107 protein-coding genes are annotated in these 110,456 nt (G+C 66.8%); 49 read left to right on the plus strand and 58 right to left on the minus strand.

Annotation, left to right across the window (positions count from 1 at the left end):
* Positions 1-185 precede the first annotated feature (185 nt).
* From INR38_RS07140 to INR38_RS07155, 4 genes are all read left to right on the plus strand, one after another.
* Positions 186-644 carry a VOC family protein gene (locus tag INR38_RS07140; protein ID WP_012203712.1) on the plus strand — a complete coding sequence of 153 codons (459 nt, stop codon included), beginning with the start codon at positions 186-188 and terminating at the stop codon, positions 642-644.
* 39 nt (positions 645-683) lie between these two features.
* On the plus strand, positions 684-1,370 hold the full coding sequence (locus INR38_RS07145) for a flavin reductase family protein (protein ID WP_012203713.1): 687 nt from the start codon (positions 684-686) through the stop codon (positions 1,368-1,370).
* 10 nt (positions 1,371-1,380) lie between these two features.
* On the plus strand, positions 1,381-2,184 hold the full coding sequence (gene hpaH, locus INR38_RS07150) for a 2-oxo-hept-4-ene-1,7-dioate hydratase (protein WP_207442803.1): 804 nt from the start codon (positions 1,381-1,383) through the stop codon (positions 2,182-2,184).
* A 138-nt stretch (positions 2,185-2,322) separates the two neighbouring features.
* Positions 2,323-3,093 carry an SDR family oxidoreductase gene (locus INR38_RS07155; RefSeq protein WP_013803947.1) on the plus strand — a complete coding sequence of 257 codons (771 nt, stop codon included), beginning with the start codon at positions 2,323-2,325 and terminating at the stop codon, positions 3,091-3,093.
* Positions 3,094-3,111: 18 nt separating this feature from the next.
* Here the strand turns inward: INR38_RS07155 and INR38_RS07160 are convergent, their stop codons facing one another.
* Positions 3,112-4,119, minus strand: a complete 1,008-nt coding sequence (locus INR38_RS07160) for an AraC family transcriptional regulator (protein ID WP_207442802.1) — start codon at positions 4,117-4,119, stop codon at positions 3,112-3,114.
* Positions 4,120-4,311: 192 nt separating this feature from the next.
* Between INR38_RS07160 and INR38_RS07165 the strand changes: the two genes are divergently transcribed.
* The 11 genes from INR38_RS07165 to cutA all read left to right on the plus strand — a co-directional run bounded on the left by INR38_RS07165 (position 4,312) and on the right by cutA (position 15,559).
* The gene (locus INR38_RS07165; RefSeq protein WP_012203717.1) at positions 4,312-5,103 is read left to right on the plus strand and encodes an SDR family oxidoreductase; all 792 of its coding nucleotides are present in this window, start codon (positions 4,312-4,314) and stop codon (positions 5,101-5,103) included.
* 36 nt (positions 5,104-5,139) lie between these two features.
* Positions 5,140-6,447 (plus strand): styrene monooxygenase/indole monooxygenase family protein, encoded by a 1,308-nt coding sequence (locus INR38_RS07170; RefSeq protein ID WP_207442801.1) that lies wholly within the window; start codon positions 5,140-5,142, stop codon positions 6,445-6,447.
* 14 nt (positions 6,448-6,461) lie between these two features.
* Entirely contained in the window at positions 6,462-6,989 is a 528-nt protein-coding gene (locus INR38_RS07175; RefSeq protein ID WP_207442800.1) for a flavin reductase family protein, read from the plus strand.
* Positions 6,990-7,048: 59 nt separating this feature from the next.
* The gene (locus INR38_RS07180; RefSeq protein WP_192367109.1) at positions 7,049-8,284 is read left to right on the plus strand and encodes a dienelactone hydrolase family protein; all 1,236 of its coding nucleotides are present in this window, start codon (positions 7,049-7,051) and stop codon (positions 8,282-8,284) included.
* A 506-nt stretch (positions 8,285-8,790) separates the two neighbouring features.
* A complete protein-coding gene (gene nrdA, locus INR38_RS07185; protein WP_207442799.1) occupies positions 8,791-11,070 on the plus strand; it encodes a class 1a ribonucleoside-diphosphate reductase subunit alpha in 2,280 nt (759 codons plus the stop codon).
* Between the two features lie 14 nt (positions 11,071-11,084).
* On the plus strand, positions 11,085-12,218 hold the full coding sequence (nrdB, locus tag INR38_RS07190) for a class Ia ribonucleoside-diphosphate reductase subunit beta (protein ID WP_192367107.1): 1,134 nt from the start codon (positions 11,085-11,087) through the stop codon (positions 12,216-12,218).
* Positions 12,215-12,523: a class I ribonucleotide reductase maintenance protein YfaE gene (gene yfaE, locus INR38_RS07195; protein ID WP_097203338.1), complete on the plus strand. Its 309-nt coding sequence runs from the start codon at positions 12,215-12,217 to the stop codon at positions 12,521-12,523. The genes nrdB and yfaE overlap by 4 nt, the downstream gene beginning before the upstream one ends.
* 154 nt (positions 12,524-12,677) lie before the next feature.
* Positions 12,678-13,235 (plus strand): MarR family winged helix-turn-helix transcriptional regulator, encoded by a 558-nt coding sequence (locus INR38_RS07200; protein ID WP_242698988.1) that lies wholly within the window; start codon positions 12,678-12,680, stop codon positions 13,233-13,235.
* Positions 13,228-14,061, plus strand: coding sequence for a class II aldolase/adducin family protein (locus INR38_RS07205; protein WP_269197365.1), 834 nt, complete (start codon positions 13,228-13,230; stop codon positions 14,059-14,061). Before INR38_RS07200 ends, INR38_RS07205 begins: the two co-directional genes overlap by 8 nt.
* An 18-nt stretch (positions 14,062-14,079) precedes the next feature.
* Positions 14,080-15,108 (plus strand): 2-dehydropantoate 2-reductase, encoded by a 1,029-nt coding sequence (locus INR38_RS07210; protein ID WP_207442798.1) that lies wholly within the window; start codon positions 14,080-14,082, stop codon positions 15,106-15,108.
* A gap of 52 nt (positions 15,109-15,160) precedes the next feature.
* Positions 15,161-15,559, plus strand: a complete 399-nt coding sequence (cutA, locus tag INR38_RS07215) for a divalent-cation tolerance protein CutA (protein WP_207442797.1) — start codon at positions 15,161-15,163, stop codon at positions 15,557-15,559.
* Here the strand turns inward: cutA and INR38_RS07220 are convergent.
* The 6 genes from INR38_RS07220 to ftsY all read right to left on the minus strand — a co-directional run bounded on the left by INR38_RS07220 (position 15,546) and on the right by ftsY (position 23,267).
* Complete coding sequence (locus INR38_RS07220) at positions 15,546-16,535, minus strand: tripartite tricarboxylate transporter substrate binding protein (protein ID WP_197945103.1); 990 nt, start codon at positions 16,533-16,535, stop codon at positions 15,546-15,548. The two genes, cutA and INR38_RS07220, sit on opposite strands and share 14 nt — an antisense overlap.
* Before the next feature lie 322 nt (positions 16,536-16,857).
* Positions 16,858-17,787: a DMT family transporter gene (locus INR38_RS07225; RefSeq protein WP_065346174.1), complete on the minus strand. Its 930-nt coding sequence runs from the start codon at positions 17,785-17,787 to the stop codon at positions 16,858-16,860.
* Between the two features lie 120 nt (positions 17,788-17,907).
* Entirely contained in the window at positions 17,908-18,879 is a 972-nt protein-coding gene (locus tag INR38_RS07230; RefSeq protein WP_207442796.1) for a hypothetical protein, read from the minus strand.
* Between the two features lie 10 nt (positions 18,880-18,889).
* Positions 18,890-20,017: a hypothetical protein gene (locus INR38_RS07235; RefSeq protein WP_197945105.1), complete on the minus strand. Its 1,128-nt coding sequence runs from the start codon at positions 20,015-20,017 to the stop codon at positions 18,890-18,892.
* 344 nt (positions 20,018-20,361) lie between these two features.
* The gene (locus tag INR38_RS07240; RefSeq protein ID WP_242698989.1) at positions 20,362-21,099 is read right to left on the minus strand and encodes a GntR family transcriptional regulator; all 738 of its coding nucleotides are present in this window, start codon (positions 21,097-21,099) and stop codon (positions 20,362-20,364) included.
* A gap of 947 nt (positions 21,100-22,046) precedes the next feature.
* The gene (ftsY, locus tag INR38_RS07245; RefSeq protein ID WP_207442794.1) at positions 22,047-23,267 is read right to left on the minus strand and encodes a signal recognition particle-docking protein FtsY; all 1,221 of its coding nucleotides are present in this window, start codon (positions 23,265-23,267) and stop codon (positions 22,047-22,049) included.
* A 28-nt stretch (positions 23,268-23,295) separates the two neighbouring features.
* On the opposite strand from ftsY, the gene INR38_RS07250 reads away from it, so the two are divergent.
* From INR38_RS07250 to coaD, 4 genes are all read left to right on the plus strand, one after another.
* Positions 23,296-24,774, plus strand: a complete 1,479-nt coding sequence (locus tag INR38_RS07250; protein ID WP_202758630.1) for a pitrilysin family protein — start codon at positions 23,296-23,298, stop codon at positions 24,772-24,774.
* A 26-nt stretch (positions 24,775-24,800) separates the two neighbouring features.
* The gene (locus INR38_RS07255) at positions 24,801-26,162 is read left to right on the plus strand and encodes a pitrilysin family protein (protein WP_207442793.1); all 1,362 of its coding nucleotides are present in this window, start codon (positions 24,801-24,803) and stop codon (positions 26,160-26,162) included.
* A complete protein-coding gene (gene rsmD / locus INR38_RS07260) occupies positions 26,159-26,869 on the plus strand; it encodes a 16S rRNA (guanine(966)-N(2))-methyltransferase RsmD (RefSeq protein WP_012203729.1) in 711 nt (236 codons plus the stop codon). The genes INR38_RS07255 and rsmD overlap by 4 nt, the downstream gene beginning before the upstream one ends.
* A gap of 131 nt (positions 26,870-27,000) precedes the next feature.
* A complete protein-coding gene (coaD, locus tag INR38_RS07265) occupies positions 27,001-27,501 on the plus strand; it encodes a pantetheine-phosphate adenylyltransferase (RefSeq protein WP_013803934.1) in 501 nt (166 codons plus the stop codon).
* Between the two features lie 78 nt (positions 27,502-27,579).
* Here the strand turns inward: coaD and INR38_RS07270 are convergent, their stop codons facing one another.
* The 5 genes from INR38_RS07270 to INR38_RS07290 form a co-directional block, all read right to left on the minus strand.
* A complete protein-coding gene (locus INR38_RS07270; protein WP_065346171.1) occupies positions 27,580-28,701 on the minus strand; it encodes a putative zinc-binding peptidase in 1,122 nt (373 codons plus the stop codon).
* 172 nt (positions 28,702-28,873) lie between these two features.
* Positions 28,874-29,194 carry a BON domain-containing protein gene (locus tag INR38_RS07275; protein WP_013803932.1) on the minus strand — a complete coding sequence of 107 codons (321 nt, stop codon included), beginning with the start codon at positions 29,192-29,194 and terminating at the stop codon, positions 28,874-28,876.
* A 72-nt stretch (positions 29,195-29,266) separates the two neighbouring features.
* The gene (locus INR38_RS07280) at positions 29,267-29,656 is read right to left on the minus strand and encodes a hypothetical protein (RefSeq protein WP_013803931.1); all 390 of its coding nucleotides are present in this window, start codon (positions 29,654-29,656) and stop codon (positions 29,267-29,269) included.
* 111 nt (positions 29,657-29,767) lie between these two features.
* Positions 29,768-29,929: a DUF1328 domain-containing protein gene (locus tag INR38_RS07285; protein WP_013803930.1), complete on the minus strand. Its 162-nt coding sequence runs from the start codon at positions 29,927-29,929 to the stop codon at positions 29,768-29,770.
* Positions 29,930-30,289: 360 nt separating this feature from the next.
* The gene (locus INR38_RS07290) at positions 30,290-31,669 is read right to left on the minus strand and encodes a CHASE3 domain-containing protein (protein WP_013803929.1); all 1,380 of its coding nucleotides are present in this window, start codon (positions 31,667-31,669) and stop codon (positions 30,290-30,292) included.
* A 143-nt stretch (positions 31,670-31,812) separates the two neighbouring features.
* Between INR38_RS07290 and INR38_RS07295 the strand changes: the two genes are divergently transcribed.
* Complete coding sequence (locus INR38_RS07295) at positions 31,813-32,445, plus strand: response regulator transcription factor (RefSeq protein ID WP_012203736.1); 633 nt, start codon at positions 31,813-31,815, stop codon at positions 32,443-32,445.
* Between the two features lie 88 nt (positions 32,446-32,533).
* Here the strand turns inward: INR38_RS07295 and INR38_RS07300 are convergent, their stop codons facing one another.
* The 4 genes from INR38_RS07300 to gpmA all read right to left on the minus strand — a co-directional run bounded on the left by INR38_RS07300 (position 32,534) and on the right by gpmA (position 36,182).
* On the minus strand, positions 32,534-32,932 hold the full coding sequence (locus tag INR38_RS07300; protein WP_013803928.1) for a response regulator: 399 nt from the start codon (positions 32,930-32,932) through the stop codon (positions 32,534-32,536).
* Between the two features lie 119 nt (positions 32,933-33,051).
* Positions 33,052-33,804: a HesA/MoeB/ThiF family protein gene (locus INR38_RS07305; protein WP_012203738.1), complete on the minus strand. Its 753-nt coding sequence runs from the start codon at positions 33,802-33,804 to the stop codon at positions 33,052-33,054.
* A gap of 76 nt (positions 33,805-33,880) precedes the next feature.
* Positions 33,881-35,317: a S41 family peptidase gene (locus tag INR38_RS07310; RefSeq protein ID WP_013803927.1), complete on the minus strand. Its 1,437-nt coding sequence runs from the start codon at positions 35,315-35,317 to the stop codon at positions 33,881-33,883.
* A 121-nt stretch (positions 35,318-35,438) separates the two neighbouring features.
* Positions 35,439-36,182, minus strand: coding sequence for a 2,3-diphosphoglycerate-dependent phosphoglycerate mutase (gpmA, locus tag INR38_RS07315; protein ID WP_012203740.1), 744 nt, complete (start codon positions 36,180-36,182; stop codon positions 35,439-35,441).
* A 98-nt stretch (positions 36,183-36,280) separates the two neighbouring features.
* Between gpmA and INR38_RS07320 the strand changes: the two genes are divergently transcribed.
* The 4 genes from INR38_RS07320 (at position 36,281) to INR38_RS07335 (ending at position 38,750) form a co-directional block, all read left to right on the plus strand.
* On the plus strand, positions 36,281-36,688 hold the full coding sequence (locus tag INR38_RS07320) for a rhodanese-like domain-containing protein (protein WP_013803926.1): 408 nt from the start codon (positions 36,281-36,283) through the stop codon (positions 36,686-36,688).
* An 88-nt stretch (positions 36,689-36,776) separates the two neighbouring features.
* A complete protein-coding gene (grxC, locus tag INR38_RS07325) occupies positions 36,777-37,034 on the plus strand; it encodes a glutaredoxin 3 (protein WP_034390758.1) in 258 nt (85 codons plus the stop codon).
* A 129-nt stretch (positions 37,035-37,163) separates the two neighbouring features.
* On the plus strand, positions 37,164-37,619 hold the full coding sequence (secB, locus tag INR38_RS07330; protein ID WP_013803924.1) for a protein-export chaperone SecB: 456 nt from the start codon (positions 37,164-37,166) through the stop codon (positions 37,617-37,619).
* A gap of 120 nt (positions 37,620-37,739) precedes the next feature.
* Positions 37,740-38,750, plus strand: a complete 1,011-nt coding sequence (locus tag INR38_RS07335) for an NAD(P)H-dependent glycerol-3-phosphate dehydrogenase (protein ID WP_207442792.1) — start codon at positions 37,740-37,742, stop codon at positions 38,748-38,750.
* 178 nt (positions 38,751-38,928) lie between these two features.
* Here the strand turns inward: INR38_RS07335 and lysA are convergent, their stop codons facing one another.
* A complete protein-coding gene (lysA, locus tag INR38_RS07340) occupies positions 38,929-40,182 on the minus strand; it encodes a diaminopimelate decarboxylase (protein WP_207442791.1) in 1,254 nt (417 codons plus the stop codon).
* A gap of 102 nt (positions 40,183-40,284) precedes the next feature.
* On the opposite strand from lysA, the gene INR38_RS07345 reads away from it, so the two are divergent.
* Positions 40,285-41,214, plus strand: a complete 930-nt coding sequence (locus tag INR38_RS07345) for a LysR family transcriptional regulator (RefSeq protein ID WP_043824598.1) — start codon at positions 40,285-40,287, stop codon at positions 41,212-41,214.
* 12 nt (positions 41,215-41,226) lie between these two features.
* On the opposite strand, the gene INR38_RS07350 is transcribed toward INR38_RS07345, so the two are convergent.
* The gene (locus INR38_RS07350) at positions 41,227-42,183 is read right to left on the minus strand and encodes a LysR family transcriptional regulator (RefSeq protein WP_123693086.1); all 957 of its coding nucleotides are present in this window, start codon (positions 42,181-42,183) and stop codon (positions 41,227-41,229) included.
* Positions 42,184-42,305: 122 nt separating this feature from the next.
* Between INR38_RS07350 and INR38_RS07355 the strand changes: the two genes are divergently transcribed.
* Together INR38_RS07355 and INR38_RS07360 are read left to right on the plus strand one after the other, a co-directional pair.
* Complete coding sequence (locus INR38_RS07355; protein ID WP_230590716.1) at positions 42,306-43,283, plus strand: tripartite tricarboxylate transporter substrate binding protein; 978 nt, start codon at positions 42,306-42,308, stop codon at positions 43,281-43,283.
* An 8-nt stretch (positions 43,284-43,291) separates the two neighbouring features.
* The gene (locus INR38_RS07360; RefSeq protein ID WP_199960139.1) at positions 43,292-44,485 is read left to right on the plus strand and encodes a M20 aminoacylase family protein; all 1,194 of its coding nucleotides are present in this window, start codon (positions 43,292-43,294) and stop codon (positions 44,483-44,485) included.
* On the opposite strand, the gene INR38_RS07365 is transcribed toward INR38_RS07360, so the two are convergent.
* The 5 genes from INR38_RS07365 to INR38_RS07385 form a co-directional block, all read right to left on the minus strand.
* A complete protein-coding gene (locus INR38_RS07365; protein ID WP_034390767.1) occupies positions 44,470-44,685 on the minus strand; it encodes a DUF3079 domain-containing protein in 216 nt (71 codons plus the stop codon). The genes INR38_RS07360 and INR38_RS07365 overlap by 16 nt on opposite strands.
* Before the next feature lie 45 nt (positions 44,686-44,730).
* Positions 44,731-45,582 (minus strand): pantoate--beta-alanine ligase, encoded by an 852-nt coding sequence (gene panC, locus INR38_RS07370; protein ID WP_012203748.1) that lies wholly within the window; start codon positions 45,580-45,582, stop codon positions 44,731-44,733.
* A 58-nt stretch (positions 45,583-45,640) separates the two neighbouring features.
* Positions 45,641-46,522, minus strand: coding sequence for a 3-methyl-2-oxobutanoate hydroxymethyltransferase (gene panB, locus INR38_RS07375; RefSeq protein ID WP_012203749.1), 882 nt, complete (start codon positions 46,520-46,522; stop codon positions 45,641-45,643).
* Positions 46,523-46,609: 87 nt separating this feature from the next.
* Positions 46,610-48,172, minus strand: a complete 1,563-nt coding sequence (locus INR38_RS07380) for a hypothetical protein (protein ID WP_199136657.1) — start codon at positions 48,170-48,172, stop codon at positions 46,610-46,612.
* A 3-nt stretch (positions 48,173-48,175) separates the two neighbouring features.
* Positions 48,176-49,405 (minus strand): ABC transporter ATP-binding protein, encoded by a 1,230-nt coding sequence (locus INR38_RS07385; RefSeq protein WP_207442790.1) that lies wholly within the window; start codon positions 49,403-49,405, stop codon positions 48,176-48,178.
* 165 nt (positions 49,406-49,570) lie between these two features.
* On the opposite strand from INR38_RS07385, the gene INR38_RS07390 reads away from it, so the two are divergent.
* The 5 genes from INR38_RS07390 (at position 49,571) to INR38_RS07410 (ending at position 53,941) form a co-directional block, all read left to right on the plus strand.
* Positions 49,571-50,296, plus strand: a complete 726-nt coding sequence (locus INR38_RS07390; RefSeq protein WP_043781030.1) for a Crp/Fnr family transcriptional regulator — start codon at positions 49,571-49,573, stop codon at positions 50,294-50,296.
* A gap of 221 nt (positions 50,297-50,517) precedes the next feature.
* Entirely contained in the window at positions 50,518-50,829 is a 312-nt protein-coding gene (locus tag INR38_RS07395) for a DUF4148 domain-containing protein (RefSeq protein ID WP_013803916.1), read from the plus strand.
* A gap of 189 nt (positions 50,830-51,018) precedes the next feature.
* Entirely contained in the window at positions 51,019-52,176 is a 1,158-nt protein-coding gene (pabB, locus tag INR38_RS07400; protein WP_207442789.1) for an aminodeoxychorismate synthase component I, read from the plus strand.
* A gap of 29 nt (positions 52,177-52,205) precedes the next feature.
* Positions 52,206-52,826 carry an aminotransferase class IV gene (locus INR38_RS07405; RefSeq protein WP_242698990.1) on the plus strand — a complete coding sequence of 207 codons (621 nt, stop codon included), beginning with the start codon at positions 52,206-52,208 and terminating at the stop codon, positions 52,824-52,826.
* A gap of 131 nt (positions 52,827-52,957) precedes the next feature.
* Positions 52,958-53,941, plus strand: coding sequence for a tripartite tricarboxylate transporter substrate binding protein (locus INR38_RS07410; RefSeq protein WP_207442787.1), 984 nt, complete (start codon positions 52,958-52,960; stop codon positions 53,939-53,941).
* A 48-nt stretch (positions 53,942-53,989) separates the two neighbouring features.
* Here INR38_RS07410 and INR38_RS07415 read toward each other — a convergent pair whose 3' ends face one another.
* The 10 genes from INR38_RS07415 to INR38_RS07460 form a co-directional block, all read right to left on the minus strand.
* The gene (locus tag INR38_RS07415; protein WP_207442786.1) at positions 53,990-54,628 is read right to left on the minus strand and encodes a tRNA-uridine aminocarboxypropyltransferase; all 639 of its coding nucleotides are present in this window, start codon (positions 54,626-54,628) and stop codon (positions 53,990-53,992) included.
* Between the two features lie 15 nt (positions 54,629-54,643).
* Positions 54,644-55,003 (minus strand): 5-carboxymethyl-2-hydroxymuconate Delta-isomerase, encoded by a 360-nt coding sequence (locus INR38_RS07420; RefSeq protein WP_012203756.1) that lies wholly within the window; start codon positions 55,001-55,003, stop codon positions 54,644-54,646.
* Between the two features lie 31 nt (positions 55,004-55,034).
* On the minus strand, positions 55,035-56,252 hold the full coding sequence (bioF, locus tag INR38_RS07425; protein ID WP_207442785.1) for an 8-amino-7-oxononanoate synthase: 1,218 nt from the start codon (positions 56,250-56,252) through the stop codon (positions 55,035-55,037).
* A complete protein-coding gene (gene bioD, locus INR38_RS07430; protein WP_043790591.1) occupies positions 56,249-56,950 on the minus strand; it encodes a dethiobiotin synthase in 702 nt (233 codons plus the stop codon). Before bioD ends, bioF begins: the two co-directional genes overlap by 4 nt.
* Entirely contained in the window at positions 56,947-58,269 is a 1,323-nt protein-coding gene (gene bioA, locus INR38_RS07435; RefSeq protein WP_099752668.1) for an adenosylmethionine--8-amino-7-oxononanoate transaminase, read from the minus strand. Before bioA ends, bioD begins: the two co-directional genes overlap by 4 nt.
* 27 nt (positions 58,270-58,296) lie before the next feature.
* Entirely contained in the window at positions 58,297-58,677 is a 381-nt protein-coding gene (gene panD, locus INR38_RS07440) for an aspartate 1-decarboxylase (protein WP_012203760.1), read from the minus strand.
* 142 nt (positions 58,678-58,819) lie between these two features.
* A complete protein-coding gene (locus tag INR38_RS07445) occupies positions 58,820-59,185 on the minus strand; it encodes a 6-carboxytetrahydropterin synthase (protein ID WP_207442784.1) in 366 nt (121 codons plus the stop codon).
* Positions 59,186-59,193: 8 nt separating this feature from the next.
* On the minus strand, positions 59,194-59,832 hold the full coding sequence (queE, locus tag INR38_RS07450) for a 7-carboxy-7-deazaguanine synthase (protein ID WP_207442783.1): 639 nt from the start codon (positions 59,830-59,832) through the stop codon (positions 59,194-59,196).
* Between the two features lie 59 nt (positions 59,833-59,891).
* Entirely contained in the window at positions 59,892-60,785 is an 894-nt protein-coding gene (locus tag INR38_RS07455; RefSeq protein ID WP_034390789.1) for a ScpA family protein, read from the minus strand.
* A 48-nt stretch (positions 60,786-60,833) separates the two neighbouring features.
* Positions 60,834-61,037, minus strand: a complete 204-nt coding sequence (locus INR38_RS07460) for a DUF3460 family protein (RefSeq protein WP_012203764.1) — start codon at positions 61,035-61,037, stop codon at positions 60,834-60,836.
* Between the two features lie 46 nt (positions 61,038-61,083).
* On the opposite strand from INR38_RS07460, the gene INR38_RS07465 reads away from it, so the two are divergent.
* Entirely contained in the window at positions 61,084-61,581 is a 498-nt protein-coding gene (locus INR38_RS07465; protein WP_012203765.1) for an outer membrane protein assembly factor BamE, read from the plus strand.
* Positions 61,582-61,755: 174 nt separating this feature from the next.
* Positions 61,756-62,406: a YitT family protein gene (locus INR38_RS07470; RefSeq protein ID WP_063327090.1), complete on the plus strand. Its 651-nt coding sequence runs from the start codon at positions 61,756-61,758 to the stop codon at positions 62,404-62,406.
* Positions 62,407-62,408: 2 nt separating this feature from the next.
* Here INR38_RS07470 and INR38_RS07475 read toward each other — a convergent pair whose 3' ends face one another.
* From INR38_RS07475 to INR38_RS07490, 4 genes are all read right to left on the minus strand, one after another.
* Complete coding sequence (locus tag INR38_RS07475) at positions 62,409-62,705, minus strand: hypothetical protein (protein ID WP_207442782.1); 297 nt, start codon at positions 62,703-62,705, stop codon at positions 62,409-62,411.
* Between the two features lie 149 nt (positions 62,706-62,854).
* The gene (gene metG, locus INR38_RS07480; protein ID WP_207442781.1) at positions 62,855-64,921 is read right to left on the minus strand and encodes a methionine--tRNA ligase; all 2,067 of its coding nucleotides are present in this window, start codon (positions 64,919-64,921) and stop codon (positions 62,855-62,857) included.
* A 139-nt stretch (positions 64,922-65,060) separates the two neighbouring features.
* Positions 65,061-66,299, minus strand: coding sequence for a patatin-like phospholipase family protein (locus INR38_RS07485; RefSeq protein WP_012203769.1), 1,239 nt, complete (start codon positions 66,297-66,299; stop codon positions 65,061-65,063).
* Between the two features lie 56 nt (positions 66,300-66,355).
* Positions 66,356-66,916 (minus strand): restriction endonuclease, encoded by a 561-nt coding sequence (locus tag INR38_RS07490; protein WP_034398227.1) that lies wholly within the window; start codon positions 66,914-66,916, stop codon positions 66,356-66,358.
* Between the two features lie 138 nt (positions 66,917-67,054).
* Here INR38_RS07490 and apbC point away from each other — a divergent pair, with 138 nt between their 5' ends.
* The 4 genes from apbC (at position 67,055) to INR38_RS07510 (ending at position 70,912) form a co-directional block, all read left to right on the plus strand.
* Positions 67,055-68,146 carry an iron-sulfur cluster carrier protein ApbC gene (apbC, locus tag INR38_RS07495; protein WP_012203771.1) on the plus strand — a complete coding sequence of 364 codons (1,092 nt, stop codon included), beginning with the start codon at positions 67,055-67,057 and terminating at the stop codon, positions 68,144-68,146.
* 19 nt (positions 68,147-68,165) lie between these two features.
* On the plus strand, positions 68,166-69,125 hold the full coding sequence (locus INR38_RS07500; RefSeq protein WP_207442780.1) for a LysR substrate-binding domain-containing protein: 960 nt from the start codon (positions 68,166-68,168) through the stop codon (positions 69,123-69,125).
* Positions 69,126-69,263: 138 nt separating this feature from the next.
* Positions 69,264-69,590, plus strand: coding sequence for a helix-turn-helix transcriptional regulator (locus INR38_RS07505; RefSeq protein ID WP_013803898.1), 327 nt, complete (start codon positions 69,264-69,266; stop codon positions 69,588-69,590).
* A 47-nt stretch (positions 69,591-69,637) separates the two neighbouring features.
* Entirely contained in the window at positions 69,638-70,912 is a 1,275-nt protein-coding gene (locus INR38_RS07510; protein ID WP_242698991.1) for a HipA domain-containing protein, read from the plus strand.
* Positions 70,913-70,925: 13 nt separating this feature from the next.
* Here the strand turns inward: INR38_RS07510 and INR38_RS07515 are convergent, their stop codons facing one another.
* The 5 genes from INR38_RS07515 to INR38_RS07535 form a co-directional block, all read right to left on the minus strand.
* A complete protein-coding gene (locus INR38_RS07515; protein ID WP_207442778.1) occupies positions 70,926-73,268 on the minus strand; it encodes a molybdopterin cofactor-binding domain-containing protein in 2,343 nt (780 codons plus the stop codon).
* A 96-nt stretch (positions 73,269-73,364) separates the two neighbouring features.
* Positions 73,365-74,060, minus strand: a complete 696-nt coding sequence (locus tag INR38_RS07520; protein ID WP_207442777.1) for an N-carbamoylsarcosine amidohydrolase — start codon at positions 74,058-74,060, stop codon at positions 73,365-73,367.
* The gene (locus INR38_RS07525) at positions 74,057-75,142 is read right to left on the minus strand and encodes a hypothetical protein (protein WP_012203775.1); all 1,086 of its coding nucleotides are present in this window, start codon (positions 75,140-75,142) and stop codon (positions 74,057-74,059) included. Before INR38_RS07525 ends, INR38_RS07520 begins: the two co-directional genes overlap by 4 nt.
* Positions 75,143-75,192: 50 nt before the next feature.
* Positions 75,193-76,044: an alpha/beta hydrolase gene (locus INR38_RS07530; protein ID WP_207442776.1), complete on the minus strand. Its 852-nt coding sequence runs from the start codon at positions 76,042-76,044 to the stop codon at positions 75,193-75,195.
* Between the two features lie 11 nt (positions 76,045-76,055).
* Positions 76,056-76,844 (minus strand): Asp/Glu racemase, encoded by a 789-nt coding sequence (locus INR38_RS07535; RefSeq protein WP_012203777.1) that lies wholly within the window; start codon positions 76,842-76,844, stop codon positions 76,056-76,058.
* A 323-nt stretch (positions 76,845-77,167) separates the two neighbouring features.
* On the opposite strand from INR38_RS07535, the gene INR38_RS07540 reads away from it, so the two are divergent.
* The 5 genes from INR38_RS07540 (at position 77,168) to INR38_RS07560 (ending at position 84,309) form a co-directional block, all read left to right on the plus strand.
* Complete coding sequence (locus INR38_RS07540; protein ID WP_012203778.1) at positions 77,168-78,325, plus strand: FAD-dependent monooxygenase; 1,158 nt, start codon at positions 77,168-77,170, stop codon at positions 78,323-78,325.
* A gap of 107 nt (positions 78,326-78,432) precedes the next feature.
* Positions 78,433-78,990, plus strand: a complete 558-nt coding sequence (locus tag INR38_RS07545; protein WP_012203779.1) for a (2Fe-2S)-binding protein — start codon at positions 78,433-78,435, stop codon at positions 78,988-78,990.
* Positions 78,987-81,974, plus strand: a complete 2,988-nt coding sequence (locus INR38_RS07550; protein ID WP_207442775.1) for a cytochrome c — start codon at positions 78,987-78,989, stop codon at positions 81,972-81,974. Before INR38_RS07545 ends, INR38_RS07550 begins: the two co-directional genes overlap by 4 nt.
* Positions 81,975-82,327: 353 nt before the next feature.
* Positions 82,328-83,644: an MFS transporter gene (locus tag INR38_RS07555; protein ID WP_012203781.1), complete on the plus strand. Its 1,317-nt coding sequence runs from the start codon at positions 82,328-82,330 to the stop codon at positions 83,642-83,644.
* Positions 83,645-83,805: 161 nt separating this feature from the next.
* Complete coding sequence (locus INR38_RS07560) at positions 83,806-84,309, plus strand: hypothetical protein (protein ID WP_207475789.1); 504 nt, start codon at positions 83,806-83,808, stop codon at positions 84,307-84,309.
* Positions 84,310-84,370: 61 nt separating this feature from the next.
* Here INR38_RS07560 and INR38_RS07565 read toward each other — a convergent pair whose 3' ends face one another.
* Complete coding sequence (locus tag INR38_RS07565) at positions 84,371-84,814, minus strand: MarR family transcriptional regulator (RefSeq protein ID WP_016449026.1); 444 nt, start codon at positions 84,812-84,814, stop codon at positions 84,371-84,373.
* 299 nt (positions 84,815-85,113) lie between these two features.
* On the opposite strand from INR38_RS07565, the gene INR38_RS07570 reads away from it, so the two are divergent.
* Genes INR38_RS07570 through INR38_RS07580 form a run of 3 tightly spaced genes read left to right on the plus strand, consistent with a single transcriptional unit; the run spans position 85,114 to position 90,485 of the window.
* Positions 85,114-87,294, plus strand: coding sequence for a formate dehydrogenase subunit gamma (locus INR38_RS07570; protein ID WP_207442773.1), 2,181 nt, complete (start codon positions 85,114-85,116; stop codon positions 87,292-87,294).
* Between the two features lie 12 nt (positions 87,295-87,306).
* A complete protein-coding gene (fdhF, locus tag INR38_RS07575; protein WP_207442772.1) occupies positions 87,307-90,243 on the plus strand; it encodes a formate dehydrogenase subunit alpha in 2,937 nt (978 codons plus the stop codon).
* Positions 90,243-90,485, plus strand: a complete 243-nt coding sequence (locus INR38_RS07580; RefSeq protein WP_063327074.1) for a formate dehydrogenase subunit delta — start codon at positions 90,243-90,245, stop codon at positions 90,483-90,485. Before fdhF ends, INR38_RS07580 begins: the two co-directional genes overlap by 1 nt.
* Here the strand turns inward: INR38_RS07580 and INR38_RS07585 are convergent.
* Complete coding sequence (locus tag INR38_RS07585; protein ID WP_063327073.1) at positions 90,482-91,366, minus strand: LysR family transcriptional regulator; 885 nt, start codon at positions 91,364-91,366, stop codon at positions 90,482-90,484. The genes INR38_RS07580 and INR38_RS07585 overlap by 4 nt on opposite strands.
* 72 nt (positions 91,367-91,438) lie before the next feature.
* Between INR38_RS07585 and INR38_RS07590 the strand changes: the two genes are divergently transcribed.
* On the plus strand, positions 91,439-92,395 hold the full coding sequence (locus INR38_RS07590) for a DMT family transporter (protein WP_192367085.1): 957 nt from the start codon (positions 91,439-91,441) through the stop codon (positions 92,393-92,395).
* Between the two features lie 16 nt (positions 92,396-92,411).
* Here the strand turns inward: INR38_RS07590 and INR38_RS07595 are convergent, their stop codons facing one another.
* The 11 genes from INR38_RS07595 to INR38_RS07645 form a co-directional block, all read right to left on the minus strand.
* The gene (locus INR38_RS07595) at positions 92,412-93,407 is read right to left on the minus strand and encodes a tripartite tricarboxylate transporter substrate binding protein (RefSeq protein WP_012203791.1); all 996 of its coding nucleotides are present in this window, start codon (positions 93,405-93,407) and stop codon (positions 92,412-92,414) included.
* Between the two features lie 111 nt (positions 93,408-93,518).
* Positions 93,519-94,433: a dioxygenase gene (locus INR38_RS07600; RefSeq protein WP_071954526.1), complete on the minus strand. Its 915-nt coding sequence runs from the start codon at positions 94,431-94,433 to the stop codon at positions 93,519-93,521.
* Between the two features lie 47 nt (positions 94,434-94,480).
* The gene (locus tag INR38_RS07605; RefSeq protein ID WP_012203793.1) at positions 94,481-95,473 is read right to left on the minus strand and encodes a tripartite tricarboxylate transporter substrate binding protein; all 993 of its coding nucleotides are present in this window, start codon (positions 95,471-95,473) and stop codon (positions 94,481-94,483) included.
* A 42-nt stretch (positions 95,474-95,515) separates the two neighbouring features.
* Positions 95,516-95,794 carry a muconolactone Delta-isomerase gene (gene catC, locus INR38_RS07610; protein WP_012203794.1) on the minus strand — a complete coding sequence of 93 codons (279 nt, stop codon included), beginning with the start codon at positions 95,792-95,794 and terminating at the stop codon, positions 95,516-95,518.
* Positions 95,795-95,822: 28 nt separating this feature from the next.
* A complete protein-coding gene (locus tag INR38_RS07615) occupies positions 95,823-97,010 on the minus strand; it encodes a muconate cycloisomerase family protein (RefSeq protein WP_207442771.1) in 1,188 nt (395 codons plus the stop codon).
* A gap of 184 nt (positions 97,011-97,194) precedes the next feature.
* A complete protein-coding gene (locus INR38_RS07620) occupies positions 97,195-99,576 on the minus strand; it encodes a TonB-dependent siderophore receptor (RefSeq protein ID WP_207442770.1) in 2,382 nt (793 codons plus the stop codon).
* 88 nt (positions 99,577-99,664) lie between these two features.
* The gene (locus INR38_RS07625) at positions 99,665-100,729 is read right to left on the minus strand and encodes a FecR domain-containing protein (protein WP_207442769.1); all 1,065 of its coding nucleotides are present in this window, start codon (positions 100,727-100,729) and stop codon (positions 99,665-99,667) included.
* Positions 100,726-101,286: a sigma-70 family RNA polymerase sigma factor gene (locus INR38_RS07630; protein ID WP_013803880.1), complete on the minus strand. Its 561-nt coding sequence runs from the start codon at positions 101,284-101,286 to the stop codon at positions 100,726-100,728. Before INR38_RS07630 ends, INR38_RS07625 begins: the two co-directional genes overlap by 4 nt.
* A 126-nt stretch (positions 101,287-101,412) precedes the next feature.
* Positions 101,413-103,941, minus strand: coding sequence for an ATP-binding protein (locus INR38_RS07635; protein WP_207442768.1), 2,529 nt, complete (start codon positions 103,939-103,941; stop codon positions 101,413-101,415).
* Positions 103,942-103,965: 24 nt separating this feature from the next.
* Positions 103,966-104,886, minus strand: a complete 921-nt coding sequence (locus tag INR38_RS07640; RefSeq protein WP_207442767.1) for an ABC transporter substrate-binding protein — start codon at positions 104,884-104,886, stop codon at positions 103,966-103,968.
* Positions 104,886-105,257: a response regulator gene (locus INR38_RS07645; RefSeq protein ID WP_207442766.1), complete on the minus strand. Its 372-nt coding sequence runs from the start codon at positions 105,255-105,257 to the stop codon at positions 104,886-104,888. Before INR38_RS07645 ends, INR38_RS07640 begins: the two co-directional genes overlap by 1 nt.
* A 113-nt stretch (positions 105,258-105,370) precedes the next feature.
* On the opposite strand from INR38_RS07645, the gene INR38_RS07650 reads away from it, so the two are divergent.
* Entirely contained in the window at positions 105,371-106,009 is a 639-nt protein-coding gene (locus INR38_RS07650) for a response regulator (protein ID WP_013803877.1), read from the plus strand.
* Entirely contained in the window at positions 106,006-106,809 is an 804-nt protein-coding gene (locus tag INR38_RS07655) for a response regulator (RefSeq protein ID WP_207442765.1), read from the plus strand. Before INR38_RS07650 ends, INR38_RS07655 begins: the two co-directional genes overlap by 4 nt.
* A 30-nt stretch (positions 106,810-106,839) precedes the next feature.
* Here the strand turns inward: INR38_RS07655 and INR38_RS07660 are convergent, their stop codons facing one another.
* The 3 genes from INR38_RS07660 to INR38_RS07670 form a co-directional block, all read right to left on the minus strand.
* On the minus strand, positions 106,840-107,037 hold the full coding sequence (locus INR38_RS07660; protein ID WP_063327065.1) for a hypothetical protein: 198 nt from the start codon (positions 107,035-107,037) through the stop codon (positions 106,840-106,842).
* Positions 107,034-108,176: a PepSY domain-containing protein gene (locus INR38_RS07665; RefSeq protein WP_207442764.1), complete on the minus strand. Its 1,143-nt coding sequence runs from the start codon at positions 108,174-108,176 to the stop codon at positions 107,034-107,036. The genes INR38_RS07660 and INR38_RS07665 overlap by 4 nt, the downstream gene beginning before the upstream one ends.
* A gap of 100 nt (positions 108,177-108,276) precedes the next feature.
* Positions 108,277-110,445: a TonB-dependent siderophore receptor gene (locus INR38_RS07670; protein WP_012203803.1), complete on the minus strand. Its 2,169-nt coding sequence runs from the start codon at positions 110,443-110,445 to the stop codon at positions 108,277-108,279.
* Positions 110,446-110,456 lie beyond the last annotated feature (11 nt).

Here is a 110,456-nt window from a genome sequence, read left to right on the forward strand (position 1 = left end):
TGGGTCTTGCGCTCTATGGCGGCAGCGGTCTTGCGCGGACTCATGGGAGTGGATGAAAGCGGGTGAAACCGGGTTGAAGCCGGGAGAAGAAAGGGCGGTTGATTTTACGGCTTTCATATATTACGCTTTGTGTATAGTACGTTAAGCGTATTATCTGGCGGCACACAAATCTGCAAGGACATCCCATGCCCATCAAAGTTCTGGAACTCCACCATGTCGGATTCGGCGTCAACCACGCCCAGGCCGACGCCATGCTCGACTTCTACCGCGAAGTGCTGAACCTGCCCCAGGACGCCGCGCGCTGGAAGATCCCCGGCATCTACGGCTCCTGGATCAACCTGCCCAACGGCAGCCAGTTGCACATCCTCGGCAGCGAGGGGCCGTCGCGCTATGCGCAGGGCCCGGGCAAGGACCCCGTGTCCAACCACATCGCGCTGGCCGTGGACGACATCCTCGGCGCCGAGCAGGAGCTGCAGGCGCGCGGCGTCGATTACTTCACGCTGGACAACGTGGCATCGCCCAGCCTCAAGCAGCTGTTCCTGCGCGACCCGGCCGGCAACCTGGTGGAACTGCACCAGTCCAATGCGCGCGCCCCCGGCATCGCCCAGGCCGAGCAGGACGCGGCGCGCGCCGGCAACGAGTGACGCGACGCCCTCCCTTTTTCCCTTCCCCTCCGGATTCCCATGTACTTTGAAATGCAATCGCTCAACAGCGAGCAGCGCAGCAACATCCTGCACTCCCTGGTTCTGCCCCGTCCCATCGCCTGGATCAGCTCGGTGGACGGGGACGGCACGGTCAACGTCGCGCCGTTTTCCTTCTTCAACGCCATGTCGGGCGATCCGCCGCTGCTGTGCGTGTGCATAGGCTCGCGCCAGGGCGTGCTCAAGGACACGGCGCGCAACATCGCGGCCACGGGCGAGTTCGTGGTGAACCTGGTGTCCGAGCCGCTGGCGCGCCGCATGGCGGTGACGGCCATAGAGTTCGGCGCGCAGGTGGACGAGTCGGCCCAGGCCGGCCTGGTCCTGGGCGATGCACGGCGGGTGAAGGCGCCGCGCATCGTGGACAGCCCTGCGTCCTTCGAGTGCCGCGTGCGCCAGATCATCGATATCGACGGCGTGCGCAGCCTGGTGCTGGCCGACGTGCTGGCCGCCCATGTCATGGACGCGGCCGTGGTCGATGGCGAGCTCATGTACTTCGACCCCGCGCCCATGGAGCTGATCGCGCGGTTGCAGAACCCCGGCTGGTATGGCCGCGTGGGCGATGCCTTCCAGATGCCCACGCCCTCGGTGGCGCAGTGGGATGCCATGCAGCGCCAGGGCGTGTCCGACAGCTACCTGGCCTGGGCCGACGATGGCGCCGCCGCGCGCTGAAGGGCCGCCCATGCTTGCGCAACACACCATAGACAGCCTGGCGGCCGAGCTGCACGCCAGCGAAAAAAGCCGCGTGCAGGTCCGGCACTTTTCCCGCCGCCATCCGGACATGACGGTGCAGGACGGCTACGCCATCTCGCGCGCCTGGATGCGGCTCAAGCGCGCCGAGGGCCGCACGGTCAGGGGCCACAAGATCGGCCTGACCTCGCGTGCCATGCAGCAGGCCGTGCAGATCACCGAGCCCGACTACGGCACCCTGCTGGACGACATGTTCTTCGAGCCCGGCGGCGACATTCCCTTTGCGCGCTTCATCGCTCCGCGCGTGGAGGTGGAGCTGGCCTTCGTGCTGGGCCGCGCGCTCAAGGGGCCGGGCGTCACCCTGTGCGATGTGCTGGCCGCCACCGACTGGGTGGTGCCCGCCGTGGAAATCATCGACGCCCGCATCGAGCAAAAGGACCGCGATACCCAGGCCATGCGCACGGTGCGCGACACCATCGCCGACAACGCGGCCAATGCCGGTATCGTCATGGGCGGGCGGCCCGTGCGCCCCGACGCGGTGGACCTGCGCTGGGTGTCGGCGCTGCTGCAGCGCAACGGCGTGATCGAGGAGTCCGGCGTGGCGGCCGCCGTGCTCAACCATCCGGCCACGGGCGTGGCCTGGCTGGCCAACCGGCTCGCGCAATGGGATGAGCAGCTGGACGCAGGTCAGGTGGTGCTGGCCGGCTCGTTCACGCGGCCCGTCACGGCCGAGGTCGGCGACAGCTTCCATGTGGACTACGGGCCGCTGGGCTCCATTGCCTGGCGCTTTGCCTGAGCTTCGTCCGCAGTGTGGCGATGGTGTCGCCTGCGGCACAGTCCTCAGGCCCGGCGCGTCGCCGACAATGCAGCGGCGCCGCCCGCCACCGGTGCGCGGGCGGCGGCTGCAACACATGCACTACAGGATGGACAAGCAATGGAGATGAAGAACGCAAAGACGGCCGTGGTCACGGGCGGAGGAACCGGCGTGGGCAAGGCCGTGGCGCTGGCCCTGGCGGGCGCGGGCTACCAGGTGGTGGTGGCGGGCCGCCGCCAGGCGCCGCTGGATGAGACCTGCGCCGAGGCCCAGGCAAAGTACGGCGCGGGCGAGCGCATGCTGGGCATTGCCACCGATGTCAGCGATCCGGCTGCCGTGGAGCAGCTGTTCGCGCGCACGGTGCAGCGCTTCGGTCGCGTGGACCTGCTGTTCAACAACGCCGGCCGGGGCAATCCGCCCGGCTCCTTCCTGGACTGGACGCCCGAGCAGTGGCGCGAGGTGGTCGATGTCAACCTCAACGGCATGTTCTATTGCCTGCAGCAGGCCTTCCGCACCATGCGCGACCAGTCGCCGCGCGGCGGCCGCATCATCAACAACGGCTCCATCTCCGCGCATGCGCCGCGCCCCAATTCCAGCGCCTACACGGCCACCAAGCATGCCGTCATGGGCCTGACCAAGACCGCTGCGCTCGACGGCCGTGCCTACGACATCGCCGTGGGCCAGATCGACATCGGCAATGCCATGACCGAGCTGGCATCGCGCATGGCCAAGGGCGTACCCCAGGCCAATGGCGAGATCGCGGTGGAGCCGCTGATCGACGCGGATGTGGTGGGCCAGTCCGTGCTCTACATGGCCAGCCTGCCGCTGGAGGCCAATGTGCTGTTCCACACGGTGATGGCCACCAAGATGCCCTTCGTGGGCCGGGGCTGAACCGGCAAAGTCAGGCCCTCAGGCCTGCACGCGGCGGCTCGCCGTCTCGGACGGGAGCTCGCCGAAGCGGCTGCGGTACTGGGCCGCGAAGTGGCCCAGGTGCAGGAAGCCGTATTTCTGCGCCACGTCGCGCACGCCGGAGCCGGCTGCGACGCCCGGGCCCTTGGCTGCCTGGAGTTCGGCGCGCACCCGGTCCAGCCGCAGCTGGCGCAGGAAATCCATGGGCCCCATGCCTGCGTGCTGGCGGAAGGCGGCCTGCAGCGTGCGCGCGCTGCAGCCGGCCTCGCGGCAGACATCGGCCAGCGACAGGGGCTGGTCGGCATGGGCCTGCATGTACTCCTGGGCCTTGCGCACGCCGCGCGGCAGCAGGCTGCGCCGGCTGTCTCCGGCCAGTGCGCGGCTGTGGTTGTGCGTGGCCGACATCAGCAGGCTGGTCAGCAGGTATTCCTCCGCATGCTGGGCCAGTGCCTGCGTGGCCTGCAGGGCGTTGCCCGCATCCAGCGTGTGCCGCAGGCAGTCGATGAAATGCACCAGCGGTGCCAGCGCCGGCTGGTCCAGCGGCACGCCCAGATCGAACACGAGTGGCCGGCCTGCGGGCGCCTGCAGCAGCGCCTCCAGCCGCGCCACCAGGGCCGGGCGGGCCATGCGCACGATCAGGTGCGGGCTGTCGTCGGCCCAGCGCATGGACAGCGGCTCGGTCGGCGAGGGCAGGGAGGCCAGGCGCGGCGTGGCATCCACCTGCTGCGCGCCGCAGCGGATCTCGGCACTGCCGCGCAGGGGAATCTGCAGCAGGAAGAAGTCCCGCAGGTAGCCGGGATCGATATGCACGCCGGGACCGTACTGCACATAGTTCAGGCTGACGTTGCGGGAAAGCGGCGCGCTGTGGTGGCAGGCGTCCAGCTCGGCGCGCGGGCGCAGCATGCCCAGGCCATGCGGACAGAAGACGCGCGCCACGCTTTCGCGGGCCTCGTCCATGTCGTGGCTCTCGAAAAGCCGGTAGCGCTGCAGCGGCAGCGGTGTGTGCATGGCGTGTTCCATAGGCTGGGCAGAACGTAGCAAAAACCACCCGCTCCCACAATTCGGACCATTCCCCGGGAGCCGATTTCTGCGCGCCAGGGACAGTGCCTGCGCTTGCCGGATGCCTGCGCGGCCCGGCCCCCCGTAACGTGTGCTGCACAGGCCAGCCCGGCCTGGCATCCACACGGGAGAACAAGCGTCATGTTCAAGGGACTCGAAGGCAAAAGCGCCATCGTCACCGGCGGCTCCACCCTGATAGGCGCCGGCGTGGTGCGTGCGCTGCACGCGGCCGGCGTGAAGGTGGTCATTGCCGACATCGATGCCGACAACGGCCAGGTGCTGGCCGATGCGCTGGGCGAGGGCGCGCTTTTCGTGCGCACCGACATCACCGACGACGCGCAGGTCGCCGCCTGCGTGCAGCAGGCATGCAGCCGGCACGGCGGCGTGCACATCCTGGTCAACCTGGCCTGCTCGTATGTAGACGAAGGTCTGCAGTCGCCGCGCGCTGACTGGCTGGCCTCGTTCAACGTGAACGTGGCCAGCGCCGTGGCCATGCTGCAGGCCGTGCACCCGCACATGGTGGCCGCCGGTGGCGGGGCCGTGGTGAATTTCACCAGCATCTCTTCGGAAGCGGCGCAGACGGGGCGCTGGCTCTACCCGGCCAGCAAGGCGGCCATGAAGCAGCTCACGCGCAGCATGGCCATGGACCTGGCGGCCGATGGCATCCGCGTCAACAGCGTCTGCCCGGGCTGGACCTGGTCGGCGGTGATGGACCGGCTCAGTGGCGGCGACCGCGCCAAGACCGACCGCGTGGCCGCGCCCTTTCACCTGCTGGGCCGCGTGGGTGATCCGCACGAGGTGGCGCAGGTGGTGCTGTTCCTGTGCTCGGACCATGCCAGCTTCGTGACCGGGGCCGACTACGCGGTGGACGGCGGCTACGGCGCCATGGGGCCCGAGCGCGCCGTGGCCGCCATTCCCCAATTGATGGACTAGTACGCAGTACGGACACGGAGCCGCAAGGAGACAGCCATGAAGAAAATCGCCATCGTCGGAGCCGGCCAGTCGGGCCTGCAACTGGGCCTGGGCCTGCTGGCCGCGGGCCATCAGGTCACGATACTGAGCAACCGCACGGCGCAGGACATCGCCCAGGGCCGGGTCATGTCCAGCCAGTGCATGTTCGACAGCGCGCTGCAGATAGAGCGCGGCCTGGGCCTGGACCACTGGTCGCGCGAATGCCCGGTGGTCGAGGGCATCGGCCTGTGCGTGCCGCACCCTGGGCAACACGGCGAGAAAGCGGCCGGCAAGGCCATCGACTGGGCGGCGCGTCTGAACGCGGGCGCGCAGTCCGTGGACCAGCGCCTGAAGATCCCCGCATGGATGGACGACTTCCGCCGCCAGGGCGGCGAGCTGGTGCTCAAGGACGCGGGCATCGCCGAGCTGGAGGAATGCACGCGCAGCCATGACCTGACCCTGGTCGCCAGCGGCAAGGGCGAGATATCGAGGCTGTTCGAGCGCGATGCCCACCGCTCGCGCTTCGACCAGCCCCAGCGCGCGCTGGCGCTGACCTATGTGACGGGCATGAAGCCGCGCGAGCCGTTCTCCGCCGTGTCCTTCAACCTGCTGCCGGGCGTGGGCGAGTATTTCGTGTTCCCGGCGCTGACGACCACGGGCCCCTGCGAGATCATGGTGTTCGAGGGCGTGCCCGGCGGCCCCATGGACTGCTGGGGCGATGTGAAGACACCGGAGCAGCACCTGGAGCGCAGCCGCTGGATCCTCGACACCTTCGTGCCCTGGGAGGCCGAGCGCTGCCGCGACATTGCGCTGACCGATGACAACGGCATCCTCGCGGGCCGCTTCGCCCCCACGGTGCGCAAGCCCGTGGCCACGCTGCCGTCGGGGCGCAAGGTGCTGGGCATGGGCGACGTGGTGGTGCTCAACGACCCCATCACGGGCCAGGGCTCCAACAACGCGGCCAAGTGCGCCGACACCTATCTGCGCAGCATCCTGGCGCGCAGCAATGGCGACGGCCATGGTGACGGAAATCGTGACGGCAATGGCGCATTCGACGCCGCCTGGATGCAGCAGACCTTCGACCGCTACTGGTTCGGCTATGCGCAATGGGTCACGCAGTGGACCAACATGCTGCTGGCGCCACCGCCGCCCCATGTGCTCAAGCTGCTGGCCAGCGCGGGCACGCTGGCACCGCTGGCCAGCGCCTTTGCCAACGGCTTCGACGACCCGCGCACCTTCTTCCCCTGGTTCGCGGACGCAGGCGAGGCGGACCACTACATCGACAGCTGCGCGGCCATCGCCGCCATGGCAGCCGTCCCCGCCTAGCCGCAGAGGCCGCCATGAGCACATGCGAAACCCCGGCCGCCGTCCCGGCCTGCTCCTTCGATCCGCGCGAGCTGCGCAAGGCCTTCGGCCAGTTCACCACGGGCGTGACCGTCATTACCACGCGCGCGCCGGACGGGCGGCGCGTGGGCATGACGGCCAACTCGTTCTCCTCTGTGTCGCTGGACCCGCCGCTGGTGCTGTGGAGCCTGGCGCGCCAGGCGCCCAGCGTCTGCGATTTCCAGGGCGCCAGCCATTTCGCCATCCACGTGCTGGCTGCGGGCCAGCATCCGCTGTCACGGCGCTTTTCCACGCCGCAGCAAGACAAGTTCGGCGGCCTGGACTGCGCGGAAGGCCCGGCCGGCGTGCCCCTGATCGATGGCGTGCTGGCCCGCTTCGTCTGCCGCAACGTCCGGCAATACGATGGCGGCGACCACCTCATCTTCATCGGCCAGGTCGAGCGCTGCGAACGCTTCGACGGCGAGCCCCTGGCCTTTCACGCGGGCTACTATCAGGTGACGGTGCGGCACCCCGAATGCGTATGACGGGCCATGAAAAAAGCGGCACCGCAGCTTTCCCCACCCTTTGAAACGGAGACAACCCCATGCAGCAGAAAGAACCCCCGGCCAGCCGCCATGTGCGCATCAATGCGCTGGACGGCAGCGGCAGCTTCAACGCCTACCTGGCCGTGCCGGCCTCGGGCAGCGGCCCCGGCCTGGTGCTGGCGCAGGAGATCTTCGGCGTCAACGCCACCATGCGCGAGGTGGCCGACTACTACGCCGAAGAAGGCTACGTGGTGCTGGTGCCCGACCTGTTCTGGCGCCAGCAGCCCGATGTGGAGCTGGGCTACACGCCGGCGGACTGGGAGCGCGCCTTCGGCTTCTACAAGGGATTCGACGAGGCCCTGGGCGTGCAGGACATCCAGGCCTGCCTGAACGCCTTGCGCCAGCGCCCCGAGGTCACGGACGGCAAGGCCGGCGTGCTGGGCTTTTGCCTGGGCGGCAAGCTGGCCTACCTGGCCGCCTGCCGCACCGATGCCGATGCGGTGGTCGGCTACTACGGCGTGGGCATCGAGGCGGCGCTGGACGAGGCCGAGCGCATCCGCTGCCCGCTCACACTGCATGTGGCCGAGCTCGACGCCTTCTGCCCGCCCGAGGCGCGCCAGCGCATCGTCCAGGCGCTGGGCGGGCGTCCCGGCGTGGCCGTGCATGTCTATCCGGGCGTGGACCATGCCTTCGCGCGCAAGGGCGGCGACCATTTCCACCGCGCCTCGGCCCTGATGGCGCACGAACGCAGCATTGCCACGCTCAAGTCCGCCATCGGACCGCACTTCGACCTGGCCGCGCTGTGGGACAAGCACTGCGAGTACGAATTCGCCACGCGCAACGTGGACGACACCATGGCCACCATGGTGGCCGAGCCCTATGTGAACCACATCCCGACCATGACCGGCGGCGTGGGCTTCAGCAACCTGCACGCGTTCTATACGAACCACTTCGTCAACAGCAATCCGCCCGACACGTCGCTGACGCCGATTTCACGCACGGTGGGGGCCTCGCAGGTGGTGGACGAGATGCTGTTCTGCTTCACGCACACCACCGAGATCCCGTGGATGCTGCCCGGCGTGCGTCCCACGGGGCGGCGCGTGGAGATCCCGCTGCTGGCCGTGGTCAAGTTCCGGGGCGACAAGCTCTACCACGAGCACATCTACTGGGACCAGGCCAGCGTGCTGGTGCAGGTGGGCCTGCTGGACCCGGCGCTGCTGCCCGTGGCGGGCGTGGAGACGGCCCGCAAGCTGCTGGATGAGACACTGCCATCGAATACGCTGCTCGCCCGTTGATTTCTCCGTGAATGTGTGAAAAGGTATTTTTGCACTGCTAATGGGGAGTAGATGATTAATAAAAAAAAGGCCACCTTGGTGGCCTTTTTTTGTTATCTATTGGTTGTTTTTTCAGATGTCAAGAATTCACAGAAATGCAGGCTATTGACAGTAGTTTTTTTGAAACCCATCTACCAGGGATTTGTCTTCAATTCTCTGATATTGAGTGGTAGTCCGATGTCAAGCAAAACCATGGGTTGTGTGATGATTTGCAGTTTTCTGACATGTTGCTGGTATTTTGCCCGGGTTAAATGGATCTTGACGAGGGCGCTTGATAGAGCTTGGGTTGTTCGATGAACACTACCTATGGTGTTTGATGTCTTGAAAAACACTACATGTAGTGTTTGGTGCTAGGATTCGGGCAGTTCGGCAAAGGGTCCGCAGATCGGGCGGTGGCTAGGCCAAGCCGCCCTTGAGCCGCTGCGTACCGTGTCGTATGGCGCACCTGCATCCATGGAAAATCCAGAATGAAGAATCCTCAGACGATCACTGTCACCAAGCGTGATGGCCGTATCGAAAACATTGATCTTGAAAAAATCCAGAGAGTCGTGGGATGGGCCGCTGAAGGCCTCTCGAACGTATCTGCTTTGCAGGTCGAACTGCAGACGAAAATCCAGCTCTACAACGGCATCCGTACTGCGGAAATCCATGAGACCATTATCAAGTCGGCTGCAGACTTGATTTCCGAGGAAGCACCTGATTACCAATTTCTCGCAGCGCGCCTGGCCATCTTCCATTTGCGCAAGATGGCTTTTGGCCAATTCGACCCGCCACACTTGCATGCCCATGTACAGCGTCTGACAGCACTGGGAAAGTACGACAGGAATTTGCTGGCGGACTACAGCCGTGCCGAGTTCGACGCGCTGGATGCTCGGATCGAGCACGGGCGTGATCTGGATTTCTCCTATGCCGCCGTCAAGCAGCTCGAAGGCAAGTACCTGCTGCAAAACCGTGTGAGCCGGCACATCTACGAAAGCCCCCAATTCCTTTACATGCTGGTGTCGATGTGCCTGTTCGCCCGCTATCCATCGACCACCAGGCTAGGCTATGTCACGCGGTTCTACGATGCGGTGTCGCGTTTCAAGATATCTCTGCCCACGCCCATCATGGCGGGCGTGCGCACGCCCATGCGCCAGTTCAGCTCCTGTGTACTGATCGAATGCGATGACAGCCTGGACAGCGTCAACGCCACGAACAGCGCCATCGTCAAGTACGTGTCCCAGCGTGCGGGCATAGGCATCAACGCGGGACGCATGCGTGCCCTGGGTAGCGAGATACGGGGCGGCGAGGCGCAGCATACGGGCTGCTTGCCGTTTTTCAAGATGTTCCAGGCTGCGGTGAAGTCCTGCTCGCAGGGTGGCGTGCGCGGGGGCTCCGCCACCTTGTTCTATCCGCTGTGGCACCTGGAAGTCGAGTCGCTGCTGGTGCTCAAGAACAACCGCGGCGTCGAGGACAACCGCGTCCGCCATCTCGACTACGGCGTGCAGATCAACCGGCTGCTCTACCAGCGCTTGGTCAAGGGCCGGCAGATCACGCTGTTCTCGCCGCATGACGTGCCCGGCCTGTACGACGCCTTCTTTGCCGACCAGGATGAATTCGAGCGCCTTTACCTGCGCTACGAGCAGGATCCGGCCATCCGCAAGCGCAGCCTGCCCGCCGTCGATCTGTTCTCGCTGATGATGCAGGAACGCGCGAGCACGGGACGCATCTATATCCAGAACGTGGACCACTGCAATACGCACAGCCCCTTCGACCCCTCCAAGGCACCGGTACGCCAGTCCAACCTGTGCATGGAAATCGCGCTGCCCACCACACCGCTGCAGGATCTTCACGATCCCCAGGGCGAAATCGCACTGTGTACGCTGTCGGCCTTCAATCTTGGCGCCATCGATTCGCTCGACGAATTGGCGGACCTCTCCCACCTGGTCGTACGCGCGCTCGATGCGCTGCTCGACTACCAGGACTACCCAGTGGCCGCGGCCCGCAGTGCCACGGAAAAGCGCCGTGCGCTGGGCGTTGGCGTGATCAACTATGCCTACTATCTGGCGAAGAACGGCACACGCTATTCGGACCCTGCGGCATTGGCCCTGACCCACCGGACGTTCGAAGCCATCCAGTACCACCTGCTCAAGGCGTCGGTGCAACTCGCGCGCGAGCAGGGACCCTGCCAGGCCTTTGGCGACACCACCTATGCAGCCGGCCTGCTGCCCATCGATACCTACAAGCAGGACATCGACGGCATTTGCAGCGAGCCCCTGCACCTGGACTGGGAGGCACTGCGCGCCGAGATCGGCGCTCACGGATTGCGCAACTCCACGCTGACGGCTCTCATGCCTTCGGAGACCTCGAGCCAGATCGCCAATGCGACCAACGGCATCGAGCCACCGCGCGGGCTGGTGTCCATCAAGCAATCCAAGGATGGCGTGCTGCGCCAGGTCGTGCCCGAACTGGGAAGACTGCGCGACCGCTACGAACTGCTGTGGCAGCTGCCTGGCAACGACGGCTATCTTCGACTGGTGGGGGTGATGCAGAAGTTCGTGGATCAGGCGATTTCGGCCAACACCAACTACGACCCCCAGCGCTTTGAAGGCGGGCGGGTGCCCATGACACAGCTGCTCAAGGACCTGCTGCAGGCCTTCAAGTACGGCGTCAAGACGCTGTACTACCACAACACCCGCGATGGCGCGGATGACGCACAGGCCCAGGTCGGGGACGACGGCTGCGCAGGCAGCGCCTGCAGGATCTGAGGAAGGCGCCGCACATGAGCTACAGCATATTTTCCAAGGCCGGCAACGATCAGCTTAAGGAACCCATGTTCCTTGGTCAGCCCGTCAACGTGGCCCGCTATGACCAGCAGAAGTACCCCATCTTCGAGAAGCTGATCGAAAAGCAGCTGTCATTCTTCTGGCGGCCCGAGGAGGTGGATATTTCGCAGGACCGTATCGATTTCCAGAACCTGCCGGAGCATGAAAAGCACATCTTCATCAGCAACCTTAAGTACCAGACCCTGTTGGACTCCATCCAGGGCCGCAGTCCCAATGTGGCTTTGCTGCCACTGGTGTCGCTGCCCGAACTGGAGACCTGGATAGAGACCTGGGCGTTTTCCGAGACCATCCACTCGCGCTCCTACACCCACATCATCCGCAACATCGTCAACGACCCCGGTGACATCTTCGACGACATCGTGCGCAACGAGGATATCCAGTTGAGGGCCAGCGACATCGCGTCCTACTACGACGATCTCATCCACGACGGCATGCTGTATGCGCAACTGGGGGAGGGCGAGCATCGGGTCAATGGCGGCACGCGAAGCATCAGCGCCTACGAACTCAAGAGGAAGCTGTACCTGTGCCTCATGAACGTCAACATTCTCGAGGCCATCCGTTTTTACGTGAGCTTTGCATGCTCGTTCGCGTTTGCCGAGCGCAAGCTCATGGAAGGCAATGCCAAGATCATCCGCCTCATCGCGCGGGACGAGGCCCTGCATCTGACGGGTACCCAGCACCTGCTCAACATCATGCGCTCGGGCCAGGACGATCCCGAATTTGCCCAGGTGGCGAAGGAGGCTCAAGCGCAGTGCACCGACATGTTCAGGCAGGCTGCGCTGCAAGAAAAGCAATGGGCCCAATACCTGTTCCGTGATGGCTCCATGATCGGCCTGAACGCCGACATCCTGGGGCAGTACGTGGAGTACATGACCAACTTGCGCATGGCGGCCGTGGGACTGCAGCCCGCGTTCGAGCGCATCAGGCACAACCCGCTGCCATGGATCAATACCTGGCTGGCTTCCGACACGGTGCAGGTGGCTCCTCAAGAGGTCGAGCTCAGCTCCTATCTGGTGGGCCAGATCAATGCCGAGGTCTCGGCGGCCGAGTTGCTGGAGATCGAACTGTGAGCCTGGTCACTACCAGCGAGTCCAGCTTTCGCCTGAACGAAGGCGAGACCTTGCTGCAGGGGCTGGAGCGGACCGGACACGATGTCCAGTACCAGTGCCGCAGCGGCTATTGCGGCGCCTGCCGCCTTCCCCTGCAGGCCGGCTGTGTCGTCTACCGGCAGGCGCCGCTCGCTTTCGTGGGGCAGGGCGAGATACTGCCATGCTGCTGCGTGGCAGCCGGACCGGTCTCCATCGAATGCCGGCTGCGGCAGCCTCCCTGTTCCAACGGGCCTTGCCTGCAGCAAGTGATCTGCATTCACGACTGACATCTTGCGAGCAGGGGCGGGACAGTGCCGGACGCGCAGGGCGACAGGTACCTTCCGGCGGGAGAGTGGCTCAGGGTTTTCATCATTGTTGATATGTCAACAATGAAAACACAATCCGCCCATCTCCCCACGCCGTGTCGCAGCCTCCCGCACCATGCCAAAAAATGCACCACCTCCTCTGTGCTCCGATACCGCAGGCCCTGTTCATGGTGGTGCGCAGCATGGTGGTGCTCCGGTCTGCCCCCAGACGCTGGCGCTGGAGGACTTCATCACCTTCCGCCTGGGCGCGCTGTCCAATGCGCTGCAGACCCAGGTGACGCGCCACTACATCGCACCAGCATCGCCCGTGGGGCTGACCGAGTGGCGGCTCATGGGCCAGATCCAGCGCCATGGCGAGCTGCACGCCAGCGCGCTGTCGCGCCTGAGCCTGATGGACAAGGCCCAGATCAGCCGCGCGCTGCAGCCGCTGATCGACCGGGGCTGGGTGCTGCGCCGCGCCGATCCGCAGCACGCGCGGCGCCACCTGCTGCAGCTGAGCGAAGCAGGGCAGGCGCTCTTCGACGAGGTGCTGTCCCGCGCCCGCCCCTACCAGGCGGCCCTGCTCAATGCCCTGACGGCCGATGAGCGCGCCATGCTGGACCGCATCCTGGACAAGCTGGGCCGTGCCTCCCAAGCGCTGGACCAGGGGCTGGACCAGGGGCTGGATGCCTGATTTACCCACAAGCCACTGCACAACCCACCTCAAGACCCACCTCAGAACCCATCCCACGAGCCACACCATGAATTGCTCCATGCACCCTGATGAGCGGGCCGCCCGCATCGAACTGGCCGCCTGCTACCGCGTCTTTGCCATGCTGGGCTGGGACGAACTGATCTACAACCACATCACGGTGCGCCTGCCCGACAGCGTGACGGGCGGTGAAAAGCAGTTCCTGATCAACCCCTTCGGCCTGCACTACGAAGAGGTCACGGCCAGCAACCTGGTACGCATCAATGTGCGCGGCGAGGTGCTGGACGGCTCGCGGCATCCGGTGAATCCGGCCGGCTTCGTCGTGCATGCGGCCATCCACGACGGACTGCCGGGCGCCCACTGCGTGATGCACACGCACACCACCTCGGGCATGGGCGTGGCCTGCCTGGAGCAGGGCCTGTCGCAAAGCAACTTCTACAGCGCCCAACTGCACGGCATGGTGGCCTACCATGACTTCGAGGGCATCACCATCCATGCCGACGAAGGGCCGCGCCTGCTGGCCAGCATCGGCCGCCGCAAGGCCGTGATCCTGCGCAACCATGGCCTGCTCAGCTGGGGCAGCGACCTGCCCCAGGCCTTCGTGGTGCTGTGGACGCTGCAGCGCGCCTGTGACGTGCAGATGGCCACCCTGTCCATGGGTGCGCCGCGCATGGTCTCCGACGCCATGGCCCAGCGCTGCAACGAGGACTCGCTGACCTTCAACGACAGCCACGGCGGTGCCCGCGATGTGTTCGACCACCTGGTGCGCCGCGTGAACCGGCGCGACAGCAGCTATCTCGATCTTTGAACCCGGAGCTTCCCGCGCATGACCATGGAACAGACAAGCATTTCATTCGACAAGGCCTGCATCTTCGGCGCCGGTGCCATCGGCGGCTGGATGGGCGCGGCCCTGGCCCGCGCCGGCTGCCAGCTCAGCGCCGTGGCGCGCGGCGCCGCGCTGCAGGCCCTGCGCACCCAGGGCCTGACCCTCGTGCACGGCGGCGCGCAGCGCGAGCACTTCGCGCTGCGCGCCGAACAGGACCCGGCCGCCCTGGGCGTGCAGGACCTGGTCATCATCTCCGTCAAGGCGCCGGGCATGCCCGATGTGGCCGAGCGCATCGCCCCGCTGATCGGCCCGCAGACCGTGGTGCTCACGGCCATGAACGGCGTGCCCTGGTGGTTTCTGCACGGCGGTGTCGATGCCAGCGTGCGCGGCAAGCAGCTGAAAGCCGTGGACCCCGACGGCCGCATTGCGCAAGCCATCCCGCTGGGCCAGGTGCTGGGTTCGGTGGTCCATGCCAGCTGCTCCAACGATGCGCCCGGCGTGGTGCGCCGGCACTTCGGCAACAGCCTCATCCTGGGCGAGCCCCTGGCCGACGGACCCGGCCAGCCGCCCACGCCGCGCCTGGCGGCACTGGCCCAACTGCTGCAGCGTGGCGGCATCGAGGCCAAGGTCTCCGACAACATCCAGCGCGACGCCTGGTACAAGCTCTGGGGCAACATGACCGTCAACCCCGTCAGCGCGCTGACGGGCGCCACCTCGGACCGCATCCTGGGCGACGACCTGGTGCGCGGCCTGATCACGCGCGTGATGCTGGAGGCCAAGGAGATCGGCGCGCGCATCGGCCTGCCCATCAACGAATCGCCCGAAGACCGCCATGCGGTCACGCTCAAGCTGGGCGCCTTCAAGACCTCCATGCTGCAGGACGTGGAAGCGGGCAAGCCCGTGGAACTCGACGCCCTGGTGGGCGCGGTGCGCGAAATGGGCCAGCTGTGCGGCGTGGACACGCCCTTCACGGATGCGCTGCTGGGCCTGGCGCGGCTGCAGGCACGGCAAAAGGGGCTGATGGCCTGACGCCGCAAGGGCCAGTACCGGCCTGCAGCGCGCAACCGTAGACTACGCCCCCATGACTTCCGCCAAGAACCCCGCCTCGTCCTGGTCCACGCTGTGCGTGGTGGCCACCACCGTCCCCAGCGCCGAGGAGGCCGCCCATCTGGCGCGCAGCCTGGTGCAGCAGCAGGCTGCGGCCTGCGTGCAGGTGGAGGCCATCACCTCGCACTATGTGTGGGAGGGCGAGATGCACGCCACGCCCGAGTGGCGGCTGGTCTGCAAGACCCTGCCCGACGTGCTGGAGCGCCTGGCCCGGCTGCTGCGCGCCGGGCACAGCTACAGCGTGCCGCAGATCACCATGCGCACCGAGCGCTGCATGGCCGACTATGCGCAGTGGCTGCGCTCCCAGGTCTCGACCCGGGACGTGGCGGACACTGCAGACATGGCCGCCGCGCCCCGCATCACTGCGGCGTGACGTTGGCGGCCTTGATCACGGGCACCCAGGTCGCTGTCTCTTTGCGGATCAGCTCGCCGAAGGCGCTGCCCGTGACCACCCACGGCTCGATCCCCTGCAGGTCCAGCTGCCTGACCACGGCCGGCGTGTTGAAGATCTCCTGAATATCCTTTTCCAGCTGCTTGAGCACGGCTGGCGGCGTCTTCTTTGGCGCCATCACGCCGTACCAGGACGAGATGGCGATGCCCGGCACGCCCGCCTGGGCCAGCGTGGGCACATCAGGCAGGTACTTGCTGCGGGCCGGGTCGGTCACGGCCAGCGCACGCAGCTTGCCCGACTGCACATGCGGCAGCAGTGCGGGCACATTGCCCACGATCATTGGCACCGTGCCGCCCAGCACATCGTTGAGGCCGGGCGCCGTGCCCTTGTAGGCCACGTGCAGGATGTCGGCGCCGGTCTGCTGCTTGAACAGCTCACCGGCCAGATGCAGGCTGGAGCCCACGCCGGGCGAGGCATAGCTGATGGTGGCCGGCCTGGCCTTGGACAGGGCCACCAGCTCCTGCACCGTTTTGGCGGGCACGCCAGGGTGCACGGCGATCACATTGGCCGCCTTGGCCAGCGAGGCCACGGGCGCGAAGTCCGCCTCCACGCTGTAGCCGGGCCTGGCCAGCAGCGTGGGATTGATGGTCAGGTTGCCCTGGGGCACGACCAGCAGCGTATGGCCGTCCGGCGCGGCGCGCTTGACCATGTCGATGCCGATATTGCCGTTGGCCCCGGGCTTGTTCTCCACCACCGAGGTCTGCTTGTAGCGCTCGGCCAACCCCGTGGACAGCAGGCGGGCCAGCGCATCGACCGGGCCTCCGGGCGGAAAGGGCGCGACGATGGTGAAAGGCTTGGCGGCCAGTTGCTGCTGCACGGCGGCATCCTGGGCCAGGGCGCTCTGGCATGCGGCTGCGGCCAGCAAGGCGGCAGCGCCGAGCAAGGTGGGGGCTTTCATGGGGAACTCCGGGGAACAAGGCAAGGCAGGTACAAGCAAAAGAAATGCCTGAGGGCTATCGATTGTTTCTTGTATAAAACAACGTTCTTCTTATAAATCAATGCAAGCATAAAACCTGCGGCTTGATTCGAATCAAGGGAAAACCCTTGCCTGCATGCCCTGGTCTTCTCGGTACCTGCGCGCCCATGAAAATAGGAGCGCAGCGCGCTCCCGTAAGTCCACTCCAGAGAATGGGTCAAAGCGCATCAACAGGTGAGCTGATGCAGTCGATGCCAAGCCGCAGGACGACAGCGCGACAAGCAGGTCTTGCTGCCATCGCATGTCAGGCCTGTAGGCAAGTCACCACCAGACCCAACAGCATCAGGCCCATGCCGATCTTCTCTGCTCGACTGAAGCTTTCGCTGAACACGCGGCGCGAAACCAAGTAGCTGAAAACGACCTCGATCATTCCCAAGGTGCGCACAGGCGATGCTCCTTGCATGGCGTAGGCCGTGAACCAGGCAATTGAAGCGGCTGCACCCATGCAACCGGCAAGGAGCGAGATGCGCCAAGCTCGAAAAATAGGTGCCAGACCTTGAGCTGTGCGCAACTGAATCCAAAGTCCCATGCCGACGGTTTGCATCGACTGTGCGATCAGCACGCCCCAGGCGCCAGATAACCATGCCGTTTCGGCGCCAAGTGCCAGCGACCCTCCTCGAAATCCTACTGTTGCAACTGCAAAGCAGGAGCCGCAAGCCAGGCCATAAAGTGCCGATCGGTTGAGCCAGGCGGACAGTGAGAGCAACTGGTCGCGTGGCGGCAGGGACAGCAGCAGCATGCCGATTGTGGCTACGATCATTGCGGCCAACGCCAGCGGTGTTGGAAGTTCATGGAGAAAAACCGATGCGAACAGAGCTAGCTGCAGCACCTCTGTCTTTGTCAGAGTGACAGCCACGGCAAAGTTGCGCTCCTTCATCGCCAGCAGCAAAGCGACTGTTCCAGCCAATTGGAAAAAAGCGCCCAATGCAATCCAGCCAAGGTAAATCGGCGTGATCGAAGGTACAGCGTATGGCTTTGCTGGTACCAGATACAGCAGTGCCAGCCACAACATGGCAAAAGGTAGGCCATACAGAAAACGCACCAGCGTGGCCGATAGCGCGCCCAGCTCCTGTGTCAGGCTGCGCTGCGCTGTGTTTCGTACCGTTTGAGCGAGAGCGGCGAACAGGGTTATGGGAACCCATAACCAAGAAAAACCTTGAATGGATTCAAGCATGAATATGGAGGAGGTATGGGTAAATGGGGCGTAGAGTAAATTTTTACATTGCTGTGGATTATTTGGTAATGCGCAGCAATGCTCATTTGCTGATTAGAGAAATTTTGCTCTGTTGAAGATTTATTGAACGGTTGAAGACAGAGACTCGAGATAGAACATGAGGCCTGCGTAGAGCGTTTCTTCCGGGGTGCCTGCGCGAGGAGAGCTCGGCATCATCCAGGTGTCCTTGCTTCCATTTATCCGCATGCTGCGGAGAAAGCAGTAGGTAGTCAATGCGTAGAATTTACGGTAATTTTCTTCGCCAATCCAATTGGATATTTCATGAATGCTACGAATTGCCGGTATTTGATCCAGCATCTGCCGATGCTGATCATGCTTCATGAGAAATAGTACGCTTTTCTCAAGTGGAACGATGTTGATGCTATCGCGAATCTCGGCCGCCAACTCATGCCAGAAGGAAAATGCGAAACGCGAAAATCCAAAGTAAGGGTCGATGCCTTGAACAGAGCCATCCGGATCGATGAAGCTGATTTCATTCAAAGTCTCGTCGTAGAGAACATTGCCAAAGTGAAAATTGCAGTGTGCACTTGTGCTGCTCGCCAGGAAAATTTCCTCCTCGGCATAAGCAAGAGCCCTTTCTACCACGGCACGACCACTTGGGATAATAATCTTTCCCTCAATGATTACAGGTTTGTCAAACAGGCTGTGCAATTGTTTTAAGGAATCCCATTCGTAGCGAATCTTTTGGTGTAGTTGATACGTTGACTCTATTGGTTGACTGCATTCAATTTTCACTGCTGTCTTTATGCTGTCCAGGGCATGTTTTATGATTTGGTTTTTATATTCTATGGATTTTGTTGCATCGAACACAAGGCTCGCCAGAGATGCACCAGACTTCTTTTCAAGAATATAAAAATGACGACCTCCAACCAATCCTGTGTGAAGAACTGGCACCATCAGTTTGGGGTAAATTCCGTGAAGAGCTTGAATCTGTTGGACTTCTGTTTTGAGCTTCTCATTGAACTCGGCTGTATTGGCTGTTTTAAAAACGAATCCCGAATCAAGAATATCGACGCTGTGAGAGCTTGTCATTTCACATTCCTTAGAAAATGGTGCTGGAAAGACCTAATGCGATGTTGCGTGCAGCTGAAATAGCGAGGCTGGAATAGCCTACGGTATTGTTGACAAAGGATTGAATTGTTAGTTGAGAAAGTCCTTGTGGCTCCAAATAGCTGGGTCGAGATAGCAGTAAATGGTGAGAGTCAGTAAGAATAGTGGCGCATCGATGGTCGTGTGCATAGGCTCTGCTTCCGAGTGGCATCGTGGTTCCTTGCGCGATGTATCTATATCTATCAAATAAATTATCGATTGATGCTTCAACAGCCTCGCGGGTCATCAAGCCTCGATCCTGAACGATGAATCGATTTATCTGAAAACCTGGCGCATGGACCGGCGCTCGCAGGGAGATGGTATTTACGAGAGGTGCCCAAGGCATAACCTTGGTTTGGCTTTGGGTGATTTGAGAGAAGCTAGGGCGTAAATTGTTCCGTGCATCTTGATCCCTGCCTTCGAAGGAACGGGTGCCTAGAACTCCGTTGGGAGTATCCGGGTGGATGATGTCCGTCTCCACTGCGAGGATGCTCTGGGCTGTAAGGCCAAGTGTTCGCAGCGTATCTATAACTATACGAAGAGACGCATGCATGCCATTGGTTTGGCATGAACCAAGACAATAAACACCATCAGTAATTACTCTGGTTTTTGCGGTTGGCAGATCTGAGGATGAAAGATCTGCAAGACAGCTATATATACTTGGGAGATCATTTGCTTCCGCAACTCCTAGAATCGTGTGACATTTTCTTTTAAGCCACGAGACTACAGCGCTTTCTGCAGAAATGTCTGCTTTGCTCGTCGCGAGAAAAGCTATATCAAAGGAGGTTGATATTGTTGGAAACTCTTTGCGCAGATCACAGAACTCGAATTTGACTTCCCTGGATCCAATTTTCAGTGTTTTTTCATCGATTGCCTGTACAAGCGCATGTGCTCCAGGTTGAGCGAGGGCGAGGCGCGCAATAATTCCATCAATTGGCCGGAGGTGGGGATAGTTTTTGTGAACAGGTGGTGTGTTTGTTAGTACTGTTGTAATTGCAAATCCGTCTTTTTCCGGATTGTTCAAGAGCAGTAAATTTGAACCAATTTCTGCGCCTGCTCCAACAAGCATTGCCGTTTTCATGTCATTATCCTCCACGTTGTGATTTGGCGATATTTCTTTGGAAATCGTTTATTTTGTCTGGGTGATTGCGGGCTGTGTCTCAGTCGCGATAGATTTTTTGGCTGTAGATTGACTCGAAAATACGCTTAAGATGATTTTTCTTAAATGTGGAGATATTGAAGTCGATTTGTGGAGTGCGCACTTCTAGTAAGCAATTCGGGGAAAGAATTGCTTTTTCTCAAAAGCAAGCATGAGTGTGCTTGCTATAAAAAGATGATGCGGGGTCTTTATTCTCTGATGCTATCTAAAAATAGCATGACTATAGATGGTGGCTTATCTTGCGTACCAATTTTGAAAGAGCGATTTCATAGGTCCCTGCGTATAGCCGCCAGCAGGCTTTTCGAAGAATTCCAGATATGCTGCTCGGCAAGGGCCTGGGCCTTCTTTGGGTCGCGATTACGGATGGCGGCGAGGATGCCGCGTTTTTCTTCTGTGCTTTCTGAGGCCCGTGAGCTGTGAGAAAGTGAGAGTCTCCGCAGGCGTGCGAGGCGGCTCCTTTGTGAAGAAAGATAGCTTGCCATCAGCGAATTTTGGGCTGCATCCAGGAGAACTTCGTAGAACTCTTCGATGGTCTCGATCTGAGCCCCGACATCGCCCGAAATCTGCGCTTCATTCATCGCTTTCACTGTGACATCCAGGCGCTCGATTTGCTCTATGGTGGCTCGCTCTGCGCACAGTGCCGCCACATAGCCTTCAACGGCTGCACGCATTTCAAAGATCTGGCGAATGCCGTCTTCATCGATAACGGCGACTATCGGGCCTTTATAGGGCTCCTTTGTGATCCACCCTTCTGCCTCCAATTGCCCCAGGGTTTCACGAACTATCGTTCTGCTCACATCAAGGAGATCGCACAGCTTGCGTTCTACCAAACGTGATCCAGGTGGAAGTTGGCCTTCCACAATGGCGCGCTTCAATTGCTCAAGTGCCAGCTGTCGGAGCGTTGGATTCACACGCTCTACGGCCATACTGCCTCGCGGAATTCCCATGTCTGTCAATGCAGGTTTGTCTGTGTCTGTACCTGCTTTAGAGGCTTGCCGTTTCATGTCTGTTGGACTTTCTTGCGAATTGAGTGATGGTATACCAACATACAATCTTGGGTCAAGATATGGAAGGGTGCGAAAAATTGAGAGGCATCTGATGGGGAAGGCAGCAGGAAGACAGTGACCAAGCCATCTCCGCCATCGATGGTTTGTCTCTGATTGGTTTGCAAGCCACATAAATTGGCCTGAATTTGCCATCCGCAGCCAGCAAGTAAGCTAATCGGCTGGTTTAAAACTCTTGTGTGCTTTTTACGAGCCCGAAAAGTGGGGGTAGCAGAGCGGGAGAATATGCTTGGAATGATGCGCGGCACACGCCGTAGTTGGCATATCGAAGGCAGGTCGCACTGAAGAGTCTGTTGCCGAGTTTTCGCACACGCTACTCTGAGTGTGGGCACTCAACAGACTTGGTGCGCTTGCCGAGGCATGGGCCGTGCGCTCACCCGCACGCAAAGCTGGAGCGACGGGAAAAAATGCGTTCTCCACATCGGAGGCCAGAGTTGAGTGCGGTGGTGCACCGCAAGGGCTGCCAGCCGGCGTCAGTGAGGAAGAGCTAGGATTTCTGACCGTCCGAAGCAAGGACGGGCTTGTCGGTGCTACCGAGCACTGGCGGAAGTGCTGCTTTGACTGGCCGAAGAGATTCGTCAATTGCCCCGTGACGATGAGAGGCTGCTTCGGTGATTGAAGGGCATGCCCTTTCTGGTCTTTGCCGCGCCCACGCTGTCGGCTGTGGCGAAGTTACTGGGCTTTTGCGGCAAGTCACATGAGCTAACCCGGTAGGGCCTGGCCTGATCAGTCCCGAGGCGGTTGAGTGCGTCAGAGGTTGAGGCTGGAGAGCTCTTCGTTGAGCGGTCACTCCCCAATGGATGAGCGGAGAGCGGCTTGAGCGCCAGCTCGCAATTCATCCATTCCGCCTTCCTGTGGCGCCTTTCGAGAAAACTCTGAACAGATTGTCAGGACAGCAGCGCCTGCGCGAATTCCCGGGCGTTGAAGGTTTCCAGGTCCTCGACCTTTTCGCCCACGCCGATGAAGTACACGGGGATCGGCCGTTCCTGGGCAATGGCAGCCAGCACGCCGCCCTTGGCCGTGCCGTCGAGCTTGGTGACGATCAGGCCCGTGAGCTGCAGTGCATCGTCGAAGGCGCGCACCTGGGCCAGCGCGTTCTGGCCGGTGTTGCCGTCAATGACCAGCAGCACCTCGTGCGGTGCCGTGGCGTCGGCCTTGCTGACCACGCGGCGGATCTTGCGCAGCTCTTCCATCAGGTGCAGCTGGGTGGGCAGGCGGCCTGCCGTGTCCACCAGCACCACATCCTTCTTGCGCGCGCGGCCGGCGGTGACGGCGTCAAAGCTCACGGCCGCAGGATCGCCCCCTTCCTGGCTGACGATCTCCACCGTGTTGCGGTTGGCCCAGACGCCAAGCTGCTCGCGCGCGGCGGCTCGGAAGGTGTCGGCGGCGGCCAGCAGCACGCTCTGGCCTTCGTCGGCCAGGTGGCGGGTCAGCTTGCCGATGGAGGTGGTCTTGCCCGCGCCGTTGACGCCAGCCACCATGATCACGGTGGGCTGGTGCTCCCCGATGACCAGCGGCTTTTCCAGCGGGCGCAGCAGGTCGGCCAGGGCATCGGCCAGCAGCGCCTTGACGGCGGCGGGGTCGGTGGCCTTGGCCTCCTTGACGCGGCGGCGCAGGTCGGCGAGCAGGTGCTCGGTGGCCTTGACGCCGGTGTCGGCCATCAGCAGGGCGTCTTCCAGTTCCTCGTACAGCGCATCGTTGATCTGCGTGCCCGTGAAGACCGTGGCAATGCTGCTGCCGGTCTTGCGCAGGCCGGTCTTGAGGCGCTGCATCCAGTTCTGGCGGCTGGCACCTTCGGCCTCGGGCTTGGCCGTGGGCTCGGGCGCGGCAATGAAGTCCGCAGGCGCGATGGTGGACGCGGGTGCCGCAGCTGGGGCAGGCGGGGTCTCGGGGGGCGCGGCATCGCCCTTGCCGCCGCCAAAGGGCTTGCGCCACCAGGCACTGCCGGTGTCGGCGGCCGGCGCTGCTGGCGCGGCCGGTGGCAGGGCAGGGGGGCTGTCCTGCGGTGGGGTTGCGGGAATGCCGTCCTTTTCAGGCGCGGCGCTGCTGTCCGTCGGGGAAATCTCGGCGGCGGAGGGGGTGGGCTTTTTCTTGAAAAAACTGAACATCGGCAGGTTCTTAGAATCACAGCATTCTATGAAACATGCACTCACCCTCCTGGGCTTAATGGCCTGCATGGGCACCGGGGCTGCTTTGGCAGCCCCGGATGCATCCTCTTCCATCCCTTCATCGCTGCTGCAGACGGTGGCCAGCCAGGCCGCCGGCGGCACGCGCACCGCCACTTCGGCACAGCAATTCACCTTGAAGAACGGCATGCAGCTCATCGTGCAGCCCGACCGGCGCGCGCCTACGGCCGTGCACATGGTCTGGGTGCGCGTGGGCTCCGTGGACGAAGTCGATGGCACCTCGGGCGTGGCCCACGCGCTCGAACACATGATGTTCAAGGGATCGCGCAAGGTGGCTCCCGGCGAGTTCTCGCGCCGCGTGGCCGCGCTGGGCGGCCAGGAAAACGCCTTCACCAGCCGCGACTACACGGGCTACTACCAGCAGATTCCGTCCAGCCGCCTGGAAGACGTGATGAAGCTCGAATCCGACCGCTTCGCCAACAACCACTGGCCCGACAGCGAGTTCAAGAAAGAGATCGAGGTCATCAAGGAAGAGCGCCGCATGCGCACCGAGGACCAGCCGCGTGCCGTGCTCATGGAGCAGCTGATGGCGGCGACCTTCGTGGCCTCGCCCTACCACCGCCCCGTGATCGGCTGGATGAGCGACCTGGACGCGCTGACGCCCGGCGACGTGCGCGACTTTCATGGCCGCTGGTATGTGCCCGGCAATGCCACCATCGTCATTGCCGGCGATGTGGACGTGGCCAAGGTCCGCGCCTGGGCCGAGAAGTACTACGGCAGCATTCCCGCACGCGCCCTGCCGGTGCGCAAGCCGCGCACCGAGCCCGCGCAGATCGGCATCCGCCGCATCGAGGTCAAGCAGCCGGCCGAGCAGGCCCTGGTGGCCCTGGCCTTCCGCGCGCCCTCGCTGACGCGCGTCAGCGACCTGCAGGCCGATGACCGGGATGCGCTGGCGCTGCTGGTTCTGTCGGCCGTGCTGGACGGCTATGACGGCGCCCGCCTGGAGCGGGCCCTGGTCCAGGGCGAAGGCCGCGTGGCCGACGGCGCGGGCAGCTCCATGTCCCTCATGAGCCGCGGCCCCGGCCTGTTCATGCTGACGGGCGTGCCCGCCACGGGCAAGACCGCCGCCGAGGTCGAGGCGGCGTTGCGCGCCGAAGTGGCCAAGGTTGCCAAGGATGGCGTGGAGCCTGCCGAGCTGGAGCGCGTGAAGACGCAGTGGATGGCCTCCAATGTCTACGAGCGCGATTCGGTCATGGGCCAGGCCCAGAGCCTGGGCAATTACTGGATACAGGGCATGCCGCTGGATGCGGAAGACCAGCTGCTGACCCAGCTGCGCACCATCACGCCCGATGACGTCAAGCGTGTGGCTGCCAAGTACTTTGGCGATGACCAGCTCACGGTGGGCACCCTGGTGCCGCAACCGCTGCCCGAAGGCGGCAAGCCCCGTCGCCCCGATGCGGGTGCCGGCATCGGCGGACCCCTGCATTGATGCCCCCGAAGCACGCTGGAGTGAAGATGAAGAACATGAAAAAAATGGTGGCCAGCACGGTGCTGGCAGGCGTGGGCCTGGGCTTCGGTGCCACGTCCGCATGGGCCCTGCTGCCCATCCAGCACTGGACCCAGCCCAGCGGGGCGCAGGTCTGGCTGGTGGACAGCCCGGGCATTCCCATGGTCGATGTGCAGATGGACTTCGATGCCGGCAGCCGGCGCGATCCCGCCCGCCAGGTCGGCCTGGCCAGCGCCGTGGCGCTGATGGCCTCCAAGGGTGTGACCGCCCAGGGCGATGCGCCTGCGCTGGACGAGAACGGCCTGGGCCAGGCCTGGGCCGATCTGGGTGCCAGCTTTGGCGCGCAGGCGGGCCGCGACAGCTTCAGCTACGGGCTGCGCTCCCTGACCGAGCCTGCGCTGCTGCAGCGCGCCGTGGCGCTGGCGGCGCGCCAGATCGCCAACCCCAGCTGGCCGCAGGACGTGTGGCTGCGCGAGCGCGAGCGCTGGACCGCGGCCATCAAGGAATCGGACACGCGCCCCGGCACGGTGGCCGGCAAGGCCCTGAGCCAGGGCGTGTTCGGCACCCATCCCTACGGTGCGCGCGCCACGGGCGAGAGCCTCGCGCACATCGACCTGTCCGACATGCAGTCCTTCCACCGCCGCCTGATCGCGGCCTGCCGCGCCAAGGTCAGCATCGTCGGTGCCGTCAGCCGCGAGCAGGCCGATCAGCTGGTGCAGCAACTGCTGGCTCCGCTGCAGGCGGCGCAGGGCCAGGACGCCAGTGCCTGCGCGCCCCTGCCCGACGTGCCCAAGGTGCAGGCGCTCAAGGCGCCGGTCAACGAGAACATCCCCTTCGCCTCGGCCCAGGCGCAGGTGCTGATCGCCCAGCCCGGCATTGCACGCAACAGCCCGGACTTCATGGCCGTACTGGTGGGCAACCACATCCTGGGCGGCGGCGGCTTCACCTCGCGGCTGACCGAGGAAGTGCGCGAAAAGCGCGGCCTGAGCTACAGCGTCTACAGCGATTTCTCGCCGGGCCTGGACGCAGGCGCCTTCACGATCGCCCTGCAGACGCGCCCCGACCAGGCAGCCGAGGCCCTGAAGGTGTCGCAGGACACGCTGCGCCGCTTCGTGGCCGAAGGCCCGACCGAGAAGGAGCTCAAGGCCGCCAAGGACAATCTGATCGGCGGCTTTGCGCTGCGCATCGACAGCAACCGCAAGCTGCTGGGCAATGTGTCCAACATCGCCTGGAACGGCTTGCCGCTGGACTACCTGGAGCACTGGACCGAGCGCGTGCAGGCGCTCACCGTGCGTGATGTGCGCGAGGCCATGCAGCGCATGCTGCAGCCCGAGCGCATGGTGACCGTCGTCGTGGGAGGCAAACAATGAGCCGCAACAGCATCAAAATTCATACCCCTGCCGGCAAGCGCTGGCTGGAAAAGGCCACGGCCGAGGCCGCAGCACCCAAGGCAGCTGCCGCAGCGCCTGCTGCCGCCAAGGCGAAAGCCGGACGGCCGGCGCCGGTGGGCGCAGGCGAGGTCCGCATCATCGGTGGCCAATGGCGCCGCACGCGGCTGCCCGTGGCGCAGCACCCGGGCCTGCGGCCCACGCCGGATCGCGTGCGCGAGACCCTGTTCAACTGGCTGGGCCAGGACCTGACGGGCTGGCATTGCCTGGATGCCTTCGCGGGCACTGGCGCGCTGGGCTTCGAGGCCGCATCGCGTGGCGCGACCAATGTGCTGATGAACGAGCAGGACGCCACCCTGGTCCAGCAGTTGCAGCGCCTGCGCGAGCGCCTGGACGCCCAGTCCGTGCGCGTGCTGCGCGGCGATGGCATCGGCTGCCTGCGCCAGGTGGCGCCGGGCACGCTGGACCTGGTGCTGATCGATCCGCCCTTCGACCATGCCGATCTGTTCGAGCCTGCGCTGAAGGCCGCCGCGCAGGCGGTGTCCGCCACGGGCTATGTCTATCTGGAGGCGCCCCAGGCCTGGACCGAGGAGCAACTGGCCGAGGCCGGTGGCCTGCAGCTGTTCCGCCATCTGAAGGCGGGCGCCGTCCACGCCCACCTGTTGCGCAAGGCACCGCAGGACGAGTAAAGGGCGCTGCGGCGGCCGCGTTCCCTGGCAGGAGCGCGGCTGTCGCACAGCCGACCGGCCATGCTGCAGCGCAATGCATAATGCGCCATCCGTGCCGGACAGGGCACGCGCAGCCAATGAAAGCGACCGCCATGAGCCACGACGTGATTGCCGTCTATCCCGGAACTTTCGATCCGATCACGCTGGGTCATGAAGACGTGGTGCGCCGCGCGACCCAGCTGTTCAGCCACGTCATCGTCGCCGTGGCGGCGGGCCACCACAAGAAGACCATGTTCAATCTTGAGGAGCGCATGCAGATGGTGCGCGAGGCCGTGTCCATCTATCCCCATGTCCAGGTCGAGAGCTTTCATGGCCTGCTGCGCGACTTCGTGGTCGAGCGCGGCGGCAAGGCCATGGTGCGCGGCCTGCGTGCGGTCACCGACTTCGACTACGAGTTCCAGCTCGCCGGCATGAACCGCACGCTGATGCCCGAGGTGGAGACCGTCTTCCTCACGCCCAGCGACCGCTACCAGTTCATCAGCAGCACCTTCGTGCGCGAGATCGCCACGCTGGATGGCGAGATCGACAAGTTCGTCTCTCCCAGCGTGCGTACCCGCCTTCTGCAGAAGGTACAGGCCAATCGTGGATCGTGATCGCACGCCCTGATGCCCTGACCGCCTGGCTGTCCTGAGGCCCGGCAAGGGCGGCCAGGACCCTCTCGCAGTTCCTTCTTAGAAGGCAGCCTGCCGCGTGGCGCTCGCATTCACGGCGGCGTGCACGAATTCCAGCTTGCGCCTGGCCCCGGCCGAAAGGGCGAACGGATAGGCATCGCCATGGCCCAGGCTGCGGTTGAGGCTGTTGGTCAGCAGCGTCAGCGGCACCCACTGGTCCAGCATGGTGCCGAAGTCCGGCTGTGCATGGACCGCGAAAGGGTCCTGCACGCACAGCGCCGGCTGCGCGACCGAGCCTGTACTTGTCCCTGAGCCTCCAGGCATGGTGATGCAGGTGCCATAGCTGGCCGCAGTCTCCAGCAGATCCACCATGTGCAGGTAATGGGCCCAGCTTTCGGCCCAGTCTTCCCACGGGTGGGAGGTGGCATAGGCGCTGACGAAGTTGTCGCGCCACTGCTCATCCATCGGGTCGCGCGCATAGTAGTTCTGCAGGGCCTGGCCATAGTCCTGGCGCTCGTCGCCGAACAGGCGGCGGAATTCCTCGATACGGCCCGCGCCCACCACCAGCCTGTCCCAGAAGAAGTGGCCGGATTCATGGCGCAGATGGCCCACCAGCGTGCGGTAGGGCTCGTGCAGGGCCTGGCGGCGCCGGGCACGCTCGGCATCGTCGGCCTCCACCACGTTCAGCGTGATGGTGCCGTTGGCATGGCCGGTCATCACGGGCGCCTGCCCCGGCAGGTCGGCCAGCAGCTCGAAGCGCGGCCCATCCTCTCCAGGCCGTGGACCCAGGCCCAGGCGGGCCAGCGTGTAGAACAGCTGGCGCTTGGCGGCCTCGATCCGGGTCCAGCGCAGCGCATTGGACGGGTCTGACAGATCGGGCAGCCAGCGTGTCTGGCGGCAGGACTCGCACAGCGCATGGGGATCGTCTGCGGGCAGGGCGAAGTTGCACTGTCCCACGGGACCCCGGTGGCTGCACATCTTGTAGAGCCGGCCTGGCGGCTTGCCGCTCGTCAGCGAGGACAGGCTCTCCCACAGCACGCTGTCCCGCGTGCCGGAAACCGGGCGCAGGCAGGCCACATGCAGTCGCTCGGGCAGGAAGGCCAGGGTGGCGCCGCAGTGCACGCATTGAACGCTGTCGAAGAAGACCGGGTGGCCACAGGCATCGCAGTTGAAGACTCGCATGTCGGTCACTTTACGCCGTATGTCCGGCGCACGGTGGAAAGGGGTCGTACCTGCCGTCGGCTGCAATGGTCGGCAATCCTCGCGGCGGACCGTGCGGCAGTTGGAGCCCTGGATGAAAAAAGGCCGGAAGTCTCCGGCCTTGTACTTGGATCAGCCCCCGCAGGGGCCTGCATCAGGGACGAACCACGATGCTGTTGCGCACTTCACGCACGTTCTTGGTGGTGCGGGCGATCTCGGCGGCGCGGGCCTTTTCCGATTCGGACTTGGCAAAGCCCGACAGCTGCACCGTGCCGTTCAGGGTCTCGACGCTGATGGAAGTGGCCGAGACACTCTTGTCCTCTGCCATCTTGGCCTTCACGGCCGTGGTGATGCCGGCGTCATCCACATACGAACCCACGGACTGCTGGTCGCGGGCCACGGAGCAGGCGGTGGTACCGAGCACGGTGGCACCGGCGACGAGAGCGAAAGCGATGGCACGGGTGTACTTTTGCATGATCAGTTCTTTCCTGGACAAGAAGATTGAGAGTAACGGGACTCGAGGGAACTCAGGGGACTCGGCGGCAGCTCACTTGCGCGAGCGGGAACTCATGAAGAACGCGGTGGCCAGGGCAGCGCCCGTGGCTGCAGCCAGCAGGATGGAGCGGCCAGGCTGCTCGATGACGTAGCGCGTGGTGGCTTCCGTGGCCGATTGCAGCTGGCGGCGGGCGCGGTCGGAGCTGTCGGCGCAGAAGTTGATGCCGCGTGTGGCCAGTTCCTGGGCACGTGCTGCGAGGTCATCAATGACGGGGTTCAGTTCACGCTCGATGGACTGGACACCTTCCTCGGCCTTGTCCAGCGCATTCGCTGCAGTGCGGCGTGTGGTGTTGACGGCTTCCTTGGCGGCATCCGCGACATCCTGGGCAACGTCCTTGGCGGTATCGGCGGCTTTGTTCACGGCTTTCTCGGCTTGGCTCATTGGTTCTATCTCCTCAAAACTGGCATGAATGCGAAAGGCGGTCGGGCTGCCGGGCTGGCTGCCCGCGGTAAGCGGGCTTGGGCTGGCAGGGGGCTGAAGGCGGCGCCGCCGCTACTTCTTGATCAGGCTCATCACAAAGGTGACGACAGCCATGATCACGAAAATATAGAACAGGATCTTGGCGATGCCTACAGCACCTGCCGCAATACCACCAAAACCGAATATGGCGGCTACCAGGGCGATGACGAAGAACACGATGGCGTAGTGCAGCATGTAAAACTCCTTGGGTTGTTCGTTTCCAAGAAACGGCACGGGGCGGATGGGCCAAGTGCTGTTTGCATGGGTTCGACTGTACTGAGCCGCCAAAGGTGTATCTGACGGTGGCCGGCGTGGCATGGCGTCAGGGTTAGGCGGGGGGGTGATGTAGGAATGCTCCGGCTGCACAGGGCTTGTAGCCGCCGCTGGCTGCGGCCATTCGGGGGCGCGCATGGAAAATGGCCCCCACGCTACCCTTGCTGCGCAAGGTCCGCTGCCCCCCGAGGGGGCTGCTTTTCATCTTGGGGCGGCCCGGCGATGAAAAAAGCCCCTGGCGCGTGGGCGCGCAGGGGCTTTTGCATGGCGGGTGCTGCCGCTTCAGGCGGTGGCGACCGTACCGGCGCTTTTGTCCGTGGAAATGGGCGCCAGCGGGATGACGGCGGAGATCGCCGTGCCCTTGCCCAGTTCGGACGAGACGGTCAGGCGGCCGCCTGCGGCCTCCACGCGGTGGCGCATGCCGGCCAGCCCGTGGGAGTTGGGGCGCATGGCCGAGGTCTCGAAGCCTTCGCCGTCGTCCTGGATCTGCACCGTCACATAGGTCGGATAGTTGTGCACGGAGACCAGGACATGGCTGGCCTTGGCATATTTGCCGATGTTGGTCAGCGACTCCTGGACGATGCGGTAGACCGTGAGTTGGGTGGATTCCGGCAGCTCCACCTGCTCCAGGTTGGCCGTGACTTCGATGCCGCTGCGCTCGCCGAACTCGCGCGCCAGGATTTCCAGCGCCGTCGTCAGGCCCAGGTTGGACAGGGAGGAGGGGCGCAGGTCCTCGATGATGCGGCGCTTGAGGGCGATGCCGCTGTTGAGCGTCTCCACCAGATGGCTGACGCGTTCGCCCACGTCCGGCGCGCTGAGGTCGATCTTGGATTTGAGGCGCGCCACGTCGAGCTTGGCCGCCGTCAGCAGCGAGCCCAGCTCGTCGTGCAGTTCGCGCGCCAGGTGTCCGCGCTCGTCCTCGCGCACCTGCTGCAAGTGGTTGGCCAGCTCCGTCAGCGTGGCCGTGCGCTCGCGCACCAGTGCTTCGAGGCGGTTGCGCTCGTCGCGCTGGATCTCCTGCTCGCGCTGGTGGGCCTGCTGCAGCGCGTGGGCCTGGCGCAGGTACATGAAGAAGCCCAGCACGCCCAGGGCCGTGACCGTGGCGATGCCTATGCGTGACAGCGACAGCGTGTGCTCGATGTCCTGCAGGTTCTTGGCCGAGCGCTGGTCTATGCCTGACAGCAGCTTGCCCGTGTAGTCGCGGATGGCGTCCATGTTCTCCATGCCCACGTCGGTGAACATGACGAAGCGCCAGGCCTCCTCGTTGCCCTGGCGGTACAGGCGCAGGCTGAGTTCCATCTCGCTCATCTTGCGTTCGACCTGGCGCGCCAGCGGCGTGAAGATCGCCAGCTCCTGCGGGTCGTAGATGAAGATCTGGCGCAGCTCGTCCATGTTGTAGTTGATGGCCGTGATCGCCTTGCTGTAGGGCTCCAGGTAGCGCTCCTCGCCCGTGAGTAGGTAGCCGCGCAGGCCGGTCTCCGCATCCAGCATCAGCCGCAGCAGCTGGCTGATCTCCGAGCGGGTGTTCTGGGTCTGGGTCATGGCCTCCAGCGCCTTGGTGGAGCGCTTGTAGCTGGCCTCGTTAATGCTCACCAGCAGCACGGCCGCGACGATGGCGAATGCCAGGCTGATCGCAATTCTTCGGAAATTTATCCAACGCATAAGCATCCTCTCACCTACAAGATCTTCGCCGATATTCTGCATAATTCGTGTTATCGGCTGCCGGGGCAGTTCCTGCGCCGGCCGTTACCATATATTGTTTGCACGACCAGCGATCCCGCTGGTCCCCCGAAAAAGAGGTATTCATGATCAGAATTGGCATTGTGGACGACCATGCAATTGTGCGCTCGGGCCTGCGTCAGTTTCTCTCGGAACACGTGGACCTGCGTGTAGTCGGTGAGGCCGCCAATGGCCGCGAGGCCATCGATCTGGTGCGTGCCCACGAGATCGACGTGCTGTTGATGGACCTGTCCATGCCGGGCCAAAGCGGTATCGACGCGCTGGCCATGCTGCGCGCCAAGGCGCCGGACATGGGCATCCTGATCCTGAGCGGCTATCCCGAGGAGCACTACGCGATCAACCTGATCCGCCAAGGCGCCAGCGGCTACCTGAACAAGGAATGCGATCCCCAGGAGATTGCCGAAGCGATCCGCACCGTGGCCCTGGGCCGCCGCTACCTGACGCCCGCCGTGGCCGACCTGCTTGCCCAGCAGCTCAACCGCAAGGATGACGCGCCAGCCCATGAACAGCTGTCCGAGCGTGAGTTCCAGGTCTTCCTCAAGCTCGCGCGTGGCGAAACCGCAGGTGATATTGCAAAGTCGCTTTCACTGAGCGTAAAGACGGTCAGCACCTATCGCACGCGACTCATGGAGAAAATGGGATTGTCTTCCAACAGCGATCTGACGTATTACGCACTGAAGAACAGGCTGATCGATTGATTTTCAGTCAATAGAAAATACGGGCTGCACGATTATCAAGTCGTGCAGCCTTTTTCTTTGGTGAAAAATCAAATGCAGTGCTTTGGGTTCAGGCTGTTTTGAGTTGGTTGAGTGACGCCGCATCGATATTCATGCAATAGTCCATGAGTGCGTCGATTTCATTGGACTTGTCGAAGACTGCATCCACGCCGAGCTGGGCACAGCGGCTGCGGATGTCTGGTGTGGCGTAGTTGCTGAGCACCACGATCTTCTGGTGCGGCTGGCGCTCGCGGCAGGCGGTGAGCACACCCAGGCCGCTGCCCTGGCGCAGGAACAGGTCGACGATGGCGAGATCCCATGCGTCGGGGTTCTGCTGAAGCCAGTCCGTCCCCGCGCTCTCCGTCTCCGCGATGCCCACGGCCTCGACATCGGCCAGTTCTTCGAGCGTGGCGATCAGGTTCTCGCGGATCGTAGGGTTGTCTTCAACAAGATAGGTGCGCAATTTCACGGCTGTATCCAATAGGGACGCGGATGGCAATCGGAGTCCGGTGGAGCCCGGCCTCCATTGTCCTGCGCGACAGCGGGCGATTGTGCCAGTGAGGGATCGGCGTGGAGGTCAGCCGATTCCTACGCCTTGTTACCGCAAACGGGACATTCCGGTACACGAGTGGTTTGCATGCTACTCCAATCCAGGCTGCGGCTGTCGAACATGGTCAGGCGGTTTGTTGCAGGCGTGCCAAATCCCGCGATCAGCTTGAGGGCTTCCGCCGCCTGCAGCGTGCCCATGACGCCCACCACGGGCGCGAAGACGCCCATGGTCGAGCACTGCACTTCCTCGAACTGCGCATCGGGCGGGAACACGCAGGCATAGCAGGCGCAGTTCTCGTCGCGCGGGTCCATGACCATGAGCTGGCCGTCCAGCCGGATGGCCGCCCCCGCCACCAGGGGCACCTTGTGCCGCACGCAGGCCGCGTTGATCATGTGGCGCGTGCGGTAGTTGTCCGTGCAGTCCAGCACCAGGCTGGCCTGCGGCACGAGCTCGTCGAGCAGCGCGTCGTCGGCGCGCTGCTGGCGGCAGTCGATGCGGATGCCGGGGTTGATGGCGTGCACGGCCGTGCGTATGGATTCCACCTTGGGCTGGCCCACGCGATCCGTGGTGTGGGCGATCTGGCGCTGCAGGTTGGTCATGTCCACCGCATCGTCGTCCACCAGGGTGATGCGGCCTATGCCGGCCGAGCCCAGGTACAGCGCGGCGGGCGCGCCCAGGCCGCCTGCGCCGATGATGAGCACATGCGCCGCCAGGATGCGCTCCTGGCCTTCGATGCCGATTTCGTCGAGAAGGATGTGGCGCGAGTAGCGCAGCAGTTGATCGTCGTTCATTCGCGTCTCCAGACGTGAAAAAGCCGGGCGCAAGGCCCGGCTTGGTGCAGGCGCGGACCCGGTCCGCGCCGCGCTGTCAGTTTTCCTTCTTCTCGGGCTCGCGCTCGGTCAGGGTCTTGCTGACCATGACGGGCTGGCCCTTGAGGCGGTTGAGAGCCTGCTGCAGCTGGAAGTCCTTTTCGGTGCCGAACTCGGGCAGGCGGCGCTCGGCCGGCGGCTTCTTGGCTTCCTCTTCCAGGCGCTTGCGGGCTTCCTCGCGGGCCTTCTCGCGCACCTCGTCCTTGACCTCGGCACCCTGTCCGCTGGACAGGTGCTTTTCCAGGTCGGCCTCACGCATGCGCAGGGCGGCGAACAGGTCACCTTCGGGCGTCTCATCCACCATCACGTCGGGCACGATGCCCTTGGCCTGGATGGACTTGCCGCTGGGCGTGTAGTAGCGCGCCGTGGTCAGCTTCAGGCCCGTATCGGGGCCCAGGGGGCGCACGGTCTGCACGGAGCCCTTGCCGAAGGTCTGGCTGCCCATGATGATGGCGCGCTTGTGGTCCTGCAGTGCGCCGGCCACGATCTCGCTGGCCGAGGCCGAGCCTTCGTTGACCAGGACCACCAGCGGCAGCTTCTTGAGCGAGGCGGGCAGGCGCTGCAGCGGGTCTCCCATGCCGCGGCGGGCATAGAAGCTGGGCGATGCCTTGTAGGTTTCCTTGCTCTCGGCCAGTTGGCCGTTGGTGGAGACCACGGTCACATCCGGCGGCAGGAAGGCTGCCGAGATGGCGACGGCAGCGTCCAGCAGGCCGCCCGGGTCGTTGCGCAGGTCCAGCACCAGGCCCTTCATGTTGGGGTCCTGCTTGTACAGTTCCTCGACCTTGCGCACGAAGTCGTCCACCGTGCGTTCCTGGAACTGGCTCAGGCGGATCCAGCCGTAGCCTGGCTCGATCACCTTGCCCTTGACGGACTGCGTCTTGATTTCCTCGCGCGTGATGGTCACGGGGAAGCTGCGGCTTTCATCCTTGCGCAGGATGGTCAGCTGCACCTTGGTGTTGGGCTCGCCGCGCATGCGCTTGACGGCGTCGTTGAGCGACAGGCCCTTGACGGCCGTGTCGTCGATCTTGGTGATCAGGTCGCCTGTCTTGAGGCCGGCGCGGAAGGCGGGGGAGCCTTCGATGGGCGAGACGACCTTGATCAGGCCGTCTTCCTGCGTGATCTCGATGCCCACGCCGACGAAGCGGCCCGAGGTGCCCTCGCGGAATTCCTTGTAGGACTTCTTGTCGAAGTACTGCGAATGCGGATCGAGGCTGGACACCATGCCGGAGATGGCATCGGTGATCAACTTCTTGTCATCGACCGACTCGACATAGTCGGTCTTGATCAGGCCGAAGACGGCGGACAGCTGCTGGATTTCCTCCAGCGGCAGCGGGGTCATGGCACCGCGGGCCACGGTCTGCAAGGAAACCGTGGTCAGTGCTCCGGCGATTACGCCTACGGAAACCCAGCCGGCAATTTTGATTTTCTGGCCCATATCACCCCTTTAACCGCGTCAATATACACCCGCTTGGAAAGGCAAGCGCCCGCGTGGTTCCCTAAAAACGGCGCAGCAAGCGCAATTTCCGCAGCAGGCGCTCACCTCAAGCGGGCCCGGCTCAGGCCTTGCCCTGTGCGGCCACGGCGGCTGCAGCCTTGGCGGCAGCTTCTGCATCGCCCAGGTAATAGTGGCGAATGGGCTTGAGATTGGCATCCAGCTCATAGACCAGCGGAATGCCATTGGGCACGTTGACGCCGACGATGGCGTCATCCGAGATGCCGTCCAGGTATTTGATCAGCGCGCGGATGGAGTTGCCGTGGGCCGCGACCACGACGCGCTTGCCGGACAGGATGGCGGGCGCGATGGACTCGTTCCAGAACGGCAGTACGCGGGCCACCGTGTCCTTCAGGCATTCGGTCAGCGGCACCTGGCTGGGGTCCAGCTGTGCGTAGCGCACGTCGCTGCGCTCGCTGCGCGGGTCTTGCGGCTCCAGGGCCGGCGGGGGCGTGTCGTAGCTGCGGCGCCACACCAGCACCTGGGCGTCTCCGTACTGCTTGGCCATGTCCGCCTTGTTCAGGCCCTGCAGGCCGCCGTAGTGGCGCTCGTTCAGGCGCCAGCTGTGCTGCACGGGCAGCCAGGTGCGGTCCATTTCGTCCAGCGTGTGCCACAGCGTGCGCGTGGCGCGCTTGAGCACGCTGGTGTAGGCCAGGTCGAAGTCATAGCCCTCGGCCTTGAGCAGGCGGCCGGCGTTCTTGGCCTGTTCGACGCCGGTGGCGGTCAGGTCCACATCGGTCCAGCCGGTGAAGCGGTTTTCGAGGTTCCAGGTGGATTCACCGTGGCGGATCAGCACGAGCTTGTACATGGCGGCTTTCTAAGTCTCTCGATGCGACAAAGCTGGGCTGTCGCGGGGGCAAAAGCCAGCATTCTAGAATTGACAGGTTTGCCAACCCAAGGAATGACGTGAAATTCATCATCGATAACTGGTATTTGATCCTGATCGCGCTGGCTTCCGGCGTGATGCTGCTGCTGCCCCTGGTGCGCGGCGCAGGCGGCGGCTCGCTGACGGCGGCGCAGGCCGTGCAACTGATCAACCGCCAAAAGGCCGTGGTCATCGATGTCTGCGAGCCCGAAGAGTACGCGGCCGCCCATGCCAACGGCGCCAAGAATGTGCCGCTGAGTCAGTTCGAGGAAAAGCTGCCCACCACCGTGAAGAACAAGGCGCTGCCGCTGGTGCTGATCTGCACCAAGGGCAACCGCGCCTCCCGTGCCGAAGGCATTGCGAAGAAGCTGGGCTACGAAAAGGCCCAGGCCCTGGCCGGTGGCCTGAAGGCCTGGCGCGATGCCGGCATGCCGGTTGAAAAGGCCTGAGGCGCCCCCATCTGACGGCGATGGAAGCCGCTGCTCCGCGCCCCGGGCGCCAGCCGGCGGCACGCCGCAAACTCGAAGAAAGACGCACATGCAAGCCGTGAAGATGTACACCACCGCTGTCTGCCCCTATTGCATCCGGGCCAAGCAGATCCTCAAGTCCAAGGGCGTGGAGCAGATCGAAGAGATCCGCATCGACACCGATCCGGCCGCGCGCGACGTGATGATGCAGAGCACGGGCCGCCGCACGGTGCCCCAGATCTTCATCGGCGACCACCATGTGGGCGGCTGCGACGACCTGATGGCGCTGGACGCCGACGGCGGTCTGGTGCCTCTGCTGCAAAGCTGAAACACGGGCACTGCATAATGCTGGCCCAGGTGCCCGCTGCGCAAGCTCTTGGCAGCGGGCATTTTGTTGGTGATTTTTTTGATGCCCTGGTCACCGCACCAGGGTTTTTTGCCCAGAAAGACTGATTCCATGGCCGAACAGGACACTCCCGTCTTCCAGATCCAGCGCGTCTACCTCAAGGACCTGTCGCTGGAGCAGCCCAATTCGCCCGCCATCCTGCTGGAGCAGGAGCAGCCCAGTGTGGACATCCAGCTTGGCGTCGAGGCGACTCCCGTGGCCGAAGGCATCTACGAAGTGGCCGTGACCGCCACCGTGCAGACCAAGATCCAGGACAAGACCGTTTTCCTGGTCGAGGCCAAGCAGGCCGGCATCTTCGAGATCCGCAACGTGCCCGAAGACCAGATGGGTGGCGTGATCGGCATTGCCTGCCCCCAGATCATCTATCCCTACCTGCGCGGCAACGTGGCTGACGTGGTCACGCGCGCCGGCTTCCCGCCCGTGCACCTGGCCGAGATCAACTTCCAGGCCATGTACGAGCAGCAGCAGGCAGCCGCCCAGGCGGACGGCAACTCGCTGCCGCAGTAAGCCGGTCCATTCCCGGACGATGTGATTTGCGCCCAGGCGCGTCGCATCGCTGTGGTACAAGAAAAGAGGCCCGAGGGCCTCTTTTTTTCATCAACGTCGCTTCTTCAACGTCGAGCAGATATGAACATTGTGGTGATTGGCGCAGGCGCCTGGGGCACGGCGCTGGCGATGAGCGCGGCCTCGCGCGGTGACGGGCATGTCGTGACCCTTTGGGCGCGCGACGCCGCCCAGGCGCAGGCCATGCACGGCAGCGGCGAGAACGCACGCTACCTGCCGGGCGTGGCGCTGCCTGCCGCGCTGCAGGTGGTGCATGGCGAGATCGACGGCCATCTGGCGGCCGCCGACCTGATCGTGATCGGCACGCCCATGGCTGCCCTGCGCGAATGGCTGGGCCGGCTGCAGCATGTGCCCGCACCCGTGGCCTGGCTGTGCAAGGGCTTCGAGGCCGTGCCCGCAGGCGCTTCGGCCGCGGCCCATGGACTGATGGCCCACGAGGTCTGCGCCGAGGTGGCGCCCGATCTGCTGTGCGGCGTGCTCAGCGGCCCCAGCTTTGCGGCCGAGGTGGCACGCCACCAGCCCACGGCCCTGGTGGCGGCCAGCCGCCATGCCCAGGTCAATGACGCCCTGGTGGCCGCCTTCCACGGCGGCGCCATGCGCGTCTATGCCAATGCCGACATCGTGGGCGTGGAGGTGGGCGGCGCCGTGAAGAACGTGCTGGCCATTGCCACCGGCCTGTGCGACGGCCTGCAGCTGGGCCTGAACGCCCGCGCCGCACTGATCACGCGCGGCCTGGCCGAGATGACGCGTTTGGGCCTGGCCCTGGGCGCGCGCACCGAGACCTTCATGGGCCTGTCCGGCCTGGGCGATCTGGTGCTGACGGCCACGGGCGACCTGTCGCGCAACCGCAAGGTGGGCCTGCTGCTGGCCCAGGGCCGCACGCTTGAGCAGGCCGTGGCCTCGCTGGGCCATGTGGCCGAGGGCGTGTACAGCGCACGCACCGTGCTGGCGCGCGCGCGGCTGCTGAATGTGGAGATGCCCATCACCGAAACCGTGGTCGAGCTGCTGGATGGCCGGCTGCAGGCGGCCGAGGCCGTGCAGCACCTGATGGCGCGCGATCCGCGCGGCGAGTGATTCTTCGGTGTCCATGAAAAATGGCCCACACGCTTCCCTTGCTGCGCAAGGTCCACTGCTCCCCGAGGGGGCCGCTTTTCATCTTGGGGCGGCCCGGCGATGAAAAAGCCCCGGAGCTGGAAGGCCCCGGGGCTTTTTTGCGTCAGAAATCCTGGCGCCTGGCGCGCTACATGTCCAGTTACAGGCCCAGCTCCAGACCCAGCAGGTCCTCCACCGTCTGGCGGCGGCGGATGCGGCGGGCGCTGTCGCCATCGACCAGCACCTCGGCGGCCAGCGGGCGCGTGTTGTAGTTGCTGGACATGGAGCTGCCATAGGCGCCCGTGTCATGGATGACCAGCAGGTCGCCCACCGAGGCGCCTGCCAGCGCGCGCGGCAGCACCACGCCGCCGTCGCCCTGGGTGAAAACGTCGCCCGATTCGCACAGCGGGCCGGCGACCACGGCATCGCGCAGGGGCATGGCCTGGCCGTCGCGGCGCAGCACTTCCATGCCGTGCCAGCTGCCGTACATGGAGGGGCGCATCAGCTCGTTGAAGCCCGTGTCGACCAGCACGAAATGGTTGCTGCCCGCGTTCTTGGTGGCGCGCACCTGGCCCAGCAGCACGCCCGACTCGGCCACCAGGAAGCGGCCGGGTTCGATCTCCAGGCCCAGCGCATGGCCCACGATGGCCTCGGCGTCCTTGCGTGCCGCATCCCACAGGCCGTGGTAGTGGGCGGTGTCGATGGTGGCGTCCCCCTCGCGGTAGGGAATGGACAGGCCGCCGCCGGCCGAGATGGCCTGCAGGTCATGGCCGGCCTGGCGGGTGGCGCGCACCAGCTCGACCATGGCGCCGCAGACCTGCTGCAGGTGGCCGTAGTCCACGCCCGAGCCGATGTGCATGTGCAGGCCGGCCAGCTTCAGGCCGCCGTCGCGGATGGCCTGCAGCGCCGCCAGCAGGTCGCTGTGCCAGATGCCGTGCTTGCTGTGCTCGCCGCCCGTGTTGGTCTTGTTGCTGTGGCCGTGGCCGAAGCCGGGGTTGATGCGCAGCCACACGGGATGGCCGGGCGAGGCCTGGGCCAGCTGATGCAGCATGTCGATGGAGCCGGCGTTCACGGGCACCTTGTGCTCGGCCACGCAGGCCAGCGTGGCCTCGTCCATCACGTCGGCGGTGAACACGATGTCGCTGTGCAGGTCGTCGCCATGGCCGGCTGCGTAGCCGGCGGCCAGGGCGCGCAGGATTTCGCCGCGCGATACCGCATCCACCTTCACGCCCTGCTCGCGCATCAGCCGCAGGATGTGGATGTTGGAGCAGGCCTTCTGTGCAAAGCGGATGGTGTCGAAGGCCTTGAGCTGGGCGATGCGCGCGCGGATGGTGGCGGCGTCATAGACCCACAGCGGCGTGCCGTGCTGGTCGGCCAGGGCCCAGAGCTGGGCGGGCGAGAAGGGATTGGACATGGTGTCTCTTTCAGGGGAACTGCCGCGCATGATGGCGGATGGGAGTCATTCAGTCCAATGCTTGTTCTTATGGTGTCTATTTGATTTGGATATGCTTTGGCCATGCAAGACCCCGCGCTGCCGCACACGTCCCCTGAGCCCCGCATCTCCCACCGCCACCTGGAGGTGTTTCGCGCGCTCATGCTCAGCGGCAGCGCCACGGCGGCGGCGCAGATGCTGTTCAGCTCCCAGCCCACCGTCAGCCGCGAATTGGCGCGGATGGAGAGCCTGCTGGGCTATGCCCTGTTCGAGCGTGCCCAGGGCCGGCTGCGGCCCACGGCACGCGCCCTCTCGCTGTGGGCCGAGGTGCAGCGCAGCTGGCAGGGGCTGGACCGCGTGGTCGAGCATGCGCTGGCCCTGGCGCGGCCGCACCAGGCGCGCATCAACGTGCTGTGCCTGCCCGCCCTCAGCCATGCGCTGCTGCCCGCAGCGCTGGCGCGCCTGCATGCGGAGCACGGCCCCGTGGCCGTCAGCGTGGCCACGCAGGAGGCGCCGCTGCTGCAGGAGTGGATGGCCGCCCAGCGCTACGACCTGGGCCTGGCCGAACTGGCCGAGGCGCCTCCGGGCACGCGTGCCCTTGCGCTGCCCGCCATGGACGAGGTGGCCGTGCTGCCCGCAGGCCATGCGCTGGCCGCAAGGCCGGTGCTGGAGGTGGCTGACTTTGCCGGGGAAAGCTTTGTCAGCCTGGCGCGCGACGATCCCTATCGCCAGCAGATCGATGCCGTGTTCGAGCAGGCCGGCGTGCAGCGCCAGCTGCACCTGGAGACCCACAGCGCCGTGGCGGTCTGCGCCATGGTCCAGCATGGCCTGGGCGTGGCCATCGTCAATCCGCTGACGGCGCGTGCCTGCGCGGGGCCGCAGCTGGTGGTGCGGCCGCTGGCGTTTTCCATTCCCTTCCAGGTCCATGCGCTGCTGCCGCTGCACCGGCCAGCCGTGGCCGAGGTGCAGTGGCTGGTGGACGCGCTCGCCGCCGAGGTGGCCGCGGTCGGCTGAAGGCGGCAGTGCCTAGGCCGAAGGGGTGCGCACCATGTCGGCAGGAACGATGGCCTGGGCGCTGCGCTCCAGGCGCTGGCGCAGCCACCGGTGGGCGCTGTCCTCATGGCTGCGCGCATGCCAGACCAGCTCCACGGGGAAGGACGGAAAGACGAACGGCAGCGGGCTGATGGCCAGGCCGAACAGCGGCGCATAGTGGCGTGCCACGATGGCCGGCACCGTGGTCAGCAACGGTGCGCGTGCCACGGTGGCGAACAGCGTGAGGAAGTTGGATGCCGCGAGCACCGGGTTGATGGCCACACCTGCCGCCTCCAGCGCATCTTCCAGATAGCCGTACAGGCTGTCCTTGGCCGAGATCATGGCGTGGCGGCCGGCCTGGTACTGCGCCAGGCTCAGCGGCGCGGCAAACGGCAGCAGGGCCGGGTGGTAGCAGCAGACCACACCCAGGTCGAACAGCATCTGCCGGCGGTGCCAGCCGCTGCCGCCGGGCAGGTAGCCGATGGCCAGGTCGATCTGCTCGGCATCCAGCGCGTCGAAGGCCCGCTCGCGGCTGGTGGGGCTGAGCAGCAGCTTCACGCGCGGGGCGGACACGGCCAGGTCGGCAAACAGCTCGGAGACCAGCAGCGATTCGGACTGGATGGAGATGCCGATGCGGAAGGTGTGTTCATCGGTGGCCGGATCGAAGCTGCGGCGCGACAGCAGCAGCCTCTGCGAGGCCTCCAACAGCTCGCGCACCGGGGCGTGCAGTTCGCGGGCCATCAGCGTGGGCTCCATGTGGTAGCCCACGCGCACGAACAGTTCATCGTCCATCAGCAGGCGCAGCGTGGACAGCGCATGGCTCATGGCCGGTTGCTTGATGCGCAGGCAGGCGGCGGCGCGCGTCACGCTGCGCTCCTGCATCAGCGCGTCGAAAGCCAGCAGCAGGTTCAGGTCGAAGGAGCGCAGATTGAAATGATCGATGCGAGACATCATTCATATCGATTTGTTGAATCAAGACCCGAAACCTACACTGAATTTCAATTTCACGCGGCCAGTCAGGCACAGGGCGACCCGGTCCGGAAAGACGCCATTCAAGAGCCATACGAGGAAACATGATCGTGATACACCCCCGCCTCATCCTGCCGGCCCTGGGCTGCGCGCTGGCCACCGCCGCAGGCGCGCAGGAGCCGCGCTTTCCCATGCAGCCCATACAGATCATCGTCGGCTTCACGCCGGGCGGCTCGGCCGACACCACGGCCCGCCTGGTCGGCGACGGGCTGGGGCGCGAACTGGGCCAGGCCGTCATCGTGGTGAACAAGCCGGGGGCCGGCACCAACATCGCGGCGCAGTTCGTCGCCAAGGCGCCTGCCGATGGCCATACGCTGCTGTTCGGCGGGACCTCGCTGGTCTACAGCCCGGGCTTGCTGTACCCCTCGATGAAGGCCAATCTGGCCAGGGACTTCGCGCCCGTGGGCGGCCTGGTCAAGGTGCCCAACATCCTGGTCGTTCGGCAGGATTCGCCGCTGCGCGATGTCCGCCAGCTCGTGGCGCAGGCCAAGTCCCGGCCCGGCGGGGTCAACTACGGGTCCACGGGCGCCGGCGTGAGCCCGCAGATCGCTATGGAGATGCTCAGTGCCCGCGCAGGCATGCGCATGACCCATGTGCCGTACAAGGGCACGGCCCCCATGCTCACGGGCATCCTGGCCGGGGATGTGGATGTGGCCTTCGATATCGCCTCGTCCTCGGGCCCCATGATCCAGGCCGGCAAGATGCGCGGCCTGGCCGTTTCGGGGGCCACGCGGCTCAAGAACCTGCCCCAGATCCCGACGATCGCCGAATCCGGCTACCCGGGCTTCGACGTCACTTCCTGGTACGGACTGGTCGCGCCCCAGGGAACGCCCGAGGCCGTCATCCACAAACTCAACGCTGCCCTGCAAAAAGTGCTGGCACAGCCGGACATCCAGACCACGCTGGCGGCTACCGGCAACGAAGTCATGCCGGGAACGCCAGCCGATTTCCAGGCCTTCCTGGCGGCCGAGCACCGCAAATGGAACGATGCCGTCAGGCAGCTGGACCTGCGCCCCGAGTGAGCCCAAACATGAACCAGACCGCAAGACACCAGAAACTGGCCGAACTGGCCGGGGATATGCCCGAGATCCGGGCCATCCGCCACCGCATCCACAGCCATCCCGAGATCGCATTCGAGGAGCGCAGCACGGCTGCGCTGGTCGCCGAAAAGCTGGCCGAATGGGGCTTCGAGGTGGCCACCGGCGTGGGTACCACGGGCGTGGTCGGCACGCTGAGCGCGGGCACGGGCGGCCGCCGCATCGGCCTGCGCGCCGACATGGACGCCCTGGCCATGCAGGAAAAGACCGGCCTGCCCTATGCCAGCCGCATCGAGGGCAAGATGCACGCCTGCGGCCACGATGGCCACACCGCCATGCTGCTGGGCGCTGCCCGGTACCTGGCCAGGACGCGCAATTTCTCGGGCACGCTGCACCTGTACTTCCAGCCGGCCGAGGAGCGCGGCCATGACAGCGGGGCCGAGCGCATGATCGCCGACGGTCTGTTCGAGCGCTTTCCCTGCGATGCCGTGTTCGGCATGCACAACCATCCGGGCGCGGAGCTGGGGCACTTCATGATGCGCAAGGGTGCCTTTCAGCCAGCGACGGACAAGATCGCCATCCGCGTCATCGGCAAGGGCGGGCATGTGGCGCGCCCCCATCTCACGGTGGACCCGTCGGTGGTCTCGGCCAGCATCGTGATGGCGCTGCAAAGCATCGTCTCGCGCAATGTCGATCCCATGCAGACGGCGGTGCTGTCCGTGTGCTCGCTGCAATCGGGGGGCTTCTACGGCGTCATTCCCGACGAGGCGCGCATCGAGCTGAGCGTGCGCTGCTTCGATCCCGGCGTGAGGGTGCAGCTGCGCGAGCGCATCGAGGCCATTGCCCAGGGGCAGGCGCAAAGCTATGGCGCCAGCGTGCAGATCGAGCACCAGCAGGGCTATCCGGTGCTGGTGAACACCGGGCGCGAGGTCGATTTCGCCGTGGAGGTCGCGCGCGAGCTGGTGGGGCCGCAGCGCGTGGACCCGGACTTCGGCCCGATCACGCCGGGCGAGGATTTCGCCTTCATGCTGGAGCGCCGGCCAGGCTGCTACCTGCGCCTGGGCAATGGCCTGTTCAGCGAGCACTGCCACCCCGTACACCACCCGCGCTACGACTTCAACGACGACAACCTGCTGACCGGTGCCGCGTACTGGAGCCTGCTGGTGGAGCGCTATCTGGTGGACTGAGGCCGGGGTTCGGCGGCGGGCTCGGGGGCCAGGCACGGGCCCGGGCCCCACTCCATCCAGTCGTCGCCAAAGATCTCCACCGGGTGCTGTGTGCGGTCCGATCCGTTGCCGCAGGCCAGCTCGTCGCGGGCGCAGTAGCGGTCACAACCCCAGCAGGTGCGCTCGGGATGGGCGGGGTGGATGGGGAATTTCTTGGCCATGGCATCCAGCTTGGACCGCCATGGCCGCCAGGGTTTTGCGCTGGATCAGAACTCCAGGTTGTCGATCAGGCGCGTCTTGCCCAGGCGCGCGGCGCCCAGGGCCACTAGTGGTGCACCGGCCAGTTGCGCGCCCTCGGCGGGGGGCTGCAGGTCACGGCGCAGGCGCACGGTCAGGTAGTCGGGCTCCCAGCCCTGGGCGGCCAGGGATTGCATGGCCCAGGCTTCCAGTTCGGCCAGCGGCGCCTGGCCCGCACGTGCGGCATCGGCCAGTTGCTTGAGCGCCAGCGACAGCGCCATGGCCTGCTGCCGCTCGTCGTCGCTCAGGTAGCCGTTGCGCGAACTCAGCGCCAGGCCGTCGTCGGCGCGCGCAGTGTCTCCGGCCACGATGTTCACGGGCAGGGCGAACTGCTCGACCATGCGGCGGATCACCATCAACTGCTGGTAGTCCTTTTTGCCGAACACGGCCGTTCCGCCGCCGCTGGCGAAGAATACGGCCGAGAACAGCTTCATCACCACGGTGCACACGCCCGTGAAGAAGCCGGGGCGGAAATGGCCTTCGAGGATGTCGGCCAACTGCGCGTCGGGCTGGATCTTGAAGGTCTGCGGCTCGGGGTAGAGATCGGCTTCGCGCGGGGCGAACAGCAGGTCGCAGCCTTCGGCCTCCAGCTTGGCGCAGTCTGCCTCCCAGGTGCGCGGATAGCTGTCGAAATCCTCGTGCGGCAGGAACTGCAGGCGGTTCACGAAGATGCTGGCCACGGCAATGTCGCCGTGCTGGCGCGCGGCGCGCACCAGGGACAGGTGGCCGTCGTGCAGATTGCCCATGGTGGGCACGAAGGCGGGGCGGCCCTTGCTCGACAGGATGGCTCGCAGGTCGGCGATGGAGTGGACGATTTGCATGGGAAAACGGGGGAACGGGAAGCGGGAAGCGGAAAAACGGATCGTGCAGCCTGCCGGACTACCAGGCGTGCTTGCTGTCGTCGGGGAAGCTGCCGTTCTTCACGGCATGCACATAGGCCTCGAAGGCGCCCTTGACGCTGCCCGCATCCGCCATGAAGTTGTGCACGAAGCGGGCCATCTTGCCCAGGTTCACGCCCAGCATGTCGTGCAGCACCAGGACCTGGCCGGCCGTGCCGCTGCCCGCGCCGATGCCGATGGTGTGGCAGTGCGGCAGTTCGGCCGTGAGTTCGCGCGACAGCTGTGCCGGCACCATCTCCAGCACCAGCATGGAGGCGCCTGCATCCTGCAGCTCCAGCGCATGGCGGCGCAGCGTGGCCGCGCCCTCGTCGCTCTTGCCCTGGACGCGGTAGCCGCCCAGCGCATGCACGGTCTGCGGCGTCAGGCCCAGGTGGGCGCAGACGGGCACGCCGCGCTCGACCAGGAATTGCACGGTGGGCGCGGTCCAGCCGCCGCCTTCGAGCTTGACCATATGGGCGCCGGCCTGCATCAGCTCGCAGGCGCTGCGCATGGCCTGCTCGCGGCTTTCTGCATAGCTGCCATAGGGCATGTCGGCGATCAGCCAGGCCGTGCCCTGCACGCGGTGCAGGCCGCGCGCCACGCTGGCCGTGTGGTAGCACATGTCCTGCAGCGACACGCCCACGGTGCTGTGCAGGCCCTGGCAGACCATGCCCAGCGAATCGCCCACCAAAATGCACTCCACGCCGGCCGCATCGGCCACGGCCGCGAAGGTGGCGTCATAGGCGGTGACCATGGTGATCTTCTCGCCGGCCTCGCGCATCTGCGCCAGGCGCGGAAGGCTCACGGGGCGGCGCTGGGGCAGCGGCGAGGCGGGAGGGATGGTGCCGTAGGGCGTGCCGGCGGTGACGGGTGCTTGGGTCATGGGGCGCTCGGAGGGGGATGGAATTGCCGCGAGTCTATGCGATGCGCGCGGGGGGCACCTGTCCCTGAGCTGTCCTTTGCTTTTCCGTCACCTTTCGGGCAGGCCACGCCATCGGCGCCACAGCGGAGACAGCAGGGCCACGAGCATGGCCGTGCTGGCTGCCACGGCAGGCGCGCCCATCAGCAGGTCCAGCCAGTGCTGGGTATCCGTCCAAGGGCCTGCGCTGCCGGCGGGTTGGGGCAACAGCAGTGCGGACCACTTGGACCAGGCGGCGGCGAGCCATATCAGGGCCAGCGACATGCCCAGGGCCAGCAGCACCGCGCCGGCCCAGGGGCGCTTGAGCACACGGATGCGCAGCCAGGCGACCGATATCAGCGCGGCTGGAAACAGCCCCAGCACATAGAGGCTGGTGATTCCCAGCATCCCGGCCAGCACGCTGCCAAGCAAGGTCAGGACCAGGCATGCGCCCCAGGCCACCAGCTGCATGGCAGGCATCAGGCGCACCAGCACCAGGGCCAAGGCGAGGAAAAAGCCAACGCTGGCGGCCGCCAGCAACTGGGACATCCTTGGCCATTCGTCGTCGCGGGACCTGTCAGCGCGCCGCAGATGGCTTTCCTGGTAGGCCGGCAGGGCCAAGCCGTAGCGCGCGTGCTTCCATTGCACATGCTGCAGCGGGCTCCATCGGCTGTCGAACATCTCCAGCAGCATGAGCCACTCACGGTTGCTCTGGGCCAGATAGGTACCGAAGCATTTGCGCGGATCCGGCTCCAGATCCAAAGGCCTGCTGCGACCCCAGGCTGGTTTGCAGTTGGAGTTCTGCGCTCTGGATACCTTCTCGCCAGTCTCTGATGGTGGGCTGGCGGCCAAGTAGGCGCGCCATTCCTCGGCCAGGGGGGATTGCAGCGCGCTGCGGTAGCTGGCCAGCAGGTGCTCCGCCTCGTCCTGGGCGGAGCTGGCAGACTGGCGCACATAGCCTCTGGCCTGCAATGGCTGGCCGTAGCGCTCGAGTGTCTGGGCAATCGCGGCCTGGTCTCCGCGCATTAACCAGACCAGGGCCTGGATGCTCGGGTACTTCGCCGGATCGACCTCTTCCTCGCGCAGCACACGTATCCATTCCACGAGCATGGCCGCCTGGCGTGGCGCGACGAGCGCCTCCAGGGCTGCGACTTGCTCGACAGTCTGGATCTGTGCACTGACATCCGTGTCCGACCATTGGCGCTGCATCCGCATTTCATAGATGGGCGAAAAGGCGATCGCAGGCGCGAACAATAGCGATAGGAACAAGGCTCCCCACAGGTACTCCCACCACAGGCCCCAGCGGCCCACGGGGGCGTGTTCACGCCAGCGGTTGTGGATGCGCACGCGCAGCAACCACCACAGCGCCAGGCCGATCGCCACGATCCAGGCCACGACGAAGCCGATGTCCAGTGCCAATTGCTCGGGCGTTTGCCGGGCCGTGGACGCAACGCCGGGCAGGGAGCCCATCCAGCGCGCGGGTTCGGCCATCCATTGCATCCAAACGCCGAGCACCAGCACGCACCACAGCAGCGCCAGCGGCAGATACCAGTGCAGGCGCAGCTGCCACAGTAGGGGGCAGCGCATCAGCACCCATTGGTCCCAGCGGTTCGTCATATCGGAAAAACGTGGCATGGCTCAGTCCCTCACGAACAGGCGGCGGGTGGATGCGGTGATGTCGCGGAAATAGCGCACGGGCATCTCTGCCTGCACGGCCTGTGTCAGGAACTGCGCTGCCGTGAACGGCACGTGAAAGCTCACGATGTGGGTCTGGCCGCTGAGCTGGTGCGTATGGGATGGCAGCCGGTCCAGCCAGGGTTTCAGTTGCGCCATGGCCCAGCCTGTCTCGAACTCGATGGCGCAGCCTTGCATGGCGGCAAAGCTCTGCTGGACGCTGCGCGGCTGGCCTTGCTCCAGGAACAGCACCTGATCGGCCACCTTTTCCACCTCGTACAGCTGCTGTGAACTCAGCACCAGGGCCATGGGTTGCCAGGGCGAGCGCGCCAGCGACTGCAGATCGGTCAGCAGGGTCTGCTGGGCGTTGATGTCCAGATTGGCCAGGGGCTCGTCCAACAGCAGCACGCGCGGCCGGCACAGCAGGGCGCGCGCCAGCTCGAAGCGCATCTTGTAGCCCGAGGACAGCTGTTTCCACTGGTGGCCCCGGAAGGCGCGCAGCCCCAGCTGCGCGATGACCAGCTGTACCAGGCAGATGTTGCGTTGGCCCACGGCGCCATGGCTGCGCGCGGCGAATTGCAGATGGTCCATCAGGCGCCCGCCCCAGACGGCCGGGCGCTGGGGGATATAGGCGAGCTGGGTGCGCAGCAGGTAGGCATCGGCGGCAGGAACGCCCCAGTCCAGCTGCCCTGCGTCGGGCGCCAGATCGGCGGCCAGCAGGCGCAGCAAGGTGGTCTTGCCGTTGCCGTTCTCGCCCACCAGTCCCAGTATGGTGCCGGGCTCCACGGCCACATCCACCGGCCCCAGCGCAAAGCCGCCGCGCCGGTAGCGCTTGACCAGTTGCCGTCCCTGTACACGGTACGCGCGGTGCGCAGGGTGCGCGCGGGGAGGTGCGGAGTCGGCCTGCAGCGCCTGGCCCGGGGCATGGGCGGCATGCAGGGCATCGAAGGCCTGCTGCACCAGCGCGCGGCGTGGCTCTGCGCCGGAATCGGCGGCGAGGCCATCCCAGGCGTCCAGCGCAGTCAGCAGGCTCTGCTGCACGGCGGTTTCGGCCGGCAGGGCGGCGTCTATGAGTGCACGCCACGCGCCATGCCATTGCTGGCTGGCGATCGCCTGTTCCACGGATTGCGCCCAGGCCGCCACGGTGGCCTGCGGGCGCGCGGGTTGTCGTGCCGATTCGATGCTCGATTCCATGAAGCCCTCCCTTTTTTCTGTGCTGCGCGGTGCGGCCATCCGGGGAGCCGGACAGTGCGATTCCCGGCGCGCGACGAGTCTATGCGATCCCGCTATGCTGTACTTCCCGCGACGGACGACAGGGCCCGCACAGGCCCTGCGGATGCGCTTCAACGGTGTTGCACCATGTCCGGTTCCTTACAGACATCTCCGCTTCTTCCCGCCGTGGCCTGGCAGGGCCTGCGCCAGGTCCATGTGCTGCAAAGCCTGACCGACGAGCGACTGGCCGAACTGGCGGCGCAGTGCCGCTGGCAGCATCTGGCGCTGCACCAGACGCTGGAGGGCGCGTACACCGATCAGCGTCTCTACATGCTCGTGCAGGGCGGCTTGCGCGTCAGCAGCTATGCCCCCAACGGGCGCGGGCTCACGCTGGGCGAGATTGCCCAGGGCGTGTTCTTCGGCGGCCTGCCGCAGCAGCAGGTGGGTTGCACGGCCATGCCCCTGGTGGTGGAGGCGGGAGTGCCCAGCCTGATTGCCTCGCTGGCCCATGAGGATGTGGAAGCCCTGCTCATGAACGAGCCCCAGGTCCTGCGCGCCTTCATCGGCCGGCTCAGCGACCTGGCCGTGGCGCTGGCGCGCCGCATGGTGGATCTGGGAACGCTGTCGGTGCGCAGCCGCCTGCATACCCAGTTGCTGGAACGTGCCGAGCGCGCGGGCATCGACCAGGGGCAGGCCCTGCTGGCGCCCGCACCCCGGCAGACCGACCTGGCCCTGATGCTGGGCTCCAGCCGCGAGGAAGTGGCGCGCGAGATGTCGCGCCTGGTGCGCCTGGGCCTGCTGCGGCGCGAAGGCCGCAACCTGCGCATCTGCCATGTCGAAGGCCTGCGCGTGCTGCTCGAGGAAGCGCGCTGAGCCTTGTCTGCCGCGGCTGTTTCAAGCCGCGAAAAACACTGTTTCAGGAACGCGTGAATTCGCCTTCTGTCGAGGGGAGCACGGGTGAAAAGGCAGCGGGCCGCCCGGGCCGGATGCGAAAACACGTGAGAAAACGCACAGACGAAGAATGCTGCAGCGCCGCATAGTACGTCCATGCCGTGAGGAAATGAATGCCGAGCGGCCTTTTGAAAGGATCTGACATGCGTACCCTCTCCGCTGCACTGGCCGCCCTGACCCTGGGCCTCGCCGGCACTGCAATGGCCCAAGAAGCCGTTTCCCCATCGTCCTCCGCCACCGCAGGCCTGAGCCGTGCCGAAGTGCTGGCCGACCTCGAAATGTGGCACCAGGCGGGCATGACCTACCTGCCCTCGCCTTCGGCAGACCGCGACATCAGCTACAACTCGGCCGAATACCAGCGTGGCCTGGCCCGTTACCAGCAACTGCGCAGCGGCCCCGCCTACCGTGAGGCCGTGGCCCGCCTGGAAGGCCAGCACACCGTCACGCAGAAGTGATGTGAATGGATATGGGTCCGGCATGGTGCCGGGCCTGTTGGTGGAAAGCGTCCTTTCGGGACGCTTGGTTTGGCGCCCTTCGGGGCGCTTTTTTGTTTCCCTCGCTCTACACTGGGCGGCCCCGTGTCAGTGGCTGCTATCGATAGCGAAGCTGCTGATGCAAGTACAGCATGCGTTGACGGCCGTTTTGTGAAGTTTCTGATCGATTTTCCCAACCCCCATGACGGTTCGGCCGCCCGGCTGCGCCATGGCTTCGGGCCGCCGCTGCGCAGCCTGGCAGCCCATGCGCCCGAGCAGGTGCGCGGTGTGCTTGACGCCGTGCAGCAGGCCGCCCAGGCCGGCCTGTGGTGCCTGGGCTGGGTGCGCTACGAGGCGGCGGCGGCGTTTGACGCGGCCTACGCGGGCGCCTTGCATGCCACGCCGCCAGGCGAGCCGCTGGCCTGGTTTGCCGTCTTCGACGGCCCCCGGCCCTGGCCTGAAGACGCGGACGCAGTCGATACCGGCCCTCAGGTGCAATCTCAGGTGCAATGGCAGCCCGGCCTGGAGCGCGCCGATTTCGATGCCGCCATTGCGCGCATCCACGAGGCGATTGCGGCCGGTGACTGCTATCAGATCAATTACACGGCCCAGTTCATGGGCCGGCTGCTGGGAGACATCCCATCGCTGTTCGCCGCGCTGCGCCGTGCCCAGCCCGGCGGCTACGTGGCCTGCATGGACAGCGGCGACGAGCAGGTGCTGTCCGTCTCGCCCGAGCTGTTCTTCGACTGGGATGGCGAGCGCATCCTCACGCGCCCCATGAAGGGCACGGCGCCCCGTGGCGTCACGCCTGCCCAGGACGAGGCGAATGTCCAGGCCATGCGGTCCTCGCCCAAGGAGCGGGCCGAGAACGTGATGATCGTGGACCTGCTGCGCAACGATGTCTCGCGCATTGCCGAGCCTTTCAGCGTCCAGGTGCCGCGCCTGTTCCATGCCGAACCCCTGCCCACCGTGTGGCAGATGACGTCCGACGTGCAGGCGCGCACGCGGCCCGGCACCGGCCTGGCGGACGTGTTTGCGGCGCTGTTTCCTTGCGGCTCCATCACGGGTGCGCCCAAGCGCCAGGCCATGCGGCTCATCCACGAGCTGGAATCGGGTCCGCGCGGCGTGTACTGCGGCGCCGTGGGCGTGGTGCGGCCCGGCATCGCCGCGGGGCGCGTGCACGCCACCTTCAATGTGCCCATACGCACGGTGGTGGCGCGTGGCACGGAACTGCGCTGCGGCATCGGCAGCGGCATCACCTCGGGCGCCGAGGCGCCTGCCGAATGGCAGGAATGGCGCCACAAGAGGGCTTTTCTGGACAAGGTGTGAAAGGGCGTGCAGCCATGGCGGATACGGACTTGGATTTCGACATTCTGGAAACCCTGGCCCTGCGGGATGGCAGTTTCATCCACCTGCAGCGCCATGTGACGCGCATGCAGGACGCGGCGCGGCATTTCGGGCGGCCCTGCACGGATGCCGTGCTGGAGCAGGCACTGCAGCAGCTGCGCCAGGCGCACGCCAGCGGCCACTGGCGCGTGCGCCTGGCGCTGGATGCCACGGGGCGGATACAGACCCAGGCGGCGCCGCTGCCGCCTTCCGCCACGCCTGTTCGGCTGGCGCTGGCCGACCGGCCCATCGCCAATGCGGTGGCGCATGGCGACTGGGTGCGTTTCAAGACCTCGCACCGCGCGCACTACGACAGCCTGCAGCCCACCGATGCCTCGGTGTTCGACACCGTGCTCCACAACGAGGACGGCGAGATCACCGAGGGCACGCGCGGCAACATCGCCGTGCTGCTGGCGGGCCGCTGGGTGACCCCGCCGCTGTCCAGCGGCCTGCTGCCCGGCGTGGGCCGCGCGGTGGCGCTGGACGAGGGCCGCGTGGTGGAGCACCCGGTGCGGCTGGACGATCTGCCGCGCGTGCAGGGCTGGGCCTTCGTCAACAGCCTGCGCGGCTGGCTGCCGGCAGTTCTGCGCTGAGCTGCAGGCCAGGGCGGAACTCATGGTTTTCAGGGATGGATTTCACAAGGCAATGTCAGACAATCGGTGAATATTGTTGAGCAATATCATTTTGATTGTTGGCTGATGCCTGTCTCCCCTGAGATCGATCCATGCATGAATTCCGTATTTCCCGCCGCGCGCTGATCAGCGCCGCGGCTGTCCTGGCTGCGGGCCCGCTGTGCGCCCAGACCACCTATCCCAACAAGCCCATTCGCGTCGTCGTCGGCTACGCGGCAGGCGGCTCGGTCGACCTGGTGGGGCGCGTGGTGGGTGACATCCTGGCCAAGCACCTCAATGCGACCGTCGTGGTTGACAACGTGCCCGGTGCCGCCGGCGTGGTGGCCGCGCAGCGCGTGGTCGGTGCCAAGGCCGACGGCTATACGCTGCTCGCAGGCTCCAGCAACGAATTGGCGGGCACGAAGTTCGTCAACGCCGCGCAGAAGTACGACCCGGCCACGGACCTGACCGGCATCGCGCTGACCGGCGTGCTGCCCAACCTGTGGGTGGCCGGCACCAAGATGCCGGCCCGGACCATCGACGAGTTCATCGCCCTGGCCAAGGCCCATCCCGGCAAGTACAGCTACGGCAGCCCGGGCATCGGGTCTACGCCGCATTTCTCGGGCGAGCTGATCAAGAAGATTGCCGGGGTGGACATCGTCCATGTGCCCTACAAGGGATCGGCCGCGATGACCAGCGACCTGGCGGGCGGCAACCTGGATTTCGCCATCGTCTCTCCCTCGGTGGCGGCTCCGTTCATCCAGAGCGGCAAGATCAAGGCCCTGGGCGTGACCACGGCCCACCGCATCGCCATGATGAAGGACGTGCCCGCACTGGGCGAGAACGCAGCGCTCAAGGGCTATGCGCTGAGCGGCTGGTTCGGGTTGGCGGGACCCAAGGACCTGCCTGCCGAGGTGGTGGCCAGCCTGCAGAAGGCCTTGAAGGCGGGCCTGGCCGATCCGGCGATGCGCGCGCGCCTGGAAGGGGCGGGCATCATTGCCCCCACGGGCGACGAAAACCTGGCCCAGATCATCCGTACCGACATGGGCAAGTACGCCGAACTGGTCAAGTTCGCCAAGATCACGCCGGAAAACTGAAGCACGGCCTGCTGCCATGAAAAACGCCTCGCTCCCCGAGGCGTTTTTTCATTCGGGCCTGTGCAGGGCATGCAGGGACAGCAGCCCCTCGAACGCATCGCGCAGCGGCTGCAGCGACGGGCCGGCAGGCGCCAGCCGTTGCAGCGCGCAGGCCGCTGCCTCCAGCGTGGACAGCTGGCCCGGCGCATGGGCCTTGCGCAGGGCGCCGTAGCGCGAGGCGGGCAGGTCGCCCTGCAGTGCCAGGCGCGGCAGGGCCTGCAGGCCGGGGTTGAGGTAGAGCATCTTGCGGCTCTTGCGCCAGGTGGCGTCCAGCACCACCAGGCGCAGGTCCTCGGGGCATGGCGCGGGCTGCGGCCAGGGCGCTTGCCTGGCCAGGCCCAGCTGATCGCCGTGCGGCGTTTCCGGATAGAGCAGTACGGCCTGCCGCGGGGCGTCGCCGGCCTGCCAGGGCGCGTGCAGCAGTGCCTGCAACTGCGCTGGCTCGAAGGCCTCGCCCACCGCCAGGCGGCTGGCGGGCAGGCACAGGTGCAGCAGCCGGCCCGTGCCCTTGGCCTGCAGTTCTTCCTCGGGATGCTGGAGCACCAGCAACTGCACCGCATGCGGCACCGGCTGCATCAGGGGGCACAGGCAGGTGCGCTCAGGGCGCAGGCATTGCGCGCAGCGTGCGCGGGTGCTCACGGCGGACAAGGCCCGGCGCCTGCCTTACAGGCGACCCTTGTAGTAGCTGGGCTTGTCCATGTCGGCGATTTCCACGCTGAGCTGGACCATCATGCCGGCCGGCTGGGGCGTGAGGCGGCGCAGCACCGCGGCAATGCCTTCGGACAGTTCCTTCTTGGCCGTGTCGGTACGGCCCGCCAGCAGGCGCAGCTGCACGTGGACGAAGCCGCGGTTGGCCGGTGCCGAGCCGATCTCGAACTGGCTGACCGGCAGCAGGCGGGCCTTGACGTCGGCCTCGTCCAGGATGCTGGGGTGGCCGCAGACGAAGGCGTTGAGTTCGGTCAGCAGTTGCTGGCCGGGCAGGCCGGCGAGGTTGTCGGTGTATTCGACGTAGAGATGGGGCATGGATGTCTCCGTTCCGATGGTGAAGAGGGATTCAGGGTAGGGGTGGGGCCAGGCGCGAGACCTCGTCCAGCGCCGTCAGCAGCAGCTGCACGTCGATGCGCGTGTGGGAGGCCGACAGCGCGATGCGCAGCCGCGCCGTGCCTTCGGGCACGGTGGGCGGGCGGATGGCGGGCACCCACAGGCCGCGCTCGCGCAGGCCTTCCATCACGGCCAGGGCCGTGGCGTTGGAGCCTATGACCAGGGCCTGCACGGCGGTGCGCGAAGGCAGCAGCTGCCAGCCCGTGCGCGCCAGCAGCGGCGTGAGGCCGGCGCGCAGCTCGGCAATGCGTTCGGCCAGGGACTCGCGGCGCTCGTCCTCGGCCTCGATCAGGGCCACGCTGGCCTGCAGCGCGCTGGCCAGCATGGGCGGCGCGGCCGTGGCGAAGATGTAGCTGCGCGTCTTTTGCAGCAGCCACTCGACCAGCATGTCGCTGCCCGCGACAAAGGCACCGGCCACGCCAGCGGCCTTGCCCAGGGTGGCCATGTAGAGCACGCGCGGCGAGGCGTTTGCGCCCGTGAGTCCCGCCTCGGCCAGGCTGCCCCGGCCTTGTGGGCCGAGCACGCCGAAGCCATGCGCGTCGTCGAGCAGCAGCAGTGCGTCGTACTGCTCGCACAGCGCCAGCAGGCCGCAGATGTCGGCCACGTTGCCATCCATGCTGAACACGGCATCGCTGATGACCAGCTTGCGGCGGGCCGTGCTGGCGGCCAGTTGCGCGGCCAGGTCGCCCAGGTCGGCATGGGCATAGCGGTGGATCTGGGCACGCGACAGGCGGGCGCCGTCGATCAGGCAGGCGTGGTTGAGCGCATCGGAGAACAGCGCGTCCCCCGCGCCCACCAGGGCCGGCACGATGCCGGCATTGGTGGCGTAGCCCGCATAGAAGTAGAGCGCGCGCGGCAGTTGCACGAAGTGCGCCAGCTGTTCCTCCAGCGCGGCGTTGGCCGTGCTGTGGCCGCTGACCAGGGGCGAGCCGCCCGAGCCCACGCCAAAGGCCTGGGCGCCCGCGCAGGCGGCGCGCACCAGGGTGGGGTGGCCGGCCAGGCCCAGGTAGTCATTGCTGCAAAAGGCCAGCATGGGGTGACCGTCCACCTCCATGTGGGCGCCGCTGGCGGCGCCCTGCAACGGCGCCGTGGCGCGGCGGCGGCGGCGCAGGTGGGCCGCGTCGAGTTCGGCGATGCGCGCGGGGATGTCGTCCAGCCAGGAGCCGCTCATTGCCATTGCTCCGGCAGGGTATAGGTGGTGGCGCGCGGGTCGGGGTGCTGCTGGAAGGGGATGTCGGCCAGCAGCGGCGCCTGCAGTTGCCGGTCAAGGTGCTGGCGCAGCCAGGCCATGTTTTCCTCGGGCACCAGCATGGCGGGGTCCACGCGGCTGGCAATCCAGCCGGCCAGGCGCAGGCCGCGTGCGCGGATGGCCTCGGCCGTGAGGGCAGCGTGGTTCAGGCAGCCCAGCCGCAGGCCCACAACCATGACCACGGGCAGGTCCAGCGCGCAGGCCAGGTCGGCGCCCGAGAGCTGGTCGGACAGCGGCACGAGAAAGCCGCCCGCGCCTTCCACCACCACGGCGTCGGCCTGTTCGGCCAGGCGCCGGTAGCTGTCCACGATGTGTGCGATCTCTATGGAGCGGCCCGCGCGCTGCGCGGCGATGTGCGGCGACATGGGATCGGGCAGCAGCACGGGGTTGTCGAGTTCGGGCGGCACGGCCAGGGTGGAGGCGGCGCGCAGCGCCAGCGTGTCCTCGTTGGCCCAGCCGCCGTGGCCGTCGGGCTCGGCGCCTGCGGCCACGGCCTTCATGCCCACCACGCGGGCATGGTGGCGGGCCAGCGCATGCAGCAGCCCGCAGGAGGCCAGGGTCTTGCCCACGCCCGTGTCGGTGCCGGTGACAAAGCAGCCAATGGTGCGGTGGGCGTTCACGAATGGTTCTCCTGGGCCAGGGTGTCTTCAAGGGCGGCCAGCGCGCTGGCGGCCAGGTGCTGCACGGCCTCTTCGTCCAGCAAATAGGGAGGCATGGCGTAGAGGGTGTTGCTGATAGGGCGCAGCAGCAGCCCGCGCTCCAGTGCGGCTGCGCTGTAGCGGCGCGAGAAGTCGGGCAGCGAGGTCTGCACATCCCAGGCCCAGATCATTCCCTGGCGCCGTGCGTGGCGCACGCGGGCGTGCTGGTTCAAAGGGGCGAAGGCGCCGTCAAGCCTTTGCGCCAGCGCGAGGTTGGCGTTGATGGCATCGGTCTGCTCGAACAGCTCCAGCGTGGCCAGGGCCGCGCGGCAGGCCAGCGGGTTGCCGGTGTACGAGTGCGAGTGCAGGAAGCCGCGCGCCACGGAATCGTCGTAGAAGGCGGCGTAGACGGTCTCGGTGGTCAGCACGGCCGACAGGGCCAGCGTGCCGCCCGTCAGGCCCTTGGACAGGCAGATGAAGTCCGGCCGTATGCCGGCCTGCTGGTGGGCGAACATGCTGCCCGTGCGGCCGAAGCCCACGGCGATCTCGTCCACCACCAGGTGCACCTCGTAGCGGTCGCACAGGGCGCGCGCCAGGCGCAGGTATTCGGGGTCGTGCATGGCCATGCCGGCCGCGCACTGCACCAGCGGCTCGACGATGAGGGCGGCCGTGGTCTCGTGGTGCTGCTCCAGCCACTGGCGCAGGCCTTCGGCGGCGCGCCGTGCCACATCGACCGGGCTTTCGCCGCCTTGCGCGCCGCGTGCATCGGGGCTGGGCACGGTGTCGGCCAGGCGCACCAGGGGGGCATAGGCTTCGCGGAAGAGGGGGATGTCGGTCACGGCCAGCGCGCCCACGGTTTCGCCGTGGTAGCCGCCGGCCAGGCCGGCAAAGCGGCTCTTGGCGGGGCGGCCCAGGTTGCGCCAGTAATGGGCGCTCATCTTGAGGGCGATCTCGGTGGCCGATGCGCCGTCGCTGCCGTAGAAGGCATGGCCCAGGCCGGTGAGCGTGGCCAGCCGTTCGGACAGCTCCACCACGGGCGCGTGTGTGAAGCCGGCCAGCATCACATGGTCCAGCCGGGCGAGCTGGTCGGTGAGCGCGGCCTGGATGTGCGGATGGCTGTGGCCGAAGAGGTTGACCCACCAGGAGCTGACGCCATCCAGGTAGCGGCGCCCTTCGGTGTCGTGGAGCCAGGGCCCCTGTGCGCGCGCGATGGCGATGGGGGGCGCGGCCTCGTGCCGCTTCATCTGGGTGCAGGGGTGCCACACAGCCGCAAGGCTGCGGGCGGCAAGCGATTGAGTCATCGCGCGATTGTCACACCGCAGCGCAGCTCACAGCTGCTGCGTGGGAACGTGGTGGCGCAGTTCGACCTGGCGGTTGGCATCGTCCACGAAGACCAGCTGCGGCTGGTGCGTGGCCACGTCGGTCTCATGCACCTGGGCGAAGGAGGCAATGATCAGCAGGTCGCCCACGGCGGCACGGCGCGCGGCCGAGCCGTTGACCGAGATCATGCCGCTGCCGCGCTGGCCCTTGATGGCATAGGTGACGAAGCGCTCGCCGTTGTCGATGTTCCAGATGTGCACCTGCTCGTTCTCGACGATGTTGGCGGCGTCCAGCAGGTCCTCGTCGATGGCGCAGGAGCCTTCATAGTGCAGCTCGCATTGCGTGGTCTTGACGCGGTGGATCTTGGATTTGAGCAGGGTGCGGAACATGTTTGTCTCTCGAGGGGCGCTTTGCGCGGTCTTGATGGGGCCTTGGCTGGCAAAAAAAGCCACCAAGTCTATATGCGAAGGAGAAATCCCATGAAGGCCGTGAAGTTGTTCAACGGCAGCGGCGCCGCTGAGGGGCCTGGCTTCAGTTCAGGTCGAGCACGCAGCCATCGCCGATGCTGTCGCGCCATACGCGGATGCGGCTGGGGGCGGGCTGCAGGTCGGCCAGGGAATCGGCAATGAACAGGCACAGGTTTTCCAGCGTGGGCTTGCCCAGGCCGGGGACTTCGTCGAGAAAGCGATGGTCCAGCGCGTCGCCCAGGGTCTTCAGGCGCGAGCGCAGGTAGCCCAGGTCGATCACCATGCCGTTGTCCGGATTGCGCGGGCCGGTGACGCTGACTTCGGCATAGTAGGTGTGGCCGTGGATGCGGCGGCTGCTCTCGGTTTCGATGGCGCGCTCCAGCGTGTGGGCGGCATCGAAGAAAAAGCGCTGGTGTACGGTGAACTGCATGGCAAAAATCAGCGGATGCCGGTGAGCTTGTGGGTCTGCAGGCTCAGGCGCCAGGCCGGGCGCTGCAGGCATTGCGCTATGCAGGCGGCCGTGTTGTCGGCCTGCAGGACGTTGTCCATGGGCTGCAGGAAATAGCGGTCGAAACGGGTGCCGGCCTCGATGGCCTGCAGATCGAAGCCGGGCTGCGGCCAGACCAGCTTGAGCTCCTGGCCGCTGCGCTGCACCCAGTCGGCGCCGGCCTTGGGGCTGATGCACAGCCAGTCGATGCCCTCGGGCGCGGCCACCGTGCCGTTGCTTTCCACGGAAATGCGAAAGCCGCGCGCATGCAGGGCGGCGATCAGGGGCTCGTCCACCTGCAGCAGGGGCTCTCCCCCGGTCAGCACCACCATGCGGTGCTGGCTGTCGGCGGCCGGCCATTGGGACAGGATGCGTTCGGCCAGGGCGTCGGCCGTGGCGAACTTGCCGCCCAGCGTGCCGTCGGTGCCCACGAAGTCTGTGTCGCAGAACTGGCAGATGGCGCTGGCGCGGTCCTGCTCGCGGCCGGTCCAGAGGTTGCAGCCTGCAAAGCGGCAGAAGATGGCCGGCGTGCCGGCCTGGCCGCCCTCGCCCTGCAGGGTGTAGAAGATTTCTTTGACGCTGTAAGTCATGGTGCATGGAGGCCGGTGGAGCCGGCCTGTCGGTGTGCGCGTGCCTGTGTCCGTGCCCGCTAGACGGGCGTATAGGCCAGGCGCACGTAGATGGGCGCAAAGGCTTCGGCCTGGGTGATCTCGATCAGCGTTTCCTTGGCCAGCTCCAGCAGGGCGATGAAGGTCACGACCAGCACGGTCGAGCCTTTCTCGGGCTGGAACAGGGTCTCGAACTCGACGAAGCGCCGGCCCTGCAGGGCCTTGAGCACCTGGCTCATGTACTCGCGCACCGAGAGTTCCTCGCGCGTGATCTTGTGGCTTTGCACAAGCTTGGCACGCTTGAGAATGTCGCGCCAGGCCGATTGCAGCTCGGCCACGTCCACATCGGGAAAGCGTGGCTGCAGGTTCTGCTCGATGTGGATCTGGGCCCGGAGGAAGTCACGCCCGTAGTGCGGCACCTGGCCGAGCTGGTGGGCAGCGAGCTTGATCTGCTCGTACTCGAGCAGCCGGCGCACCAGCTCGGCGCGCGGATCCTCGGCCTCTTCGCCGCCTTCCTGCTTCTTGGGCGGCAGCAGCATGCGCGACTTGATCTCGATGAGCATGGCCGCCATCAGCAGGTACTCGGCCGCCAGTTCGAGGTTGCGGCTGCGGATCTCGTCGACATAGCGCATGTACTGGCGCGTCACGTCCAGCATGGGAATGTCGAGGATGTTGAAGTTCTGCTTGCGGATCAGGTACAGCAACAGGTCCAGCGGCCCTTCGAAGGCTTCGAGGAAGACCTCCAGCGCATCGGGCGGGATGTACAGGTCCTGCGGCAGGGCGAACAGCGGCTCGCCGTACAGGCGCGCCAAAGCCACCTGGTCGATCACGACCGGGGTGCCGTCGCCAGGAGGGGGGGATGTGGCGGAGGCGCCCGCAGGCGCCAGCGCGGATTCAGCCTCGGCCATGCCTTGCTGCCTGGGCGAATGCCGCATGCGCAGGGTGCACGGTGGGAACAGGCTGATTTTTCATCGCATGGGCAATCAGGAGTTCGTCTGGTAGACGTAGGGCTTCTGGTCCACGCGGCCGGCGCGCAGGTCTTCCCAGACTTCGTGGTTCACGTCCTTGTCCCACAGCAGCGAGCGGCCGGCCAGCTGTTGGCTGGGCAGCTCGGGCTTTTGCTTCTTCAGGTCGTTGATGAAGTTGGTGGCGTCGGAGCGATAGTCGGGGCGGCGAAAGAATGACATAGTCTGATAACCTCTTGAATCGCGTGATTTTACCGGGACACCGCCGATGAACCTAGTCTCCCGTCTTCTGGGGGTTGCCGTGGCCGTGATGGGCATGCTCTCGCTGCCCGGCTGCGATCCCCAAAACATCAAGGAACTCGAAGAAGGCCTGTCCACCGAGGCCGACGTCCGCGCCCGCTTTGGCGAGCCCGAACGCATCTGGACCGAGCCCGACGGCTCGCGCACCTTCGAGTACAACCGCCAGCCCGCCGGCAGCCGCAACTACATGATCACCATCGGCACCGATGGCCGCATGAGCGCGCTGCGCCAGGTGCTGGCGCCGCACAACTTCGAGAAGATCCGCCCCGGCATGGACGAGGAGCAGGTGCGCCGCATGCTGGGCAAGCCCGCCAAGATCACGCCCTACCAGCTCAAGCAGGAAACCGACTGGGACTGGAACTACATCGATCCCCCCACGCGCGACATGGAGTTCACCGTGACCTTCGGCCCCGACGGCCGCGTGCTGCGCAGCGCCGGCCGCGAGAAACTGCACGGCGGCGCCTGACAGCAGGCCTTTGCAAGTTCCTGCAAGCATCCTGCGATGCGCTGTACCCTGCACGCCACAGCGCGCCGGTGCAACAATCTCTAGAATCCGGGTTTGTACCTATGACACACCATGGGTACGGTGAAGGCCCCGAACCGGGGCCTTTGCGACGATAGATCTGTCATCACCCCGACAATGTCCACGCCTTCCCTACCCGCTGCCGCGCCCGCTGCGCCTGTCCCGGCCACCGCTTCGCTGCGCCATGGCCTCTTCGAGGATGTCCAGGCCCTCTTCACCGGAACCCTGTTCGTGGGCATCGCCATGATGATGTTCGCCCAGGCGGGGCTTTTGACCGGAAGCACGGCGGGCCTGGCCTTCGTGCTGCACTACGCCACGGGCTGGCCGTTCGGCCTGGTCTTCTTCGCGATCAACATCCCGTTCTACTGGTTTGCCTGGACGCGCGTGGGCCGCACCTTCACGGTCAAGACCTTCATCTGCGTGGGCGCGCTGTCGCTGATCACCGAAATGGGGCCGCGCCTCATCCACATCGACTACCTGCACCCGGCCTTTGCCGCCATTGCGGGTGGCCTGCTCATGGGCTCGGGCCTGCTGTTCCTGGCGCGCCACCGCTCCAGCCTGGGCGGCGCCACCATTGCCTCGCTCTACCTGCAGGACCGCTACGGCATCCGCGCCGGCAAGGTGCAGATGGCCATCGACTGCTGCGTGGTGCTGCTGGCGCTATGGGTCGTGCCCTTCGAGCGCGTGGCCTGGTCGGTGCTGGCGGCCGTGATCATGGGCGTGTTCCTGGCCGTGAGCCACCGGCCCGGGCGCTACGCCGGGCAGTAGCCTCAGGGCGTCAAAGGCTGCCCATCGGGCGTGCGGTAGCGGACCGTGATGCCGCTGTTGTCTGCGGCTGCCCCGTCATCGCTCATCGCATCGACGGCCTTGCCCACTCCCTTGCCGACGATCTTGACCGTGCCCACGGCCGCATCCGCGGCCAGCCCCACGGCAGAGGCCGTGACGCTGACCGCCGTGGCGGTCACGGCCACCACGGTGCAGCCGGACAGCAGGGCGCTGGCGCACAGGCAAAGAAAAGCCCCCAGGGCCGGGGACCGTGAGGGCTTGCGGGACTTTGCAGACTTCATGATTGTCGTCCAACACACTGTGCGCAATCTTTGAAACCGGCAGAGCCTAAGTCAGGGACGCCGAGGAAGGGCCGCCCCGCACCGAGGGTGTCGCCGGGTGCCCGTATGCCTCCTTCAGGGGGAAGGCGCGAAGCGACTCAGGGGGCATTTCAATGTATACGCATGCCGGGGGTGGCACCGGGGAAGGGCTCCAGCACGTAGATGCCGGGGTTGGACTTCTCATCGGCGTGGCTGGCGGCCAGCACCATGCCTTCGGAGATGCCGAACTTCATCTTGCGCGGCGCCAGGTTGGCCACCATCACGGTGAGCTTGCCCTGCAGCTGCTCGGGCTGGTACATGCTGGAGATGCCGGAGAACACGTTGCGTGTCTTGCCTTCGCCCACGTCCAGCGTGAGCTGCAGCAGCTTGGTCGAGCCTTCCACGGGCTTGCATTCCACGATCTTGGCGATGCGCAGGTCCACCTTGGCGAAGTCGTCGATGCCGATGGTTTCGGCAATCTCCTCGCCGCCGGGCAGGACCTTCTCGACCACGGGCTCGGGGGCCTCGAACAGGGCCTCCAACTGCTTGACGTCCACGCGCTGCATCAGGTGCTTGTACAGGCCGATGGCATGGCCGGCGCCCAGCAGGTTCTGTGCGTCGGCGAACTGCAGCGGCGCCACGTTGAGGAAGCCTTCCACCTGTTCGGCCACGGCCGGCAGGATGGGCTTCAGGTAGATGGTCAGCAGGCGGAAGGCCTCGATGCAGGTGGTGCACACGTCCTGCAGGCGGGCGTCCATGCCTTCCTGCTTGGCCAGCTCCCAGGGCTTGTTGGCATCCACGTATTCGTTGACGCGGTCGCACAGCTGCATGATTTCGCGCACGGCGCGGGCCGTGTCGCGGTTCTCGAAGGCCTGGACAACGGCCTCGCTCTGGCCGCGCAGCTGGGTCAGCAGGGCCTGGCCGTCTTCGCTGACCGTGCCCAGCTTGCCGTCGAAGCGCTTGGCGATGAAGCCGGCCGCGCGCGAGGCGATGTTCACGTACTTGCCGATCAGGTCGGAGTTGACGCGGGCCATGAAGTCATCGGGGTTGAAGTCGATGTCTTCATTCTTGCCGTTGAGCTTGGCGCCCAGGTAGTAGCGCAGCCACTCGGGGTTCATCTGCAGGCCCAGGTACTTGAGCGGGTCCAGGCCGGTGCCGCGGCTCTTGCTCATCTTCTCGCCGTTGTTCACGGTCATGAAGCCGTGCACGCAGATCTTGGTGGGCGTCTTGCGGCCGCTGAACTTCAGCATGGCGGGCCAGAACAGCGTGTGGAAGGTGATGATGTCCTTGCCGATGAAGTGGTACTGCTCCAGCGTGGGGTCGGCCATGTAGGCCTCGTAGTCCTCGCCACGGCGGTCCAGCAGGTTCTTGAGCGAGGCCAGGTAGCCCACGGGCGCGTCCAGCCAGACGTAGAAGTACTTGCCCGGCGCATCGGGGATCTCGATGCCGAAGTAGGGCGCGTCGCGCGAGATGTCCCAGTCACCCAGGCCTTCGCTGGTCGTGCCGTCCGGGTTGGTGCGCACGCCGAACCATTCCTTGATCTTGTTGGCCACCTCGGGCTGCACATGCTGGCCGTCCTGGGTCCACTCGGTCAGGAACTCCACGCAGCGCGGGTCCGACAGCTTGAAGAAGAAATGCTCCGAGCTCTTGAGCACGGGCTTGGCGCCGGACAGCGCCGAGTAGGGATTGATCAGGTCGGTGGGCGCGTAGACGGCGCTGCAGACCTCGCAGTTGTCGCCGTACTGGTCCTTGGCATGGCAGCGCGGGCATTCGCCCTTGATGAAGCGGTCGGGCAGGAACATGTTCTTCTCGGTGTCGAAGAACTGCTCGATGGTGCGCGTCTCGATGAAGCCGGCAGCCTTCAGGTCCCTGTAGATCTGCTGGGCCAGCACATGGTTTTCGGGCGCGTCGGTGTTGTGCCAGTTGTCGAAGGCGATGTGGAAGCCGTCCAGGTACTGCTTGCGGCCTGCGGCGATGTCGGCCACGAACTGCTGGGGCGTCTTGCCGGCCTTCTCGGCCGCAATCATGATGGGCGCGCCGTGGGCGTCATCGGCGCCCACGAAGTTGACCGCGTTGCCCTGCATTCGCTGCGCACGCACCCAGGTGTCGGCCTGGATGTATTCCATGATGTGGCCGATGTGGAAGTTGCCGTTGGCGTACGGCAGGGCGGTGGTGACGAAGAGTTTGCGTGCGGTCATGGATGGCGGCTTTCTCGGGGGAACCTGACATTCTAGAAGGGCTGGGCGGTTGTGGGGCGGCGATGGCTTTTCCGTGCAGGCGGACATACGGGGGAGTTGTTGCGGGCCTTCGCTGCGCTAGGCCTGTTGGCTGCAGGCGTCAGCTGGCAACCAGCGGGCGCTGCCAGCCCAGGAACTGCTCTATGTCGCTGCGCCGCGCCAGCGCGTCGCGCCGGCCCAGGGCCATGAGTTCGCGGGTGAAGCTGCGCTCGAACAGCAGGTAGCTGGCCAGGGCGGCGCCGCGCGGGTCGCTGGCGTCCTGGCGCACGCCCAGGGCGCCCAGCAGGGTGCGCATGGGTAGCGGCAGCTGGCCCACATGGCGCGCGGCGATGGCGTCTATGCGCTCGGACGGCGAGATGACCAGCAACTGCAGCGGGCGCAGCCGGCTGCGTTCGCGGTCGGCGGGCGGGATCAGGGCCAGCGTCTGGTTGATGCGCTCGGCGCGCTCCACGTCCAGGGACAGGGCGTCGAGGAAGATGCTCGACAGCGTGTGGCCCGCGATGTGGGCCAGCGACGGGTAGCTTGCGCCTTCTGGCGGCGGCCTGGCCGGCGGCTCGGTGCGCCGGCCCGCGCCCACTACGAGGATGCGCTCGGCGCCCAGGTGGATGGCGGGCGCCAGCGGAGCGGTCTGGCGCATGGAGCCGTCGCCGAAGTATTCGGTGGCGCCGTCCAGCGGCAGCGGCGTGGCCGGAAAGATGAAGGGGATGGCCGAGGAGGCCAGCAGGTGGGCGTGCGTGATCTGGGCGGCGGCGGCCTTGCGCTGGTTGCGCACCCAGGGCTGGAGCTGGTCCTGCGCCTGGCAGAAGGTCACGTGCTCGCTGGTGGTGTAGCTGGAGGCGGACACCGCCAGCGCACGCAGGTGGCCGTCCGCGATCAATTGCGGCAGGCGTTCCAGCGGAACCAGGCCGCGCGACAGCAGCCGGCCCAGCGGCTGGTTGTCCAGCAGCGAACGCGGGCGCATGCGGCCCCAGCGCGCCAGGGCCCAGCCCAAAGACAGCAGGGTCAGCCAGCGCGCGCCGCTGCGCAGCACGCTCAGCGAGTCGGACAGGTAGATGTCCTCGGGCCGCAGGTTGCGCCAGATGCGCGACATGCGGCGCACGGCCCGGTCGAAATGGTCGCTGCCGCAGGCCAGGGCCGCCGCGTTGATGGCGCCGGCCGAGGTGCCGACCAGGATGGGGAAGGGATTGGGGCCATGCTGCTGGCCGCAGGCGCGGCGTATCTCGGCAATGGCCTCCAGCACGCCGGCCTGGTAGGCGGCGCGGGCGCCGCCGCCGCTGAGCAGCAGTCCGGTGCTGGGGGGAGGGAGGCTGGAGTCGGGTGAGGGCGCGGCATCGGGCATGCCTGGAGTGTGCCGCGCGCCGGCCGTCATCAGATCAGGGGATGACCCCGAAGGAATCAGGCCTTGGCCAGCAGGGAGCCCAGGTCCTTGCCGGAGATCAGGGCGATGCCCTGCTGCTTGGCCCAGGCGGCTGCATTCTCGGCCGGCGGCTGCAGCGACAGGTAGCAGACCGTGGCCGCATCGCGCGCCTGGCCTGCGGCCAGCAGTGCGCGCAGCGGCTCCATGCCGTGCACGCCGGCCTTCCAGCGCTTGGCGCTGGCCACGGTGGTGCGGCCTTCGCGTTCCAGCACGAAGTCGGCGCCGTCCTTGTCGGACAGGCGGGTCACGGTGTAGCCCTCGGCCTGCCAGGCGCGATCGAGCCGATCGGCGAACTCGCGCCAGCTTTGCTGGGCGGCGATCTCCAGGGCCTGCTCCACCTTGGCGGGGCTGGGGGCGCGCAGCTGGCGCCAGGCGGCAACGCAGCCTATGCCGAAGAAGGGCAGGGCGGTGATGGCGGCGAACGGCGCGATGTCCTTGGGCAGCAGCGCCGTGGACACCAGGGTCACCAGCGCGGCCAGCGCGATGCTGATCCACCAGCGCGAGCGCAGCAGGATCGCGAACAGGGAGTTGTGGGCCATCTTGAATTTCACGGGGCGGATCTTTCGCGGAAAAAGGCGGGAACAGGAGCCGCAAAGGCAGCAAGGCCCGCATTGTCTCGCGTGAGCGAGGGGATGGTGCCTTGGATAGACTATCCGGCTCTAGGAGTAATCAAAGCAATGGCAGTCACAGAACAAGCGCTCTTGGCCGCGCTCTCCAGCGTGCTCGACCCCCACACCGGCAAGGACTATGTGAGCACCCGCGCCCTGCGCAACCTGCAGGTCACGGGGGCCGACGTGGCCTTCGACGTGGAGATGGGCTATCCGGCGCAAAGCCTGGTGCCGGCGCTGCGCGGCCAGTTCGTCGCGGCGGCCAAGACCGTCGAGGGCGTGGGCAATGTCTCGGTCAACATCACGTCCAAGGTCGCCGCGCATGCGGTGCAGCGCGGCGTGCAGTTGCTGCCGGGCGTCAAGAACATCATCGCCATCTCGTCCGGCAAGGGCGGCGTGGGCAAGAGCACGACCACGGCCAACCTGGCGCTGGCGCTGGCCGCCGAGGGCGCGCGCGTGGGCATCCTGGACGCCGACATCTACGGCCCCAGCCAGCCCATGATGATGGGCATCTCGGGCCGCCCCGAAAGCCCCGACGGCAAGACCATGGAGCCCATGGAAAGCCACGGCGTGCAGGTCATGTCCATCGGCTTCCTGGTCAACAACGACCAGGCCATGATCTGGCGCGGCCCCATGGCCACGCAGGCGCTGGAGCAGATGCTGCGCCAGACCAACTGGAAGGATCTGGACTACCTGCTGGTGGACATGCCGCCCGGCACCGGCGACATCCAGCTGACGCTGGCCCAGCGCGTGCCCATGACGGGCGCCGTGGTCGTCACCACGCCCCAGGACATCGCGCTGATCGACGCCAAGAAGGGCGTGAAGATGTTCGAGAAGGTGGGCGTGCCCATCCTGGGCCTGGTGGAGAACATGGCGGCCCACGTCTGCACCAACTGCGGCCATGTGGAGCACATCTTCGGCGCCGAGGGCGGCAAGCAGATGGCGGCCGAGTACGGCATCGACTACCTGGGCGCACTGCCCCTGTCGCTGCAGATCCGCCTGCAGGCCGACAGCGGCAAGCCCACCGTGGTGGCCGAGCCCGACAGCGAGGCCGCGCAGATCTACAAGAAGGTGGCGCGCGACCTGGCCGTGAAGGTGGCGCTCAAGGCACGCGATTTCACGAGCAAGTTCCCCACCATCACGGTGAGCCAGGGAACCTGACCCTTCTGGCGCTGCCGGCATGAACCTGCTGACCTCGATGCGGTATCTGGCGGCGCTCAACGAGCACCGCCATTTCGGCCGCGCGGCGCTGGCATGCCATATCACCCAGCCGGCGCTGTCCAATGCGCTGCGCGCGCTGGAGGAGGAGTTCGGCACGGTCATCGTGCGCCGGGGCCGCTCGTTCGCGGGCTTCACGCCCGAGGGCGATCAGGTGCTGGCCACGGCCCTGGCCATGCTGCGGGCCGAGGAAGGCCTGCGCCAAGAACTGAGCGCCGCCGCCGGCGCGCTGCGCGGGCAGCTGCGCATGGCGGCCGTGCCCACGGCCATGCCCATGCTCACGCGCTTTGCGGCCCTGCTGCGCGAGCACCATCCGGGCATCACGCCCGTGGTGCTGTCCATGAGCTCGGCCGAGATCGAGAGCGGGCTCGAAGACCTGTCGCTGGACCTGGCCCTGGGCTACAGCGCGCGCATGCCGCCGCGCGGCCCGCGCCTGCAGTCCTGGCCCCAGTACGAGGAGCATTACTACCTGCTGTGCCGCGAGTGCTGCGATGGGCAGGGCGAGGGCCGGCCCTTTGCCTTTGGCGCCGACATCGCCTGGCGCGAAGTGGCCGGCATGCCGTTGTGCCTGCTCACGCCCGACATGCACAACCGCACGGTGATCGACGAGGCCTTCGCCGCCGTGGACATGGCCGTGCAGCCCGCCATGGAAACCAACTCCGTGCTGACCCTGGTGATGGCCGTGGCGCAAGGAACGGATGGCATGACCACCGTGCTGCCCGGCGCCATGGTGGCCGCGGTGCGCCACATGCCGGGCCTGGTGGCGCGGCCGCTGCGCTCGCCCGAACTGGTCACCCCCATAGGCTTCATGGCCCAGCAGGGCGTGGCGCCCACGCGCGCTCTGCAGGCCGCGCTGCAACTGCAGGACGACGCCGGTTGGCGTGCGCAGTGCCTGCGGCATGCGGGGGCGCTGGCGGGTTGAGCGCCCTTCGCTGGAAGCAACGACCGGGAGTGCTGTCTGTTGGGTTTCTTCCGGCACAGGCGGGCATCGTTCAAAGGCCGTAATATCATTCATATCAGAGCGCTTGCATGCCGCAAGCACTCGTATGAGAATATTTTGATGGCAACTGCAACCAATCTTCCCGTTGATCGGGCCATCAAGGCACTGGGCCAGAGCATTGAATTGGCGCGGCGGCGGCGGGGGCTGTCGCAGGCCGATCTGGCATCCCGCATGGGCGTTTCGGTCAGCACCGTGCGCCGCCTGGAAGATGGCCACCCCGGAATTGCGCTTTCCTATCTGGCAAGTGCCCTGCAGGTCTTCGGTGAGTTGGAGAAATTGCGCCTGCTCCTGGACACCCCGACCGACTCCGTCGGACTGGCACTGATGGATGCGCAACTGCCTGCGCGCATCTACAGCAAACGCCGCAAGGCACCCAAGGCGTTCTGAAGGGCGAATGCGACATGGTGACGCGCTCCGCTGCAATGGTCCACAACATGAAGTCGGAACTGGACGTGTGCCTGGGCAAGGCGGGCACGGCCGTGGGCAGGCTGGTATTCGTGCGCAACGGCATGCGCATGTTCACCCAGTTCGCCTACTTCCAGGACTGGTTGGGTCACAAGGATGCGTTCAACGTCTCCCCCGACCTCGCGCTCACGCCGATCTACCAGACGCGCAAACCAGAGACCCGGGAGGACTCCTTGTTCTTCCTTGCGCTGGGAGACACGGAGCCGGATGCCTGGGGGCGGCGTGTCATTGCCCGTGCGCATGCCAAGCGGCGCGAGAAGGACCCGGCTCTAGGGGCACTGACCGAACTCGACTACCTTTGCGCCGTCGATGACTTCAGCCGGATGGGCGCCCTGAGGTTGCGCAGTGCGCAAGGCGTCTATCTGGAGTCCGTACGCGCAGGGCAGACTGCGACGCCTCCGATGCTGGAACTGGAGAAAATGCTCGCCTCCTCGAGGGCCGTGGAGCTCGGCAGGGAGTCGGCCCAGGATCTCGCCTATCTGCGGGGCAAGGCGACCTCGCTGGGAGGCATGCGCCCGAAGTGCAGCATCCTTGATGAAAAGGGGCATTTGGCGTTGGGGAAATTCCCCAGCGTTCAGGACGATCGCAATGTGACGCGTGCCGAAGTCCGGGCGTTGAAACTGGCACGCCTGGCCGGCATTGATGCTGCACAAGCCCATGTGGTTGCCGTGCATGGCACACCTGTGGCGGTCATCCGCCGTTTCGACCGTGGGCTCGGGGATACGCGCATTCCCTACATATCCGGCGCCACACTGCTGCAGGCGAGTCGGCAGCATGAACACGCGTACACCGAGGTGCTCGCGCAGATGAAAGGGCTGAGCGCGAACTACGTGGATGACGCGCGGCAACTATGGCGGCGCCTGGTATTCCATCACCTCATCACCAATGTCGATGACCATCTGCAAAACCTGGGGTTCCTCTATGTAGGGGACAACCAATGGCAGCTTTCCCCGGCATTCGACATCAATCCCATGCCGGAAAAGAACCGTGAGTCCAAGACATGGTTGAGCGAAGACACAGGCCCCATCACCAGCATGGCGCAGTTGATGGGCCAGGCCTCGCAATTTTCACTGAGCCGCGACCAGTCGCTGGCGATCGTGCGCCAGGTTGTCGAGGCCGTGTTGCAGTGGCGCGTGCTGGGCCTGTCTGCGGAGGTTGGAATGACCGCGCAGGAACTCGATGAGTTTGCCCTGGCGTTCGACCACCCGGACCTGGATGACGCCAGGAAACTGGCGGGCCTGTGAAGGTCTGGACGGTTTAGGCCGGCTGGGTCCGCTGCCCTGCCAGCGCAGTCTCTGGCGTGGCGTTCGGCGCGGCATTCAGTGCGGCGCGCACCACGTCGGGCGTGAAGGGCGCGGCGTAGAAGCGCCGGCCGGTGGCGTCGAACAGCGCATTGGCCAGCGCGGCCGGGCCGGGGACCGAGGCCGATTCGCCTGCGCCCATGGGGGGCTCGTCCTGGCGCGGCATCAGCACCACTTCGATGGGGGGCAGGTCGCGGAAGCCGATGATGGGGTAGCTGCCCCACTCGCGGCTGGCCACGCCTTGCGCATTGAAGGCGACCTTCTCCATCAGGCTGCGGCTCAGGGTCTGGATGACATTGCCGTGGATCTGGTGGCGCACGCCGTCGGGGTTGACCATCATTCCCGTGTCCTGGCCCACGACCAGGCGCCGCACGGTGATGCGGCCGCTGGCGGGGTCCACGTCGATGTCGATGACCCAGGCGGCCCAGGCCGCGCCGAAGCCGGGAAAGTGGCTGTGGATGTAGCGCGCATAGGCCACGCCGCGCCCGTGCAGCAGGCCGTCGGCGCCGGGGCGGCCCCGGCTTCCCGGCTGGCTTTGCTGCCAGCCCGCGTGGCGTGCTGTGGCCTCGATCAGCTCGACGGCGCGCGGGTCATCGAGGTGGCGAACACGGTAGTCCACTGGGTCGGCGCCGGCCGCATGGGCCAGCTCGTCGATCATGCAATCGTGGGCAAAGGAATTGGGCAGGGCCGAGACGCCGCGCAGCCAGGATGAGCGCACGATGGGCGCCATGTCATGGCAGGTGATGCGCTGGCTGGCGTAGCGGTAGGGCGGCACGGCGGTGCGGTCGCCCATCTCCAGCGTGCGCGGCTCGCCCGGGATGCGGCCGGTGAGCAGCAGGGCCAGCAGCGGCGCGTCGTTGGAGGGGTAGCGCACGGCAAAGTCGTAGGCCAGCAGTTCGCCCCGGGCATTGATGGCTGCGCTCACGTCCATGAGCTGGGCCGTTCCCTTGGGCTCCCACTGGTGTTCCTGCTCGCGCGTGAGCTGTACGCGCACGGGCGCACCCACGGCCATGGACAGCAGGGCGGCGTCGGCGCAGACATCGTCGGCGCAGTTGCGGCCGTAGCAGCCGGCCGCCTCCAGGCGCACGATCTCGATGCGGTCTTCCCCCAGTTGCAGCAGGCGGTCCAGGTCGGTGCGCAGCATGTGGGGGTTCTGCGTGCCGGCCCAGAGCTTGAGACGGCCCCCGCTGAAATCGGCCACGGCGCAGGACGGGCCGATGGAGGCATGCATCTGGTAGGGCCAGACATAGCTGCGGCGCAGTTCGGTGGCCGCACCCGTGCCCGCGCCCGCGAAGGCATCGTCCACAGTGCCTTGATCCACCAGCGCACGGTGTTGGGCAGGATTGGCGCGGATGGCTGCGGCCAAATCAGACAGATCGGGTGCCGGCGGCACGGCCTGCCATTGCACGCGCAGCGCGCGCATGGCGCCAATGGCCTGTTCCTCGCGGTCGGCGACCACGCCGACGAAGTCGCCCTCGGTGACCACCTGCACGTTGCCGGGCAGGTGGGCCACGGAGTCGCGCTCCACGGCCACCAGGCAGCGGCCGATGAAATGGCCGCCGTCGCGGCCCGGGTGCGGAGGGCGGATGACGCGGCCATGGCGCATGCCGGGCACGCGCACATCGTGCACAAAGCTCAGCTCGCCCGTGGCCTTGGCGGGGATGTCCACGCGCGCAGCGCCGTGGCCGACGAGCCGGTATTCGCTGGCGGGCTTGAGCTTCACTTCCTGATCGGGCGGGGCCAGCGTCAGCTGCAATTGCTGGCCGCGCAGCAGATCGCCATAGCCGAGTTCGCGCGCATCGCTGCCATCGGCAAAGCGCACCGCGCCTTCCCGTGCCTGGAGCCGGTCCGCCGCCACGCTCCATTGCTGCGCGGCCAGCGCCAGCAACTGCTCGCGCGCCTGGGCGGCGGCGCGGCGCAGCGGCACGGCCGAGATCTGGATGCTGGCGCTGGCAATGGTCGGGCCCTGGTTGGGCGCGGCGGCCGTGTGGCCCAGCACCATGTCCAGGCGCGCCAAAGGCACTTCGAGTTCTTCCGCCACGATCTGCGCCAGCGCCGTGCGTATGCCCGTGCCCAGGTCCACATGGCCGTTGAAGGCCAGGGCGCGCCAGCCCTGGGGCGCGGCTTCGTCGGTCAGCACGGCCACGAAGACCTCGGGCGTGGACTGCACATAGTCGGTGGCCGTGCCGGGCTGGCCGGGCGCAGGGCGCGGCGGCGCCACGGGCTGGCGCACCACGAGCAGGGTGTCGGCGCGCGTGAGCAGTTGCGCATGCAGGGCTTGGGGCTGGGGCAGGTTCATGGGGCGGTGTTCTTCGCGGGCACGCTTTCAGGCATGTTATGCACTCCGGGGCCGGCTGCGCAGGGCCGGCCCCATAGGCGCGTTGGCGCGGTGGGATCAGCCTGCGGCGAGGGCGTCGGTGTCGGCGATGGCCTGGCCCAGCGGCATCACGGCCGCGTACTTCTGGGCCATGTCGAACAGATTGGCTTCGTGGGGGCCCAGGGCGCGGTCGCCGCAGCAGTCGGCCACCACCAGCGGGCGAAAGCCCGACTGCATGGCATCGACCACGCTGGCGCGCACGCAGCCGCTGGTCACGCAGCCGGCCACCAGCAGGGTCTGCACGCCGCGCTGGGCCAGCCAGGGTGCGAGCATGGTGCCGAAGAAGGCCGAGGGCGTGCTCTTGCGCACCACGTATTCGCCAGCGGCCGGGGCCAGCTGGGGCACGATGGCGCTGTTGGGGCTGTCTTCCTTCAGAGTCAGCATGCCGGGCACCTTCAGGCAGAAGATGTTGTGGTCGGCATCGTCGTCCGAGAACACGATGCGGCTGTGCGCCACGGGCCAGCCGCGCTCGCGCGCATGGGCCAGCAGGTGCTGCGTCTGCGCGATGGCTTCGGGGATGTTGCCGCCGCCGAACACGGCCGGGTCGGCAAAGCCGTTGACGAAGTCGATGATGAGCAGGCCGAACGGGGCCTTGAGCGGCAGCGGTGTGCCGAAGCCCTGGCGTGCATAAACCGAGATGTCAGCAGAGATGTCGCCCTGCACGCCCTCGGTGGGAACGCTTTGCGTGCTGGTGGTGGCGGTGGCGGTTGTCATGCGATGTCCTTTCCTTGCTTGGACCTTTTGGCGGCGCGCGCCAGTCCTTCCTCGTCCTGCACCACGCCGTCGATGACCGTGGGCTTGCCGTCCAGCGCCACCGAGCAGTGGCGCATGGGGATGTCGATGTGGCAGGCCGTGGTGCGGCTGCCCCCGGCCTCGTTGTTGGGGCCCATGGACCACAGGAAGTTGCCCTCGAAGGCGCGGGCGTCCATGCCGATGTGGGTTTCCTTGTTGTAGTGGGCCAGCATGGACCAGTGGGCGCGCGGCTGCAGCCCCCAGCCGATGTGGGAGACGGCGTAGGCCTCGGGGTCCTCGTAGGAGGCCATGTACTCCTTGAGGATGTCGGCCTGCAGGCCGCCGCTGATGCGCGTGACGTAGCCCTTTTCGATGACGAGTTCGATGGGCTCGGTCACGTAGTCCTTCATGGGCAGCAGGATGTCGCCCCGGTCCAGCACCACGCGGCCGTTGCTCTCGCCCTCGTCGGGCCAGGTCAGCACGAAGCCGCTGGGCCAGTGGTCCCAGCGGCCGGGCTGGTCCACGAAGCCGTATTCGCAGATGGCCGGGAAGCTGCCCAGGCGGCAGCGCAGGTCGGTGCCCGCGGCCGAGGTGATGTGCATCTGCCCGGCCGCCTCGATCAGCTTGGATGCGGCCTGCACGCGCGCGCGGTCGCCCTCGGTGGGCACCAGGCGGCACAGCACCTCGGGCGGCTCCACGGCCAGCAGGATCTTGGTGCCGGTCTGCAGGATCTCGTGCTGCTCGGGCGAGAACAGCAGCGTCATCAGGTCCAGCACCAGGTCGCTGGCCTTGAGCGCGGCGATGGCGGCGGGGTTGCCGGTCAGCGGCGTCGTGCCAAGGTAGGCCAGCGAGTCGCGGCTCAGCGATTTTTCGGCGTTGACGGGCGGCAGGTCCAGGCGGTTGACGCGCGCACCCATTTCGCTGGAGGCGGCAATGGCGCAGCGCAGCGTCTGCGGGTGCGTGTCGGCGCCCGTGAGCACGGTGACGGTCTGGCCGGCTTCGAGCCGGGACAGCGTGAGCACCTGCTTCCAGGCGTGGATCAGATCGATATCGCTGACGGACATGGTCGGCTCCTTGGTGTCGCGATGGATGGGAGTGGGCTGCGGTTGGACATTCAGTCCACCCGCGCGCCTAGGAAATCGCCGAGCGCAGCGTAGAAGCCTGCCTCGTTGTCCCAGGGGATCATGTGGCCGGCATTGGGCACGCGCACATGCTCGGTCTGGGGTGCCAGGCTTTGCCACTCGGCCACGTCCTCGCTGCGCACCACGTCGCCGCGCTCGGCCGTGACCAGCAGCAGCGGGTGCTGGATGCGGGGCAGGTCGGCATGGATGTCGTCACGGCCGAAGTCCTCGAAGCTCTGCACGATGGCCGGCTCGTGGCAGGTGTGCAGCCACTGGGCGCGCAGCTGGCGCTGCTCTTCGGTCCAGGTGGGGCAGAAGGCGCGCATGGCCTCGGCATCCACGCCCAGCGTGGCCTGGCGGATGGAGTCCACATACCAGGGCAGGGCGGCCGGGTAGGCGCGGCGGCCGGGGCCGGAGACCGGCGGATCGACGATGACCAGGCGCTTGAGCCCGGCCGGCTGGCTGCGCGCGGCGCGCACGGCGATGCGCCCGCCCATGGAGTGGCCGACCAGCGCCCAGCGCTGCAGGCCCAGGGCCTGGGCGAAGGCGGCCACGTCGGCGGCCTGGGCATCGAGACTGTAGTCCAGGCCCGGGCCGGAGGACGACAGGCCGCGCCCGCGCACATCGAGCACATAGGTGTCGAACTGGCGGCCCAGGTGCTCGGCCACGAAGCCCCAGGTCACGGCCGGGCTGGTGATGCCGGGGATCAGGATGACGGCGTCGCGCTGCGCGCGTTCGCCCTCGGCGCCGCCGTAGCGCAGGTAGTGCTGGCGGATGCCGTTGGCGTGGACGTTGCCGCCGTAGCGGAATGTGCTGGGGGTGGGGGAGCTGGAGTGGCTGGTCATGCGTGTGTTCCTCAGGCCTTGGCTGCGCTGGTGCCGGTGTCGTAGGGATAGGCGCCCGACAGCAGCGCGCCCGCGCCCGGCACCACGGGGTCCAGCCCCAGTTCCTTGAGGATGGCATAGGTGGTGGCGATAGAGGCGGTCAGCACGGGCTTGCCGGTCTGGGCCTCGACCTGGGCCACGGCCGGCAGCGAGGGCATCTGCACGCAGGCCGACAGCACGATCACGTCGGCGTCGGCGTAGTTCATGCCGGCCACGATGCCGGGCAGCTTGGCGGGGTCGTGGCGGCCCACGTCCAGGTTGTCGGGGATCTCCAGCGCGCGCCAGTCCACGATCTCGAAGCCTTCGGCGGCCACGTAGTCCATGACCAGCTGGGTCAGCGGAATCATGTAGGGCGCCACCAGGGCGATCTTCTTCGCACCCATGACCTTGAGCGCTTCCACCAGCGCGCCGGCGCTGGTGATCACCGGGGCGGTGGCGCCATTGCTGGCCGTGCGCTCGGTCAGGCGCTGCTGCGAGACGCGGTGGTAGCCCTTGCCCATGGCCATGATGGCCACCAGGCAGGCATAGCCCAGCACGTCCACGCGCGCGTCGCTCAGCTCCAGCGCGCAGCGGTCGCTTTCGGCGTCCATGGCGGCCAGCTCCTCCTTCTGGACCTTCTTCATGCGCATGCGGCTGGAGTGGAAGGTGAAGCGGTCCTGCGGGCGCAGCGTGGAGTGGGCCTGCAGCATGGCCGGCACTTCGGTCTCCATGGTGGTGTTGGAGCTGGGGACGATCTGGCCGATGCGGAACGTTTTGGTCATGGACTTGCCTTTGCGAAGTTTCGAGGGTTTCTGATCAGAATCAACTGAGTGTGTACGCTTTATTCTTGCAAAAGACGTGCCGCCTTGCAAATGAGAATTTTCTCGGGGTTTGTACTGATTTGGTGCAGAAATTGCACCAAAAATGGCGAACTTCAATTTATTCTGCCGCCCTATGGTGCATGCGTCGATTTGAAAAATTCAAGCGCATACACCTGAATTAAGCGTTTTGTTGCCTGGCACGCTTCCTGCTTTACACCCTGCAAGGACGCGCCGAAGCAACGGTTGCCCCGTCTGGCTTTCAACATTCCTGCAAGGAGAAAACTGTGTCTCAATCCCCTCGAATCGCCGTTGTCGGCGCCGGTCTCGGCGGGGCTGCAGCTGCCAAGCTGCTGCTCCAGGAAGGCTTCAATGTCCGCGTCTATGAGCAGGCGCCCAGCTTCTCGCGCCTGGGAGCCGGCATCCACGTCGGGCCCAATGTGATGAAGATCCTGCGCCGCATCGGCATCGAGGACGCGCTCAACGAGCAGGGCTCGCATCCCGACTACTGGTACAGCCGCCACTGGCAGACGGGCGACGTGCTGGCCCAGATCCCGCTGGGCGACTACGCCGTCAAGGAATACGGCGCCAGCTACCTGACCGTGCACCGTGGCGACTTCCATGCGCTGCTGGTCGAGGCCCTGCCCGACAGCGTGATGGCCTACGGCAAGTTCCTGACCAAGGTGGAGGACCGCGGCAACGTGGTGGTCATGCACTTTGCGGACGGCACGACCGAGGAGGCGGACATCGTCATCGGCGCCGATGGCGTGAACTCCCGCATCCGCGAGGAACTGCTGGGCCCGGAGCTGCCCAAGTACGCGGGCTACCTGGCCCACCGCGCCGTGTTCCCCACGCCCGAAGTCAAGGCCGGCATGCTGCCCTTCGATGCCTGCGTGAAATGGTGGAGCGATGACCGCCACATGATGACCTACTTCGTCACCGGCAAGGCCGACGAGCTGTACTACGTGACCGGCGTGCCCGTCGAGAAGTGGGACCTCAACGACCGCTGGCTGGAAAGCAGCAAGGAAGAGATGCGCGAGGCCTTCTCGGGCTGGCATCCCACCGTGCAGGCACTGATCGACGCCACCGTGGAAGTGACCAAGTGGTCGCTGCTCGAGCGCGATCCGCTGCCGCTGTGGAGCCGTGGCCGCCTGGTGCTCCTGGGCGATGCCTGCCATCCCATGAAGCCCCACATGGCCCAGGGTGCGGCCATGGCCATCGAGGACGGCGCCATGCTGGCGCGCTGCCTCAAGGAAGTCGGCGCGCACAACCATGAGCTGGCCTTCGCCCTGTACGAAGCCAACCGTGCCGAGCGCGCCAGCAAGGTGCAGCGCATCTCGCACGACAACACCTGGCTGCGCACCAACGAAGATCCGTCCTGGTGCTTCGGCTACGACGTGTTCAACGTGCCCCTGGTCGAGCCCAAGGTCAAGGCAGCGGCCTGATACTCGCTGCCTTGCCGGACGAGGGGAGGGGAGGGAATCCCCCCCTCCTGTCCGGCCGCAGAACGCCGACATCCTGAACCGCAGCCAAGTTGCAAGAGCCTCGTCCCATGGGAACCCCAGTCCATCCAAGCAGTACACCCAGCCCCATCCGCCTGCAGGTCAATGCACGCGCATGCGAGGTGCCGGCAGCGCCCGGGACGGCGCTGCTGCATGTGCTGCGCAATGACCTGGAGCTGAACGGGCCCAAGTACGGCTGCGGCCTGGGCGAATGCGGCGCCTGCACGGTGCTGATCGATGGCGTGGCCGCGCGTTCCTGCGTGATCCCCGTGCGGGCGGCCGTGGGCCGCGAGGTCACCACGCTGGAAGGCCTGGGCTCGCGCCAGTGCCCCGGCCCCACGCAGCAGGCCTTCATCGACTGCCAGGCGGCCCAGTGCGGCTACTGCCTCAACGGCATGATCATGACCGTGGAGGCCCTGCTGCGCCGCAACCCCAATCCCACCGAGCAGGAGCTGCGCAACGAGCTGCACCACAACCTGTGCCGCTGCGGCACGCATGTGGAAATCATGCAGGCCGCCCTGCGCGCCGTGCAGCTGCGTGCGCAACGCGCCGCGCTGCAGGCACCCTCCGGTTTTCCATCTTCCAGCGCGGGCGAGGTCCAGCCATGAGCCCGGCCGGCCACACTCCCGCCCTGCCTTCCGACCTGCTGCACGGCCTGGCGCTGCGCCCGCCCGTCGCGGCCTGGGACGGTCTGCGCTACCGGGGCAGCGTGCCCCTGCATGCACGGTTGCAGGACGCCCAGGCCATGGCCGGCGTGGTGGCTGCGGTGCAGCGCGGGCATTTTCTGGGTGTGGTGGCCGTGGCGCCTGTCCATGCCCGGCAGGCCGCTGCCGGCCTGGCCCCTGCCTGGGATGACCGGCAGGAAGCCAGGGCCGCCAGCGCGCCCCGTGCTGCCGACAGAGCCGACAAGGCTGACAAGGCCGACCTGCCCGATGCCGGCCGCTATGTCTGGCGCATGGCGGCGCCCGTGTCTTGCGAGGGTGCCGCACGCGCAGCCGTGTGGTGCCTGGACGGCCATGCCAGCGTCTGGCTGCCGCCCTGCGACGCCGATGTGCGGCAGATGATCGGCCGTGAACTGGCCGCATTGCTGCAATGCCCCGAGTCCGCGCTGCGGCTGTTCAGCCTGCCGGCCACGGCGGCCGGCACCCCGCATGTGCTGGATCTCATGGACGCAGCGGCCGATGCGGCCCTGCTGTCCCAGGCCGTGGGCCGGCCTGTCAGCGTGGCCTGCGAGGCCTGGACTGCTGCGGGCAGCGCAGACAGCCGGGAGCTGGTGCTGAGCGTGCATGCGCAGCCTTCGCAAGGGCTTGAAGCCGACACGGTGGTGCAGCCTCAGCCGGGCAATGCATCGCCGCAGCCAGACCTGCTGCTGTCCGACACGCCCTGGGCCGTGCGCCCCAGCATGGCGCGCCTGTTGAGCCAGCCCGAGCTGGCGCGCGCCGCAGCCCTGGCCACCGTGCTCGATGCCGGCGAAGTGCATGAACGCAGGCTGGCAGCCAGCCTGCGGCATGCCGGCGTCGATGATCTGAATGCCGCCCAGGTCTTTGCCCGCGAAAGCCACTGGCATGAGCAGGCGCTGGACCAGGGCCGTGATCCGCTGCAATGGCGGCTGCAGCACCTGCCCGAAGGCCCGGTGCGCGATCTGGCCCGGCAGGTAGCCGAGCGTGCGCAGGCATCGCAGCAGGCACCATCCCACCAGGGTGCCGACGGCCGCCTGCTGGGCCGGGGCTTTGCCACCGCCCAACTGCAGACCCTGGACGCGCAGGGCGCCGATCTCCATGCCTGGAGCGCCTGGGTGGCCGAGGTGGCCGTGCACCCGCAAACGGGCGAGATCGAAGTGACCCGCGTCGTGGCCGGCCATGACAGCCGCAGCCTGCAAGCGGCGCAGGCCGCCAGCACGCGGCCCGAGATCGTCCAGCAGGACCCGCAACTGCTGGCCGATGCGCGCCGGCTGCTGGGCGCGGCCCCCGCTTTTGACGAATGGGCAGGGTCCACAGCTTCCGCTGCTTCTTTCGATGTGATCGCCAAGCCCGGCTCCGACCTGGCGCAGCATGCGCCCGGCGATGTCTCGGTCATCCGCCAGGGCGATCTGGCGCTGGATGGCGTGGCCACGCTGCCCGCCGCCGCCGCCATTGCCAACGCCATTCACCATGCGACAGGCGTGCGCCTGCGCGAAGTGCCCTTCCAGCCAGAGCAACTGCGCCTGGCCCTGGCGGGCGAGGGTGCCGGCAAGCCCGGTGCGGCGCGGCCCGGCCGTGGCTGGGGCTGGCTGGCCGCAGGCGCCGCAGGCCTTGCCGGCATGGCGGCCATGGCCTGGCCGCTGAAGCCGGCCCTGCCGCTGACCGACGGACCCGATGTTTCCCTGTACTCGCCGCAGGCCCTGGAGCGCGGCCGCCTGGTGGCGGCTGCGGGCGACTGCGTGGTCTGCCACACGGCCCCGGGCGGCGCGGCCAATGCCGGCGGCTTCGGGCTGGAGACGCCGTTCGGCACCATCTACTCCACCAACATCACGCCCGACAACGAAACCGGCATCGGCCGCTGGTCCTACGCGGCCTTCGAGCGTGCCATGCGCCACGGCATCCACCAGGATGGGCGCCAGCTGTATCCGGCCTTCCCGTACACGGCCTTCGCCAAGCTCAGCGATGGCGACCTGCAGGCCCTCTACGGCTACCTGATGTCCCAGCCCGCCGTGAAGGCCAAGGCGCCCGAGACGCAGCTGGCCTTCCCCTACAACCTGCGCCCGGCCATGGCGGGCTGGAACCTGCTGTTCCACGACGCCACGCCCTTCAAGGCCGACCCTGCGCGCAGCGCCGAATGGAACCGGGGCGCCTACCTGGTCGAAGGCGCGGGCCACTGCGCGGCCTGCCACTCGCCGCGCAATGCGCTGGGTGCCGAAAAGACCGGCATCCACTACCTGGGCGGCGGCGAGGCCGAAGGCTGGACGGCGCCCGCGCTCAATCAACTGGCCGGGGGCAAGCTGCCCTGGAGCCGCGAAGAGCTGTACCAGTACCTGCGCACCGGCTTCTCGGCCCGCCACGGCGTGGCAGCCGGCCCCATGGCGCCCGTCATCCACGGCCTGGCCCAGTTGCCCGAAGCCGATGTGCGCGCCATGGCCACCTATCTGATGGAACTGCCGGGCCAGGCCCCACAGGCCGCCCAGGCCGCCCCGGCCATGCCGCCACCGGCGCCGGCGCCGGCCGCCGTGCAGGCGGTGGCGCCTGCGGCCCCACCTGCCAGGACCCTGGACCGCCACGCCAATGGCGAACGCATCTACCAGAACGCCTGCGCCGTCTGCCATGAGGCGGGCAGCGGTCCCACATTGTTCGGCGTCAAGCCGCTGCTGGCCCTGAACACCAACCTGCACGCGGCCAGCCCCGACAACCTGGTCCAGGTGATCCTGAACGGCATACAGGCGCCGGCCGACGATGCGCTGGGCTACATGCCCGGCTTCGGGGACAGCCTGGACGACAGGCAGATCGCGGACCTGCTCGGATATTTGCGCGAACGATTTGCACCGGAGGAAAAAGCTTGGCCAGACGACACGAAGACGATTAACCGGCTGCGCATGCAGGCACAGGCGCATGCGCACTGAGGGCGGCAATGGGCAGCAATGGGCGGCGGCAGGGGCGATGCCGCGGATATGGACACCTTGCCCTGGAATTTCTCCAGGGCCTGGGTCCTGACATCTGATGCTGGGGACGGGTGATGGGCAACAACGGGCGGTGCTGTCGATGTGCAGCCTGTCCGCAGTGCGCCCATCGCCCGGATGCAGAGACCGACATCCGGAAATTTTCCATCGGGCCATGGAGATGGCGCCGAGGGAGCGGTTCGCTCCGGATGTGTGAAGGGTGGAAGGCACGGCAGGAGACGGCAACACAAGCTGAACGGCCTTGCCTGGGAAAAGACAGATTCAACAATTGCGATGGCTAGAAAAGGAGTCCCTGCATGTCATCTACATACATTTCGGTGGAAAAAGGCATCCAGACAGCGGGTGTCGGCAAGTTCCAATATCGGCTGTTCGTCATCTTCGGGCTGGTCTGGCTGGCCGATGCCATGCAGGTGCTGTCCATCGGCTTCAGCGCGCCGTCCATTGCCAAGACCTTCGGCAAGACCGTGCCTGAGGCGCTGCAGACCGGCACCTTCTTCTTCATCGGCATGCTGATCGGTGCCTTCGTCTTCGGCCGTCTGGCCGATCGCATCGGGCGCCGCCCGGTGCTGATGATGGCCGTGGTGATCGACGCCTTTGCGGGCGTGGCCTCGGCCTTTGCGCCCGAGTTCGCCTGGCTGCTGGTGCTGCGCTTCATCACCGGCATCGGCGTGGGCGGCACGCTGCCCGTGGACTACACCATGATGGCCGAGTTCCTGCCCAGTGACCGCCGCGGCCGCTGGCTGGTGCTGCTGGAATCGTTCTGGGCCGTGGGCACCATCTTCCTGGCCATCCTGGCGCTGGTGGCCGTGTCCTGGGGTGACGATGCCTGGCGCGTGATCTTCTTCGTGACCGGACTGCCGGCGCTGATCGGCGTGGTGCTGCGCTTCTACATCCCCGAGTCGCCCATGTTCCTCAACCGCAACGGCAAGTCCGAAGAGGCCCGCAAGGTGCTGCAGCGGGTGGCCAAGGTCAACGGCACCACTGCGGAAATCCCCGCCCTGCAGCCTGAAAAGCAGGAGCGCAAATCCATCCTCGCGCTGTTCAACGGCGACCTGCGCCGCCGCAGCCTCTCGCTATTCCTGGCCTGGGCGCTGATCTCCATCGCCTACTACGGTGTCTTCGTCTACCTGCCTGTCAAGCTCAGCAGCGAGGGCTTCGCCTTCATGCGCGGCCAGGTCTTCCTGGTGGTGCTGGCCCTGGTGCAACTGCCCGGCTTTGCGCTGTCGGCCTATGGCGTGGAGCGCTGGGGCCGCAAGCCCACGCTGATCGGCTTTTTGCTGCTCAGCGCCGTCGGCTGCATGTTCTACAGCCTGGGCTCGTCGCCCTTCGTGGTCATCGGCTCCACCCTGCTGATGAGCTTCTCGCTGCTGGGCACCTGGGGCGCGCTGTATGCGTTCACCCCCGAGGTCTACCCCACCGACCTGCGTGCCAGCGGCATGGGCATGGCCGGCGCCGTGGCGCGCTTCGGCGGCCTGTTCGCCCCGGCCATCATTGCGCCCATCATGGCCACCCACTTCACCCTGGCCCTGGCCGTGCTGTCCGCCATGCTGGTGGGCGGCGCCCTGTCGATCTGGGCCGTGGATGTGGAATCGCGCAACCGGGCGCTGGATTGACGCCGAGAAAGAACTTCGACTGAAAAAGGCCTGCGCAAGCAGGCCTTTTTTCATGGCCTCCCCAAATGAGGATCAGGCCTTTTTCGAAGGCAGGGCGTGCGGATTGTCCGATTTGCTGGAGAACTCCCATGGACTGAAGCTCCTGTGAGCTCAACCGGTCCATGCGACACAATGACTGCTCCTGGCGCAAGCAATTTGCTGCGCCATATCTTCAGCGGAGCCTTGTTCTCATGTCATTGAATGGCAGCTATCGCAGGCATGGCCTGGTCGCCACGGCAATCCTGGCTGTACTCTGCCTTTCAGTGCTGGTCGCTCCCCGAAAGGCGATGGCCAACCAGGAAGAACCATTGGTTTTGATCGGCTCGATCCATCGCTCGGTCGGAGAAGGGCAAACCATGGGCTGCGAGAAAATTGCGCTGCGGCCCAAGGATGTCATCCGTTATTTCTCCACGGCAACCGAGGTTTCCTTCTCCACCTTCCACTATGAATCGATCATTCTGCCTTGCGCCTTCAGTGGGAAGCTGCGGCGCAATGGCGTGGTCTATGGGTGGAGCATCAATGCAGCAGGCGCCGGGTATCTCTATCCGGAAGATGGGCGTGAGAATCTGTTTTTTCTTTGCTACAGGTCGTGCGCAAAGGCACTGCCTGGGTTGATGGGGCTTTGACGGCGAGGGCCCAAGCCCTTTGAAATCGCCTGGCAGCCATCCTCATGAAAACAGGGGCTCTTCAATCCGCCTCGCCACCTTCCAGCATCTTCTTGAGCAAAAAATCCAGCGCCAGGCGCTCGGCCGGATTGAGCTTGCCGTAGGTGCTTTCGGTGATCTGCTTGGCGAAGGGCTCCATGTCGCGCACCAGGTCCTGGCCGGCCTCGGTGAGGTTGATGACGACCTTGCGGCGGTCGATGCGGTCATGGTCCACCTGCACCAGTTCGCGCTGCTTGAGCCGGTCCACCACGCCGCGGATGGTGGCCTGGTCGATCACGGTGGCCTTGACGATGTCTGCCAGCGAGCTGCCGCTGTTGTCGCGCACGGAGCACAGCACCACGAATTGCGCAGCCGTGAGCTGCGAGTCGGGAATGTATTGCTGGAAGAGTGCAGTGTGGCGCTGATAGACACGCCGCAGCAGGTGGCCGATCTGGTCTGAAAAATGATAGCCATCCTGTGGCGTCATGGCTGATGGCGGGTGGTTCATGGTGCGCGTGAGCTTATCAAAATTCACACCAAATACCGTGTGATTTGCGACAAGCCGGGCGCATTTGCCAAGTGCCGCAAACCCGCGCTGGCTGCGGCATCCGCAAGACCTGGGGCAGCAGGCGCAGCACTGCCCGGCGGCTCATTTGCCGATTGAATGGCGCAATCATCCGTTTGAATTTGACGGCTTGCCCGGCAGGCCTTGAAATGGCATGAGAGACAAAGCGCCAGCGGACCGGACCGCGCCGCTCCCCACAACGAAAGCCAGCAGGGACACCCATGCCAGCCACACAAGGGAAGATCATTCCCATCGCCGTCCTCAATGCCGCTGTTGCCGACAGCGCACTCGGCGCCCATGAGCGCGAGGCCGTCGAGCGCGCCATTGCCGTCCATGCCCGGCGCCCCGGCCCCCTGATCGAGTTGCTGCACGCCGTGCAGGACATGCTGGGCCATATCCCCGAAGCCGCCGTGCCGCGCATTGCCGATGCGCTGAACCTCTCGCGTGCCGAGGTGCATGGCGTCATCTCCTACTACCCCCATTTCCGCAGCACGCCAGCGGGCCGCCATGTGCTGCAGGTCTGCCGCGCCGAGGCCTGCCAGTCGCGCGGTGCCGACGCGCTGCTGGCCCACGCAGGCCAGGCGCTGGGCTGCGGATCGAGTGGGCACGGGCATGGGCATGGGCATGCAACCAGTGCCGATGGCGCTGTCACGCTGGAGCCGGTCTACTGCCTGGGCCTGTGCGCGTCATCGCCTGCCGTGATGCTCGATGGCCAGCCCCATGCGCATGTCTCGGCCAATGGACTGGATGCACTCATCGCGCAATGCCGCCAGCCGGAGCAGGCCGGCGAGCCGGTGGCCCAGCCTGCGCATGCAGGAGCAGGGGCAGGCCCCGGCGTGCGCGTCTATGTGCCCCGCGATGCCGCCGCGCTGGCCGTGGGCGCTGACGCCGTGGCCGGCGCCCTGCAGCGTGAGTGCGAGGCGCGCGGCCTTCAGGTGCAGATCGTGCGCAACGGCTCGCGCGGCCTGCTGTGGCTGGAGACCCTGGTGGAAGTCGAGACGCCCGAAGGCCGCGTGGCCTACGGCCCGGTCACGGCCGATGTGGTGCCGGGCCTGATCGATGCCGGAATGCTGCAGGGCGGCAGCCATGCGCTGTGCCATGGACTGACCGAGGCCATTGCCTACCTGGCGCGCCAGGAGCGCCTGACCTTTGCGCGAGTGGGTGTCATCGATCCGCTGAACCTGTCCGACTACGCAGCCCATGGCGGCTGGCAGGGGCTGGAGCGCGCGGCGCGCATGGAGCCCGCGGCCATCGTGCAGGAGGTGCTGGATTCGGGCCTGCGCGGCCGTGGCGGTGCGGCGTTTCCGGCCGGCATCAAATGGAAGACTGTGGCCGCCGCAGCGGGGCCGCAAAAGTACATTGCCTGCAACGCCGACGAGGGCGACTCGGGCACCTTCGCCGACCGGCTGCTGATGGAGGGCGATCCCTACACGCTGATCGAAGGCATGGCCATCGCGGGCCTGGCCGTGGGCGCCACGCAGGGCCTGGTCTATGTGCGCAGCGAGTATCCGCATGCCATCGCCACCCTGCGCGAAGCCATTGCGCGCGCCGAGGCCGCAGGCTGGCTGGGCCGCGACGTGGCCGGCAGCGGGCGGGCCTTCCACATGGAGGTGCGCAAGGGCGCGGGCAGCTATGTCTGCGGCGAGGAAACGGCCATGCTGGAGAGCATCGAGGGCCGGCGCGGCATTGTGCGCGCCAAGCCGCCGCTGCCGGCCATCGAGGGGCTGTGGGGCCGGCCCACGGTGATCAACAACGTGATCACGCTGGCCACGGTGCCTCTGATCCTGGCGCGCGGCGCGGCTTTCTACCAGGGCTTTGGCATGGGCCGCTCGCGAGGCACGCTGCCGTTCCAGCTGGCCGGCAACATTGCGCGCGGCGGCCTAGTGGAAAAGGCCTTCGGCCTGAGCCTGCGCGAGCTGGTGGAAGACTTTGGCGGCGGCACGGCCACCGGCCGCACCGTCAAGGCCGTGCAGGTGGGCGGCCCGCTGGGCAGCTATGTGGCGCCGGCCGACTGGGATGCGCCGCTGGACTACGAGGCCTATGCCGCCAAGGGCAACGTGGTGGGACACGGCGGCATCGTCGTGCATGACGACACGGCCGACATGGCGCAGCTGGCGCGCTACGCCATGGAGTTCTGCGCCATCGAGTCCTGCGGCAAGTGCACGCCCTGCCGCATCGGCTCCACGCGCGGCGTGGAGGTCATCGACCGCATCGTGCGCGCCGGCACCGACCCTGCCGCCCACGCCGGCCAGGTGGCCCTGCTGGAAAGCCTGTGCGACACCATGCAGCACGGCTCCATGTGCGCCATGGGCGGGATGACGCCGTATCCCGTGCGCTCGGCGCTGACCCACTACCCCCAGGACTTCGGCATCGAGTCCACCACGGCCGCAGCGGCTGCCTGAACGGAGAACACCATGCTCGACCATTTGAAGCAAGCCGACTGGGGCACGCCCGCCAGCCCGTCCGAACGCCTGATCACCCTGGAAATCGACGGACGCGAGGTCTGCGTTCCCGAGGGCACCTCGCTGATGCGCGCTGCCATGGAAGGCGGCGTCAGCGTGCCCAAGCTGTGCGCCACCGACAGCCTGGAGCCCTTCGGCTCCTGCCGCCTGTGCCTGGTGCAGATCGAGGGGCGCAAGGGCTTTCCGGCCTCGTGCACCACGCCGGCCGAGCCGGGCATGAAGGTGCGCACGCAAAGCCCGCAACTGCAGGAGCTGCGCCGCGGCGTGATGGAGCTGTACATCTCCGACCATCCGCTGGACTGCCTGACCTGCAGCGCCAACGGCGACTGCGAACTGCAGGACATGGCCGGCACGGTGGGCCTGCGCGAGGTGCGCTACGGCTTCGACGGCGCCAACCATTTCAAGGGCCAGGCGCGCGCCGAGGTCGATGTCTCCAACCCGTACTTCAGCTACGACCCCAGCAAGTGCATCGTCTGCAACCGCTGCGTGCGCGCCTGCGAGGAGACGCAGGGCACGTTTGCGCTGACCATCTCGGGCCGGGGGTTCGAGTCGCGCGTCACGGCGGGGCAGGGCGGCAGCTTCATGGACAGCGACTGCGTCAGCTGCGGCGCCTGCGTGCAGGCCTGCCCCACGGCCACGCTGCAGGAAAAGACCGTGACCGAGCTGGGCCAGGCCGGGCACAGCGCCATCACCACCTGCGCCTACTGCGGCGTGGGCTGCGGCTTCAAGGCCGAGATGAAGGGCGAGCAGGTCGTGCGCATGGTGCCCTGGAAGGACGGCCAGGCCAACGAGGGCCATGCCTGCGTCAAGGGCCGCTTTGCCTGGGGCTATGCCACGCACAAGGACCGCATCACCCGGCCCATGGTCCGCGCGAAGATCACCGACCCCTGGCGCGAGGTCAGCTGGGAAGAGGCCATTGCCCACACGGCAAGCGAGTTCCGCCGCATCCAGGCGAAGCACGGCAAGGATTCCATTGGCGGCATCACCTCCTCGCGCTGCACCAACGAGGAGGCCTACCTGGTGCAAAAGCTGGTGCGCACGGCCTTCGGCAACAACAACGTCGATACCTGCGCGCGCGTATGCCATTCGCCCACGGGCTATGGCCTGGGCCAGACCTATGGCACCTCGGCCGGCACGCAGACCTTCAAGTCCATCGAGCACACGGACGTGGTCATGGTCATCGGCGCCAATCCCACGGCCGCGCACCCGGTGTTCGGCTCGCGCATGAAAAAGCGCTTGCGCGGCGACGGCCGGCGTGCGGGCGCCAAGCTCATCGTCATCGACCCGCGCGAGATCGAGCTCGTCAAGTCGCCCCACATCCGCGCCGACTACCACCTGCAACTGCGGCCCGGCACCAACGTGGCCATGATCACCTCGCTGGCCCATGTCATCGTCACCGAAGGCTGGCTGGCCGAGGACTACATCGCCGAGCGCTGCGATGCCAAGTCCTTCGCGCAGTGGAAGGAATTCGTGGCCCGGCCCGAGAACTCGCCCGAGGCCATGGCCGAGGTCACCGGGGTCGCTCCCGAACTCGTGCGCGGCGCCGCGCGCCTGTATGCGCTGGGTGCCGAGGACCACGCGGCGGGCACTCCCGTCAACGCGGCCATCTACTACGGCCTGGGCGTGACCGAGCATGCGCAGGGCTCGACCATGGTCATGGGCATTGCCAACCTGGCCATGGCCACGGGCAACGTGGGCCGCGAAGGCGTGGGCGTGAACCCGCTGCGTGGCCAGAACAATGTGCAGGGCTCCTGCGACATGGGTTCCTTCCCGCATGAGCTGCCCGGCTACCGCCACATCTCGGACAGCACGGTGCGCGCCGAGTTCGAGGGGGCCTGGGGCGTGGCTCTCAGCCCCGAGCCCGGCCTGCGCATTCCCAACATGTTCGAGGCGGCCCTGGCCGGCAGCTTCATGGGCCTGTACTGCGAGGGCGAGGACATCGTGCAGTCCGACCCCAATACCCAGCATGTGACGGCCGCGCTCTCGGCCATGGAATGCGTGGTGGTGCAGGACATCTTCCTCAACGAAACCGCCAAGTACGCCCATGTCTTCCTGCCAGGCGCTTCCTTCCTCGAAAAGGACGGCACCTTCACCAATGCCGAGCGCCGCATCTCGCGCGTGCGCAAGGTCATGGCGCCGCTGGCCGGCTATGCCGATTGGGAGGTCACCCAGCTCCTGGCCAATGCGCTGGGCTACGCCATGAACTACACGCACCCGAGCGAAATCATGGCCGAGATCGCCGCGCTCACGCCCAGCTTCGCGGGCGTGAACTACGACAAGATCGACCGGCTGGGCAGCGTGCAATGGCCCTGCAATGACAGCACCGAAGAGGCCGGCACTTCCATCATGCACAGGGACCGCTTCGTGCGCGGCAAGGGCCGCTTCATCATCACCCAGTACGTGGCCACCGACGAGAAGGTCACCCAGCGCTTTCCGCTGCTGCTGACCACGGGGCGCATCCTGTCGCAGTACAACGTGGGCGCCCAGACCCGGCGCACGCACAACAGCCACTGGCACAGCGAGGACCGGCTGGAAATCCATCCGCACGACGCCGAGGACCGCGGCATACGCGACGGAGACTGGGTCGGCATCGCCAGCCGCGCGGGCGAGACCGTGCTGCGCGCCACCGTCACCGAGCGCATACAGCCCGGCGTGGTCTACACCACCTTCCACTTTCCCGAATCGGGCGCCAACGTCATCACCACCGACAGCTCGGACTGGGCCACCAACTGCCCCGAATACAAGGTCACGGCCGTGCAGGTGCTGCCCGTCCCCCAGCACGCCCAGCCTTCCGACTGGCAGCGCGGCTTTGCGCGCATGCATGAAGAGCAGATCGGCCTGTTGCAAGCCGCGCAGGCAGGCAGCATGGCCGTGGCAGGAGGCAAGTGATGGACAGCGCGAACCTGGTCCGCATGGCCAACCGCATCGGAGAGTTCTTCGAGGCCATGCCCGAGCGTGACGAGGCCCTGCAGGGCATCGCCGAACACATCCGCAAATTCTGGGAGCCCCGCATGCGCGCCGAACTGGCCCGCGTGCTGGCCAGCCCCGACGAGGCCCAGGCGCTCAAGCCCATCGTGCGCGAGGCGCTGGTGCTGCATCCGCTGCGCCTGGCATCCTCGCCGCAGACTTAGCCAAAGCACTTCTTCTTCGCCATCTCCCGCGCCAGCTCCACAAAGCCGGCAGCCGCTGGCGACAGCCGTTCCATGCTGCGTACGGCCAGGCCGGTGACGCGGCGCTGGCGGGGCGCGAGGCTGCGGTAGACCATGCCTTCGGGCGCCTGCTCGGGCACGGCCAGGCGTGCGGCAATCGCAATGGCGTGGCCCTGGGCCACGAAGCCCTGCATGGAGGACATCTGCTCGAAGTGGTAGATGGCCGCAGGCTGGGCGCCGGCCTCGGCCAGGAAGCGGTCGATGTGCGCGCCCGACCCGGCCGAGGTGCGCACAAAGGCCTCGCCCTGCAGGTCGGCTGCGCGGATGCTGCGCTGGGCCGCCAGCCGGTGCGATGCGGGCAGCAGCGCCACCAGTTCGTCTTCCACCAGGGGCACGGTCTCGAAGCGCTCGTCGGGCAGCACGACGAAGCCGATCTCCACGCGCCGCTCCAGCAGCCACTTGACCACGGTGTCGTCGTTTTGCTCGTCGATCTGCACCAGCACGGCGGGCTGGCGGCGCCGGTACTCGGTGATCAGCGGGGGCAGCAGACGCAGCGAAGAGGTGGCGCCGAACGAGGCCACGCGCAGCGTGCCGCGCGCCATGCCGCGCTCGGCATCGGCCTCCTGCCGCAAGGCCTCCTTTTGCTGGAGGATGTCGTTGGCGCGCTGCAGTAGCCGCGTGCCTGCGTCGGTCAGTGGGGAGTGGGGGCCTTCGCGCCGCACCAACTGCACCTGCAGCTCGCCTTCCAGCGCGCGCAGGGCATGGCTGACGGCGCTCTGGGTAATGCCCAGCAGCGCGGCTGCGCGCGAGAAACTGCCGGCGCGGGCCAGCGCCGCGAACACTTCGAGCTGGGTGAAGGTCATGGGATCACGGTGTCCAGGTCATGAGCATTCGCTCATTTGTCTATGAATCGATATGAGCACATAGTACGCGCCATGAATTTTCAACGCTTCTTCGGTCCTCACCTGCGGCTTGTCGGCATGGCCCTGCTGTGGGGCGCTTCCTGGCCTGCGGGCCGCGTGGTGGCACAGAACATGCCGCCACTGGCCGCCGCCAGCCTGCGCTTCCTGCTGGCCGCAGCCGTGCTGCTGCCGTGGCTGTACTGGGCCGGTGGCATGGCCGGTCTCAGGCACTGGAGCGCCAAGCGCTGGCTGGGCATGGCGGCCGCTGGCGCCACGGGCGTGTTCGGCTATGCGGCCTTCTTCCTCATGGGGCTGCAGCATGTGCCGGCCGGCAAGGCGGCCCTGGTGATCACGCTCAACCCCGTGCTCACGCTGGCGCTGGCGGTCTGGTTGTTCGGCGAGCGGCTCAACCGCACCATTGCCCTGGGCATGGCGCTGGCGGCCTGCGGCGCCGTGGTGGTGATCTCGCATGGCCAGCCGCTGGCGCTGCTGCAGGGATCGGTGGGCGCCGGCGAGCTGCTGATCCTGGGCTGCGTGGTGTGCTGGGTGACCTACACCCTGATCGGCCGCTGGCTGCTCACAGGCGTCGATGCGCTGTCGGCCACGGCCGTGACCTCGACCATGGGCGCGGCCATGCTGCTGGTGGCCAGCCTGGTGGTCGAGGGGCCGGCCGGCCTGCAGGCTGCCGTGCTTGGCAACGGCACCGCCTGGGGTGCGCTGGCCTTCCTGGCTTTCGGCGCCACGGCGCTTGCCTATGCCTGGTACTTCGACGGCGTCAAGGCGTTGGGCGCGGGCGCGGCCTCGGGCTACATCACCCTGGTGCCCGTGATCGGCGTGGCGCTGTCGGCGCTGTGGTTGGGCGAGAGCATCGATGCCAGCATCGTGCTGGGCGGCGGCATGGCCGTGGCCGGCACGGCGCTGATGAACTGGGGGCGCAGGCCTGCGGCTGCGGTGCACGTGGTTGCCAAGCGCACCGCAGTCCAGAGCTGAACGGACCCCGTCCGGTTCAATCCAGCGAGGCGCCCGAGGTGCGCACGCGTTCGCCCTGTACCTGGTAGTCGCGCGCCAGGAAGTCGCGGTATTCGGCGGGGCTGGAGGCCACGGCCACGTAGGAGAACGCGTCCACCTGGGTCTTGCGGAATTCGGGCTCCAGCAGCACGCGGCGCACATCGGCGGCGATCTTCTCCACCAGGGGCGCCGGCGTTCCAGCCGGTGCCAGCAGGCCGATGTTGAAGACAGCCTGGATGTCGCGCACGCCGGCTTCCTTGAAGGTGGGCACATCCGGCAGGGCGATGCTGCGTGTCTCCGAGGAAACGGCCAGGGCCTTGAGCTTGCCCGACTTGATGTGCTGCTCGATCACCGACACGCCCAGCACCGCTGCGTCGATCTGGCCGGCGATGACTTCGGGGATCAGCGGTGCGGCGCCCTTGTAGGGCACGTGCACCATCTCCAGCCCTTCCTGCTTGGCGAACATGGCCAGCGGCAGGTGCACGATGCCGCCCGCGCCCGATGAGCCATAGGTCAGCGGTTTGGTCTTGCCTGCCTGGCGTGCCTGAGCGATGAACTCCTGCAGCGTGCCGGCCTTGGAGCTCTGGGGCACGAAGAAGACCATGGGCACGCTGATCAGGCGGGAGATGGGGGCGAAGTCCTTTTGCGGGTTGTAGGGCAGCTTCCTGTACAGGTGCGGGTTCATGGTCAGCGACGCTTCGGTCGCGGCGAACAGCGTGTAGCCGTCGGGTGCGCTCTTGGCCACGTACTCGGCCCCGATGATCTCGTTGGCGCCTGTGCGGTTGAGGATGACCACGGGTTGCGACCAGACCTTGTTCAGGCGCGTGGCCAGCGCGCGTGCCAGGTTGTCCACGGGGCCGCCGGCCGCGTAGGGCACGACGATGTTCACCGGCTTGGAAGGAAAGGCTGCCGGAGCCTGGGCGTGTCCCAGGGCGGGCACGAGGGCCACGGTGGCGGTCAGCAGGGTTGCGGCGATGCGATGCAGGCTGGACATGGTGTGGGAAGCGGGTACGGTGAAGCAGGCCGCACTCCAAGGGGCGGCCTGCTGTGGAACGGAAGAATCGAAAAAATGGCAGGCCGGAAGGCCCCGGAAGGTGGAGGCGCCTCAGGCGCGCACACGCTCCATGCGTGTCAGCGGCAAGGACTCGCCTTCGCTGACCGCGGGCTGCAGCACGAAGTCGAAGCGCGTGCGGACGAAAGGCGCGTTCACGCCCAGCGACTCATAGCCGGCCGGCGCCACGCCGCGCTCCAGCTCGACGATCAGGCCGTCACGCGTGGCGAAGGCGAAGTCATCGTCCAGGTAGGTATCGCCGGGCAGGTTGACCTGGGTGGTCAGCGTGCGCATGCCGGGTGCAACCACGAGAAAGTGGATGTGGGCGGGACGATGGCCGTGGCGTCCCAGCGCGTCGAACAGTTCCGAGGTGGGGCTGTTCGGCGGTATGGAGTAGCCGGGCGGCACATAGCTGCGAAAGCGGTAGCGGCCCTGGTCGTCGGTTTCTATGCGGCGGCGCAGCTCGTAGGGCTTCATGCCCGGGAAGAAGTGTGAGTAGCCGCCCTGGACATTGGCATGCCAGACATCGATGAGCGCATGCGGCAGAGGCTGGCCGTCAAGGTCCAGCACCCGTCCTTCCATCACGAAGACCTCGCCTTGGGGCTCGCCCTCGTCCAGGCGCGCCTCCGCTTGCGACAGCGGTGCGCCGGCCACGAACAGCGGGCCTTCGATGGCGCGCGGCGTGCCGCCCGCACGGCCGGCACGCGCATCGGCCTCGTCGCTGCGGATGTCCAGCAGCCGGTCGAAGCCCAGGCCTGCCGTGATCAGGCCCAGCTGGCCGCTGCTCCCAAGGCGGCCCAGCCAGTCCACGGCGGCCCAGAACTCGTCGGGCGTGACATCCATCTCGTCGATGGTGTGGAACAGATCGCTGACGATGCGCTGGGTCAGCGCCCGCACGCGGTCGCTGCCAGGGGCGATCTGCTTGCTGTTGACCAGATTCAGCAGCTGGTCCTGGGACAGTTCGGACATGTTTGTCTCCTCGTGGTTTTATGGGATGTCCTGGAAAAGAGAAGCGCTCAGTCCATGCTGATGTTGCGCTCCGTGATCACCTTGGTCCAGCGCACGGACTCGGCCTGCAGGTGCTTGGCCGCCTCCTCGGGCGTGGAGCCCACGACTTCGGCGCCGATGGCCTTGAAGCGTTCGAGCACGTCGGGCTGCTTCATCTCGGCCACGAAGACCTGGTTGAGCTTCTTGACGATGGCCGGTGGCGTGCTGGCGGGCATGAAGACGGCGAACCAGGGCGAGACCTCGTAGCCCTTGATGCCGGCCTCTTCCATGGTGGGCACGTCGGGCATGCTGGACGAACGCTTGGCCGTGGTCACGGCCAGGGCGCGCAGCTTGCCCGACTGGATGTGCGGGCGCGCCGAGGTGATGGAGTCGAACATGTAGTTGACCTGTCCGCCCAGCAGGTCGGAGACGGCCGGGCCCGATCCCTTGTAGGGGATGTGCAGGATGTCCACGCCGGCCAGCGAGTTGAACACTTCGCCCGCCAGGTGGATGGAGGTGCCGTTGCCGGCCGAGGCATAGGTCAGCTTGCCGGGCGAGGCCTTGGCGGCGGCCACCACGTCGGCCACGCTCTTGACGTTGGGCTGGGTGGAGTTGGTGACCAGGATGTTGGGCACCACGGCCAGCACGCCCACGGGGGCGAAGTCCTTGATCGGGTCGTAGCTGAGCTTGCGGTACAGCGGCTTGTTGGTGGCCATGCCGATGGAGGTGATCATCAGCGTGTAGCCGTCGCCGGGCTGCTTGGCCACGAAGTCGGCGCCGATGTTGCCGCCGGCGCCGGGACGGTTCTCGATCACGAAGGGCTGGCCCAGCGTGCGGCCGGCCTTCTCGCCCAGGGTGCGCGCAATGGCGTCCATGGCGCCGCCCGGCGGGAAGGGCACGATCCAGCGGATGGGCTTGCTGGGCCAGTTGGCCTCGGGTGCCTGCGCATGGGCGGCGGGCATCACGGCGGACAGGCACAGGCCTGCGGCTGCGGCGGTCAGAAAACGGCGTTTCACATTCACTTCAGTTGTCTCCGAAAAATTTGGTCTTGGTTTGGGCTGTGCTCAGGCGATGGCCGAGGGATGCCTTGCCAGCGGCGTGACCTGGATGTCCATGTAGGGGAACAGCGGCAGGCCCTGCAGCAGCTCGTGCAGCTCGTCGTTGGAGGCCACGTCGAACACGCTGTAGTTGGCGTACTCGCCCACCACGCGCCAGATGTGGGGCCAGCGGCCGTCGTGCTGCAGCTGCTGGGAGTAGGCCTTCTCGCGGGCCTTGATCTCGGCTGCCACGTCGGCGGGCAGGTCGTGGGGAATCTTCACGTCCATGCGGACCAGATAAAGCATGTTTGTCTCCAGGAGGAATGAAAGGAATTCAGGTCGCAGCCCCGGTCCGGGCCTGCCCCATGTCGAAGTGCTGCGGCTGGCTGCCGGCCAGCGCGCGGTCGAAGCGGTCCAGCTGCTGCAGGTCGATCTCCAAGCCCAGGCCGGGCCCGTCGGGCAGTTGCAGCTCGAAGTCGCTGATGGCCATGCGCTCGGTGACGATGTCGTCCACCAGCAGCTGGGGGCCGAACAGCTCGCAGTTGTAGTGCTGCCCGCCCAGCGTGGCAAAGACATGGGCCGAGGCGGCCGAGCCGATCGAGGTCTCCAGCATGGTGCCGCCGTACCAGCCGATGTCGGCCGCCTGGGCAATGGCCGCCACCTTGCGCGTGCGCAGCAGGCCGCCGTGCTTGGCCACCTTGAGCGAGAACACATGGCTGGCCTGCTCGCGCGCCAGGCGCATGGCGTCGTAGGGCGTGCACACGCTCTCGTCGGCCATGACCAGGGCGCCCTGCAGCGTGGCGGTCAGCTCGCGCAGCGCGGGCACGTTCCAGCCGGCCACGGGCTGCTCGATCAGGGTCACGCCGGCATCGATCAATTGCGGCAGAAAGCGCCGCGCCGTGGCGCCGTCCCAGGCCTGGTTCACGTCCACGGTCAGCGTGGCGCGGCCCTGCAGGCCGCGCGCGATCTCGCTCACATGGGCCACGTCGGCCTCAGGCGTGCGCGCGCCGATCTTCATCTTGAAGATGCGGTGGCGTTTTTGTTCCAGGCGCAGCTGGGCCTCGGCCAGGTCGCGCTCGATGTCGCCGCTGGCCAGCGTCCAGGCCAGGGGCAGGCTGTCGCGCTGCTTGCCGCCCAGCAACTGCCACAGCGGCAACTGCAGGCTGCGGGCCACGGCGTCCATCAGCGCGATCTCGACGGCGCTCTTGGCAAAGGCATTGCCCTTGCAGGCCAGGTCCATGCGCGAGAGGCAGGCCTCGAAGCGCGCGCCGTCCTGGCCGATCAGGCTGGGCGCCAGGTGGTTGGTGATGGCGTGGTGGATGCTCTCGGGCGATTCCTCGTTCCACGACGGGCCGCCGATGGTGGCGGCCTCGCCAAAGCCCGTGGCGCCATTGCGCAGCCACAGCTGCACGATCACCGGGCTTTGCCGGCTGATGGAGCCGAACGACAGCTTGTGCGGACGGATGGTGGGAATGTCGAGGATCCGCGCCTCGATGCGCTCGATCAGGAAACGGTCTTGCATGGCAATGGCGTGTGTCTTGGCTGGCGGCGGCTGCCGACGATGGACACAAGCGTAAATCCATGCATTGTGTGGATCTATTGAATTATTTGTGAGAAATCATTCGATGGTGTCGATGTGTTGAATGCCTGCGCGGCAGGCAGGGGGCGCGGCAGCCTTCTGCGGCGCACGCCCTCTGGCGACTGGATCAGAAACTGCTGCGCAGCGTGACCATGATGCTGCGCGGCAGGCCGTAGTAGTTGCTGCGCGTGGCCGTGCCCACGCGCTCCCAGTAGACGCGGTCGAAGAGGTTGTCGATGTTCACGGCCAGCTTGACCTTTGGGGTGAGCGGGTAGGCGGCATAGACGGACCAGACGCCGTAGCCGCCCGCGCGCCAGCGCACGGTGCCCAGGGTGTCGTAGAACTCGCTGACGGCGCGCACGCCCGCGCCCAGCTCCAGCCCCTGGGCCACGGGGCCGGCCACGCGGTAGCGCGCCCACAGGTTCACGCTGTGGCGCGGCGACATGGTGCTGAAGTCGGTGCCCGTCTGCGTGACGGTGCCCTGCAGGTATTTGGAGCGCATGTAGGCGTAGCTGGCCGCCACGTCCCAGCGCGGCGACAGCGAGCCGACCACTTCGGCCTCGAAGCCTTCGGAGCGCACCTTGCCTGCGGGGATGACGAAGGCGGCATCGCCAGGGTCGGCCAGCGCGCGGTTGGTGTCCTGCATGCGGTACACGGCGGCGGTGGCATTCAGGCGTCCGTCCAGCAGGCTGCCCTTGATGCCGGCCTCCACCTGCCGGCCCTCGCGCGGGGCGATCTGGCCGCCGCCGGCCAGGCGCCCGCTTTGCGGCTGGAAGATGCGCGACTGGCTGGCGTAGAGCGTCCAGCTGTCGTTCAGATCGAAGAGCACGGCGCCGAAGGGCGTGAACTGGCCATCGACCTCGTAGCCCGAGCGCGTGTTCTGCAGCCGGTCCGAGGTTTCTGTCTTCCACCAGCTCTTGCGCGCGCCCGCCACCAGGGTGAGGGCCTGCGTGGGCTTGATGCGCAACTGGCCGTAGACGCCGCGCAGGCTGGTGCGCGTGATGTCGTCGGCAAAGGGCTTGAAGCTGGGCTCGGGGATGGTGGAGGGGTCGTAGTGGAACAGGTCGGCCGGCGTGTTCATGGCGCCGCGCAGCATGCGCAGGTGCATGTTGGAGCTGCGGTAGTCCGCGCCCGCGATGAAATGGTGCGTCTGCCCGGCCCATTGCCAGGGCGTGCTGTAGTAGATGTCGGCCGTGGTGTCGGCGTAGTCGCGGTCCACGGTCTGGGCCTGGGTGAAGCGGCTGATGCCGGTGTCCGAGACGGCCGAGTAGCCGTTGATGTACTTGTCGCGCTGCTGGCGCAGCACACGGCGCGCGGCCACCTTGAACAGGCCGCCGCCGTCGAGCCGCGTCTCCGACTCGATGAAGCCGGCCAGCGATTCGGGCGCGGCTCGGCCCCAGTCGGCGGCAATGGCCACGTCGCGCGGAATGGGGGCCAGCCTGCCGTCGGCGTGGGCGGGCAGGCCGGTGTCGTAGTTGCCCCGGCCGCGCTGCCAGGTGGCGCCCACCGAGACCGTGCTCTGGGAAGTGATGTCCAGCTCCACCGTGCCATACAGGGCCTGCTTGTGGCCGTCCATGGCCATCACGGGGCTGCCGAAGTTCTCGTGCAGCGCCACCACCCGGCCACGCAGGCGGCCATCTTCGGACAGCGGGCCGGTGACATCCACCTCGGCCCGCTGGCGTCCCCGCGAGCCCAGGCCGATGGCGCCCTGGCCCTGGTAGTCCGGCAGGGCGCGCTTGCGCACCAGGTTGAGCATGACGCTGGGCTCGCCCGCGCCCGAGAACAGCCCGGCCGGCCCGCGCAGGGCCTCGACCCGGTCGAACAGGGCCAGGTCCAGCGTTTCCTGGGTGGCCGGATTGCCGCTGACGGTGAGACCGTCCAACTGGTAGGTGGAGGACTGGTAGCCGCGCGAGAGGATGTCGCTGCGCCCGCCCGTGCTGCTTTGCCGGCGCACGACGATGCCGGGCACCACCTTGGCGGCTTCGGTGAGCTCCACGAAGTTCTGGTCATCGAGCTGCGCGCGCGAGATCACGGATACGGACTGCGGCGTCTCCCGGGCCGTCAGCTCGATCTTGGTGGCCGCGCTGGCATAGGGCGCCCGGTAGCTGCCCGTGCCTTCCGTGCGGCCGTCGCGCAGGGCCGTGGCCGTCACCCGCACTTCGTCCAGCGCGGTCTGCGGGCGCGCCGGGGCGGGGCGCAGCAGCCAGCCGCCCTGGGGCTGGGCAGAGGCTTGCAGCCCGCTGCCGGCCAGCAGGCGCTGCAGTGCCTCGGCCGGCTCCAGGCGGCCCTGGACGGCGGGCGCGGTCTTGCCTGCCAGCAGGGCGCTGTCGGCCGCGATGCTGGTGCCGGTGGCGCGCGCCAGGGCCTTGATGGCGTCGGACAGCGGCTGGGCCGGCAGGTCGATGTCGGCAGGCGCGGCCAGGGCTGGCGTGCAGGCCAGTGCCGCCGCGCAGGCGAGCAGGGACAGGCAGGCGCGTGCCGGGCGGGAGGAAAGAGGGCGGGCGGGCATGGCGGGAACGTTCTCCTGGAAATCGGTTGTGCTCGCCTGTATGACGGAGCAGCCCGCCGGATCCCTGATGTGTGTTGGCCGCTTTTTTTCAGTTTTTCCGGATTCTTTCCGGCGCCGTGCTGCGCGGGGCCAGCCAGGTGGCGCCGTCGCGCTCCTGAACGCGCACGGCGGCGATGCGCGGCAGCGCGTCCAGGAAGCTCTCCACATCGGCGCGCTGCACGGCGGCCGTGATGCGCGGCCCGCCCGTGCCGTCGGCTACGGCCGCACGCACGGGCTGGCGGCGCCAGCGCGACAGCGTGGCGGCGATCTCGCCCAGCCCGGCGCTGTCGAAGACGATGAGACCGCGTTCGATGGACGAGAAGCTGTCGCGCGCATCGCGCTGCACGCGACGGGGGCGGGGGCTGGCGTGGGCGCCATCGGCTCCGGGTGCGGCACCGGGTGCGGCACCGGCGCTTTCGTCCGGCAGTTCCCCCACTTCGCCCGCCTGCAGCAGCAAGGACGGTGCTCCTTCAGCACCTTTCACCGCCAAACGCACCGTGCCATGCTCCACGCTCACCCGCACCAGGCCCGGCAGCCGGTTGACGGTGAAGCGCGTGCCCAGCACGGTGATGCGCGCCTGGCCTGCGTCGATGGTGAAGTGGCGGTCTGCATCCCTGGCCACGTCGAACAGGGCCTCGCCCTGCTCCAGCACCACGGCGCGCTGGCGGCGCGTGTAGCGCGTGGCGATGCGGCTGGCCGGTCCCAGGGTCAGCACGCTGGCGTCGGGCAGGTTCAGCACGATGCGTTCGCCAATCGCACTGTCGCGGGCCAGGGCGAACACGGTGGTGTCCTGCCATTCAAGCAAGCCGCGCCATGCCAGCAGGCCCGCCGTGCCCAGGCCGGCAACGCCCAGCACGCCGCGGGTGATGGCTGCGCGGCGCGTGTTGCGGCGCTGGCGTGCGGCGGTGTTCACGGCCGTGGCCAGGGCCTCGGTGCGGGGCGTGGAGTCGAAGTCCTGCCACAGCGCCTCGAAGGCGGCGTATTCGGCGGCGTGGCGCGGGTCGGCGTCCATCCAGGTGCGCCAGGCGGCGGCGTCGGCGGCGCCGGGCTGCGCTCCCGCATCCCGGTGCATGCGTATGAACCAGCGCGCGGCCTCTTCGCGCGGCGTGGTCATGGCGCGAGCAGCTCGCGCGCGGCGCGCAGGTCCAGCAGGGCGCGCATCAGGTGGCGCTCCACCATGTTCAGGCTGATGCCCAGCGTGGCGGCAATCCTGGGCTGGGAATGGCCTTCCACCTTGCACAGCCAGAACACCTCGCGGCAGCGCGGGGGAAGCCCTTCGATGACCCGCTGCGCAGCGGCCAGGCGCTGCTGCAGATCGGCCAGCACCTCGGCGGAAGGCGCGGTGAATGCTTCCTGCACGGCGATGGCGTCCGCGCGCCTGCCGGGGGCCGTGGAGTCCGGCTCGCCTGCCAGGTCGGGCAGGGGCACGAAGCGGCGTTCATGCGCCATCTGGTCCGCGAGCACGGTACGCGCCACCACGCGCAGATAGGCGTGCGGCTGGGCGATGCCTTCATGCCTGCCGCTGAGGGCGTAGCGCACGAAGGCGTCATGCAGCACATCCTGCGCACGGTGGATGCAGCGCGTGCTGCGCCAGATGGCGGGCAGCAGGCTGCCGTAGGCCCAGCGCAGGTCCAGGCCCAGCCAGGCTGCGGGAGTCGGATGGCGTGTCATACGAACGGGAATGGAGGCCGGGCGTGCCGACCGGCAGGTTCAGGGAGCAAGGTTGCGGCATTCTAAATGAGACTTCTTCTCATTTGTTGCCGAATGCCCACGCGCGCTCTGCCCTGTCTGGCTCCGCTACAGCAACTCCGCCGGCCGCGTCTCCGAGGCGCCGGTGCGGCAGGGCAGGGTGATGCGAAACAGCGATCCGCCTTCGGGGCGGTTGCTGGCGGCGATGGTGCCGTCCATGGCGTCGATGATCTTGCGGCAGATGGCCAGGCCCAGGCCGGTGCCGCCCGAGCCGTTGCGGGTTTTGCTGGACTGCACGAAGGGCTGGAAGATCTTGTCCAGTTCCTGCGGAGGAATGCCCGGCCCTTGGTCGGAGACGGCGATGCAGATATCGCCCTGCTCATCGATGCGGCCCTGCACATCGATGCGCCCGCCAATGGGTGAGAACTTGATGGCATTGGCCAGCACATTGCGCACCACCTGCTGGAAGCGCACGGGGTCGGCCTTGGCGATCAGCGGCGTGTCGTCGAGCTCCAGCCGCAGGTCGATCAGCTTTTGCTGCTGCTGCGGCTCCAGCTCGCGCACGACGGGCCGGATCAGGCTCCTGAGGTCGGTGCGCTCCACGTGGATGGTGCCCACGGCGCTTTCCAGCTTGGCCACGTCCAGCAGGTCGTTGACCAGGGCCAGCATGCGTATGCCCGCCTCGTGGATGTCGTTGAACATGTCGGCCATGGCGGGATTGCCGCGCGAGCGCAGGCCGCCGAGCTCGGCAAAGCCCATGATGGACTGCAGCGGGGTGCGCAGCTCGTGGCTCATGTTGGCCACGAATTCCGATTTCACGCGGAAGGCCTCTTCGGCCGCGTCGCGGGCTTCGCGGGTGGCATGCTCGGCCGCGCGGAATTCGCTCACGTCCACAAAAATGCTGAGCACGCCGGTGATCCGGCCCTGGGCGTTCTTCACTGCGGCCTTGGAGATCTGCACGTCGCGGTAGCTGCCGTCCACATGGGGCAGCCGGGCCTCCACCATCATGCGCTGGCCCGAGCGCATCACGACCTGGTTGCTGCGCATCTGCAGCAGGGCATCGTCGCGCGCGTGCAGGCCCTTGATCTCGTGGCCGAGCACGGCGTAGCGGCCCCGGCCGAAGAAGTCCTCCCAGGCCTTGTTGACCAGGGCCACGCGCTGGTCCGCGTCGGTGACCAGCATGGGCAGGGGCGTGGTCTCGAACAGCAGATGCTGGAAGGCCAGCTGGGTCTGCAGTTCCTGCTGGGCCTTCCAGCGGGCGGTCACGTCCACGGCGCTGCCGGCAAAGCCCACCAGCCGGCCGTCGCGCAGCAGGGGAACCACGGCGATGTCGCAGAGCATCTCCCGGTTGCCCGGCAGGCGGAACATGGCCTGGCAGTTGCGCGGTGCCAGCCGGGCCAGGGGATCGAGCAGGGCCTGGATCTGCGCCAGGTACGAGCCGTCCACGATGTTCTCCAGCGGCTGGCCCACGGCCTCGGCGCTGGGCTGGCCGGTCAGCTGCTCCCAGCGCGCGTTCACGAAGGTCAGCAGTCCCTGGCTGTCGGTGCGAAAGATCAGCTCCTGCACGCTGCGCATGAGCACGGCCATCTCATGCTCGCTGCGCGCCAGGCGCGCCTGTGCCTGCTCCATGGCCTGCAGTGCCGACTTCTGGACCCTGCGGGTCTTGAGCACCGACCAGCTCAGTCCCAGCACCAGGGCCAGCAGGGCCACGCCGGCCACGAAGAAGGCAAAGGCGTTGTCCCGCCAGCGCGCCACCATGGCCGCGTAGGGCTCCTCCACCACCAGCAGCAGGGGCCAGTTGCGCACGGTGCGGAACGACACGATCTGGTGGCGGCCCAGCATGCCCGCGCCGATGTAGGAGCCGAATTCGCTGTGCGGCAGCCATTCCTGGAACAGCGGCGTCTGCAGCGCGGCGGCCGCCTGCACGCCCGTGCCCTCATTGGTGCTGGCCAGGGGTCGGCCGTCATAGGTCAGCAGCACGGCCTCGTAGCTGAGGGTCTCCAGCGTGGACTGGTAGAAGTTGGCCACGGCGTCGGGATTGATCAGGGCCACCAGCACGGCGGGCATGCCGTTGTCCTGGTGAAAGGCCAGCAACTGCGGCAGGAAGGACACGCCGCGCGGCGTCGGATGCGCCCGTGGCGCCAGCGACGACAGGCTGCGGCCGGGCACCAGCCGGCCCAGCTGGGGCTTGCCGGGGATGAGGACGGCCGCCTTGTCGTGCAGCAGATCCTGCGTGTTGATCTGCTGGCCGGCCTCCCCGGCCTGGGTGCTGGCCAGGATGAGGCCCTTGTCGTCGATCAGCGCCATGCTGCGCAGGTAGGGCAACTGGGCGATCAGCAGGGCCATGGCGGCCTCGCGCGTGCCGCGCCCACTGCCTGCGGCCACGATGGCCGGGTTGTGCGCCAGGCTGGCCAGGGCCATTTCGGTGTTCTCGAAGGTCTTTGCCGTCTGGTCCTCCAGCACGCGGGCCAGCAGCGAGGCCTGGGACTTGCTCTGGTCCGCATCGGCATGCAGCTGGCTCCAGACGAAGAGCACCAGTCCGGCAAGCACGCACAGTGCAAAGGTCAGCACCAGTGCCTTGATGTGGGCACTGCGCCGGGCTCCGAGAAAATGATGCGCGGCAGCTCGTTCAGACATGATGAAGGTGCTCCATCGGAAGTTTCAGGGCGCGACGATGGCGGTCAGGCCGTTGTGGCGCGCGGCCCTGGCCAGGCGGCCGTCGCGCTTGATGTCCGAGACGAACTGGTTCAGGCGCGCCAGCCACTGGGCGTCGGCAGGGCTGGCCGCATAGCCGTAGGGCAGCACATGGAAGGGCTGGGGCGGCGCGATCAGCTGCACCCAGTCCGAGCTGTCCAGCAGCTTGCGGCTGTATGGGTAGTCGGTCATGAACACGTCCACGCGCCCGGCCATGAGTTCCTTTTCGCGGGTTTGCGGCGGCTCCACCAGCACCAGGTGCGCATGCCTGAGCGACTCGCGCATGACCGGCTCCATGAAGGTGCCGCGCTGCACGGCCACCTGCACGCCGGGCTGGTCGATGTCGGCCCAGCTGCGCACGGCGGGGTTGCTCTTGGTGGTGATGCCGTAGATATCGCTGCTCAGGTAGGGCTGGGTGAAGCGCAGCTGCTGCTGGCGCTGCGGCAGGATGCCGACGGCGAACATGGCCACGTCGCAGCGCGACTCCAGCAGGTCGGGCACCAGCCGCGAGAAGGACGAGTCCACATGCTGCAGCCGCGCGCCCAGGTCCTTGGCCAGCTCTGCCGAGAGCTCCGCGTCGATGCCCGTGAGCCTGCCCGTGCGTGCGTCACGGTAGGTGATGCCGTAGTAGTCGGGCCAGATGCAGACCTTCAGCGTGTGGCTGCTGGCCACGCGGTCCAGCACCTCGCCGGCCCGTGCTGCGCCAGGCCCCATGGCCAGCACCGCCACCCAGACCGGCACCAGTGCCAGCAGCAGCGCCTGTACAACGGGCAGCACAGCGGGCAGCACAACGGCCTGCACGGCGGCCCGCGCCAGCGCGGACAGGCGCGCGGCGTTCCCGGACGGTATCTGCCATCGGCCCGCGGCGGCCTGCGTGTGCATCGTCATCAGTCGCTCCTGTAAAGACTGACCAGGGTCTCCAGCAGCCGGTTCGGGCTGAAGGGCTTGAGCAGGTATTCGTCGGCACCGGCATTGAAGCCCGCCTCGCGGTCCTGCGCACTGCCCCGGGCCGTCAGCAGGATCACCCGCGTGTGCCGCAGGTCGTAGGAGGTCTTGATGCGGCAGCACACCTCCAGGCCGTCCAGCGTCCCCGGCATCATCATGTCCAGCAGCACGACATCGGGCTGGCTGCGCTGGGCCAGGGCCCAGGCTTCGTCACCGGTCGGCGCCTCCATGACTTCGTATGCGCTGGACTCCAGCGTCATGCGCAACAGCTTGCGGATGTCGGCTTGGTCTTCGGCGATCAGTATCTTCTTCATGGCGGGCCTTTCGCAACGCAGTTGAAGGGTGCTGCGGTGGATTGAATCATAAATATCAAATTCATCAAATTTGTATTGTTTTTTTTAATCGTATTTGATGCAAAATTGCCGCCATGTCCGAGAACAGCACCCCACCAGGCCAAATTCCGCACTACACGACCGCTGAGGTGGCCAAGCTGCTGGGCATGGCGGTGCGGTCGGTTCAGCTCATGGTCGATCGCGGCGATCTGGAGGCCTGGAAGACCCCCGGGGGGCACCGGCGCATCACGCGCGCCTCCGTGGAACGCTGGCGCGGCAGGCAGGGCGATGCGGCCGCCACGTCCGGGGCGCCAGCGGCGGCCCCGGCGCCCGCTCCCGCGCAGGCCGGCACGGGCCCGCGCGTGCTGCTGATCGAGGACTCCGTGCACTTTCAGAACCTGGTGCGCCTGCTGGTGCAGCGCCACTTTCCCGACGTGCAACTGCACGTGGCGCACGACGGGATCACCGGCATGGCGCTGTACGGGCAGATCCAGCCCGACGTGCTGCTGGTGGACATCCTGCTGCCCGACATCGACGGCGCCGCCCTCATCACCACCTTGCGCACGCATGAGCAGTTCGCGCGCTGCAAGCTGCTGGTGGTCACCTCGCTGGATGCGGCAGAGCGCGAGGCCTACGCCTTTGCGCTGGGCGGCGCGCGCGTGATCCACAAACCCCAGCTCGTGCAGGAGCTGCCCGAGGCGCTGGGCGAACTGCTGGGCAGGCAGGCAGCGTGAATCCGGCCCATCCTGCGGTCCTGCTGGTGGAGGACGATGCCTCGATTGCGCGATTCGTCACGCTGGCGCTGGAGGGCATGCCCCTCAACCTGGTGTCCTGCGCGAGTGCGGAGCAGGCGCAGAGCCTGCTGCAGAGCCAGCCCTTTGCCCTGCTGATCACCGACCTGATGCTGCCCGGCGCCTCCGGGGTCGAGCTCATCGAATGGCTGCGCAGCTCCCCGCAGGCAGGCTGCAGCGCCGTGGTCTTCAGCGCCGGCGTGCGGGCCGACGTGGCGCTGCGGCTGGAGCAACTGCAGGTCTGGGGCGTGCTGCGCAAGCCCGTGTCGGTGGCGCAACTGGTGGACTGCGTGGAATCGGTGCTGGCAGCGCAACCGGCCGGCTCGCCCGCGCCGGCCAGCGGGCAAGCTGCCGGTGCGGATGTGCCGGCGGATATGCCTGCGGATATGCCTTCGGATATGCCGGCGGATGGCGGCCCGGCCGTCGTCTCCAGCTACTTCGGCGGCGATGCCGCCCTGTTCCACAGCTACCGCGCCAGCTGTCTTGCGCAGTTGCCCGACGATGTGGCGCTGGGCGAAAACCTGCTGGCCGCGCGCGACGCCGCGGCGCTGCGCCGGCTGGCGCACAACCTCAAAAGCGTGCTGCGCCTGCTGGGGCACGAGCAGGCCAGCGGCCTGGCGCAGACGCTGGAGCAGGCCTGCCTGGCCAGCGACTGGGCGGGCGCCACCGATGCCTGGCGGCAACTGGGCGCGGCCCTGCTGGGTATGCTGGACGGCGCGGGCCAGCGGCCCCGGCGCGGCTGACACCGCGCCCGCTATTCCGCCATCCCGCCGTCATTGCGGCGGGCTGCGCCGCACCCAGCCGTGCCAGATTCCCGCCGCCGTGGGAATGGCCAGGCAGACGCCGGCCAGCATGTCGCCAAGGCCGCCGTCGCTGAACAGGGCCGAGACCAGGCCGATGGCCGTAAGCACGCCCAGCGCGATGGGCCAGCCCCAGAGGGCGAGAAAGCCCCGGTGTTGCGCGCCGCTCATGCCGAGACCTCCTTGCCGCGCGGCGCGGGCTGCGGGGCCGGCACGCTCTTGCCTTTTTTGACCCACAGGTACAGGCCCGTGCCCAGCACGATGATGCTGGCGATGTCCAGCAGCGCCCAGAGGATCTGCATGGCCCGCCCGCCGTAGTCGCCGAAGTGCAGCGGCTGGGACACCAGCAGCGCCGTCAGATACCAGGGCAGGGCGGGCGCGGCCGTGACCTGGGCGGTCTTGGCGTCCACCAGCACGGGCAGGAACAGGCGCGAGGTCAGGGGCTCGTTGCCGCGCAGGAAGAAGGTGTGGTGGTGCGGGCTGGAGAACGTGGTGCCGGGGAAGGCGATGAAGTACAGCTTGGTGCCTGGCACCTGCTGCTGGGCGGCCTGCAGCGATTGCTGCAGCGAGGCGCGCTCCGCCACCGGGACCGTGTCCTGGCCCTGGTAGGGCGCCAGCACGCTGCTGAGCTGGTCATGCTGCCAATACTTGATCAGCAGGTCGGCCCAGGTATTGATCATGCCGGTGGCGCCCACCACGAACAGCCACACCAGGGTGACGATGCCCAGCAGGTTGTGCAGGTCCAGCCACTTCAGGCGCGGCTGGTGCGTGCGGCGCACGGTGCCGAAATCGAGCTTGCGCATGAAGGGCGCGTACAGCACCACGCCGCTGACGATGGCGATCAGCAGCAGCAGCCCCATGAAGCCCAGGAACAGCTTGCCCGGCAGCCCCGCGAACAGGTCCACGTGCAGCTTGAACATGACCCACATGAAGCCCTGGTCGAAGCGCGGCTGGGCCAGCAGTTCGGCCGTGCGCGCATCGACCACCACGGAGCGGAAATCGTCCGTGGGCGCCGGCGTGGGCGTCATGGTGACGAACCAGAGGTCGTCGGTGTCGTCGGACTTGGAGACGAACTGCACCACGCGGTCCGGGTGCTGGGCGCGGGCCACCTCCAGCACCTTGTCCAGGCTGGCATGGGGCGTGCCCTGGGGCATGGGCGGGGCCTCCACCTCGGTGCCCAGCAGGTGGCCGATTTCGTGGTGGAAGATCAGCGGAAGGCCGGTCAGGCACAGCAGCAGCATGAAGACGGTGCAGACCAGGCTGCTCCATTTGTGCAACCAGGCCCAGGTCTTGATCGTGTGGCTTTGCATGGGGTGTTTTTTTCTCTGACAGAAGGGGGCCTGGGGCCCCCGCCATCACCGCGCCCCCGGCGCCATGCCGGGGGCGGGGCGGTTGCCGGTGGCCGGTGGCTTAGAAGTCCACTTGTGCGGACAGCATCAGCGTGCGCGGCGCGCCCGTGGTGGTGTAGCCGGCGGCAGTCACCCAGTAGCTCTTGTTGCTGACGTTCTCCAGGCTGGCGCGCAGCACCACCGGCTTGCCGGCCACATGGGTGCGCAGGCGTGCGCCCAGGTCCAGGCGTGTCCAGCCGGGCATGCGCAGGATGTTGGCCGCGTCGTAGTACATGGACGAGGTGTGGATCACGCGGCCATTCAGGCTCAGGCCCTCCACCCAGGGCGTATCCCAGTCCAGGCCCAGGTTGAAGGTGCGCTCGGGCACGCCGTTGGCATCGTTGCCCTGGTTCACGCCGCCTGCCGTGCGCGAGAGCTTGGCGTTGTTGAAGGCCGCGCTGGCCAGCAGGCGCAGGCCTTTCTGGATCTCGCCGTAGGCGGTCAGCTCCAGGCCGCGGTTGCGCGTCTCGCCGCCGAAGCTGTAGACATTGGTCACCGGGTCTGTCATGGAGCCCGGGCGCTGGATCTGGTAGAGCGCGGCCTGCGTGGTCATGCGGCCCCAGTCCACCTTCACGCCCACTTCGTACTGCTTGGACTTCTGCGGCGCGAACACCTGGCCGGCATTGGCCGTGTTGGGCCCGGCCGTGCCGCCTGCCGACAGGCCAGCCGTGTAGTTGGCGTAGACCGAGACATTGTTCTGCGGCTTGAACACCACGCCGGCCAGCGGCGTCACGGCGCTGGCCTTGTACAGCGTGGTGCCGCTGGCGTTCTTCTGGTCGATGGTCTGGTCGCGCAGGCCCACGGTCACCAGCACGCGGTCGCTGAACAGCGCCATGGTGTCGGCCAGCGCCAGGCTGTGCTGCGTCAGCTCGGCGTTCTTGGTGGGCGCGCCGCGCACGAAGTCGATGGCCGGCAGGGGCGCGGGGTTGTAGATGTTGGAGGGGACGGCTTTGGTGGTCAGCTGGTAGAAGTAGCCGCTTTCGCGGTCCATGTAGTTGGCTGCGGCCACCACGGTGTGGCCGATGGCGCCGGTCTTGAAGCGCGTGCGCAGGCCCACGTCGGCCGAGGTGGTCTTGTTGAACTCGTCGTAGAAGCCGTTGCGCACCGTGAAGTTGCCCAGCGAGTCGATGCGCTGCACGGCCGTGGGAAAGCTCTGGTCACTGGACACATCGCTGTAGCCCACGCCGCCGTAGACGGAGGTGTTGGCGTTGATGTCGTATTCCACGCGCGAGATCACGGTCTTGGCCTTGTCCAGCAGCTCCGTGCCCGGGTTGAAGTTGGTGCGGCTGTCGGGCACGGCGGGCACCTGGGTGATGCCGGCCAGGAAGGCGCTTTGCGGGCGGAATTCCGTGGTCTTGCCGCTGGTGGTCAGCGCGTCCAGCGACCAGCGCAGGCCCTGGCCTTCGTAGTCCAGGCCCACCGATGCCAGGCCCAGGCGCTGGCGGCCGCCGTCGATATTGCCTTCGCCGTTGCGCCACACGCCGTTCACGCGCACGCCCCACTGGTTGTCTTCGCCAAAGCGGCGGCCCACGTCCAGGTGGGTGCCGAACTGGGCCTTGCCCATGTAGGTGGCGGTCAGGCGGTTCAGCGGCACGTCGCCCGCGCGCTTGGTCACCACGTTGATGCTGCCGCCGATGCTGCCGCTGGGACCCACGCCATTGGTCAGCGAGCCGGGTCCCTTGAGCACTTCCACGCGCTCGATCACCTCCAGCGGCAGGCGCGTGGAGGGCGACAGGCCGTACAGGCCGTTCACCGACACATCGCGCATGGACAGGGAAAAGCCCCGCACCTGGAAGTCATCGCCATAGCCGCCGCGTGCCTGCAGGGTGCGCACCGAGGCGTCGTTCATCACCACGTCGGCGATGGTCAGCGCCTGCTGGTTCTCGATCAGCTCCGAGGTGTAGTTGGTCGTGCTGAAGGGCACGTTCATCTGGTCGGTCTTGCCCAGAATGCCCAGGTCGCCGCCGCGCGCGATCTGGCCGCCGGCATAGGTCTTTTGCAGTCCGCCAATGGCCTCGGCCTGGTCGCTCACCGTCACCTCCTTGAGGGCCGGGCCCTCGGCCGTCTGGGCCGCCACGCCCACGGCGGCCAGGGCCAGGCCGGCGCCCAGGCATTGGCGGATCAGGCGCGTGAGGGGGTGGGGAGCGAAGCGGAAGTCCGCAGGAGTGCTGTGGTGCGTCATGGCAGTCATGTGCAAAGGTT

Source organism: Delftia sp. SD018, assembly GCF_017355445.1.
GTDB lineage: Bacteria > Pseudomonadota > Gammaproteobacteria > Burkholderiales > Burkholderiaceae_C > Comamonas > Comamonas acidovorans.

What these genes read in the sequence shown, in the direction of transcription:
- INR38_RS07140 (WP_012203712.1), top strand. Translation starts at nt 186, where the DNA reads ATGCCCATCAAAGTTCTGGAACTCCACCATGTCGGATTCGGCGTCAAC.
- INR38_RS07145 (WP_012203713.1), top strand. Translation starts at nt 684, where the DNA reads ATGTACTTTGAAATGCAATCGCTCAACAGCGAGCAGCGCAGCAACATC.
- hpaH (WP_207442803.1), top strand. Translation starts at nt 1,381, where the DNA reads ATGCTTGCGCAACACACCATAGACAGCCTGGCGGCCGAGCTGCACGCC.
- INR38_RS07155 (WP_013803947.1), top strand. Translation starts at nt 2,323, where the DNA reads ATGGAGATGAAGAACGCAAAGACGGCCGTGGTCACGGGCGGAGGAACC.
- INR38_RS07160 (WP_207442802.1), bottom strand. Translation starts at nt 4,119, where the DNA reads ATGCACACACCGCTGCCGCTGCAGCGCTACCGGCTTTTCGAGAGCCAC.
- INR38_RS07165 (WP_012203717.1), top strand. Translation starts at nt 4,312, where the DNA reads ATGTTCAAGGGACTCGAAGGCAAAAGCGCCATCGTCACCGGCGGCTCC.
- INR38_RS07170 (WP_207442801.1), top strand. Translation starts at nt 5,140, where the DNA reads ATGAAGAAAATCGCCATCGTCGGAGCCGGCCAGTCGGGCCTGCAACTG.
- INR38_RS07175 (WP_207442800.1), top strand. Translation starts at nt 6,462, where the DNA reads ATGAGCACATGCGAAACCCCGGCCGCCGTCCCGGCCTGCTCCTTCGAT.
- INR38_RS07180 (WP_192367109.1), top strand. Translation starts at nt 7,049, where the DNA reads ATGCAGCAGAAAGAACCCCCGGCCAGCCGCCATGTGCGCATCAATGCG.
- nrdA (WP_207442799.1), top strand. Translation starts at nt 8,791, where the DNA reads ATGAAGAATCCTCAGACGATCACTGTCACCAAGCGTGATGGCCGTATC.
- nrdB (WP_192367107.1), top strand. Translation starts at nt 11,085, where the DNA reads ATGAGCTACAGCATATTTTCCAAGGCCGGCAACGATCAGCTTAAGGAA.
- INR38_RS07200 (WP_242698988.1), top strand. Translation starts at nt 12,678, where the DNA reads ATGCCAAAAAATGCACCACCTCCTCTGTGCTCCGATACCGCAGGCCCT.
- INR38_RS07205 (WP_269197365.1), top strand. Translation starts at nt 13,228, where the DNA reads ATGCCTGATTTACCCACAAGCCACTGCACAACCCACCTCAAGACCCAC.
- INR38_RS07210 (WP_207442798.1), top strand. Translation starts at nt 14,080, where the DNA reads ATGACCATGGAACAGACAAGCATTTCATTCGACAAGGCCTGCATCTTC.
- cutA (WP_207442797.1), top strand. Translation starts at nt 15,161, where the DNA reads ATGACTTCCGCCAAGAACCCCGCCTCGTCCTGGTCCACGCTGTGCGTG.
- INR38_RS07220 (WP_197945103.1), bottom strand. Translation starts at nt 16,535, where the DNA reads ATGAAAGCCCCCACCTTGCTCGGCGCTGCCGCCTTGCTGGCCGCAGCC.
- INR38_RS07225 (WP_065346174.1), bottom strand. Translation starts at nt 17,787, where the DNA reads ATGCTTGAATCCATTCAAGGTTTTTCTTGGTTATGGGTTCCCATAACC.
- INR38_RS07230 (WP_207442796.1), bottom strand. Translation starts at nt 18,879, where the DNA reads ATGACAAGCTCTCACAGCGTCGATATTCTTGATTCGGGATTCGTTTTT.
- INR38_RS07235 (WP_197945105.1), bottom strand. Translation starts at nt 20,017, where the DNA reads ATGAAAACGGCAATGCTTGTTGGAGCAGGCGCAGAAATTGGTTCAAAT.
- INR38_RS07240 (WP_242698989.1), bottom strand. Translation starts at nt 21,099, where the DNA reads ATGAAACGGCAAGCCTCTAAAGCAGGTACAGACACAGACAAACCTGCA.
- ftsY (WP_207442794.1), bottom strand. Translation starts at nt 23,267, where the DNA reads ATGTTCAGTTTTTTCAAGAAAAAGCCCACCCCCTCCGCCGCCGAGATT.
- INR38_RS07250 (WP_202758630.1), top strand. Translation starts at nt 23,296, where the DNA reads ATGAAACATGCACTCACCCTCCTGGGCTTAATGGCCTGCATGGGCACC.
- INR38_RS07255 (WP_207442793.1), top strand. Translation starts at nt 24,801, where the DNA reads ATGAAGAACATGAAAAAAATGGTGGCCAGCACGGTGCTGGCAGGCGTG.
- rsmD (WP_012203729.1), top strand. Translation starts at nt 26,159, where the DNA reads ATGAGCCGCAACAGCATCAAAATTCATACCCCTGCCGGCAAGCGCTGG.
- coaD (WP_013803934.1), top strand. Translation starts at nt 27,001, where the DNA reads ATGAGCCACGACGTGATTGCCGTCTATCCCGGAACTTTCGATCCGATC.
- INR38_RS07270 (WP_065346171.1), bottom strand. Translation starts at nt 28,701, where the DNA reads ATGCGAGTCTTCAACTGCGATGCCTGTGGCCACCCGGTCTTCTTCGAC.
- INR38_RS07275 (WP_013803932.1), bottom strand. Translation starts at nt 29,194, where the DNA reads ATGCAAAAGTACACCCGTGCCATCGCTTTCGCTCTCGTCGCCGGTGCC.
- INR38_RS07280 (WP_013803931.1), bottom strand. Translation starts at nt 29,656, where the DNA reads ATGAGCCAAGCCGAGAAAGCCGTGAACAAAGCCGCCGATACCGCCAAG.
- INR38_RS07285 (WP_013803930.1), bottom strand. Translation starts at nt 29,929, where the DNA reads ATGCTGCACTACGCCATCGTGTTCTTCGTCATCGCCCTGGTAGCCGCC.
- INR38_RS07290 (WP_013803929.1), bottom strand. Translation starts at nt 31,669, where the DNA reads ATGCGTTGGATAAATTTCCGAAGAATTGCGATCAGCCTGGCATTCGCC.
- INR38_RS07295 (WP_012203736.1), top strand. Translation starts at nt 31,813, where the DNA reads ATGATCAGAATTGGCATTGTGGACGACCATGCAATTGTGCGCTCGGGC.
- INR38_RS07305 (WP_012203738.1), bottom strand. Translation starts at nt 33,804, where the DNA reads ATGAACGACGATCAACTGCTGCGCTACTCGCGCCACATCCTTCTCGAC.
- INR38_RS07310 (WP_013803927.1), bottom strand. Translation starts at nt 35,317, where the DNA reads ATGGGCCAGAAAATCAAAATTGCCGGCTGGGTTTCCGTAGGCGTAATC.
- gpmA (WP_012203740.1), bottom strand. Translation starts at nt 36,182, where the DNA reads ATGTACAAGCTCGTGCTGATCCGCCACGGTGAATCCACCTGGAACCTC.
- grxC (WP_034390758.1), top strand. Translation starts at nt 36,777, where the DNA reads ATGCAAGCCGTGAAGATGTACACCACCGCTGTCTGCCCCTATTGCATC.
- secB (WP_013803924.1), top strand. Translation starts at nt 37,164, where the DNA reads ATGGCCGAACAGGACACTCCCGTCTTCCAGATCCAGCGCGTCTACCTC.
- INR38_RS07335 (WP_207442792.1), top strand. Translation starts at nt 37,740, where the DNA reads ATGAACATTGTGGTGATTGGCGCAGGCGCCTGGGGCACGGCGCTGGCG.
- lysA (WP_207442791.1), bottom strand. Translation starts at nt 40,182, where the DNA reads ATGTCCAATCCCTTCTCGCCCGCCCAGCTCTGGGCCCTGGCCGACCAG.
- INR38_RS07345 (WP_043824598.1), top strand. Translation starts at nt 40,285, where the DNA reads ATGCAAGACCCCGCGCTGCCGCACACGTCCCCTGAGCCCCGCATCTCC.
- INR38_RS07350 (WP_123693086.1), bottom strand. Translation starts at nt 42,183, where the DNA reads ATGTCTCGCATCGATCATTTCAATCTGCGCTCCTTCGACCTGAACCTG.
- INR38_RS07355 (WP_230590716.1), top strand. Translation starts at nt 42,306, where the DNA reads ATGATCGTGATACACCCCCGCCTCATCCTGCCGGCCCTGGGCTGCGCG.
- INR38_RS07360 (WP_199960139.1), top strand. Translation starts at nt 43,292, where the DNA reads ATGAACCAGACCGCAAGACACCAGAAACTGGCCGAACTGGCCGGGGAT.
- INR38_RS07365 (WP_034390767.1), bottom strand. Translation starts at nt 44,685, where the DNA reads ATGGCCAAGAAATTCCCCATCCACCCCGCCCATCCCGAGCGCACCTGC.
- panC (WP_012203748.1), bottom strand. Translation starts at nt 45,582, where the DNA reads ATGCAAATCGTCCACTCCATCGCCGACCTGCGAGCCATCCTGTCGAGC.
- panB (WP_012203749.1), bottom strand. Translation starts at nt 46,522, where the DNA reads ATGACCCAAGCACCCGTCACCGCCGGCACGCCCTACGGCACCATCCCT.
- INR38_RS07380 (WP_199136657.1), bottom strand. Translation starts at nt 48,172, where the DNA reads ATGCCACGTTTTTCCGATATGACGAACCGCTGGGACCAATGGGTGCTG.
- INR38_RS07385 (WP_207442790.1), bottom strand. Translation starts at nt 49,405, where the DNA reads ATGGAATCGAGCATCGAATCGGCACGACAACCCGCGCGCCCGCAGGCC.
- INR38_RS07390 (WP_043781030.1), top strand. Translation starts at nt 49,571, where the DNA reads ATGTCCGGTTCCTTACAGACATCTCCGCTTCTTCCCGCCGTGGCCTGG.
- INR38_RS07395 (WP_013803916.1), top strand. Translation starts at nt 50,518, where the DNA reads ATGCGTACCCTCTCCGCTGCACTGGCCGCCCTGACCCTGGGCCTCGCC.
- INR38_RS07410 (WP_207442787.1), top strand. Translation starts at nt 52,958, where the DNA reads ATGCATGAATTCCGTATTTCCCGCCGCGCGCTGATCAGCGCCGCGGCT.
- INR38_RS07420 (WP_012203756.1), bottom strand. Translation starts at nt 55,003, where the DNA reads ATGCCCCATCTCTACGTCGAATACACCGACAACCTCGCCGGCCTGCCC.
- bioF (WP_207442785.1), bottom strand. Translation starts at nt 56,252, where the DNA reads ATGAGCGGCTCCTGGCTGGACGACATCCCCGCGCGCATCGCCGAACTC.
- bioA (WP_099752668.1), bottom strand. Translation starts at nt 58,269, where the DNA reads ATGACTCAATCGCTTGCCGCCCGCAGCCTTGCGGCTGTGTGGCACCCC.
- panD (WP_012203760.1), bottom strand. Translation starts at nt 58,677, where the DNA reads ATGTTCCGCACCCTGCTCAAATCCAAGATCCACCGCGTCAAGACCACG.
- INR38_RS07445 (WP_207442784.1), bottom strand. Translation starts at nt 59,185, where the DNA reads ATGCAGTTCACCGTACACCAGCGCTTTTTCTTCGATGCCGCCCACACG.
- queE (WP_207442783.1), bottom strand. Translation starts at nt 59,832, where the DNA reads ATGACTTACAGCGTCAAAGAAATCTTCTACACCCTGCAGGGCGAGGGC.
- INR38_RS07455 (WP_034390789.1), bottom strand. Translation starts at nt 60,785, where the DNA reads ATGCGGCATTCGCCCAGGCAGCAAGGCATGGCCGAGGCTGAATCCGCG.
- INR38_RS07460 (WP_012203764.1), bottom strand. Translation starts at nt 61,037, where the DNA reads ATGTCATTCTTTCGCCGCCCCGACTATCGCTCCGACGCCACCAACTTC.
- INR38_RS07465 (WP_012203765.1), top strand. Translation starts at nt 61,084, where the DNA reads ATGAACCTAGTCTCCCGTCTTCTGGGGGTTGCCGTGGCCGTGATGGGC.
- INR38_RS07470 (WP_063327090.1), top strand. Translation starts at nt 61,756, where the DNA reads ATGTCCACGCCTTCCCTACCCGCTGCCGCGCCCGCTGCGCCTGTCCCG.
- INR38_RS07475 (WP_207442782.1), bottom strand. Translation starts at nt 62,705, where the DNA reads ATGAAGTCTGCAAAGTCCCGCAAGCCCTCACGGTCCCCGGCCCTGGGG.
- metG (WP_207442781.1), bottom strand. Translation starts at nt 64,921, where the DNA reads ATGACCGCACGCAAACTCTTCGTCACCACCGCCCTGCCGTACGCCAAC.
- INR38_RS07485 (WP_012203769.1), bottom strand. Translation starts at nt 66,299, where the DNA reads ATGCCCGATGCCGCGCCCTCACCCGACTCCAGCCTCCCTCCCCCCAGC.
- INR38_RS07490 (WP_034398227.1), bottom strand. Translation starts at nt 66,916, where the DNA reads ATGGCCCACAACTCCCTGTTCGCGATCCTGCTGCGCTCGCGCTGGTGG.
- apbC (WP_012203771.1), top strand. Translation starts at nt 67,055, where the DNA reads ATGGCAGTCACAGAACAAGCGCTCTTGGCCGCGCTCTCCAGCGTGCTC.
- INR38_RS07500 (WP_207442780.1), top strand. Translation starts at nt 68,166, where the DNA reads ATGAACCTGCTGACCTCGATGCGGTATCTGGCGGCGCTCAACGAGCAC.
- INR38_RS07505 (WP_013803898.1), top strand. Translation starts at nt 69,264, where the DNA reads ATGGCAACTGCAACCAATCTTCCCGTTGATCGGGCCATCAAGGCACTG.
- INR38_RS07510 (WP_242698991.1), top strand. Translation starts at nt 69,638, where the DNA reads ATGAAGTCGGAACTGGACGTGTGCCTGGGCAAGGCGGGCACGGCCGTG.
- INR38_RS07515 (WP_207442778.1), bottom strand. Translation starts at nt 73,268, where the DNA reads ATGAACCTGCCCCAGCCCCAAGCCCTGCATGCGCAACTGCTCACGCGC.
- INR38_RS07520 (WP_207442777.1), bottom strand. Translation starts at nt 74,060, where the DNA reads ATGACAACCGCCACCGCCACCACCAGCACGCAAAGCGTTCCCACCGAG.
- INR38_RS07525 (WP_012203775.1), bottom strand. Translation starts at nt 75,142, where the DNA reads ATGTCCGTCAGCGATATCGATCTGATCCACGCCTGGAAGCAGGTGCTC.
- INR38_RS07530 (WP_207442776.1), bottom strand. Translation starts at nt 76,044, where the DNA reads ATGACCAGCCACTCCAGCTCCCCCACCCCCAGCACATTCCGCTACGGC.
- INR38_RS07535 (WP_012203777.1), bottom strand. Translation starts at nt 76,844, where the DNA reads ATGACCAAAACGTTCCGCATCGGCCAGATCGTCCCCAGCTCCAACACC.
- INR38_RS07545 (WP_012203779.1), top strand. Translation starts at nt 78,433, where the DNA reads ATGGGAACCCCAGTCCATCCAAGCAGTACACCCAGCCCCATCCGCCTG.
- INR38_RS07550 (WP_207442775.1), top strand. Translation starts at nt 78,987, where the DNA reads ATGAGCCCGGCCGGCCACACTCCCGCCCTGCCTTCCGACCTGCTGCAC.
- INR38_RS07555 (WP_012203781.1), top strand. Translation starts at nt 82,328, where the DNA reads ATGTCATCTACATACATTTCGGTGGAAAAAGGCATCCAGACAGCGGGT.
- INR38_RS07560 (WP_207475789.1), top strand. Translation starts at nt 83,806, where the DNA reads ATGCGACACAATGACTGCTCCTGGCGCAAGCAATTTGCTGCGCCATAT.
- INR38_RS07565 (WP_016449026.1), bottom strand. Translation starts at nt 84,814, where the DNA reads ATGACGCCACAGGATGGCTATCATTTTTCAGACCAGATCGGCCACCTG.
- INR38_RS07570 (WP_207442773.1), top strand. Translation starts at nt 85,114, where the DNA reads ATGCCAGCCACACAAGGGAAGATCATTCCCATCGCCGTCCTCAATGCC.
- fdhF (WP_207442772.1), top strand. Translation starts at nt 87,307, where the DNA reads ATGCTCGACCATTTGAAGCAAGCCGACTGGGGCACGCCCGCCAGCCCG.
- INR38_RS07580 (WP_063327074.1), top strand. Translation starts at nt 90,243, where the DNA reads ATGGACAGCGCGAACCTGGTCCGCATGGCCAACCGCATCGGAGAGTTC.
- INR38_RS07585 (WP_063327073.1), bottom strand. Translation starts at nt 91,366, where the DNA reads ATGACCTTCACCCAGCTCGAAGTGTTCGCGGCGCTGGCCCGCGCCGGC.
- INR38_RS07590 (WP_192367085.1), top strand. Translation starts at nt 91,439, where the DNA reads ATGAATTTTCAACGCTTCTTCGGTCCTCACCTGCGGCTTGTCGGCATG.
- INR38_RS07595 (WP_012203791.1), bottom strand. Translation starts at nt 93,407, where the DNA reads ATGTCCAGCCTGCATCGCATCGCCGCAACCCTGCTGACCGCCACCGTG.
- INR38_RS07600 (WP_071954526.1), bottom strand. Translation starts at nt 94,433, where the DNA reads ATGTCCGAACTGTCCCAGGACCAGCTGCTGAATCTGGTCAACAGCAAG.
- catC (WP_012203794.1), bottom strand. Translation starts at nt 95,794, where the DNA reads ATGCTTTATCTGGTCCGCATGGACGTGAAGATTCCCCACGACCTGCCC.
- INR38_RS07615 (WP_207442771.1), bottom strand. Translation starts at nt 97,010, where the DNA reads ATGCAAGACCGTTTCCTGATCGAGCGCATCGAGGCGCGGATCCTCGAC.
- INR38_RS07620 (WP_207442770.1), bottom strand. Translation starts at nt 99,576, where the DNA reads ATGCCCGCCCGCCCTCTTTCCTCCCGCCCGGCACGCGCCTGCCTGTCC.
- INR38_RS07625 (WP_207442769.1), bottom strand. Translation starts at nt 100,729, where the DNA reads ATGACCACGCCGCGCGAAGAGGCCGCGCGCTGGTTCATACGCATGCAC.
- INR38_RS07630 (WP_013803880.1), bottom strand. Translation starts at nt 101,286, where the DNA reads ATGACACGCCATCCGACTCCCGCAGCCTGGCTGGGCCTGGACCTGCGC.
- INR38_RS07635 (WP_207442768.1), bottom strand. Translation starts at nt 103,941, where the DNA reads ATGTCTGAACGAGCTGCCGCGCATCATTTTCTCGGAGCCCGGCGCAGT.
- INR38_RS07640 (WP_207442767.1), bottom strand. Translation starts at nt 104,886, where the DNA reads ATGACGATGCACACGCAGGCCGCCGCGGGCCGATGGCAGATACCGTCC.
- INR38_RS07645 (WP_207442766.1), bottom strand. Translation starts at nt 105,257, where the DNA reads ATGAAGAAGATACTGATCGCCGAAGACCAAGCCGACATCCGCAAGCTG.
- INR38_RS07650 (WP_013803877.1), top strand. Translation starts at nt 105,371, where the DNA reads ATGTCCGAGAACAGCACCCCACCAGGCCAAATTCCGCACTACACGACC.
- INR38_RS07660 (WP_063327065.1), bottom strand. Translation starts at nt 107,037, where the DNA reads ATGAGCGGCGCGCAACACCGGGGCTTTCTCGCCCTCTGGGGCTGGCCC.
- INR38_RS07665 (WP_207442764.1), bottom strand. Translation starts at nt 108,176, where the DNA reads ATGCAAAGCCACACGATCAAGACCTGGGCCTGGTTGCACAAATGGAGC.
- INR38_RS07670 (WP_012203803.1), bottom strand. Translation starts at nt 110,445, where the DNA reads ATGACTGCCATGACGCACCACAGCACTCCTGCGGACTTCCGCTTCGCT.